Genomic DNA, 112,684 nt, shown 5'->3' on the forward strand with positions numbered 1-112,684 from the left:
GAGCTGATTTCGCTGCACTTCCCCGTATGTTCGTGATCGCTCGGCGTTCCCCTCCTGGTAGCGGCCGTCGCCCACGAAGCATGTCGCGGCGCAAGGCGCGCAACGGTTGTTTAGCCGGCGGAGCTACTAGCTCAAGGGCGCCGGCGCGCGCCCTCAAGGTCACTCATGGGGAGAGGCTAGCCTCCGCCTCGATGCCACTGCTGAGGCCGGTTTGGCTGGCGGGGCGTGGCGCTCGGCGTTCGCGTAGGCGCTGAATAGTATTGACACACCACGAGCACCCGTAGCTAGCCATCGAGAGAAGGCCTTGCCCGCTTCCAATGACGAAAACCAGCCATGACGGCAGAGCGCCGGGTCGGCCCCGTGCTTTGTCCGACGATGACGTGATGATGGCGTTGTCGGGGTTGCTGACTGGCACTTCAGCTCAGCTTGTTGCTCGATCGCTCGGGGTGTCTCGTTCAACCATCCAACGTTTGAAACGAGACCAAGGGCTGGTTGGGCCTACGACGTCGGCACCGCCGCCATCTAACAGAAAGACAGTGATGAGCAAGACCGAGACGCGCATGATGGAACTCGCCCGAGACGCGGCTGCTCGCGCAACGGCGGGAGGAGTACGCCTGGCCACCGTAGCTGCGGAACGAACGGCTGAGGACACGAATCGAACGGTCTTTCGCCTCGGTGAGCTGTTTTCTGGCCCTGGCGGGATCGGCGTCGGCGGCGCTCGGGCTTCGATTTCAGATCCCCGCTACCGCATTGAGCATCAGTGGGCGAACGACTACGACCTGGACACCTGCCGCACCTACGCCCGCAATGTAATGGGAGACGTGGACTCGCCGGCCGTCATCCATGGCGACGTGCGCACATTGGACTTCGATCGACTCAAGACGATCGGAGACATTGACGCGTTGGCGTTCGGCTTCCCGTGCAACGACTTTTCAGTTGTCGGCGAGCGCAAGGGCTTCGATGGGACCTTTGGCCCGCTGTACACGTACGGCATCAAGGCGCTGGACTTGTTCCGGCCAGCGTTCTTTCTGGCCGAGAACGTTGGTGGACTTACGTCCAATGCCGGCGGCCAAGCGCTGAAGCAGATCCTTGTCGACATGCGCACGTCGGGCTACCGGTTGGTCCCCCATCTTTACAAGTTCGAGCAATACGGTGTACCGCAGGCGAGGCACCGAATCATCATCATCGGGATCCGGGATGACCTGGGCGTGGAATTCGAGGTGCCGAGTCCGGAGCCGTACACCACCGTCAACGTATCATCAGGTTCCGCGCTGACGAAGCCACCAATTCCGGGCTGGGCTACGAATCAAGAGCTGACTCGCCAATCCACAAGGGTGGTAGAACGTCTGAGTCTGATCGGGGAGGGGCAATCGGCGTTCACCGCGGATCTCCCCGAAGACCTTCAGATCAAGACCGCGACGAAGATTTCCCAGATCTACAAGAGGCTGGATTCCTCGAAGCCTGCTTACACCATCACTGGCTCCGGCGGGGGAGGCACTCACGTGTATCACTGGGCCGAGCCGCGAGCGCTAACCAACCGTGAGCGCGCCCGCCTGCAGACGTTCCCTGACGACTTCGTGTTCGAAGGCAACAAGGAGTCGGTGCGCAAACAGGTTGGCATGGCCGTTCCCGCTAAGGGCGCCCAGGTGATCTTCGAGGCTGTGCTCAAGAGCTTCGCGGGCGAGAGTTACCCCTCGGTGCCGTCGTCGTTTCCGGTAATCGACTAGGTGGCCGGGCTCGACCCGCAGCGGCCTAAGCAGTAGCAGCGGCGACCAGCTCCTCAAGTGAACGCTCGTGGCCCTCGACGGCCACGCTCCGGTTACCAGAGAACATGCGCCGTATCTCAGCGTGAGTGTAGGGCTGCGTTTGGAGATGGCGCTTACACATCAGGATTAGCTCTTGGGCGGTGATGGCGCCACCTGGCACATTGTTGGTGCGCGCGGACACATCTGCGATCTGCGCGTCGATGTTGGGGCCGAAAGAGCGCGCAACGTAGGCGAAGAAGCCCAAACCGCCCTCCCCGAGCCGGTACTCGGGGTAGTCCGTTACGTAGTTGTGCATGACGCCGCGATGAGCATGATGCAGGGCGTAGGTGTCGCGATATGCCTTGGTGTCGATGATCGCGCCGTACCGCTCGGTCTTCGAGTACAACACTACGTCGGGGCGGGGATCGCGCCCGGACTGCCCGATATGCTTGGCGCAGAAGCCGAACACGGTGTCGAAGATTTCTTTCGTGGCGTTCTCGAAGGCGCGGGCTGTTCGGGTCGATCCCTGCGCCAGCTCAATGTAGGACATGAAGAACCCGCCGTAGCCTGTCGCTACGCGCTCTCGAAGAACCGCTTGAACCTTTGCGGGGCTACTGGCTGTGGCGGCGGCGACTCTCGCTACGAGCGCATCGTCAATGTCGAGTATCAGCCGAGAAGTCGCGAGCTCTGTGTATTCCTTGATGATTGCGCGCTCTTGAACGAGATCCGCGCTGACGTTCTGAATTGCCTGCACTGAGCGGTTGTCTTTGCTCTTGCCTGGAGTAAGCCCGTACCGTCGCTGGAAGCGTTCTTCATGGTCCCATCCTCTGATCAAAGGTCGGCTGGACATCGCGTCGACGATCTCCTTGGCCGCGCGTTCTGCACCGGGCGTGATGCTCCAGAGGCCTCCGTGGGCGCGAGTCACCAGTTGCGTGTGGGAAAGCCAGTTACCAACGGTGTTGGCGATGTCATTCAGATTTCCGAAGAGTTTCTCGAGCGTCGCTTCGTTCGATCGTTTCGAGCGGAAGCGATTTAGGTAGTCGTGGTCCAGGCTCGCATCGCCGTGAGACCGTAGCTCCAAGATCCTCGCAACAACATCGTTCACGCAGCTCTGTGAGTTGCTATCTCCGTAGCAGAGCACGATCTTGGCGACATCCTCGGCTTGCGTCAGATACCCGCCGAGACGTTCGTCCAGGAGCAGTTGCAAAAGAAGCACGAAAGGCCTGACCGCGAAGCGCTCATTCACGCGGGAGAGAAACGCTTTCGTTGAAAACGAAGACGGGAACTGGTAATGCAAGATCTGCCTCGACATCACCTCCGCGACCGATTCTTTGCCCTCCACAATCGCCTCACCGGCGAGGGTGAGGTACAGCTGACCATCGTCTCCCTCCCACAACAGACCCAGCGATCGAAGCCACGCCACGTATGTGCGTGGGCCGCCACCGTTGGGGTCTCGCTTGTTGCGATCAGCCTTCAGGTCGTTGCTCTCGAGGCGTTGCTCGAATCGCCGCTGAGCGCCAGAAGCGCTTGCGCTCGCTTTTCGCCACGGGGAGCTACTAGCTACATGGGCAAGTTCCCTGAGTGCGCCCGGAGCCGCCGCTAGTGAGCGTTTCGGGCGAGTGACCCACCACGTGTCGCGGTTCGCAGTTGAAGTCTCAGGGGGCACCATTCCCCCATCATGCAGGAAAGGTGAGCGCGCATCGCGTAAGGCCTGCCGCGCGCCTCGGCCTCGCGTCCGACCTTCGCGAGAAGACTTGACGTGCCTTGGGTGGCGGCCGCAATCGAGGGCGCCTTCTGACTGGTCCCCAAAGCCCGGCGCTCCACGTTCGCATCGGGTGTGGCGGCGTATAGCCCGGCGAAACGCCCGGTCGACCATCAGCTGAACCCGGCGCCCTCGGCATACTGAACTCTTCGACCGACGCGGACTCCAACGAGCTGTTTCCTCAGCCGCCAGTCGCGGCCCGGCCCGACATCAGTGAAGCTCGAACTCATCGTCGAAGCCCGCCTGACCCGCCTGAAGCTCGTTTCTTCAGGAACGACGCGACCGTGAGCAAGCTGATTCGGTGAAGACACGGTTCGCCATCGTCGAGGTCAAGCCGTAGTCGCCCATCGGTGTTCCAGGTGCGGGCAATAGCCCGGGTGATCTGATGCGGCTTGAACTCGAGGCGAGCGGCCAGGTGATCGATGCACCCCGCGACACACTTGCTTCGGAGTTTTCACGCATAACGTCCAGCCAGCCGCAACAACTGATGCGCCGAAGCGGGTGCTTAGCAGAAACAACCCGAATTCCTTCTCTCCGGACGAGGATGCAATCCTCGCTCGCGCGTCGCGTCGTCACGCGCGACGGGTAAGATAGTTCATACGGCTTTCCTGTTGTTGCTCGAAACAACGCACCGCGGGGATGTAGTTCAATGGCAGAACTTCAGCTTCCCAAGCTGATAGCGCGGGTTCGATTCCCGTCATCCCCTCTCCGATTGGCACCATGAGCGCATTGGTCCGCAACCCGTCGCCGGGCAACCTCGAGTTCGGCGAGCCCGGCGATCCGCTTGTCGTGGTGATCCCCGACTGGTTCGGGCGCCTGCCCTGGCTGGCCTCCTACGCGGAGGCGCTCGCGCGCCGCGGGCTGCGCGTCGTCGTGCTCGACCTCTACGACGGCGTCGCCACCACCGACGAGGGCCAGGCGGAGCGGCTGGCGAGCGGCCTGGAGCGATCCGCCGCCCTGATGATGGTCGAGGATGCGATCGAGCGCGGCCGCGACGAGGGCAGCGACCGGGTGGGCCTCATCGGCTTCGCGCTCGGCGGCGGCCTGGCGCTGCTCACCGCGCAGGCCGGCGACGTGGATGCGGTGGTCGCCTACACCGCGACCCTCGCCGAGTCCGAGGACGGCGTCGTTCCCTGCCCGGTGCTGCTGCACTTCGCGGGCACCGACGAGTGGGCGCCCGGCGCCGAGCCGGAGACGTTCATCGCCCGGCTCGACGACGACGAGACGCCGGTGACCCGCCACGACTACCCGGGCACGACGCACTCCTTCGCGAACGCCTCGCTCGCCGACGAGGTGGACCCGCAGGCGGCGGGCCTCGCCTTCGCCCGCACCGCCGAGTTCCTGCTCGACTACCTGGGCGACTGAGCAACTAGCGTTGAGCGCATGACCTTTGCGCCCGAGATCGTCGCCGCCGTGCTGCACCACATGAACGGCGACCACCCGGATGACAACCTGCTCATCGCGCGCGCCTTCGGCCCGGCCGAGGTCGACGGCGCCACCGCCGCAACGATGGCCGGCCTCGACGAGTCCGGCGGCGTGTGGAGCACGACGGTCGACGGCGTCGAGCACACGGTGCGGGTGCCGTGGCCGAGCGGCCCGATCAGCGAGCGGCCCGAGATCCGCCGCGAGGTCGTGGCCCTCTACGACGACGCCTGCGCCAAGCTTGGCGTCGCCCCTCGACCGCACGAGTAGATGCTGAGCGGCCCTCGTCCCTGGCGGGCGCCCACGCTAAGGTAAGGGTGACCTCACTTGAAGGAGTCCCCCTGTGTCTGTCATCTCGTTCTCCGAAGCGCTCCGCGCCCGCAGCTGGTCGCGCCACGGTGAGAGCGAGGGCGCCGGATTCATGTCCGACCTGATGAAGGGCGAGGGCACTCGCGAGGACTACATCGCCCTCGTCGCCCAGCACTATTTCATCTACGACGCACTCGAGGGTGTCGCACCGACGTTCGCCGACAACCCGATCGCGACCCCGTTCCTGAGCGAGCAGCTCAGCCGGATGCCCGCGCTCGAGGCCGACCTCGCCTTCCTGATCGGACCGGACTGGAAGGAGCGGATCGCACCGCTGCCGACCACCGAGCGCTACGTCGCCCGCATCCGCGAGATCGCCGCCGAAGGCTGGGCGGGCGGCTTCGTCGCCCACCACTACACGCGCTACCTCGGCGACCTGTCGGGCGGCCAGGCGATCGGCCGGCTCATGCAGCGCCACTTCGGCTTCGAGACCAACGGCATCGGGTTCTACATCTTCGACCAGATCGCCAACCCGAAGGAGTTCAAGGAGGCCTACCGCGAGCAGCTCGACGCGGCCCCCTGGGACGAGGCCGAGCAGGAGCGCGTCATCGACGAGGTGCTGCGCGCCTACGAGTTCAACACGAAGCTGTTCGAAGACCTCTCGCGCGCGAAGGCCGCCGCGTAGCGGTCTCGGCAGGCCGCTTCGCGGCTGCTCGACCCGCGCGGCGCGTGACCCGCGATCAGATCGCGGCGATGCCCGGGATCGCCTCGGCGCGCGACATGAAGTCCTTCACGCGCTCGTCGACGATGATGTCGCTCGGGCGCAGCGGACGCGTCAGGTAGAGACCCTCGAGCGCGGTGATCCGGCTCAGCGCCACGTAGGTCTGACCGGGCGCGAACGAGCGGGGGCCCAGGTCGACGATCGCGCGGTCGTAGCTCTTGCCCTGCGACTTGTGGATGGTGACCGCCCACGCCAGCCTCAGCGGGAACTGCGTGAACTCGGCCACCACATCCTTCGACAGCGTCTTCGTCGCCGAGGAGTAGGTGTAGCGATACCGCTCCCACGTGCTCGGCTGCACCTCGAAGTCCTCGCCGTCGACCTCGACGGTGACGGTGTCGGCGATCTTCACCACCTCGCCGATGGTGCCGTTCACCCAGCGCCCGTCGCCGCCGGTGTCGTTGCGCAGGAACATCACCTGCGCGCCGAGCTTCAGCTCGAGACGCTCGTCGGCCGGATAGGCGCGGCCGCCGAACTCGCCGTTCACCTCCGCGACCGCGGTCTTCGCGGCACCGGGAAGCCGGGCCAGCGCGCTGCCGTTGATGCGGGTGACGGTCGCGTTGGTGGTGGCGAGCGTGATGGTGCCGTCGTCGGGCGCGGGCCGGGCGCCCATCTCGTTGAGGCGGCCCGCCATCTCGGCGGTGACCACGCCGTGCCGCACCGCGGTCAGCAGGGTCTTGAACTCCAGCTCGTGCTGTCGGTGGATCGTCGCGAGCTCGAAGATCGTCAGCTCGGCCTCGTCCCACACGCGCGCGTCGAAGAACCACATCGAGCGGTAGCGGTCCGCGAAGTAGGCGCGCTCCTCCGGATCGCCCGGCACGGGAGCCAGCTGGTACGGGTCGCCGAACATGACCAGCTGCACGCCTCCAAAGGCGTCGTTCGGCTTCGCGCGCGCCTGCCGCAACGAGCGGTCGATCGCGTCCAGCAGGTCGGCGTTCAGCATCGACACCTCGTCGATGACGAGGGTGTCGATCGCGCCGAGCAGCTTGCGCAGCTCGCCCGACTGCTCGATGTCGTGGTCGGCGATCACGCCGATCGGCAGCCGGAACAGCGAGTGGATCGTCTGCCCGCCGACGTTCAGCGCCGCCACCCCGGTCGGGGCGCAGATCACCACCTGCTTCGAGGTGCGCCACGACAGATGCTCGAGCAGCGTCGACTTGCCGGTGCCGGCCCGACCGGTGACGAAGATGTGCTGCCGCGTCGACTCGATGGCGTCGAAGACGGCCTGCTGCTCGGGGGAGAGCTCAGGCAGCGGCATCCATCAAGGCTACCCAGTCCGACGACCGTAGGATGCGACTGTGCTCACCGCTCCCGACGTCGCGGCCCCGACCGGGGTGCGTCGCCGCGCGCTCATCTGGCTGGCGGCGGCACTGGTGCTGACCCTGGCCGGCACGGGCGCCGTGATCGCCGCGAACGCGACCGTCTTCGGCGCCGCCTCGTTCGTGCGGATCTACCTGGATGCGCTGGCGCGCGGCGACGCGGCGGAGGCGCTCGCGCTTCCCGGGGTGGCGAGCGACGACGAAGGCCTCGACGTCACCCTGCTGTCAAGCGCGGCGCTCGCGCCGTTCGAGATCGGCGAGGTGCGCGCGACGGCGAACCGGGACGGCCTCCACGAGGTGACCGCCACGTGGACGGTCGGCGCCGAGGTGCACGAGACCCGCTTCACGGTGGAGCGCATCGGCACGACCGCGGGCCTGTTCGCGAACTGGGCCTTCGCCGTCAGCCCGCTCGCGATGCTCGACGTCACCCTCGAGCACGAGGACCGCGTGCAGGTGAACGACCTCGACCTGGTCACCGCGAGCATCACCGCCGCCCCGCACCGCTTCGCCGTGTTCGTGCCCGGCCGCTACACGCTGCAGCACGACAGCCGGTGGCTCACGAGCGACGCCGTCACGATCACCGCCGACCGGGTCGGAAGCACCATCGAAACCGCCGTGGAGGTCCGCGCGAACGAGGATCTCCTCGCCGAGGTCGACCGCACCGCGCGCGAGTTCCTCGACGACTGCGCCGCGCAGCGGGTGCTGTTCCCGCCCGGATGCCCGTTCGGCGAGACCGTCAACAACCGGGTGCTGGGTGAGCCCGCCTGGTCGATCGACGTGTATCCGGAGATCACCATCGCCGGGACGAGCGGGGAGCCGCGCTGGCGCTCCGGACCCGATCAGGGGATCGCCCAGGTGACGGTCGAGGTGCAGTCGATCTTCGACGGCAGCGTCGAGACGCTCGAGCGCAACGTGCGGTTCCCGATGGAGTTCGAGATCCACATCTCCCGCGGGGACCGCCTCACCCTCGTGACGGTCGACCCCTACGCCGACTGAGCCCGCTCACGGCGGACGGCTCAGCGCAGCCGCGACGGAAGAAGCGCGTGCAGCAGCGGCAGCGCGGAGGCGCCCATCAGCACCCAGCCGAGCACGTCATCGGTGGGGCGCAGCAGCACCCCCGCGATCAGCAGCCCGGCGAACACGATCGCCGAGGCGATGCGCCGCAGCGAGCGGTCCATCGCGCGGAGGCGCTGCTCGACCTCCGGCGAGCGCACCGCCAGCTCGCCGCGGTCCAGCCGTGAGATCAGCGCGTCGGTGCGCTGCGGCAGGCGTGCCAACGCCGACACGATCGCGAGGGCCTCGCGCCCGACACCGCGCAGCACGCCCGCGCCGGTGCCGCGCAGCAGGCTTCGCGCGAACGGGTCGACCGCATCCCACATGTTGAAGTCGCGGTTGAGCGCGCTGGTCACGCCGGAGGTGAGCGAGACGGTGCGCAGCAGCAGCAGGAAGCTCTCGGGCAGCTGGAACGGCAGCGCGCGGATCGTCTCCCCGAACTGGGCGGCGAACTCCTGCAGTTCGCGCGGGTCGATCCGCTGCAGCTCGGCGACCCCCATGCCGCCGAAGCGGTCGAAAAGGGCCGTCATGGCGCGCTCCAGCTCGACGGTGTCGGCGGTCGGCAGCAGCACGCCGAGGCGCTGGATGGCGACCACCAGTGCGCGCGCATCGCGCGAGACGACGGCGAAGATGAACTGCTGCAGGCCCTCGCGCAGTTCGTCGGAGATCTCGCCCATCATCCCGAAGTCGATGTAGGTGAGCCGCCAGTCGTCGGGCTCGCCCGATCCGCCGGGCGTGACGAAGATGTTGCCGGGGTGCGGGTCGGCGTGGAAGAACCCGGCGACGAAGATCTGCTGGAACGCCGACCGGGCCAGCTCCGCAGCGACCGCGGCCGGGTCGATGCCGGCCGCCTGAAGCGCCGCGACGTCGGTGATCTTGATCGCGGTGACATCGGCGAGGGTCAGCACCCGCAGCGCGCTGCGCTCCCACACCACGGCGGGGGCGGCGATGCGCGGATCCTCGGCGAAGTCGGCGGCGAAGCGCTCGGCGTTGGCCGCCTCGTGCACGTAGTCGATCTCCTCGCGGCTGGTGGCGGCGAACTCCTCGACGAGCGCGGGCGCGTCGGTGCGTCGGGAGACGAGCCGGATGCGCGACAGCCAGCGGGCGACCCGACGCAGCGCCGCCAGGTCGACCTCGACGATCTCCTCGATGCCGGGGCGCAGCACCTTGACGACCACGTCGGCGTAGCCGAGGTCGGCGGCGAGCTCCGGCGACAGCCGGGCGCGGTGCGCCTGCCCAAGGGAGGCCGCGGCGATCGGCGCGCTGTCGAACCGGGCGTAGGCGCGGTCCAGCGGCATCCCGAGTTCTCGCTCGGCCTGCACGACGATCCGCTCGATCGGCTCGGCGGCGACCTCGTCCTGCAGCCCCTCCAGCTCGCGGGTGATCTCGGGCGGCAGCACGTCGAGGCGCGAGGAGAGGAACTGCCCCACCTTGATCATCAGCCCGCCGAGGTCGGCGGCGAGCACGTGGAAGCGTCGCGCCAGCCGCTGCAGTCGCGGGATGCGTCCCGATGCAGCGAACCGGCCGAGCCCGAGGCGCGGCAGCACCAGCTCGAACCACCACGCCTGCGCCAGCGCGAGCGCCGCGAAGCGCATGATGCGGCGGTAGCGGGCGCGCAGCGCGCGATCCTGCGTCGGCGCGGAGGAGTCGCCGCGGGCGGGCGGCACTCGGTCAGTCCTCGGCAAGGATGCCGTAGATCTTGCGGCGGGTCTCGTCGAGCAGCGCGGCGGTGCGCTCCTTCTGCTCGGAGGTGCCGTGCTGGGCGACCTGCGCGGCGGCCTGCGCCAGCTTGGCGCCCGCCTTCGGCACCACCGCCGAGTGCTCGGCGAACCGCGGCATGCGCCAGCCGGCGCCGTGCTCGCCGCCGGAGTCGTGCGACTCGTCCTCCTCGTCGCCGGCGGCCGCGTGCGCCGCGGTGCGTCCGGCCTCGGTGAGCGAGAAGACGCGTCGTTCGCCAACGTGCTCCGCGCTGATGAGCCCCTCGTCGACCAGCAGTTCGAGCGTCGGGTAGACGACGCTCGCGGTCGGTCCGTCGCCGCGAGCGCTCATCGCCGCGAGCGCCTGCATGATCTGATGCCCGTTCTGGGCGCCGTCGAGCAGGGCGACGAGGATATCTGAGCGCACATCGCGACGGGGCGCGCGTCCCGGCATCCGGGGGGCGAAGGTGTCACGGAGGTCATCCAGCGCCTCCCACAGGTCGAAGCCGGAGGCTGTCGAGTCGCGCATGCGAGGTCCTTTCATCGCGGTGCGCCCAGTCAACTGCACGACGCTGGGACGACGCCGTGATCTACGGGCGGCCGGCCCGGGCGGCGAGGGCGGCGTTGTAGGCCGCCAGCTCGGCGTCGCCGTCGCGGTCGGCGGCCCGGTCGCGCCGCTTCGCCTCGCGGTCGTCGCTGCGCGCCCACATGATAGCGACGATGATCGCGAGCGCCACGGTGGGGATCTCGCCGACGCTCCAGGCGATGCCGCCGCCCCACACCTGGTCTTCGAGCGGCGGAAGCCCCCAGGTGCGTCCCATCGCCCCGTACCAGTCGGCCAGGAACAGCGCCTCCTGCGACATGATGGCCAGCCCGAAGAAGGCGTGGAATGCCATCGTCGCCAGCAGCAGCAGCAGCCGCAGCGCGTACGGCGGACGCCCGCCGATCGGGTCGACGCCGATCAGCACCTGCGCGAACAGGTAGCCGGTGATGAGGAAGTGGGCGACCATCCAGACGTGCCCGGCGTGCTGCTCGGTCGCCCAGCGGAACAGCGGCGAGTAGTAGAACACCCAGAGCGAGGCCGCGAACAGCACGGCCGCCACGATCGGGTTGGTGAGCACCTTCGAGAAGCCGGAGTGCACGAGCACGAGGATCCACTCGCGCGGTCCGCGACTGCCGTCGTCGCGCTTGCGTATGGTGCGCAGCGCGAGCGTGACGGGCGCCGACAGCACGAGGAAGATCGGGATCACCATGGTCAGCAGCATGTGCTCGAGCATGTGGATGCTGAACAGGTACTCCTGGTACGCGCCGAGCGATCCGCTGGTCGACCAGAGCAGCGTCAGCATCCCGATCACGAAGAACGCGGTGCGATACCACGGCCACCGGTCGCCTCGACGGCGCAGCCGGACCACCGCGGCCAGGTAGAAGAACAGGCCGAACACGACGACGAGCGCCCAGAGCAGGTCGAGATCCCAGGTCGTGAGATAGCGGATGGGGGTGAGCTCGGGCGGCAGCGTGTCGCCGGTCAGATACTCGGCCGGCGTCGGGTCGGCCAGGTCGTAGGCCGGGATCTCGACCACCGGCGGGGCGGTGCGGGCGAGGGCGGCCGCGACGCCGCTGGCGACGCCCATGAAGGCGAGCTCGACGGCCACGAACACGGCGAAGATCCGGTGCCCCGCGCCGGCGACGATGCGCCCGACGAACACGCGGCGCTGCAGCGCGCCGAGCAGTCCGAGCACGCCGAGGGCGACCACTTTGGCGACGACGAGCAGCCCGTAGGGAGTGAGCAGCTCGGGCAGACTGCCGACGCGGATCGCCGCGCTGACGTAGCCGGAGACCGCCACCACCAGGAAGCTCACGAGCGCCAGGGTGGAGTACCGCGGCAGGATCGCGGCGAGCCGGTCGGAACCGGCGCTGGCGCGCAGCACCACGAGCAACAGGAGTCCGCCGACCCAGACGGCCGCGAAGACCAGGTGCAGCCACAGCGCGGTGACGGCCAGGTTGTGGTCGGCCGCCCCGCCCGCGTGACCCTGCTCGGCGAGCGGCGCGAGCCCGATCGTCGTCGCGGCGGTGATGATCCCGAGGGCGGTGACGTTGCGCACCGCGAAGCACAGCACGGTGAGCGCGGCGCCGACCAGCATGGTGATCAGCCAGGCCCGACCCAGCTCGATCTCGGTGAGGAAGGTGCCGAGCGCCTCCCCGTAGCGCTCGTCGAGGCTCGGGGCGGTGTTGAAGACGGTGGTGAAGGAGAAGAACGCGGAGGCCGCCGCCGCCACGGTCCACACCGCGGCACCCGCGGCCGCCACATCCAGCGCCCGGTCGAACTCGGGCTTGGCGGACGAGAGGCCGAAGAGGGCCAGCACCAACGAGCCGAGCGCCGTCGCGACGCCGAGGTTGAAGACGAGCTTCGCGATCGGCAGACCCCAGCGCACCAGCGGTCCCGGATCGATCACGAGGGGGGCTTCCGCACCGCCGCCGACGAGGAGCGCCAGCACCGTCGCGACGAGGGCGACGACGAGGAGGGCGGCGGGTCCGAGGACCCCGATCAGGCGCGGCACCCCTCCAGCGTAGGCGGATGCGCGCCCCGAAAATGCCGCAGGGGGACCAAGGCGCGGTGCGCCTCGATCCCCCTGCGGGAAGCCTGAACTACTTGGCGGCGGCCTTGAGCTTGCTGCCGGCCGAGACCTTCACGCCCTTGCTGGCGGCGATCTGGATGGTCTCGCCGGTCGCGGGGTTGCGTCCGGCGCGCGCGGCGCGGCTGATCTGCTCGAAGGAGATCCAGCCCGGGATCGCGACCTTGGTGCCCGATCCGACCGACTCGGCGACGACGCTGAAGAACGAGTCGACGACGCTGGCAACGGTGGCCTGGCTCTGGTTGGTCTCGGCCGCGATCTTTGCGACGAGATCGCTCTTGTTAAGGGTGTCAGCCATGGGTGTCCTCCTCGGACTCAATGCATTTCATGTGGCACGAAGAGTTCGTCAGAGCGACGGAACTTTCGCGGTTGTGATTCCAGCGCCTTCGCCCCGGAACCACAGTGAAACTAGCACCCGTGGCCCGTGTTCCTGGGGATGTTGCACGGTGTTCCACATCCGGATTTGCTGGGTATTTCCGCGCCCGGGAACGCGAAAGGGGCGAAAACTCACGTTCTCGCCCCTCGCGCTGTGGTCGGTTTCGACTACCAGCTCGACTTCGTCACGCCCGGCAGCTCGCCACGGTGAGCCATGTCACGGAAGCGGACACGCGAGATGCCGTACTTGCTGAGGACACCGCGCGGGCGGCCGTCGATGGCGTCGCGGTTGCGCAGACGCACCGGGCTCGCGTTGCGGGGCAGCTTCTGCAGACCCAGGCGGGCCTCCTCGCGCTGCTCGTCGGTGGAGGTGGGGCTGACGAGCTGCTTCTTCAGCTCGAGACGCTTCGCGGCGTACCGCTCCACGATGACGGCGCGCTGGTTGTTGCGCGCGATCTTGCTCTTCTTGGCCATGCTTAGCGCTCCTCGCGGAATTCGACGTGCTTGCGGACCACGGGGTCGTACTTCTTGAGCACGATGCGGTCGGGGTTGTTGCGTCGGTTCTTGCGGGTCACGTAGGTGTACCCGGTACCGGCGGTCGAGCGGAGCTTGATGATCGGACGAACGTCCTGCGACTTCTTCGCCATCAGATCTTCTCCCCTCGGGCGAGCAGGTCCTTGACGACCGACTCGATGCCGCGAGCGTCGATCACCTTGATGCCCTTAGCGGACAGCGTCAGGGTCACGTTGCGCTTGAGCGACGGGACGTAATAGGTCTTCTTCTGCACGTTCGGGTCGAAGCGGCGCTTCGTCCGGCGGTGCGAGTGCGAGATGTTGTGTCCGAAGCCGGGAGTGGCTCCGGTCACCTGGCACACTGCAGCCATGGTTCTTCCTTATCGTTGCGGCGGAGCGGACTCCGCCTGATCTACCGTGGGACGATCGCCCCACCCAAGGTCACTTGTCGGCATGCCAGATCCGGTCGCGAGCGGCCGGACGGCACACAAGAAGCGCGCTTTCGCGCACAACTCTCCGAGAATAGCCGAGGTTCCGGCCGTTGTCACCTCCGCGACGACCGCCGCGAACCGGCGACGCGCGCGGTCAGGAGCAGTCGGTGCAGAGGCCGAACACGTCGACGACGTGGTGCGGATCGCTGAAACCGTGCTCGGCGGCCACCTCGCGCGCCCACACCTCGACCTTGTCGGCCTTGATCTCGACCGTCTTGCCGCAGTTGCGGCAGATCAGGTGGTGGTGGTGGGTTCCGGGCGTGCAGGCGCGGTACAGGCTCTCGCCGTCCTGCTGCAGCGCATCCGCCTCGCCCTCCGTGGCCAGGTCGGCGAGCGCACGGTAGACGGTGGCAAGTCCGACCGACGAGCCGGTGCCGCGCATCGAGGCGTGCAGCGCCTGCGCGCTCACGAACCCCTCGGTCGTGCCGAGGGCGGAGCGCACCGCTTCGCGCTGCCAGGTGTTGCGCTTGGCGCTCATGCCGCCACCTCCGCCTCCACCTTACGACCCGCCGCCGTGCGGGCGCGGGCCGCCTCGATGCCGCGGCAGACGACGTAGATGAGGAACGAGATGGTCGTGATGAACGGGCTGATCGGCAGCGAGCCGGCGATCGCGAGCAGGATTCCGCCGAGCGCCGAGACCAGGCCGAACGTCACGCTGAGGATCGGCACCAGCAGCGGGGAGGCGCTCACGCGAAGCGCGGCGGCCGCCGGGGTGACCAGCAGTGCCAGCACCAGCAGCGCGCCGATGATCTGCACCGAGACGGCGACGACGAGACCGAGCAGCAGCATGAACACGATCGAGAGCGCCCTGCCGGGTACGCCGCGGGCCACCGCGACCTCCGGGTCGAGGCTATCGAAGCTCAGCGGCCGCCAGATCACCAGCAGCACCACCAGCACGGCGGCGCTGATGCCGATCAGGCGCCAGACGGCCGGGTCATCCACGGCGATGATCTGCCCGGTGAGCAGGCCGAACTTGTTGGCGCTGCGCCCCGAGTAGAGGGCCAGGAACAGGATCCCGAGCCCGAGCCCGGCGGGCATGAGCACGCCGATGATCGAGTTGCGCTCGCGCGCCCGCGCGCCGAGCACGCCGATCAGGAGCGCCGCAATGATCGAGCCGAAGATCGAGCCCATCACGACGTCCACCCCGATCAGCAGCGCGGCGGCGGCGCCGGCGAAGGAGAGCTCGCTGATGCCGTGCACCGCGAACGCCATGTCGCGCTGCATGACCATGACGCCGATGAGGCCGCCGACGATGCCGAGCACGGCGCCGGCGAGCACCGAGTTGGCGACGAGCGCGAGAATGGCGCCGTAGTCGGTGAAGTCGAAGATCTGGTCGAGGCTCATGCGCGCACCCCGTGCTGATGGCCGGGCATCTCGGGCGTGCCGACGACGAGAATGCGTCCCTTCGTGCGGATGACCTCGACCGGGGTGCCGTACAGCTCGCCGAGCACCTCGGAGCGCAGCACCTCGTCGGGGGTGCCGACGCGGAACGAGCCGCCGGCGAGGTACAGCACGCGATCGACCATGCCGAGCACCGGGTTGATGTCGTGCGTGACCATCAGCACGCTGGCTCCCCGCTCGTGGCGCACGCGCTCGAGCAGTCCGGCGACGGTCCGCTGGTGATGCAGGTCGAGGCTGAGCAGCGGCTCGTCGGCGAGCACGAGCGCGGGGTCTCCGGCCAGCGCCTGGGCGACGCGCAGGCGCTGCTGCTCGCCGCCGGAGAGCAGCCCGACGGGCACCCGCGCGTACTCGCGGGCGCCGACCTCGGTCAGCAGCTCGTCGACGCGGCGGCGGGTCGTGCGGTCCGGCCACGGGATGCCGAAGCGGGTGCCGTCGATGCCCAGCCGCACGAGGTCCTGCGCGCGCAGCGGCGTGCCGGGCGCGAAGGGACGCTGCTGCGGGATGTAGCCGACCCGATCGCGGCCGTTCGGCAATTCGATGGAGCCCGCGTCGAGCTTGGTGAGGCCGAGGATCGCCCGCAGCAGGCTGGACTTGCCGGCGCCGTTGGGTCCGAGCACGGCGATGAACTCGCCCGCGGCGATGGTCAGCTCGAGCTCGCGCCACAGGGTGCGCACGCCGAAACCGAGCGACGCCCCCCGGATCCGGAGGGCGGCGCTCTGGTGAGCGTGGTCGGGCGATGTCACCTGTCGATCATGCCGCGTTTGCGGCGAGGGCGCTTTCGATCGCGTCGAGGTTGGACTGCATCCAGCTGACGTAGCTCTCGCCCTCGGGCAGGTTCTCGGCGAAGTCGACGACGGCGACGCCGGCCTCGTCGGCCGCCGAGCGCACGAGCTGCGTCTCGGCTCCTTCGGTCTGCGAGTTGTAGGCGAGGAAGGCGAGGTGTCCGCTCTCGACCTCGTCGAGCACGGCGGCGAGCAGGGTGGGGGCGACGTCGGTGCCCTCTTCGATCGCCTCGCTGAAGCCTTCCGGCGTCGCGTCGGTGAGTCCGACGTCGGCGAGCAGGTAGAGCGCCACCGGCTCGGTCACGACGACCTCGTCCGGGGCGTCCGCGTACTCGGTCGCCAGCTCTTCGGCGCGCTCGTGCAGCGCCTCGATCTCACCTTCGAGCGCCTCGGCGTTGGCCTCGTAGACCTCGGCGTTCGCGGCGTCGAGCTCGGCGAGCTCCTCGGCGATCGAGTGCACGACCTCGATCATGGCGTCGAGCGAGTACCAGACGTGCTCGTTGACGCCCTCGATGTGGTCGTGCTCGTGGTCGTGGTCGGCGTCCTCGTCGGCGTGGTCGTCGTCGGCATGCTCGTCCTCGTCGGCGTGCTCGTCCTCGGCGTGCTCGTCCTCAGCGTGCTCGTCCTCGTCGGCGTGGTCCTCGTCGGCGTGCTCGTCCTCGGCGTGGTCGTCGTCATCCTCGGTGAGGCCGAGCACCTCGACGGCGATGAGGGTGTGCGGCGCGTCGTCCATCGCGTCGGTGATCACCTCGACGAACGGGTCGTACCCGCCGCCGTTCGAGATCACGAGGTCGGCGTTCTCGATCTCGAGACGGTCACGAGCGGTGGCCTCGTAGGAGTGCGGGTCCTGCACCGTCCCCTCGATGATGCTCGTCACCTCGACGTCGTCTCCGGCGACGCGCGCGGCGAGGTCAGCGTAGACGTCGGTGGAGGTCACGATCGTCAGGATGCCGTCGTCCGCGGGAGCGGTGGTGGCGCATCCGGCGAGAGCGAGCAGGCTCGCCGTTCCGAGGGCGAGCAGAGGCATGCGAGCAGACAACGTGAACTCCTGATTCCAGCCGCCGACGATCGACAACGAGTTCACGCTAGACGCTATTGATAACCGTTGTCAAAATGGTTCTCAATAAGGCGGCCCCCCGACGAGCGGTGCGAAACGTGGGGTGTGCGTGCCGGGGATCGCACTTTTCGCACCGCTCGCGGGGGGCGCGGGGTGCGCGGGGTGCGCGGGAGCACGGGGTGCGGGTGCGCGCGGCGCGTGGTGCGCGGGAGTACGGGGCGCGGGCCTGCGAGGCGGGGGTGCGGGGTGCGGGGGCTAGTCGAGCAGGAGCGCGGGCTCTTCGAGCACGCTCGCCACATCGGCGATGAACCGGCTCACGACGTCGCCGTCGACCACGCGGTGATCGAAGCTGCCGCCGACCGTGGTGACGTACGCGGGACGCACCTCGCCATCCACCACCCACGGCTTCTGCTTGATGGCGCCGAGCACCAGGATCGAGACCTCGCCCGGGTTGAGGATCGGCGTTCCCGTGTCCACGCCGAACGACCCGAGGTTCGTGATCGTGATCGTGCCGCCCGACATCTCCGCCGGGGAGGTCTTGCCGTCGCGGGCGGTGAGGGTCAGCTTCTCGAGCGCCTCGGCGAGTTCGCGCAGCGAGAGATCCTGCGCGTCCTTGATGTTCGGCACGATCAGACCGCGCGGCGTGGCCGCCGCGATGCCGAGGTTCACGAAGTGGTGGACGACGATCTCCTTGTCGGTCCACGTCGAGTTGACCGTCGGGTTGCGGCGGATCGCCCACATCAGCGCCTTCGCGGCGATGAGCAGCGGCGACACCTTGACGCCCGCGAACTCGGGGTTCGCCTTGAGGCGCTTGACGAACTCCATCGTGCGGGTCGCGTTCACGTCGGTGAAGACGCTCACGTGCGGGGCGGTGAACTTGCTGGTCACCATCGCCGAGGCGATCGCCTTGCGCATTCCCTTCACCGGGATGCGCTCCTCGCGCTCGTCGCCCCACTCCGGCGTCTCCAGGTTGCGGAACACGCTCGCCTGCTCGGCCTGGCGGATGACGTCGTCACGGGTGATCTCACCCGCGAGTCCCGTCGGGGTGACGTTCGCCAGGTCGACATCGAGGTCCTTGGCGAGCTTGCGGATCGGCGGCTTCGCGATCACCGGCAGCGCCGAGGCGGCCGGCACCGAACCCGGCTTCACGGGGGTCGACTTGGCGGCGACCTCCTGCGGGGAATCCGAGCCGCCGTCGGGGGCGACGGTCGCGCCGGCGCGTCGACGCCGCGTGGTGGCGTGGGCGCCCTTCGAGCCGTAGCCGACCAGCACTGCGCCCGAGCCCGACTCGGCGGCGGGCTCGTTGTCGCCGTTCTCGGCCGGGCCGATCGTCGTCGCGGTGTCGGCGATCGTGCCGAGGGCATCGCCCTCGTTGCCGGGGGCCTGCAGCTCGATCGTGCCGCCGCTCGAGTCGACGCGGATGATCGGGGCGCCGACCTCGACGGTCTGCCCCTCCTCGGCGAGCAGCTCGGTCACCGTGCCGGCGAACGGCGACGGCAGCTCGACGAGCGACTTCGCGGTCTCGATCTCGACCAGCACCTGGTTGACGGTGACGACGTCGCCCGGCTTGACCTTCCATGCCACGATCTCGGCCTCGGTCAAGCCCTCGCCGACATCCGGCAACGGAAACTCTGAATGTGCCACGGTCGACTCCCTGGTGGTTCAGGTCCCCGCGGGGACCACGACGGTTGGGTCAGTAGGCGAGGGCGCGGTCCACGGCCTCGAGAATGCGGTCGGCATCGGGGAGGTAGTCCCCCTCGAGCTTCGCGGGCGGGAAGGGGGTGTCGTATCCGCTCACGCGCAGCGGAGGCGCTTCGAGCGAATAGAACGCGCGCTCGGCGATCGTCGCGGCGACCTCCGAGCCGACGCTGACGTGTCCGGGCGCCTCCTGGGCGACGACCAGTCGGCCGGTCTTCTGAACGGAGGCGAGCAGCGGCCCGTAGTCGACCGGCGAGAGCGAGCGCAGGTCCACGACCTCGATGCTCGTGCCCTCGGCCGCGGCGATGTCGGCCGCCTGCAGCAGCGCGGTCACCATCGCACCGTGGCCGACGACGGTGACGTCGGTGCCGGTGCGGACGACGCGACTCTCGTGCAGCGGCGCGGCGGGGGTGCTGCGATCCACGTCGCCCTTGTGCCAGTAGCGGCTCTTCGGCTCGAAGAACAGCACCGGGTCACGGCTCTCGATCGCCTGACGCATCATCCAGTAGCCGTCGTTGGCGGTCGCCGGGCTGACCACGCGCAGCCCCGGGGTGTGCGCGAAGTACGCCTCCGGGCTCTCCTGGTGGTGCTCGACCGCGCCGATGTGTCCGCCGTAGGGCACGCGGATGACGACCGGGAAGTCCTGCGTTCCCTCATGGCGGTAGGTGAGCTTGGCCAGCTGCGAGGTGATCTGGTCGAAGCCCGGGTAGATGAAGCCGTCGAACTGGATCTCGCACACGGGGCGGTAGCCGCGCATGGCGAGGCCGATCGCGGTGCCGACGATGCCCGACTCGGCGAGCGGAGTGTCGAGCACGCGGGACTCGCCGAACTGCGCCTGCAGCCCCTCGGTGACGCGGAACACGCCCCCGAGCCGGCCGATGTCCTCGCCCATCAGGAGCACACGGTCGTCGGCCGCGAGCGCATCGCGCAGACCCTCGTTGATGGCCTTCGCCATCGTCAGCTGTTCGACGCTCACGACGCGTCCCCCTCGAACGACGCCTCGTAGGCGGCGTGCCAGGCGCGCTGCGCATCGACGCCGGGGTGAGGCTCGGTGTAGACGTGCTCGAAGATCTTCTCCGAGGTCGGATCGGTGAGCGAGGCCACGCGAGCGCGCGTGTCGGCCGCCAGGTCCTCGGCCTCGGTCGCGACCTCGGCGAAGAACGAGTCGGCGACGCCGCGGCCGCGCAGGTACGACTCGAAGCGCGTGATCGGGTCGCGGTGACTCCAGAACTCGACGTCCTCGTGCTCGCGGTACTTCGTCGGGTCATCGCTCGAGGTGTGGGCGCCCATGCGGTAGGTGAGCGCCTCGATGAAGCGCGGTCCCTTTCCGCTGCGCGCGGCATCCAGCGCGAGCGTCGTCGCGGCGTAGCTGGCGAGCACGTCGTTGCCGTCGATCTGCACGCTGTCGATGCCGAAGCCCGCGGCCCGCAGGTACAGCGGCGTGCGCGACTGGCGCTCCACCGGCACCGAGATCGCCCAGTGGTTGTTCTGCAGGAAGAAGACCTGCGGGGTCTGGTAGCTGGCCGCGAACACGTAGGCCTCGTTCACGTCGCCCTGGCTGGTCGCACCGTCGCCGAAGTAGACGAGCACCGCCGCATCCTTCTCCGGGTCGCCGGTGCCGACGACGCCGTCGAACTGCATGCCCATCGCGTAGCCGGTCGCGTGCAGCGACTGCGAGCCGATCACCAGGGTGTAGAGGTGGAAGTTGCCGGTCTCGGCCGGATCCCAGCCGCCGTGGCTGAGGCCGCGCAGCATCTCGATGAGACGCATCAGGTCGAGGCCGCGGATGCGCCCGACCGCGTGCTCGCGGTAGGCGGGGAAGATGTGATCCTGCGGCTTCGCGGCGAAACCGGAGCCGACCTGCGCCGCCTCCTGGCCGGTGCTCGGGATCCACAGCGCGAGCTGGCCCTGCCGCTGCAGGTTGCCGGCCTCGATGTCGAAGCGTCGCACCGCGACCATGTGCCGGTGGAAGTCGAGAAGTCGCTCCTCGGGGATCCCCTCGATGATCGGCAGGTACTCCGCCGTCGCGTCGCTCTCGACGAGGGTCCCCTCCGGCGAAAGCAATTGAACAGTCGCCTCGGTATAGGACATGTGCCTACCCTAGCCCGGCGCTCGGAAGCGCCTGTGGGAGGGTCCTGACAAGCTCAGCGGTGGCATCTAGGAGTTTGTCCACAGACTCCGGCTCGCCGACCGAGACCCGGATTCCGTCTCCCGGGAACACGCGGGCGACGATTCCGTGCTTGCTGAGCACCTCGCCGGCCTCCACCGTGTGCTCGCCCGTGGCGAGCCAGACGAAGTTGCCCTGGGGCTCCGGGATCGCGATCCCCTGGTTCGACAGCGCAGCGGCGATCCGCTCGCGCACGTTCACCAGGGCGGCGACCTGCCCGAGCAGCTCCGGCTCCGCGTCGAGTGCCGCCAGCGCGCCGCGCTGCGCCGCGTCGGTCACCGAGAGGGCGATCGCCGTCGACCGGGCGGCGTCGAGGATGTACGGGGCGCCGATCGCGTAGCCGATCCGCAGGCCAGCCAGGCCGTAGGCCTTCGAGAAGGTGCGCAGCACCACGAGGTTCTCGTGCTCGCCGCGCACCTCGAGACCGTTGACCGCCGTCGGGTCGGTGACGAACTCGACGTAGGCCTCATCGAGGATGACGAGCACGTCATCGGGGACGCGCGCCATGAAGGTCTCGAACTCGTCGCGGCTGACGACGGTCGAGGTGGGGTTGTTCGGGGTGCAGACGATGATGACGCGCGTGCGATCGGTGACGGCCTCCGCCATCGCCTCCAGGTCGTGCGAGCCGTCCGCGCGCACCGGCACGGTCACGCTCGTCGCCCCCGCGACGGTCACGAGACCGGGGTAGGCCTCGAAGCTCCGCCAGGCGTAGAGCACTTCGTCGCCGGGCGCCGCCGCGGCCAGGATCAGCTGCGACAGGATCGACACCGAGCCGGCGCCCACGTGCACGGCGTCGAACTCGACATCGTGGCGCGCGGCGAGGCGGGTGCGGAGGGCCTGGGCCGAGCCGTCGGGGTACCGGTTCACGCTCGCGTTCGCGATCGCGGCGGCGATGCTCGGCAGCGTCGGGAAGGGGTTCTCGTTGGAGGACAGCTTGAAAGCATCCTCCGCGGCCGGACGACCCTGACGGTACGGCGCCAGCGCGGCGATGGCAGGGCGAAGCGAAACAGGCATGCGTTCAGCCTAGAGCCGCGCGCCCTGGTCCTCCCGGCCTCGGCTTTGCCACAATGAACGCATGGGACGACTCTTTCTCCGCCTGCTCATCAACACTCTCGCGCTCTGGCTGACGACGCTGATCCTCGCGTCGCACGTCAATGTCGTCCCCTTCGCACCGGGCGGCACGCTGGAGTTCATCATCACGCTCGTGCTGGTGGCGGTGATCTTCGGGCTCGTGAACGGCATCATCGGCGGAATCGTGCGCGTCGTCGCCTTCCCGCTCTACATCCTCACGCTCGGCCTGGTCGCCCTCGTCGTCAACGGCCTGATGCTGCTGCTGGTGGCGTGGATCAGCACGCTGATCGGATTCGGTCTCACCATCGAGAACTTCTGGTGGGGCGTGCTCGGCGCGCTGCTGCTGGGCGTCTTCTCGTGGCTGATCGGCATCCTGCTGCGGCCGTTCACCGGCAAGACGCGCTAGCCGCGGCCCGTCTCGACGCGCTCGGCGCGGAACTCGAACACCGTCAGCTGCCCGCCGACGTCGAGGTAGTCCTGCCCGAAGCGGGTGAGACGCGACACCTCGTCGCGCACGAGCGCTGACTCGGCGTCGTCGATCATCCGCGCCGTCGCGGCGTAGCTCTCCTTCTGGTGCGGGGGCACCGCGAGGTGCGGCAGGTCGTCGCCGGGCGCGAAGGCCCGCCGCTCGACGTGCACGAGCGTGTCGCGCTGATCGGGCCCCGCCGTGGCCGGCACCAGGTCGTCGGTGTGGCTCACCGAGAGTCCGCGCACCCCGTCGGGGATCTCGACGTTGCCGATCGGGGCGCCGTAGGTCTCGAGCCCGACGGTGTTCCAGTCGCCGGATTCTGCGGCGCGCGCCGCCACCATGCCGCCCTGCGAGTAGCCGATGAACTGCACCTCGTCGTTGGCGGCGACACCCGCCTCGCGCATCGCCGCCTCCACCGCCCGCAGAGAGGCCGGGCTCTTGCCCGCCACCCCGGCCAGGTTCGCCGTCATGTCGAACGGCTCGCTGCCGGTGGTGTCGAAGGTCACGGTCGGCGAGACGTAGACCGCCCAGCGGGCGGGCTCGCCGGGCGCCGTGTACCTCTCGATGCGGATCTGGTTGGCGTCGTCGGGGATGCGGGCGAGCCGGTCGGCGCTGCCCTGCGGCGCCCCTTCCGCCGACTCCGCTCCGGGGCGCACCACGGTCTGGGTCAGGCGCACCGGCGTCTCGACGAGCGCGCCCCGTGTCGCCCCCAGCGCCATGACGCCGGTCGCCCCCACCGCGACGCCCGTCACGCCGAGCGCCTGATCGCCGAGGGCGAGACCCACGACCGGCGGCGCCCCGAGCGCGGCGAGCACCGCGTCGTCGCTGCTGGCCGCGATCAGCCGGACCGCCTCGACGAGCGCGGGCGAGCTGACGAGCTCCGGATGCGTGCGCAGGAACTCGGCGACGACGCCCGCGCCCCCGGCGTCCTGGCGCCCGGTCGCGCGCCGCTCGGGCCCGCGTGAGGCCTCGAGCGCATCGCGCGCGGCGATGCCGAGCAGGAGTCCCGGGTTGGTGACGATCGCCAGGAGCACCACCCGTGCCGCGGCGCCCACGGCCGCGCCGACGAGCGCGGAGACGCTCCACATCGCGTGGTCAAGCAGCTCCTCCGCCGTCTCGTAGCTCTCGGCGGCGAGGGCGAGCGAGCCGGTGAACGAGTCGGCGAGCTCGGCGACCCGCGCCAGCTGGTGGCGGGCCGCGAACAGCTCATCGGCGACGGGCCCGGCGCCGCCCGGACCGGGATCCAGGGCCGCCGCGTGCGCGACGTGGCCCTGTGCCCGACGCGCCTGCTCCGCGAGCGCGCGACCGCGCTCCGCCGCGGCCTGCAGCTGATCGGTCGCGACGGCGATCCCGCCCCCCGCGGGCGGCCGCACGACGAGGTCGCCGCCCGGCGTCGGCTCAGCCATCAGCGAGCCCGAGCGCTCGGGCGAGCCTGCGCTCGGCGGCGGCCATCGTCGCGAGCGCGCTCGTCGCGGCGATCCGCAGCTCCGTCGCCCGGGCGCCCGCCCGCTCGGCGGCCGGTCCGCGCCAGTCCGGCGTCTCCCACTCCGGCAGGTCACCGGCGACCAGTTCGAAGGCCTCCCGGGCGTGCCGCACGAGCCGCAGCTGCTCGAGCCGCGCGCTCGTCTCGCCCGGGTCGTCTGCCCGCATCCGTCCTCCTCCCTGCCCGGATTTTCATCCGATTTGCCCCTCCCGGTGCTCGGCGCGGACGAGTAGCGTGGGCGGCGGCGAGATCTCGCCACGGTGAACGAGACGCTCGGACACCTCCCCTGCCTCGACCAACGGAGTGATCATGTCGTACGACCGCGCGAGTGGTGCGGCGGCGGTGTTCCGGATCTGCTTTGTGTGCACGGGCAACATCTGCCGGTCCCCGATGGCGGAGGCGATCTTCCGCTCCCTGATCGCCCGGCACGGATTCGAGCGCACCCTCGCCGTCAGCTCGGCGGCGACCGGCGACTGGCACGTCGGCGAGCGCGCCGACGAGCGCACGCTCGCGGCGCTGGCGGCGCGCGGCTACGACGGAACGGCGCACCGCGCGCGGCAGTTCGACCCCGCCGACTTCGCCGCCGTCGATCTGGTGATCGCCTTCGACCGCGGGCAGGAACGCATCCTGCGACAATGGGCTACGACCGATCACGATCGGGGCAAGGTGCAGCTGCTGATGAGCTTCGACCCCGAGTCCCACGGCCCGGTCAACGTGCCGGATCCGTACTACTCGGATGCGGCGCTCTTCGACAGCGTGCTGGCCATGATCGAACGAGCGAGCTACTCGCTGTTCCGCCAGCTCGAACCCGGAATCCGACAGGGAGCCTGATGAGTCCTCTTCCCCCGCAACCCCTGAGCCCCCTCGACGGCCGCTACCGCGCGGTCGTGGAGGATCTCGGCGAGTACTTCTCGGAGGCGGGACTCAACCGCGCGCGCGTGCTCGTCGAGGTCGAGTGGCTGATCGCCCTCTCCGACCGGGGGATGTTCGGCTCGGCGCCCCTGGAGGCCGAGCAGGCCCGCCAGCTGCGCCGTTTCGCGAGCGAGTTCGGCGAGACCGAGATCGCGCGTCTGGCCGAGCTCGAGGCGACCACGCGGCACGACGTCAAGGCGGTCGAGTACCTCGTCCGCGAGAAGCTCACCGAACTCGGGCTGACGAGGATCGCCGAGCTCACCCACTTCGCCTGCACGAGCGAGGACATCAACAACCTCGCCTACGCGATCGTGGTGCGCGGGGCGGTGCAGGATGTCTGGCTGCCGAAGCTGCGCGAGGTCGTCGCCGCGCTGCGCGAGTGGGCGATCGCCGAGCGCGACACCCCGATGCTCGCCCGCACCCACGGCCAGCCCGCCACGCCGACGACCTTCGGCAAGGAGATCGCGGTCGTCGTCGGTCGGCTCGAGCGCGTGCTCGGCCACGTCGAGCGCGCCGAGTTCCTCGGCAAGTTCAGCGGCGCCACGGGCACCTTCGCGGCGCACCTCGCCGCGGACCCGGACGCCGACTGGCGTGCCATCTCGCACGACTTCGTGCTGTCGCTCGGCCTCACCTGGAACCCGCTGACCACCCAGATCGAGTCGCACGACGGGCAGGCCGAGCTGTTCTCGCGCGTCAGCCACCTGAACCGGATCCTGCACAACCTCTGCACCGACGTGTGGACCTACATCTCGATGGGCTACCTGACCCAGATCCCGCAGGCCGGGGCCACGGGCTCGTCAACGATGCCGCACAAGATCAACCCGATCCGCTTCGAGAACGCCGAGGCGAACCTCGAGCTCTCGTGCGCGCTGTTCGACTCGCTCGCCTCCACGCTCGTCACGAGCCGTCTGCAGCGCGACCTCACCGACTCGACGACCCAGCGCAACATCGGCGTCGCCTTCGGCCACTCACTTCTCGCGCTCGACAACATCCAGCGCGGACTCCGCGAGGTGGCCGTGGCGCCCGCGGTGCTCGCGGCGGACCTCGACACCAACTGGGAGGTGCTCGGCGAGGCGATCCAGACGGTGATCCGCGCCGAGGTGACCGCCGGACGCAGCTCGATCGCCGACCCGTACGCGATGCTCAAGGAGCTGACCCGCGGCCGTCGCGTGACCGCGGACGACCTGCGCGAGTTCGTGGACGGCCTCGACATCGGCGACGCGGCGAAGGCGCGGCTGCGCGAGCTGACCCCGGCCGGCTACCTCGGTCTCGCGAGCGAGCTGGTGGGAGAGCTGGAGCACCCCGAGTCGTAGCGGTGCGCGGCCGCCGGGCTAGTGCGTGCTCGGCCGGTCGTCGTCGGAGGCCATGTCGTCGGGGCCGGTCGCGACCAGCAGCATGGCGAGCACGACCAGCGCGACGATGAAGGCTCCGCCCGCGAACTGCGCGGCGGTCAGCCAGTCCCGCGTGCCGAGCAGCACCCCGGCACCGACGAACACGGCGACGATCGCCGCGAGCCCGATCAGTTCGAAGGGGCGGCGCTTGTCGCGGGCGCTCGGGTCGGTCATGACTCCTCCGTCGTTTCGGCTGCCGGGGTCGACGCGGGGATCGACGCGATGACGAGCAGCAGGCCGTGGATCACGGCCCACGCGCCGAGCAGGCCGACGACCATGATCGAGGCGGTCACCGCACCGCTGGCTTCGATCGCCCCGGTGCGATCGGCCACCTGCCAGGGCTGCACGTAGTCCGGCGGCACGATCAGCACGGCGAGGGCGAGGGCGACGCCGAGACCGCCGAGCAGGAACCCGTCGCGAGCGGCACCGCCCGAGCGGCGCAGGCGGATCGCGGTGGTGATGTCGATGGCGCCGACGATGAGGGCCCAGGCGCTCACGATGGCGACGAAGACGGTCGGCGCGGCGACCGGGATCGCCAGCGCGGCGACGCCCGCGACGATCGTGGCGACGGCCTGCACGACGACGAGGCCGCGTCCCGCGTGCCGGTCGGCGCTCGTCCCGCGCAGCGCGGCGAACTGAATCGCGCCCGCGATGACCGCATAGCCGCCGAAGGCGATCAGGCCGAAGCCGGCCGAGTGGTCCGGGCTGAAGGTGATGACCAGACCCAGCGCGACCGCGACGAGACCTCGACCGAGAACCGGAAGGTCGACACGCGCCCGAGGCGGGGTGATCGCCGGAGCGGGCGACAACGAAGACACGGAGCTCTCTTTCGTCGAGACGGACCCGACGATTCTAGGCCGGTCGGATGGGCTAGACCTTGGCCATGTCGCTGAAGCGCGAGTACATGCCGCTGAACGCGACGCCGATCGTGTCCTGACGACCGTTGCGGTGCTTGGCGACGATGAGGTCCGCCTCGCCCGCCCGCGGGTGGTCGCGCTCGTAGGCGTCTTCGCGGTGCAGCAGGATGACGATGTCGGCGTCCTGCTCGAGCGAGCCCGATTCGCGGAGGTCCGAGAGCGCCGGCTTCTTGTCGGCGCGCTGCTCGGGGCCACGGTTCAACTGGCTGAGCGCGACGACGGGAACGTTGAGCTCCTTCGCCAGCAGCTTGAGCGCGCGGGAGAACTCGCTGACCTCCTGCTGACGGCTCTCGACCTTCTTGCCGCTGGTCATCAGCTGGAGGTAGTCGATCACGACGAGCTTGAGTCCGACGCGCTGGCTCAGTCGGCGGCACTTGGCCCGGATCTCGACGAGCGTCATGTTCGGGCTGTCGTCGATGTAGAGCGGGGCGTCGGCGATCTCGCCGCGCGTGTTGGCGATCTTGTCCCAGTCGCGCTGGTCCATGTTGCCCTTGCGCAGGTGGTGCATGGGAATGGAGGCCTCGGCCGCGAGCAGACGCATCGCGATCTCGCTGCGCCCCATTTCGAGCGAGAAGAAGATGGACGGCATCTGGTGCTTGACGCTCGCCGATCGGGCGAAGTCGAGCGCCAGGGTCGACTTTCCGAGACCGGGTCGCGCCGCGACGATGATCAGCTGTCCGCCGTGCAGGCCGTTGGTGAGCTCGTCGAGCTCGCGGAAGCCGCTGGGCACCCCCGCCATCTCGCCGTCGCGCCCGCGTGCGAGCTCGATCTCGTCGACGGCGTTGGAGATCGCCTCGACGAGCGGAACGTAGTCCTCGGTCTCGACGCCGCCGGTGACGCCGTAGATCTCGGCCTGCGCGTTGTTGACGAGGTCGGTGACCTCGCCTTCGCTGGCGTAGCCCATCTGGACGATGCGGGTGCCGGCCTCGACGAGGCGCCGCAGCACCGCCTTCTCGGCGACGATCGAGGCGTAGTAGCCGGCGTTCGCGGCCGTGGGCACGAGCCCGGTGAGGGTGTGGAGGTATTCGGCGCCGCCGGCGCGCTGCAGGTTCGCGCTCTTGGTGAGCTCGTCGGTGACCGCGATGACGTCGGTCGGCTCGCCGTGGGAGTACAGCGCGAGGATCGCCTCGAAGATGACCTCGTGCTTGGGGATGTAGAAGTCGACGCCGCGCACGGTCTCGATGACATCCGCCACCGCGTCCTTGCTGAGGAGCATGCCGCCGATCGCGCTCTGCTCGGCCAGGAGGTCGTGCGGCGGTGTGCGTTCACCGGCCCACGAGTCACCCCCGCCGCGCTGCTGCTCGCCCGCGAGTCCCAAATGGGCGATCGACATGTCTCCCTCTCTCCGCTCGGGCCGGAATCCGGCGAGCGATGCGTTGTCTGTCTGGTCGAAGCCTAGGTTGCTCCGCCGACACCCCCCATGTGCACACGCACGGGTCGAGATGTCGGCCTCTCCCCGAGACCTTCGCAAGGCTAGGGAGCGCGCTCCGCGCCCGCTACGGCCCCTGTGGATAGAAATGTGGACAAAAGGCGGGAAACGCCGTACAGCGTGTGAAGAAGCTGTGGACTGGACTGTGAGTAACTCGCCAATTCAGATTCGGAAACCGTCCCTGACCAGGCTTTTTTCTGTTCACACCATGTGTGTAAAAACATGTTTAGAGTTCGGGTTGAGACTTCGCCAATTTCGCCCCTACCTGTGTACAGATCGGACTACCCCAACCGAAAACACGAACGGCGCACTCCACGAGGGAATGCGCCGTTCGGGTGCGTGAACTACTTGGCCGAAACAACCTCAATGCTGAGGGTGGCGACCACGTCTTCACGGAGACGCACGGTTGCCTCGTGCGAGCCGAGCGCCTTGATCGGAGCCGACAGCTCGACCGTGCGCTTGTCGATCGCGCCGAGACCGGCCGCCGCGACCGCAGCCACGACGTCGGCGGTCTTGACCGAGCCGAACAGACGACCCTCGCTTCCCGACTTCACGGAGAGCTTGACGGTCGCGCCCTCGAGCTTGGCCTTGAGGGCCTGCGCCTCTTCGAGAGTGGCGAGCTCGCGCGCCGCGCGAGCCGACTTGATCTGCTCGACCTGCTTCTCGCCACCCTTGCTCCACGCCACGGCGAAGCCCTGGGGGATCAGGTAGTTACGGGCGTAGCCGTTCTTGACCTCGACGACGTCGCCGGCGGAGCCGAGGCCCGAGACCTCGTTCGTGAGAATGAGCTTGGACATTCGATGCTCCTATCGGCCCGAGCCCGCGTACGGGAGGAGCGCCATCTCGCGCGCGTTCTTGACGGCGCGGGCGATGAGGCGCTGCTCCTGCACGGAGACACCGGTAATACGGCGGGCGCGGATCTTTCCACGCTCCGAGATGAACTTGCGAAGCGTCGCGACGTCCTTGTAGTCGATGACACCAACGCGGATGGCCTTCGCCGGAGCGGCGTTCTTGCCACCCTTCGGGCCGCGCTTGCGACGGTCTTGGCCGCCGCTGCTCTTTCCTGCCATGAGTGATTCCTTGAATGTTTACGTCTGATCGAGGATCAGAACGGGGTCTCGTCGTTGTAGTTGCCGGGGCTGTTCCAGACATCCCCGCCGGATGCGGCGCCGCCGCTGGCTGCCCACGGCTCTTCCGCCGCCTGGCCGCCACCGACCGAGCTCTGCTGCGGTCGTCCGCCACCGGCGCCACCCGAGGTGCGGGTGACCGAGGCGGTCGCGTAGCGAAGGCTCGGGCCGATCTCGTCGACATCCAGTTCGATCGAGATGCGGTTGTTGCCATCCCGATCCTGGAACGAGCGCTGCTTGAGCTTGCCCTGGGCGACCACGCGGGTGCCCTTGGTCAGCGAGCCGGCGACGTTCTCCGCGAACTCCGCCCAGCACGACGCGCGGAGGAACAGCGCGTCGCCGTCCTTCCACTCGTTCGCGGCCCGGTCGAAGATGCGCGGCGTCGACGCGATCGTGAAGTTGGCGACCGCGCGCCCGGACTGCGTGTAGCGCAGCTCAGGGTCGGCCGTGAGGTTGCCGACGACCGTGATGATCGTGTCCGGCATGACCTACTCGGCGTCCTTCTCGGCGACGACCTTCGGCTTCTTGGCGGCGGCGGCGGCCTTGCGGGCTGCACGCTGCTCGTCCTCGACCGCGATCTTGCCGGCGCGAGCGACGGCCTCTTCCGCACGCAGCACCTTGGTGCGCATGACGGCTTCGCTGAGCTTCAGCTGGCGGTCGAGCTCGACAGTCGCTTCCGAGGTCGCGGTGAAGTTGACGACGGCGTAGATGCCCTCGGTCTTCTTCTGGATCTCGTAGGCGAGCCGACGACGGCCCCAGATGTCGATGTTCTCGATGGTGCCACCGTCGTTGCGGATGACATTGAGGAACTTGTCGAGACTGGGAGCGACCGTGCGCTCGTCAATCTCGGGATCCAGGATCACCATCATTTCGTACTGATGCGTCATTCACCCACCTCCTTTGGTCTAGAACGGCTGCAGACTGTCTGCAACAGGAGGGTGTGCATCGGCCCACGACGCCACGAGGCGTCAGGGCAACCTTCGTAGTGTAGACGCTCGCGCGCCGCGGCTCAACCGCGTTCGGCCCACCAGCGTCGCAGCCGGGCCTCCGCCTCGGCCTCGCCGAGCGCGCCCTCCTCGAGTCGCAGCTCCATCAGGAACCGGTACGCCTCGCCGACGACCGGCCCCGGCCGGACTCCGAGAAGCTGCATGATCTGCTGGCCGTCCAGATCGGGACGGATCGCGGCGAGCTCCTCCTGGACCGACAGCTCGGCGATCCGCGCCTCCAGATCGTCGTACGCCGTCGCGAGCCGGTGCGCCTTCCGGCGGTTGCGCGTGGTGACGTCCGCCCGCGACAGGATGTGCAGGCGCTCCAGCAGGTCGCCGGCGTCGCGCACGTACCGCCGCACCGCCGAATCCGTCCACACGCCTTCGGCGTAGCCGAAGAAGCGCAGGTGCAGACGCACGAGCTCGGCGACCGACTGGATGAGCTGCTTGTCGAAGCGCAGCTCGCGCAGGCGCTTCGCCGCCAGCTTGGCGCCCAGAACATCGTGGTGGTGAAAGGTCACCGCGCCGTTCGGCTCGATCTTGCGGGTCGCCGGCTTGCCGATGTCGTGCAGCAGCACGGCCAGCCGCAGGATCAGGTCCGGCTGGTGGCCGCGATCGTGCTCCAGCTGAATGGCGCGCTCGAGCGCCGTCAGGGAGTGCTCGTAGACGTCCTTGTGGTGCGCGTGCTCGTCGATCTCGAGTCGCAGGGCGGGGATCTCCGGAAGGACGTAGGCGGCGACGCCCGAGTCGACCAGCACCCGGATGCCCGCCACGGGGTCGCGGGCGAGCATCAGCTTGCTCAGCTCGTCGCCGACCCGCTCGGCCGACACGATCGCGATGCGCTCCGCCATTCCCTGGGCCGCGCGAAGCACCTCGGCGTCGAGCTCGAATCCGAGCTGCGCCGCGAAACGGGCGCCGCGCATCATGCGCAGCGGGTCATCGCCGAACGACACCTCGGGTGCGCTCGGGGTGCGCAGGCGCTTGGCGAGCAGGTCGTCGACGCCGCCGGTCGGGTCCACGAGCACGGGCTCGCCGTTCGCTCCCGGCAGCCGCAGCGCCATTGAGTTGACGGTGAAGTCGCGCCGCACCAGGTCGTGCTCGAGGGTGTCGCCGAAGGCGACCTCGGGCTTGCGGCTGGACCCGTTGTAGTCGTCGCTGCGGTACGTGGTGATTTCAACGGTGTGTCCGTCGATCCGCGCGCCGATGGTGCCGAAGGCCCGTCCGATGTCCCAGTGCGCGTCCGCGACCGGCGCGACGATCGCGAGGATCTGGTCGGGTGTGGCGCCCGTCGTCAGGTCGAGGTCGGTGACCGGGCGGCCGAGGAACGCATCCCGGATCGGACCGCCGACAAGCGACAGCTCATGGCCAGCGGCCGAGAACCGATCCGCGAGCGTCACCAGGGTCGGCTGCGAGGCCAGCTCCCGCAGGCGCGCCAGTGCCCCCGCGACGCTCTCCATGAGCACTGAGTCTACTGAGGCCACGGCGTGCGGCGGAGTCGGCGCCCGCCGCGCGCGGTCTAAACTCGCCTCATGCCGGGCTCGAACGTCACAGGGGGGACTTCTGTGCCGTGGACCGCTTCGCTCGGCCGCCGCTCCGCCGTCTTCGCGGCCCTCGTCGCCCTCCTGGCGGCGCCGCTCACGGCGACCGCCGCCGTCGCGGCGGACACCGCCTCCCTTGCGCCAGCGGCGGGAACCTCCGAGCTCGTGCTGGTCGTCCCGCTGACCGTCCCGGCCGAGGCGCCCACGCTGCTCAGCGCCTCGCTCCTGGAGGAGTACACCGCGCCCGACGGAGTGCTGACCGCGCGGCTGGACGCCGTCGACGGCACCGGCGCGACGCTCGCGATCGACCCGCGCATCCTGGTCTCGATCCGGCTGCTCGGCTCGGCCGTTCCGGACACCGCGGCGGCGTGGCTTGCTCGCCTCGAGTCGCTGCCGAATGACAGCTTCCTGCTGCGCTACGCCGACGCCGACGTCTCCGGATTCGCGGCCGTCGACGCTCTGGAGCTGGCGGCCCCGCTGAGCTTCCAGTTCGCCGTCGACGCCGCGCGCTTCGACGAGATCCCGGAGCCGCCCGCGGAGACCACCCCGGAGCCGTCGGCGACGCCGACCGTCTCCCCCGCGCCCACGGAGACCCCCGAGCCGGAGCCCGCGCTGCCGCCGAGCGATGAGCAGCTCACCTTCTGGCCTCTCGGCATCGACAGACTCGAATGGCCGGCGCGCGGCAACCTCACCAGCACCGGACTGGCCGCCCTCGACGCCGCCGGGGCCGCCACGGTCCTGCTCGACTCCGCCTCCGTCGACGACGCGGCCGCATCGCATCTCAGCATCGGCGGCGTCAGCGTGCTGGCCTCGAACTCGGATCTGGACGATCTGCTCGAGGCGGTCGAGATCGGCCCCTTCTCCGCCAGCGGAACCACCTCCCGCGAGGCGTTCCTCTCCGCGCTCGACGACAGGCTCGCCGCTTCGGTCGGGCCGCTGGTTGTCACCGCCTCCCGCGACGAGAACACCGGAACCACCCGGCTCGCCTCGCTCCTGGATGAGCTTGAGGCCCGGGCCGACGTCGATGTCGTCGGGATCTCGACGGCGATGCAGACCGCACCGAGCACGGGGGCGCTGACGACGGAGCCGCTCGGCGACGCGGCGCTCACCGCGTTCGACGAGCTCGTGACGGCCGAGGCCGCCGTGTCTCGCTTCGCGGAGATCGTCGCCGAACCCGAGGCCTTCCGCGCCGAGCACCGCCTCGACCTGCTGAGCGCGTTCGCGGCCGGCGCGGTCGAGGACCGTGTCGGCATCACCGTCGCCGCCGACGCGGCGATCGAGGAGGCGGAGAGCATCCTGGCCGCGGTTCAGATCGCGGAAGGCAGCGACCTGCTGATCCTCAGCAACAGCACGGGCCTCCCGGTGTCGGTGAGCAACGCGCTCGACGTCGCCGTGACGGTGACCGTCTCGGGCCGTCCGCTGCGTCCGCTGCTGCGCCTGACGGGCGGACCGGTCGAGGTGACCATCGAGCCGGGCTCCTCGCACACCGTGTACCTCCCGGCGGAGGCCGTGACGAACGGCCAGGTGTCGGTGCTGGTGCAGCTGCGGGGCGCGGGCGGCCTCCCCGTCGGCACCGATCGCGTGATCCAGGTCGACCTGCAGGCGCAGTGGGAGACCGTCGGCACGATCATCCTGATCGGGCTCGCCGTGGTGTTCGGCGCGGGTATCATCCACAACATCCTTCGTCGCCGTCGCCAGGCGCGCGCCTCAGACTCGACGGCCGACGACGAGACCGCTCCGGATGACTGAGCCGAACGCGCTGCCCGCGCGGCCCGCGAACGTTCGACGCGCGAGCCTGCTTCTGGCCGCCGGAACGACCGTGTCGCGCATCCTCGGCTTCGTGAGCGCCGCCGTGCTGGCCTGGACGATCGGCCTGAACAACGCGAGCGCGAACGCCTTCGCGATCGCCAACACGCTGCCGAACAACATCCTGCTGCTCATCGCCGGCGGGTTCCTCTCGGCGGTGCTGGTGCCGCAGATCGTGAAGGCGGGCCTGCACAGCGACGGCGGTCAGCGCTTCATCAACCGCCTCGTCACGCTCGGCATCGTCGTGTTCCTCGCCGTGACGGTGCTGGCGACGCTCGGGGCCCCGCTGCTGGTCGGGGTCTACACCTTCGCCGACGACGCGCTCGACTCCTCGGGAACCGCCCTCGCGGTGGTGCTCGCCTACTGGTGTCTGCCGCAGATCTTCTTCTACGCGCTCTACAGCCTGCTGAGCGAGGTGCTCAACGCCCGCGGCGTGTTCGGTCCCTACGCCTGGGCGCCGGTCATCAACAACGTCGTCGCGATCGCCGGTCTGCTGCTGTTCGCCGCGCTGTTCGGCGTCGCGCCGACCCACGACGATCCGGCGGGCTGGAGCACCGCCGAGATCATTCTGCTGGCGGGCGGGGCGACGCTCGGCGTGATCTCGCAGGCCGTGATCCTGATGGTCTTCTGGCACCGCTCCGGGCTGCGCTACCGACCCGACTTCCGCTGGCGCGGTGTCGGCCTCGGCACCGCCGGCCGCGCGGCGGGCTGGGCGTTCGGCATGATCGTCATCAACCAGCTCGCCGGGATCGTCCAGGTCAACCTGGCGCTCACCGCCGGGGAGTCGGATGCCTCCGTCAACGCGCTGCGCGTCACGTGGGCGATCTTCGTGCTGCCGCACTCGCTGATCACGGTCTCGATCGCGACGCCCTACTTCACGCGGATGAGCGGTCACGTGCGCGACGGCAACCTCGCCGCCGTGCGCGCCGACCTGTCGACGTCGCTGCGCACCGTGGTGCTGCTGACGGTCGGTGCGGGGACGGCGCTGGCGGCCGCCGCCCTGCCGTTCCTTCGGCTGTTCTCCGGAGATCCGGGCGAGCTCAACAGCACCGCGTTCGTGCTGATGGCCTACCTGCTCGGCCTGGGGTCGTTCAGCGCGATCTATCTCGTGCACCGCGCCTTCTACGCGCTCGGCGACACGCGCACGCCGTTCCTGATCCAGAGCATCCAGTCGGTGCTGTTCGTCGCCGGGGCGAGCCTGATCGCGGTGCTCAGCCCGGGCGAGTGGGTCGCGGCGGGGATCGCCGCCGTGACCTCGGTCGTGGGCGGCATCCAGGCCGTCATCGCCGCGCTCGTGCTGCGTCGCCGCCTCGCGGTGCCGGGCGCCTCCCGCGGCGGGGCCCGCGTCGTGCGGCGCTTCGCGGCGTTCGCGTTCGCGGCGCTGCCCGCCTTCGGCGCCGGACTGCTCGTGCTCTGGCTGCTCGGCGGTGTCGAGTTCGGCGGGCCGACGCTCCTGGCCGCGGGCTCCGGGTTCGCTCTCGCCGGGCCGCTGACGGCGATCGTCGCGGTGGCGGCGGTCGGCACCGGAAGTCTCGCGGTGTACGTCGGCGTGCTCGCCGCGATCGGGCTTCCCGAGGTGCGCAAACTCGCCCGCCAGGTCCGCGGTCTCGTGGGCCGCCGATTGGGCACCCGCTCCTAGCCCGCCGTTCCCGCTCCGGGAATGCCGCGAACCTAGGATGGGTTGAACTGAGTGTTCCGCCCCAAAGGAGTACGCCCCATGCGTCAGGTCATCATCGTCGGTTCCGGTCCCGCCGGCTACACGGCCGCCATCTATGCGGCTCGCGCGAACCTCGAACCGCTGCTCATTGCCAGCTCGGTCGAGTTCGGCGGTGAGCTGATGAAGACCACCGAGGTCGACAACTTCCCGGGCTTCCCGGAGGGCATCATGGGCCCCGACCTGATGGTGCGGATGCAGCAGCAGGCGGAGCGCTTCGGAACCGAGATCGTCTACGACGACGTCACGAAGCTGGAGCTCGAGGGCGACGTGAAGCGCGTGCACCTCGGCGACGGCAGCGTGCACGAGGCCCGCGCCGTGATCTACGCGACCGGTTCGGCCTACCGCAAGCTCGGCCTCCCCGACGAGGAGCGTCTCTCCGGCTTCGGCGTCTCGTGGTGCGCCACGTGCGACGGTGCGTTCTTCAAGAAGCAGAACGTGGCCGTCGTCGGCGGCGGCGACTCGGCGCTCGAGGAGGCGACGTTCCTCAGCCGCTTCGCCGACAAGGTGTACCTGATCCACCGTCGCGACGCCTTCCGCGCCTCCGCCGCGATGCAGCAGCGCGCGTTCGCCGACCCGAAGATCGAGGTCATCTGGAACAACGAGATCACCAGCATCTACGGCGACGCCAAGGTCTCCGGCATCGGCCTGACGAACACCGAGGACGGCACCGAGACGACGCTCGACGTGACCGGCCTGTTCGTGGCGATCGGCGCCGACCCGCGCACGCATCTCGTCCACGACCAGCTCGAACTGGCCCCCGAGGGCACGATCGCCGTCGAGGGACGCAGCTCGAAGACCAGCCTGCCGGGCGTGTTCGCCGCGGGCGATGTGGTCGACCCGACCTACAAGCAGGCGGCGACCGCCGCGGGCTCGGGGGTCGTCGCGGCGCTCGACGCCGAGCACTACCTCGCGGCCCTGGCGGATGCCGACGCCGTCACGCGCGTGAGCCCCAGCACCGAAACCCAGCCCGCCTGACGGGCGCACCGTCAAGAAAGTAGGTCAGCAATGTCTGCCAAGAACGTCACCGACGCCACCTTCGAGAGCGACGTGCTCGCGTCCGAGAAGCCGATCATGGTCGACTTCTGGGCCGAGTGGTGCGGCCCGTGTCGCGCCGTCTCGCCGATCCTCGACAAGATCGCCGAGGAGCACGCCGACAAGATCGACATCGTCAAGCTCAACGTCGACGACAACCCGGAGACGGCGATGAAGTACGGGATCACCTCGATTCCGGCGATGTACGTCTTCCAGGGCGGCGAGATCAAGAAGCGCATCGTCGGCGCCAAGCCGAAGCCGGCGCTCGAGGCGGATCTGGCCGACTTCCTGGCCTAGGCCAGTTCGACGCCGGTGGCCCCGCTCCCCCCTCGGGGGGACGGGGCCACTGCTGCGCTCGGGCTACCCTTGATGTCATTCCGACGAACGGACCTCACATGACCGCCGCGACCCCGCCGAACCCGGGAACGAACCTCGATCCCTGGTACTCGCACTATGCCGCCCGCACCGCGGGCCTTAGCGTGTCCGAGGTCCGAGCTCTGTTCGCCGTCGCGAGCCGGCCCGAGGTGGTCTCGCTCGCGGGCGGCATGCCGAACGTCTCGGCGCTCCCGCAGGAGCTCGTCGAGACCGCGGTGATGCGCACGGTGCGCGACCAGGGCGCCGTCGCCCTGCAGTACGGCTCCGGTCAGGGAACGCCTCGACTGCGGGAGCAGATCCTCGACGTGATGTCGCTCGAGGGCATCCACGCCAGCGTCAACGACGTCGTGGTCACCACGGGCTCGCAGCACGCGCTGGAGTTGGTCTCGAAGCTGTTCCTGGATCCCGGCGACGTCGTGATCGCCGAGGGGCCGAGCTACGTGACCGCGATGGTGGTCTTCCGCTCGTTCCAGGCGGAGGTCGCCCACGTGGCGATGGACGAGCACGGGCTCATCCCGGAGTCGCTGCGCGAGACGATCGCGAACCTGAAGCGCGCGGGCAAGCGCCTGAAGTTCCTCTACACGATTCCGTCGTTCCAGAACCCGATGGGGGTGACCCTCAGCTGGCAGCGCCGGATGGAGGTGCTCGAGATCGCGCGCGCGAACGACATCCTCGTCATCGAGGACAACCCCTACGGTCTGCTCTACTTCGATCAGGCGCCGCCGCACGCGATGCGCTCGCTCGAAGAGGACGGCGTGGTCTACCTCGGCACCTTCTCGAAGACCCTCGCGCCGGGTCTGCGCGTCGGGTGGGCTCTGGCTCCGCACGCTATTCGAGAGAAACTCATTCTTGCCAACGAGGCGGCCGTGCTCTCGCCGAGCTCGTTCGCGCAGATCGTCATCTCCGAGTACCTCGCCAGCGCCGACTGGCGCGGTCAGATCAATGTGTTCCGCTCCAGCTACAAGGAGCGGCGCGACGCCATGCTCACGGCGCTCACCGAGCACCTGCCCGGCCTGCACTGGACGGTCCCCAACGGCGGCTTCTACGTTTGGCTCACCATGCCGAGCCACCTCGATTCGAAGGCGATGCTGCCGCGCGCGGTGAAGGAGCTCGTCGCCTACACCCCGGGCACCGCGTTCTTCGCCGACGGGGGCGGCCGCAACGCGATGCGGCTGTCGTTCTGCTACCCGACGCCGGAGTTCATCCGCGAAGGCGTGCGGCGCCTGGCCACCGTCATCAACGGCGAGCTGTCGCTGCTGAACGAGTTCGCCCAGACCGGACCGCTGAGCATCCAGACCGAGGAGCGCCAGGGCGTGCTCCCCCCGAACGTCGGCTGAGGGATCATGACCGTATCGAAGCTCCGCATCGTGGTTCTCGCGGGCGGCATCTCACACGAGCGCGACGTCTCGCTCCGCTCCGGCCGTCGGGTCGCCGACAGCCTGCAGCACCACGGACTCAAGGTCGAGCTGCGCGATCCGGACGCCTCCCTGCTTCCGTGGCTGCGCGACGAGCGCCCCGACGTCGTCTGGCCGGCGCTGCACGGCGCCTCCGGCGAGGATGGCGCGCTGCGCGGACTGCTTGAGTTCATCGGCGTGCCGTTCGTCGGCTCCCGCGCCGAGGCCGCCCGCCTCGCCTGGGACAAGCCCACCGCCAAGACGCTCGTCGCCCGCGCCGGCGTGTCGACGCCCCGCTCGATCACGCTGCCGCGCGACGTGTTCCGCGAGCTCGGGGCCGACGCGGTGTTCGCGACCATCAGCGACGAGCTCACCGGTCCCCTGGTCGTGAAGCCCGCCCAGGGCGGCTCGGCGCAGGGCGTTACGCTCGTGGCCGATGCCGCGGGACTTCCGCGCGCGATGGTCAACGCGTACACCTACGGCGAGGTCGCGCTCGTCGAGCAGCGCATCACCGGCACCGAGATCGCCGTCAGCATCATCGACACCGGCGACGGACCGGTGGCCCTGCCCGCGGTCGAGATCGAGCCGCTCTCGGGCGTGTACAGCTTCGAGGCGCGGTACAACGCCGGCGAGACGCGGTTCTACACCCCGGCGCGGATCTCGGACGAGATCGCGGAACGGGCAGCCGCCGCCGCGCTCACGGCACACCGCGCCCTCGGCCTCCGTCACATCTCGCGGGTCGACCTGATCATCGACGGCGCCGGGACTCCCTGGTTCCTGGAGGCGAACGTGCTTCCCGGGCTCACCGAGACGTCGCTGCTCCCCCAGTCGCTCGAGGCGGCCGGCCACGATCTGGGCTGGGTCTACGCGCGGCTCGCCGAAGCGGCCGCCGCCGAGTAACGCGGCGCCGGCGACGACACTGCCGGGGAGCGCGCCGCCGCGGAGGAGGGCGCCGCCGCGCTCGACGTGCGGCGCACCCGCTACTGGAAGCCGGGCTGCCCGAGCTCGCCGAGGATGCGGTTGAGGTCGGCGACGGTGGCGAACTCGATCGTCACGGTGCCCTTGTTCGCGCCGAGCGCGACGCGAACCCGGGTGTCGAGCCGATCGCCGAGCGCCTCCGCGATCTCATCGAGCTGACCTTGGCGGCGACCCGCCGTCGGCTTCAGCTTCTTCGCCTTCGCCGTCGGCGACGTCCCCGCGGCGGCCTCGGCGGCGCGCACCGACAGGTCCTCGTTGACGATCTTGTCGGCGAGGCGCTCCATCTCATCGGGAGACCCCGTCGAGAGGATGGCCCGCGCGTGGCCCGCACTGAGCACTCCGGCCGCCACGCGGCGCTGCACCGGCTCGGGCAGACGGAGGAGGCGCAGCGTGTTCGTGATCTGCGGACGCGAGCGGCCGATGCGCTCGGCGAGCTGCTCCTGCGTGATCCCGAAGTCGGAGAGCAGCTGCTGGTAGGCGGACGCCTCTTCCAGTGGATTCAGCTCGGCGCGGTGCAGGTTCTCCAGCAGCGCGTCGCGCAGCATCGCGTCGTCGGCGGTGTTCTTGACGATGGCGGGGATGCGGTCGAGCCCGGCGATCTTCGTCGCCCGCAGACGGCGCTCGCCCATGATGAGCTCGTACTGCGCCTCGCCGATGCCGGCGCCGGGGCGGGGCCGGACCACGATGGGCTGCAGCACGCCGAACTCGCGCACCGAGACCACGAGCTCGTCGAGCTCCTCTTGGCGAAACTCGGTGCGCGGCTGCTGCGGGTTGGGAACGATGTCATCGGGGGAGAGCTCCGCCAGGCGCGCGCCGGGGACGGCGACCAAGCCCTCCTCGGGCACCTCGACGTCGCCGGCGAAGAAGACGTCGACCGGCCGATCGCTCGCGTCGGAGCTCGTCGGAATGAGGGCGCCGATTCCGCGTCCCAGTCCCGTGCGCTTGGGTGCTGCCATCAGTTCGTCTCCCCTGCATGAGCCGTCGAAACCTCGGTCGGACCCGTCGTCGCGACTCCCCCATTCAACGTGGCGCCACCGGCACCCCGTCGAGCGATCTCCGCGGCCGCCTCACGGTAGGAGAGGGAGCCGGGAGAGTTGCTGTCGTAGCTGATCACGCTCTGCCCGTAGCTGGGAGCCTCGGAGATGCGCACCGAGCGCGGGATCACGGTCGTGAGGGTCTGATCGGGGAAGTGCTCGCGCACCTCATCCACGACCTGATTCGCCAGGTTCGTCCGCGAGTCGTACATCGTGAGGAGGATCGTGCTGAGACGCAGCTTCTGGTTCAGGTGCTTCTGGATCAGCTCGATGTTGTTGAGCAGCTGGCTGAGACCCTCGAGCGCGTAGTACTCGCACTGGATCGGAATGAGCACCTCGCGGGCGGCGACGAAGGCGTTGAGCGTCAGCAGCCCGAGCGAGGGCGGGCAGTCGATGAAGACGTAGTGGTACGGCTCCTCGGCCTCGCGCAGGAAGTTCTGCAGCGCGGTCCGCAGTCGCTGCTCGCGCGCCACCAGTGAGACGAGTTCGATCTCGGCCCCGGCCAGGTGGATCGTGGCGGGGACGCAGTCGAGTCCCGCGAACTCGGGGCTGGACTGCACGACGTCGCGCATCGGAACGTCGTCGATCATCACGTCATAGACGCTCGCGGTGTCGGAGCGGTGCTCCACGCCGAGCGCGGTCGACGCATTCCCCTGCGGGTCGAGGTCGATGACCAGCACGCGAGCGCCGCTCTGCGCGAGCGCCGCGGCGAGGTTGACCGTCGAGGTGGTCTTGCCGACGCCGCCCTTCTGGTTGGCGACGGTGAACACGCGGGTGTGCGTCGGGCGCGGCAGGACCGCCTCGGCCAGAGCGATGCGGCGGCGAGTGAGCTCGGCCACCTCTCGGGCCAACGGCGTCTCGTCGTAGTTGTTGTGGGCAGTCACCGCAGTGAATCCTTCTCGCAGCATTGGTGGTCGGTCGCGGGATCGGCGTGGTGGCCATTCCGCCGGCTTCTCGGCCGTGACGCGTGATGTTTCACGTGAAACATCGTGACGGTCACGCCGGCTCGAGCGCCGAGATCAGTCAACTGTAGCCCGAAAGACCCGCGTGACCTCGGGGATCATCCCCTCGCCGAGAACCAGAGTCTCGACGTTCCGCAGTCGGTGCTTTCGGATGACCTTCTGAGCGGCTTCCGTCTCGGCCGCGACCCGCTCACCCTTGAGCAGAATCAGCTCGCCGCCGGGCCGCAGCAGCGGCGCGGTCATCGGGATCAGCTTGCTGAGCGCCGACACGGCGCGAGCCGTGACCTGGTCCAGGATGCCCTCGACGCCGGCCTCGTCGGCGCGGGCGCGGAGCACGTTGACGTTGGCGAGCGACAGCCGCTCGACCTGCTCGGAGAGCCAGTCCGTCCTGCGCTCCATCGGCTCGATGAGGGTGAAGTGCGCGTCCGGGCGCGCGATCGCGAGCACGAGGCCGGGGAGTCCCCCGCCGCTGCCGACGTCGCCGACGCGCGCGCCCTCGGCGATCAGCGGCGCCACGAGGGCGCTGTTGAGCACGTGACGAGTCCAGATCCGAGGCGGCTCGAGGGGACCGATCAGTCCCAGTTCTTCGCCGCGCGCGCCGAGGTCGGCCGTGAAGGCGCGCGCCTGCTCAATCTGGTCGCCGAACATCGCGGCGGCGATGGCCGGCTCGACCTCGACATCAACCACGGTGAGCACTCACCACGGGGCAATGTTTCACGTGAAACATCAGCCGCGCGAGATCACCGTGTGGCGGTCGCGCCCCTCGCCCTCCGAGGCGGAGACGAATCCGCGCCCGGCGACGAGGTCGTGCACGAGCTTGCGCTCGTAGCTCGACATCGGCGGCAGCGATGCCGAGGCGGCACCGGCTTCGATGCGCTCGATGGCGTGGTCGACGATGCGCGCAAGCTCCGCGGCACGGGCATCACGGGAACCGCCGACGTCCAGGATCAGACGCGAGAAGCGGCCCGTGCGGTTCTGCACCGCGAGACGCGTGAGCTCCTGGAGCGCGTTGACCGCGTCCGAGTTCGAGAGCATCCGCAGGTTCGACTCGTCCGTCGCCGTCACGGAGAGGTACGCGCGACCGGCGCGAGCGTCGATCTCGATGTCGCCGTCGAGGTCCGCGATGTCGAGCAGCTCCTCGATGTAGTCCGCGGCGACGTCGCCCTCCTCCACCAGCTGGTCCTGGCTCGGGGCGTCATCCGCAACGGGGGCCGGGCTCATCGGGGTGGTTTCGATATCGGTCACGAGCGCTTGCTCCCACTCTGCTTCTTCGCGCGCTTCTTGCTCACGGGCTGCTGGCGCTGAATCCGCGCCTTGGTCTCTTCGACGGTCTCCTCGGCCAGCTCTTCGGCGTCCTCGCCCATCTTCGCGCGGCGCTTCTTCGCCAGACGCGCCTCGCGGGCGAGTGCCGCTTCACTGCCGGGCATCGGCATGTTCCGGATCACGATGAACTGCTGGACCATGGTCCAGATGTTCGACGTCAGCCAGTAGAACATCACGCCGATCGGGAAGGCGAAGCCGGAGAACGCGAAGACCAGCGGCAGCAGGTACAGCAGGATGCGCTGCTGCCGGTACATCGGGCTTTCCTTCATCTCCGGCGACTGGTTCTTCGACATGATCTGCAGTTGCGTGATGAACTGCGACGCCGTCATCAGGACGACCATCACCACGGCGATGACGATGACGACGGTCTCGACCGGGCTGGCCGCAAGCGCGCTCTGGATGCTGTCGTGCAGCGGAGCGATGCCGAACAGCGACGCCGAGCCGAACTGGTCAGCGAGGTCCTGGCTGAGCAGGCCGACGCCGGCCTTGCTCTGGTTCGCCTCGTTGAGCACCGAGAACAGGCCGAAGAAGATCGGCATCTGAACGAGCAGGGGGAGGCACGAGGCGAAGGGGTTGGTGCCCGCCTTCGAGTAGAGCGCCATGGTCTCGCGCTGCATCGCCTCACGCGAGTACTGGTCGCGCTTGCCCTTGTACTTGTCCTGGATCTTCTTGAGCTGGGGTGCGACCTCCAGCATCTTGCGCTGGCTGTGGATCTGCCGCACGAAGAGCGGGATCAGGGCGGCCCGAACCACGAGCACCAGACCCACGATCGAGAGCACCCAGGTGAGGCCGGCGGCCGGGTCGAGACCGGCGGCGCTCAGCACCCAGTGGAAGGCAACGAGGATCGCTTCGATGACCCATTTGATGGGCCAGAGAATCGTGCCGATGATGTCAGGCATAGTGCGGGTTCAACCCTTTCCGTGGCTTGTCTCGGTGACGAAGCCGAATTCGGTGGTGTGCAGAAATCCGTGACGAGGCTCGGGGACATCGTCGATGCCGCCCTTGGCCCACGGGTGGCAGCGGGCGATCCGCCACGAACCCAGGGCCACGCCCTTGATGAGTCCATGTTGCTGGATCGCACCGAGCGCGTACGCCGAGCAGCTCGGGTAATAGCGGCAGACCTGACCGTACAGCGGCGAGATTGCCGCGCGGTAGCCGCGAAGGATCAGAACCGCAGCATTGCGCGGCGCCAGCCAGACGGCGCGCGCGATCGAGGCCGGAGTCATGAGCGAGGCCCCAGAACATCGCGGACCTCGTGCGCGAGTTCCGTCCAGCTCAGTCCGGCGGCAGGCGGGAGCGCGCGGACGACGACGTCCTGGCCGCGACCACCCGCATCGACGAGCTCGCGCGCGAGCGCACGGTAGCGACGTCGAAGCCGGTTGCGGGTCACCGCATCACCGACGGCTCGGGAGACGATGAAGCCGAAGCGCATCGGGTCGCCGGAGTCACGCGTCACGCGGTAGTAGACGGCGTGGGGCGTGGCGGATCGGCGACCACGGCGGACGACGTGACGGAAGTCCACCGCGTGGACCACCCGATTCGCCCGCGCGAGCACGAGAGAACTAGGCGGAGAGCTCGGTGCGGCCCTTGCGACGACGTGCCGCGAGGATCGCGCGACCCGCACGCGTGCGCATGCGGAGACGGAAGCCGTGCACCTTGGCACGACGCCGGTTGTTCGGCTGGAAGGTTCGCTTCGACATGGTGATATCTCCAACACCCGGGGTCCGGGTAAGAACAGGGACGGCTGATTGCGGAACGCTGCGCCGTCGGCAACTGATTAAAAATAGGGCCTGAACCCCGCTTAATCAAACCTGAGTGGGCAAAGCGGACATACTCGCATGCGATTCGCGGCCACCGGCGCACGACGCGCCGGGTGCGATTAGGCTCGCTGACGCCCCCCGGAGCATCGATACCCCGCCGATCGTTCTGTCCACAAGCCTCCCACCAAGTGGATAACCCTGTGTATAACTGACAGACAGAACCGAGAGGAATCATGAGCGAGACGCCGGACGAGACCCACGAGCTGTGGAACTCCGTACTGACCCAGCTGAACGGCGACGACCGCGTGACCCCGCAGCTGCAGGGGTTCCTCAATCTGGTGGAGCCGAAGGGCGTGCTCGCCGGGACCCTCTATCTGGAAGTTCCGAACGAGCTGACCCGCGGCATGCTCGAGCAGCGCATCCGGGTTCCCCTGCTCAACGCCCTGGCGCAGCTGGACGATGAACCCGAGCTGACGAACTTCGCGATCGTCGTCAACCCGGAGATCCGTCCGACCCAGCTGCTGGGCGATGTCGACACGATCACCGAGACCGAGTTCGACGACAGCACGGGACCCACTCCGCCGCTCGCCCCGATCACCGACATCAACCGGCGCTCGGATTCCCGGCTGAACCCGAAGTACAACTTCGACAACTTCGTCATCGGCGGATCGAACCGCTTCGCCCATGCGGCGGCGGTCGCCGTCGCCGAAGCGCCGGCCAAGGCCTACAACCCGCTCTTCATCTACGGCGACTCGGGTCTCGGCAAGACCCACCTCCTGCACGCCATCGGCCACTACGCCGAGAGCCTGTATCCGGGAATCCGCGTGCGGTACGTCTCGAGCGAGGAGTTCACCAACGACTTCATCAACTCGATCGCCAACAACCGAGCCAGCGTCTTCCAGTCGCGGTATCGCGAGATCGACATTCTGCTGATCGACGACATCCAGTTCCTGCAGGGGAAGGACTCGACGCAGGAGGCGTTCTTCCACACCTTCAACACGCTGCACGATCACAACAAGCAGGTCGTCATCACGAGCGATGTCGCGCCGAAGCACCTCACCGGTTTCGAGGACCGGATGCGGTCGCGCTTCGAGTGGGGCCTCATCACCGACGTGCAGGCGCCGGATCTCGAGACGCGCATCGCGATTCTCCGGAAGAAGGCGCAGAGCGAGAAGCTGCAGGTGCCGGACGAGATCCTCGAGTTCATGGCGACAAAGGTCTCGAGCAACATCCGCGAGCTCGAGGGAACGCTCATCCGCGTCACGGCCTTCGCCAGCCTCAACCGCACGCGCGTCGACTTGCAGCTGGTGCAGACGGTGCTCAAGGACATCATCACGCTCGATGAGGACAACGTCATCGCGCCGGTCGACATCATCAATCACACCGCCGAGTACTTCAAGCTCACGGTCGACGACCTCTACGGATCGAGCCGCTCGCAGGCGGTGGCGACGGCGCGACAGATCGCCATGTATCTGTGCCGTGAGCTGACGAGCCTGTCGCTGCCCAAGATCGGCCAGCTCTTCGGCAACCGCGATCACACCACCGTGATGTACGCGAACAAGAAGATCAGCGAGCTCATGAAGGAGCGGCGCTCGATCTACAACCAGGTCACCGAGCTGACCAGCCGCATCAAGCAGAACCAGCGCTACTCGCGCAGCTGAGCCGCGACGCGCCCGGATTCGCCTCGCATCTCTGATTGCACAGTGTGTGTACAACCTGTGGATAACATCGGGACGAATGACCGCCTTCGTGGGGACAACTCGGGGGCGGGATGTGGAATGACAATTTCCTCAGCGCGGCCGCCCCACGACCGAATGACATGTTGTCCACCGCTCGTCAACATCTCACACTGATGTAGTTTCCTGTCATTCGTTGACCGCAGCCGGCTTATCCACATCTTCCACAGCGGTTAACACTGTGATTTGTCTTTAACCATTCCGATCTCGTCCACAACTTTGAGACGCGGCTCGGCTCTGAAGTCGAGCGATTCGACGAAGCCTCTTCCTGTGTCAAGATCGGACGTGACAGGATGGGCGGTCCGGGCCGACACCTGTCCTCGCGGTCATCCGAGCGCGGGGGTCAGCTCGAGTCGACGTACAAGGAGTTCGGTGTGAAGTTCCACGTCAATCGCGACGTCCTGAGCGAAGCCGTGTCGTTCGCCGTCAAGCTTCTGCCGCAGCGCACCACGCAGCCGATTCTGAGCGGCGTGCTCCTCGAGGCCGGCGATGGCGTTCTCGTGCTGTCGTCCTTCGACTACGAGGTCTCCTCCCGCACCGAGATTCCCGCCGAGGTCGACGAGCCGGGTGTCGCCCTGGTCTCCGGCCGACTCCTCGCCGACATCGCGAGCCGGCTTCCGAACGCTCCGGTCAACTTCTCCTACGACGACGGACGCATCGCGGTGAGCTGCGGTTCGGCCAAGTTCACGCTGCTGAGCATGCCCGTCGAGGAGTACCCGAGCCTGCCGCAGATCGACGACCGCACCGGAGTGCTCCCGGCTGAGGACTTCGCCGACGCTGTCTCGCAGGTTGCCGTTGCCGCCTCGCGCGACGATGTGACCCCGGTCATCACGGGTGTGCAACTCGAGGTCGGCGACAACAAGCTGTCCTTCGTGGCGACCGACCGCTACCGCGTCGCGGTGCGCGAGATCGACTGGGACTCGGGCACCAACTCCGCGGAGGGCGCGACCGCTCTGGTGCCGGCGCGCACCCTGTCCGAGATCGGCAAGACCTTCGGACACTCGGGCACCATCGGCGTCTCGATCGTGCACAACGACGATCGGGAACTCATCGCCTTCACGGCCGACAAGCGCACCGTCACCTCGCTGCTCATCAAGGGCAACTTCCCGCCGGTGAAGCGGCTCTTCCCCGAGACGGTCGAGAACTACGCGGTCGTGAACACCGCCGAACTGGTCGAAGCCACGCGCCGTGTCTCGCTCGTTCTCGAGCGCGAAGCTGCTCTGCGCTTCAGCTTCTCGATCGACGGGGTCACACTCGAGGCGACCGGATCCGAGCAGGCGCAGGCATCCGAGACGATCGATGCCCACCTGGTCGGCGACGACACGGTCGTGTCGCTGAAGCCCTCGTTCCTGCTGGATGGTCTGGGCGCCGTGCACTCCGAGTTCGTGCGGATCTCGTTCACGAAGACCGACAACCCGAACAAGCCCGGGCCGGTTCTTCTGACGAGTCAGTCCTCGAAGGATGCGCCGGGCTCCGACAACTACCGCTACCTGCTGCAGCCGAACCTGCTGCTTCGGTAGTTCCCGCTTGCCCCCGCATTCGGAAGGCGAGACGGTTCAGTGAGGGTTACTCATCTCGGCCTCACCGACTTCCGCAACTACGAGACCGCGGAGGTCGGCTTCGACGCGGGCCCCAATCTGATCGTCGGCATCAACGGCCAGGGCAAGACCAACCTGGTCGAGGCCCTCGCCTACCTCAGCACGCTCGGATCGCACCGAGTCTCCCGCGATCAGGCGCTCATCCGATTCGGCCGCGACTCGGCGATCGTGCGAGCTCGACTTGAGCATGGCGATCGGAATGTGCTCGTCGAGGTGCAGCTGAACCGGGTCGGCGCCAATCGCGCGCAGGTCAATCGGGGACCGATCAAGCCGCGCGAGCTTCCGCGCTACGTCGCCACGGTGGTCTTCGCTCCCGAGGATCTCGCCCTGGTCCGGGGCGAGCCCTCCGGGCGGCGCCGCTTCCTCGATGAACTGCTGGTGCAGAAATCGCCCCGCTTCGCGGGGATCCTCTCCGACTACGACCGGGTGCTGCGTCAGCGCAACACCCTGCTGAAGTCGGCACGTGCCGCGCGCACCCCGGCCGAGAAGCTCACCACCCTCGACGTCTGGGACGAGCGACTCGTGCAGCTCGGCGTGGAGATCGTGATCGGCCGGCGTGACCTCATCGAGCGGCTGCGCGAACCCGTGCGGGATGCGTACGAGCGGATCGCCGGCGCCGAGCATCGAGCCGATCTCTCGGCGCGACTCAGCATCCTGGGATCCCAACCCGACGACGAGGCGAGCGCCGATGTGCTCGACGGCGGCGCCGGTCTCACCCCGGTGAGCGCGGCCGAGAGTTTCCGCGCGACCCTCGCGGCTCAGCGCCGCGCCGAGCTCGATCGCGGAATCACGCTCGTCGGACCGCACCGCGACGATCTCGTGCTCACCCTCAACGGACTTCCGGCGCGCGGCTATGCCAGTCACGGCGAGTCATGGTCGTTCGCCCTGTCGCTGAAGCTCGCCTCGGCGGAGGTGCTGCGCGCCGACGCGCCGCTCGGTGATCCGGTGCTGATCCTCGACGACGTCTTCGCCGAACTGGACGAGCGCCGGCGGGCCAGCCTGTCGGCCGCGATCACCGGCTTCGAGCAGGTTCTCATCACCGCCGCCGTGGAGAACGATGTTCCCAAGGAGCTCCGCGGAACGACGATCCGGATCCATGCCGGCCGCGTCGTCGAACCGGGAGCAGCCGAATGACCGAGCCGACCCCGCCCCCGGCGACCCCATCCGATGCGCCCGACGCACGGAGCGAGCCGGTGCCCGAGCACCTCGGGGTCTACCGCCGACTGCGCACCGTGTTCGGCGCCCCCGGAATGCGCAGTCGCGACGCGCGCCGGAGAAGCCGCGCCGCCGAGGATGGGGCGAGCGTGCCCTACGGCACCGGCCGCGATCCGCACGGCATCGGCGATGTGCTCGGACGACTCACCGTCTCGCTCGGCTGGGAGTCGCCGATCGCGCGCGCCGAACTGGTGGCCGACTGGTCCGAGTTGGTCGGCGAGGACACCGCGGCGCACTCCGAGCCGATCGGCGTCGAGGAGGGCGTGCTGACGGTTCGGTGCGATTCGACGGCGTGGGCGCAGCACTTCGGACGATGCGGTCGACGATCACGACGCGCATCGCCGAGCGCTACCCCGCGGCCGAGATCGAGTCCATCCGGTTTCTGGGGCCGGACGCCCCCTCCTGGAAACGTGGCCCCAGAGCAATCCCAGGGCGCGGTCCACGCGATACCTACGGTTAGGAAGGCAAATCTGGTCACAGGGCGCCAGAAAAGGCCCCAGATCGCCGTTTCGCCCCTCGCCGATACCCCCGCTGGGGTAGAATCGGAGGGTCCGTTCGACCTTCATGGCGGCGGCGTCGATCCGGCAGGAGCAAGCCCTTTTCATGACACCACCCGCTACCCCTGCGCCCGGCGACGACAGCTACGGCGCGAATCAGATCCAGGTCCTCGAAGGACTCGAGGCGGTCCGCAAGCGACCCGGCATGTATATCGGCTCGACCGGTCCGCGCGGTCTCCACCACCTCGTCTACGAGATCGTCGACAACTCCGTCGATGAGGCACTCGCCGGGCACTGCGATCGCATCGAGGTCACGATCCTCGCCGACGGCGCCGTGCGCGTCATCGACAACGGCCGAGGCATCCCCGTCGACGAGCACCCGATCGAGAAGAAGTCGACGGTCGAGGTCGTGCTCACCATCCTGCACGCCGGCGGAAAGTTCGGCGGCGGCGGCTACGCCGTCTCCGGCGGTCTGCACGGCGTCGGCAGTTCCGTCGTCAACGCGCTCTCGCACAAGCTCGAAGTCGCGGTTCGCCGCCAGGGCTCGCTCTGGACCCAGCGCTACCACGACGGTGTTCCGGATGCGCCGCTCGCCAACGCCGGCGACGCCGACGGCACCGGAACCACCATCACCTTCTGGCCGAACTCCGACATCTTCGAGACCGTCGAGTTCGACTACGACACGCTGCGCACCCGCTTCCAGCAGATGGCCTTCCTCAACAAGGGCCTCACGATCACGCTCGCCGATGAGCGCCCGATCGAGGAGGGCGAGGAGCCGCGCCACGACGTGTTCCTCTACGAGCAGGGACTGGTCGACTACGTCGAGTACCTGAACTCCGCGAAGAAGACCGAGGTGATCCACCCCGAGATCATCAGCTTCGAGTCGGAGGACACCGAGCGCCGGATCGCGCTCGAGGTCGCGATGCAGTGGACGAACGCCTACTCCGAGTCGGTGCACACCTACGCCAACACGATCAACACGCACGAGGGCGGAACCCACGAAGAGGGATTCCGCGCCGCACTCACCACGCTCGTCAACAAGTACGCGCGCGAGAAGGGCATCCTCAAGGAGAAGGACGAGAACCTCTCCGGCGACGACGTGCGAGAGGGCCTCACCGCCGTCATCTCGATCAAGCTCGGCGAGCCGCAGTTCGAGGGCCAGACCAAGACGAAGCTCGGCAACACCGAGGCCAAGTCCTTCGTGCAGCGCGTGGTCGGCGATCAGCTCAATGACTGGTTCGATCGCAACCCGAATCAGGCCCGCGACGTGATTCGCAAGGCGATCCAGGCCGCGACAGCGCGCATCGCCGCGCGCAAGGCGCGCGAGCAGACCCGCCGCAAGGGCCTGCTCGAGGGCGGCGGCATGCCCGGCAAGCTCAAGGACTGCTCCAGCCGCAACCCGCAGGAGAGCGAGATCTTCATCGTCGAGGGCGACTCGGCCGGCGGATCCGCGGTGCAGGGGCGCAACCCCGAGACGCAGGCGATCCTGCCGCTGCGCGGCAAGATCCTCAACGTCGAGAAGGCGCGGCTGGACCGCGCGCTCGGCAACGCCGAGATCCAGGCGATGATCACCGCGTTCGGCACCGGCATCGGCGAGGAGTTCGACGGCGCCAAGGCGCGGTATCACAAGGTCGTGCTGATGGCCGATGCCGACGTCGACGGTCAGCACATCACGACCCTGCTGCTCACCCTGCTCTTCCGCTACATGCGTCCGCTCATCGAGATGGGCTACGTCTACCTGGCGCAGCCGCCGCTGTACCGGATCAAGTGGACGAACGCGGAGCACGACTACGTGTTCTCGGACGCCGAGCGCGACGCTCTCATCAAGGAGGGAGTCGCGAACGGCAAGCGGATCCCGAAGGAGAACGGGGTGCAGCGCTACAAGGGTCTCGGCGAGATGAACCACCAGGAGCTGTGGGAGACCACGATGAACCCGGTCAGCCGCACCCTCCTGCAGGTGACCCTCGACGATGCGGCGATCGCCGACAGCGTCTTCTCCACCCTGATGGGTGACGACGTCGAATCGCGCCGCCAGTTCATCCAGAAGAACGCGAAGGACGTGCGTTTCCTTGACATCTGACATCACCACCCCCGGCGGCCCGGAGGGCGGTGCGCCCGACGTGAACGATCACGACAAGATCCGCCAGGTCGACATCCAGCTCGAGATGCAGCGGAGCTACCTCGACTACGCGATGAGCGTCATCATCGGTCGTGCGCTCCCCGACGTGCGCGACGGCCTCAAGCCGGTGCACCGCCGCGTGATCTACGCGATGTACGACGGCGGCTACCGTCCCGATCGCGCGTTCTCCAAGTGCACCCGCATCATCGGCGACGTGATGGGCCAGTTCCACCCGCACGGTGATTCCTCGGTGTACGACGCGCTCGTGCGACTGGTGCAGCCGTGGTCGCTGCGCTACCCGCTCGCGCTCGGCCAGGGCAACTTCGGCTCGCCCGGCAACGACGGCGCGGCCGCCCACCGATACACCGAGACCAAGATGGCCCCGCTGGCCATGGAGATGGTCCGCGACATCGACGAGAACACCGTCGATCTGCAGGACAACTACGACGGTCGAACCCAGGAGCCGGTCGTGCTCCCCAGCCGCTTCCCGAACCTGCTGGTCAACGGCTCGGTCGGCATCGCGGTCGGCATGGCGACCAACATCCCGCCGCACAACCTGCGCGAGGTCGCCTCGGCCGCCCTTTGGGCTCTGGAGCACCCCGACGCCACGCAGGAGGAGCTGCTCGAGGCGATCATCGCCCGGGTGAAGGGCCCCGACTTCCCGACCGGCGCGCAGATCCTCGGCGTCAAGGGCATCCAGGATGCCTACCGCACCGGCCGCGGATCGATCACGATGCGCGCGGTCATCACGGTCGAGGAGCTGCAGGGTCGCACCTGCCTCGTCGTCACCGAGCTGCCGTACCAGGTGAACCCCGACAACCTGGCGATCAAGATCGCCGACCTCGTCAAGGAGGGCAAGCTCTCGGGCATCGCCGACATCCGCGACGAGACCTCGGGCCGCACCGGCCAGCGTCTGGTGATCGTCCTGAAGAAGGACGCCGTCGCGAAGGTCGTGCTGAACAACCTCTACAAGCACACCCAGCTGCAGGAGAACTTCGGCGCCAACATGCTCGCGATCGTCGACGGCGTGCCGCGCACCCTCTCGATCGACGGCTTCATCACGCTCTGGATCGAGCACCAGATCGAGGTCATCGTCCGGCGCACCCAGTTCCGGCTCGACAAGGCCGAGGCGGATGCCCACATCCAGCGCGGCTACGTCAAGGCGCTCGACGCGCTCGACGAGGTCATCGCCCTCATCCGCCGCTCGCCCGATGTTGACGAGGCCCGCCAGGGACTCATCAAGCTGCTCTCGATCGACGAGCTGCAGGCCGATGCGATCCTCGCGCTGCAGCTGCGCCGCCTCGCGGCGCTCGAGCGCAAGAAGATCCAGGATCGGCTCGCCGACCTCGAGCGCGAGATCGCCGAGTACAAGGCGATCCTCGCCGACGTGGGTCGCCAGCGCGCGATCGTCACCGAGGAGCTCACCGAGATCGTCGACAAGTACGGCGACGACCGCCGCACCGAGATCATGTTCGGCTTCGACGGCGACATGAGCGTCGAAGACCTCATCCCCGAAGAGGAGATGGTGGTCACCATCACGCGCGGCGGCTACATCAAGCGCACGCGCAGCGACAACTACCGCTCGCAGCACCGCGGCGGCCGTGGGGTCAAGGGCGCGCAGTTGCGTGCCGACGATGTCGTCGAGCACTTCTTCGTCACCACCACGCACCACTGGCTGCTGTTCTTCACGAACACCGGTCGCGTCTATCGCGCCAAGGCCTACGAGGTGCAGGAGGCCGGCCGCGACGCGAAGGGCCAGCACGTCGCGAACCTTCTCGCCCTGCAGCCGGACGAAGAGATCGCCCAGGTGCTCGACATCCGCGACTACGGGGTCGCCCAGTACCTGGTGCTGGCGACGCGCGGCGGTCTCACCAAGAAGACCGCGCTCACCGAGTACGACACCAACCGCACCGGCGGCATCATCGCGATCAACCTGCGCGAGAACGACGAGCTCGTCTCGGCGATGCTCGTCAACGACGATGACGAGCTGCTGCTCGTCTCGCGCCAGGGGATGTCGCTGCGATTCCAGGCGACCGAGGCGAGCCTGCGCTCGATGGGCCGCTCCACCTCGGGCGTCATCGGCATGAAGTTCCGCGACGGCGACGAGCTGCTCTCGGCCTCGGTCGCGAACGACGACGGCTACGTCTTCGTGGTCACCGAGGGCGGCTTCGCCAAGCGCACCGCGGTCGACCAGTACCGCGCGCAGGGACGCGGCGGACTCGGCATCAAGGTCGCAAAACTGAGCGACGATCGGGGCCGCCTGGCGGGTGCGCTCATCGTCGATGAGACCGACGAGGTTCTCGTGGTTCTTGCCAGTGGCAAGGTGGTACGCTCTGCCGTGGCCGAGGTCCCGCCCAAGGGTCGGGACACCATGGGGGTCGTGTTCGCCCGCTTTGCCGACGATGATCGCATCATCGCTGTTGCCCGCAACAGCGAGCGAAACCTCGCCGCCATCGCCGTCGAAGGCGAGTCCGATGCCGAAGCCGTCGAGACTCCGAGCATTGAGGTCGGGGACACCGGAAAGGATCAGATCGAGGAATGAGCGTCGCAGCACGTCTTCAGCGCAAGACTGAGCGTCAGGCCCCGAGCAAGCAGGTCCGACTCCGTCTGGTCTACATCGACTTCTGGTCCGCCGTGAAGCTGTCGTTCCTGGTCTGGATCTGCCTCGCGGTCGTCCTGATCGTGGCTTCCATCCTGATCTGGGTGGTGCTCTTCTCGACCGGGATCTTCGGCACCATCGACGGGCTGTTCCAGGACATCCTCGGCGACCCGAGCTTCCAGATCGCCAACCAGTTCGGTCTCGGCCAGGTCGCGACGTTCGCGATCGTGGTCGGTCTGCTCAACGCGGTGATCGGCACCATCCTCGGTGCGATCGGCGCGCTGCTCTACAACCTGAGCGTGCGCCTCACCGGCGGACTGCTCGTCGGCTTCCAGAACAACTGAGCCGAAGCATCCGAATTGGCTCACGCTGACGGCGTGGGGTAATGTAAGCGAGGCTGTTCTGCGGAACATGCCGAAGAGGGGCTATAGCTCAGGCGGTTAGAGCGCTTCGCTGATAACGAAGAGGTCCCAGGTTCAAGTCCTGGTAGCCCCACTCCATCCCCATTCGGGGCCTTAGCTCAATTGGTAGAGCGCCTGCTTTGCAAGCAGGAGGTCAGGGGTTCGATTCCCCTAGGCTCCACTCTGCTCGCTAGCACGCCGCCGCTTCTGCGGCGTGCGCCGCTCCGCGCACCGAGCGTGGTCGCTGCGCTTCGCTCTGCTGGCCAGCACGCCGCCGCTGCTGCGGCGTGTTTCGCTTCGCGCACCGAGCGCGGTCGCTGCGCTTCGCTGGGCTTCTCTTCACGCCGGCGCTTCTGCGGTGGGTGCGCGGTCAGCTCGCCGTGAGCAGGCCGGTCTCGGCGAGCACGTCTCGGAGGGCGTCGCGCGAGCGCACCCCCAGCTTTCGGTAGGCCGACTGCAGCTGATTGTCGACCGTGCGCACCGAGATGCCGAGCTCCTCAGCGATCTCCCGGGAGCGCAGCCGGCGGGCCGCGGCGCGGGCGACGTCGAGTTCGCGCGGGGTGAGCAGCGGCCGGTCCGCCGAGTGCAGGAGCGGGGCGTCGATGTCGCCGCGCAAGGCGAGCGCCGCGGCGGCCAGCCGGCGGTGGTCAGCGTCGGAGATGTCGCCGCGACCCGCCATCCCCAGCACGTCGACGGCGCACGCGGTCAAGGCGTTCTTCGACAAACGGGCGGCGGCCGCGATGACCTGCTCGACGCGACCCGACTCGACGGCACGCGCCGCGTCGAGCACCGCGAGTGCCGGCTCGATCCTCTCGATCGAGTTCTGGCACAGCGCCTCGGCGACCCGGGCCGTGCGGTCGATCTCGCCGAAGCGCAGCGCGTGGGCGAGGGTGAGAGCGCCGATGAAATCGTAGGAGGAGTCGATGGCATCCTCGACGGCGCGCAGGATGACCTCGGCGGCCCGCGCCGGCTCACCGGCGGCTGCGGCGAGGAACGCCTCGCACTCGGCGCGGGCGAGCTGCGCGGCACCGCTCACCGGCCCAGCGGCGTCGAGTTCGTCGAGCATCCGAGCGGCGTCGGCGGTGTCGTGGCGCTGCGCGGCGATCGCGGCGCGCACCGCGCGGGCGAACGGCGTCAGCTCGCCGCCATCCCAACGACCCAGCTGCTCGAGCGCGAGATCGGCAAGAGCCTCGGCCTCGGCGAACCGGCCATCGTGGGTGCGCTGCCAGGCGAGCAGCGCCGTGAAGAATCCCACCTCCTCGTGGGCCTCGGCGCGAAGCGACTCGAGATAGGAGGCCGCGGCGGCGCCGTCGCCCGCTGCCCGAAGCGCGCAGAACCGTTCGATGCCGAGGGCGATCGCGGCCGAGGGGGCGTCGTCGCCCAGCACCTCCCGCGGCACCGCGAGCGCGACCGCCGACGTTCGCGCCGCCGTGAACTCGCCCCGCGCGGCCGCCGCGATCGTCGCCGCGATCGCGCTGCGCACGGGGCAGCAGCGGAACCTTCGGCGAGGGTGCGCCACCTCCAGAGGTCCGCATCGAGCGGAGCCGTGTCGCCCGCATCCAGCTGCTGGCGCACCTCCTCCCCGTGTGCGATGGCGGCGGAGGGATCGCCTCGACGGAATGCGAGATGCTCCCCGCGATGGCGTGCCAGCGCGATCTTCTCCCGAGGCTTCTGCGCCAACCCGGCGGCATCGTCGAAGCGCGCATCGGCGATGTCGAGTTCACCGACCGCCGAGGCGGCGGTCGCGGCCGTGAGCTGGGCGGCGAAGGCCGCGGCACGGCGACCCGGGAGCTGCGCCGCGGCGGCGGCCAGCCGCGAGGCCCCGCGCGCGTCGCCGGTCGCGGTCGCGTAGCCGGCGGCCCAGGTCAGCTCCGTCGGATCGGTCGGGCGGCCCGCACGAAGCTCCCACTCGGCGGCGCGAAAGCGCCGGGCGGGAGCCGCGTCACGGCGAAGGAGTCGGAGCGCCTCGCCGAGGACGGCGGGAACCTCCGGTCCGCTCTCGAGCGTCTCGGCGATCAGCGGATGCGCGATGCTCACGCGGCCGGCGGCCTCCACGAGCAGCCCGCGCCGAACAAGTTCCGCGATGTGGCGCCGGGCGGCGAAGGTCTCGATGATCTCGCCGGGTGCGACGGGCTGGCAGATCGCCACCAGGCACATGACGCGCCGTGCATCCGGCTCCAGCTCGGCGACCCGCGACTCGACGAGTGCCGCGAGCCGCGTCGGCGACTCGCCCGCACGGATCTCGACATGCGTGCCTCGGTGCACCACCCGACCCGCATCGATCGCGCTCTCGACCAGCATGCGCAGGTGCAGGGCGTTGCCGCCGGTCTCCCACGCGAGACGCCGAACGTCGTCGTCCGCGGCCGGAAGGCGGAACCGGCGGTGCAGCAGGTCCGCGATCTCGTCGAGCTCCAGGCCGACCAGCTCGTGTCGGCGCAGCAGACCGGAGGCGTCGAGCCCGCCGAGTCGCGCGGGCAGCTCCTCCAGTGCGCGGGCCGTGGCGACGACGGTCGCGCCGAAGCCGGTGATCAGGCGGGCGACGGCCTCCGCCGAGAGCTCGTCGAGGCGGGGTGCGTCATCCACCACCATGAGCGGCGGGGTCTGCCGCGAGCCGAGCGACTGCACCAGATCGGTGAGCGCGTGTTCGCGGGTCGGCGTCGCGAGCTCGTCCACCATCGCGGCGAAGGCGCCGAGCGGAACGGATGACTGCTCCGCGAGGCCCTGCACGAGGATCGGCGACGAGTCGGAGAGTCGCTGCGACAGCGCGAGCGCGAGAGCCGACTTGCCCACCCCGGCGGGACCGTGGAGCAGGTGGATGACGCCCCGGTGCCGTGCGACCTCGTCGTCGAACCGGTTCAGGACGCGGTCGCGGCCGATCAGCGGCCAGGTCGCGCGATGGTCACCGGTCATCCGCGCACCCCCCTGGTCTTCGGACCTGCAACTCGTACCAGAAGCTAGCGCATCAGGGGGTCGAGATGCGCCCCGAATGCCGGGCCGCACGACGAAGGCCCCCGGGTCGGTCGGTTGACCGGCCCCGGAGGCCTTCTCGAAGTGCGGACGGGCTAGAGCTCGTCGACGTCGGCTTCGCCGGGCTCGATGTCCTCGACCCAGAGGTCGTCATCGGCGCGAAGCGTCTGCCAGGCGGCGTAGGCGACGCTCGCCACCGCGAGCACGCCGAGGCCGATGAGCACGTAGGTGCCGGGGCCGGGCGACGACTTCACGGGGGCGGGGGCGACCGCCTTGCGGGCGCGCGAGCTGAGCTCGGCGGTGGCGGAGCTGGCGCGCTTCACGACGTCGCGCACGTGCGGGTCCTTGGCGGCCTCGAGCACCGCGAGAGCCGATCCGATCGCACCCGAGACGGCGGGAATGACGTCATCGGCGAGCTTGCCGCGTGCGTCGCGCGACACGGCACGGCTCTTGGCGACGCCGGTGGCGAAGAGCGGCTTGACGCGATCCTCGTAGCCGCCGCGCACGCGCGGGGCGACCTCTTCGCGGGCGTAGTTCGCCGCCTGACGGCGCGCGTCGCGCAGAACGTGGGCCGCGTGCTCAAGCGTTTCGCGCTGCTCATCCCACAACTGGTCGGCCGATCGCTTGAGCTTCTTCAGCTCCCGCTGGCGTTTGCGTGACAGTCCCATGGCGTCCTCCGTCTGCGGTCTGCGGCGTTCCCCTCCATCCTGCCAGGTCGCCCCCCGCGGTCAAGGGATCCGGCGCCGTGCGCGGCTGGGCATCCGCTGAGAGCGAGCCTCATGGCGCGCATGCGAGAATCGTGGAATGCCTCAACCCACTGCGATCGCCACCATGCACACGAGCCTCGGCGACATCCGTCTGAACCTGTTCGGAAACCACGCGCCCAAGACGGTCGACAACTTCGTCGGCCTCGCGACCGGAACCAAGGAGTGGACGCACCCGCAGACCGGCGTCACCTCGACCGCGCCGCTCTACGACGGCGTCATCTTCCACCGCATCATCAAGCAGTTCATGCTGCAGGGCGGCGACCCGCTCGGCATGGGCATCGGCGGTCCGGGCTACGAGTTCGACGACGAGATCAACTCGGAGCTCGACTTCACCCAGCCCTACATCCTCGCCATGGCGAACGCCGGCACGCGCGGCGGCCGCGGCACCAACGGCTCGCAGTTCTTCATCACCACCGTGCCGACGACCTGGCTCCAGGGCAAGCACACCATCTTCGGCGAGGTCGCCGACGAGGACTCGAAGCGCGTCGTCGACGCGATCGAGGCCGTCGAGACGGATGGGCGCGACAAGCCGCTGGCCGACGTCGTGATCACGAGCGTCACCGTCGAATCCCTGTAGTGAGCGGCGAGGCGACGACCTCGGCGGGGGTCTGCTACCGGCATCCTGAGCGCCAGAGCTGGGTGCTCTGCCAGCGGTGCGGTCGCACGATCTGCCCCGAATGCCAGACGCAGGCCGCGGTCGGCGTCCAGTGCCCGGAGTGCGTGCGGGAGGGTCGCGCGGCGACCCGCCCCACCGCGTCGAGGTCGCGTCTTGCTCGCATGTTCCGCCCCGGCGGAACGACCCCGGTCGTCACGATCTCGATCGGCGCCGCCTGCGTTCTGCTCTACGTGCTGCAGCTGGTCACCGGCGGCGCGGTCACCTCCGCGCTCCTGATGAACCCGAGCGCGATCGCGAGCGAGCCGTGGCGCCTGCTGACGAGCGCCTTCGTGCACTCGCCGAGCTCGTTCCTTCACATCGCCTTCAACATGTACGCGCTCGCGATCTTCGGGCCGGTGCTGGAGAGCTTCCTCGGTCGCGGTCGGTTCCTGGCGCTGTATCTGCTGTCGGCGCTCGGCGGCAACGTCGCGGGCGTGCTGCTGTATCAGGCCGCGGTGGTGAGCGGGGGAGCCACGATCGTGCTGACGAACGGATTCCTGCAGCCGTCGCTGTCGCTCGGCGCCTCGGGCGCGATCTTCGGGCTGATGGGCGCGCTGCTCGGGCTGCGCAAGGCGCTCGGGGTGCAGATCACCCAGCTGCTGGTGGTGCTCGGACTCAACGTGGTGATCGGTTTCCTGGTGCCGAACATCGCCTGGGAAGCGCACCTCGGCGGCCTCGCCGTCGGGTTCGCGATCGGCACGCTGTTCTCGCGCACGCGTCGGCCGGCTCAGAAGCGGCGGCGCGTCCTCGGGCTGGTCACGATCGGGGCGGTGCTGGTGGTCATCTGCATCACCAGCGTGCTGATCGCACCCGGCGCGTACGCCTAGGGTCGCGAGTTATCCCCAGGCTCCTCCACAGTGTGGAGGAATGACACGGGTGTAATTCGAAGATTTATCGCCAGCGCGTGGTCATCAGGAAGCCGATGAACATGATGCCGAAGCCGACCAGGATGTTCCAGTTTCCGAGCTGCGGCACCGGCCACGACGTCTGGCTCAGGTAGAACACGATGATCCACACGAGACCGAGCAGCATGAATCCGAACATGACCGGCTTGAACCACACCGGGTTCGGCGCATCGTTGCCCGCCTTCGGCTCGGAGGAGTCGGCGGACGTGCGGGTGGTGTCTCGGGCCATGTTCGGGATTCTAGCGGACCGCTCTGGGGCGTCCATCTCGAACCCCGGCCGGTCAGCTGTGACCGACCCCAGTAGAATCGCCGCATGACGTCGCGTCGAGAGCTGCGAGAGGCGGGGCACCGGGCGAAACAGCGCCGCCGCCGCCCCCGGGTGACCGTCGTCGGCGTCCTCGGCGAACTCCTCGTCACCGCCGGATTCCTCGTGCTCGCCTTCGTCGGCTGGCAGCTCTGGCTCAACGACATCATCGTCGGCCAGCAGCTCGAGGCCGAGTCGCTCGAGATCACCCAGGAGTGGGACAAGAACATCGGCGAGGCCGTCCGCGGCGACACCGACGACCCGCCCGTCATGGAGCCGGTCGCCGACGCCGAGCGGTTCGCGTTGCTCATCGTTCCGCGTTTCGGCGACGACTACTACCGCCCGATCGCCGAAGGGATCGGCACCTGGAGCGTGCTGAACCGGAACAACCTCGGGCACTACCCGGGGACGCAGATGCCCGGCGAGGTCGGCAACTTCGCGATCGCCGCGCACCGCAAGGCGTACGGCGGCAACCTGGAGAACATCCACAAGCTTCAGATCGGCGACACGGTCTACGTCGAGACCCAGGACGGCTGGTACGGCTATGTCTTCCGCAACCTGGAGTACGTGACCCCCCGCGGCGTCGGCGTCATCGACCCGGTTCCGCAGATGGACGGCGTGAGCCCCGAGGAACGACTCATCACGATGACGACCTGCAACCCGTTCTTCTCGACCGCGGAGCGCATCATCGCCTACGGCGTGTTCGACCAGTTCTATCCGCGTGCGGATGGGCCCCCGGCCGAGATCGCCGAGACGGTGCAGGCGGCGTCGTGACCGACCCAGGAGACAACTGATGTACGCGACGCTCTGGTACGTGCTGCCCGGACCGTGGTGGGTGCGCGTGCTCATCCTGCTCGTGCTGCTGACCGCCGTGATGTGGGCGCTGGTGATCTGGGTCTTCCCGATCGTCGACGGCTTCGTCGCCCCGCAGGATGTGACCGTGGAAGAGGGGGCCATTCAGGCCCTGACCCAGATTGGCGGAGGTCGATGACCCGAGTTCTTGTCGTCGACAACTACGACAGCTTCGTCTACACACTCGTCGGATACCTGCAGCAGCTGGGTGCCGAGACCGAGGTGATCCGCAACGACGACATCGCCGAGGCGGATGTGGCGACCCGGATCGCCGACTACGACGCGGTCCTGCTCTCGCCCGGACCGGGGACCCCCGCCCACGCGGGGATCTCGATTCCGGTCGTGCGCGCCGCGATCGACAGCAAGCTCCCGCTGCTCGGCGTCTGCCTCGGGCACCAGGCGATCGCCGAAGCGCTCGGCGCCACCGTCACGCACGCCGATGAGCTGATGCACGGCAAGACCTCGCAGGTGACGCACGACGAGAGCGACTTCTTCGCGGGCGTTCCGAGCGAGTTCCGCGCGACGCGCTACCACTCGCTCGCCGTCGTCGACGGAACGGTCCCCGACGAGCTGGAGGTGACGGCGCGCACCACCGGCGGCGTCATCATGGGGCTGCGTCATCGCGACGCTCCCGTGCTCGGCGTGCAGTTCCACCCCGAGTCGGTGCTCACCGAGGGCGGCTATCGGATGCTCGGCAACTGGCTCGCCACCGCGGGACTGCCCGCCGCGGCCGAGCGCGCGCGCGACCTCACCCCGCTGGTCAAGCTCAGCTGAGCGCTCCGGCGCTCGTCGCCCGGCAGGCTACGGCTGGCAGTAGACGACCGTGACGGTCGACTTCTGCGGCTGATCGCCGGTGAGCGACTGCGACACGACCTGGCCGCCCGAGCACGAGGTGTCCTGCTGGAGCTTGACCGTCAGCTCGCAGCACGCCGAGCCCGTCGCGGGCGGTGGTGACCGGCTCGCCGACGTAGTCGGGGATGTTGACCAGACCGTTCGAGATCACCAGGTTCACGTCGGGCACGCTGTCCCCGTCGGGCGAGACCTCGACGGCGCGCGTCACGACCTCGGTGCTGCCGGGAAGCTCGACGCCGATGACGACGCCCTTCGCGACATTGGCCGAATACGTCGACCGCGTCGAGCCGTAGGTCAGCCCGAGCTCCTCGATCTTGGCGATCGCATCAGCTTCGGTGGAGTAGGTCAGGCTCGGCAGGGTGACCGCGGGCGGGCCAGCGGAGACGACGACGGTGATCTCGTAGCCCGGTCCGACGCGGGTGCCCGCCTCGGGCGTGGTCTCGAGGATCTGGCCCTCGGGGGCGGTGACGTCGGTGCGCGTCACCTGATCGATCCGCAGCCCGCTGTCGATGATCGACTGGCTGACGTCGTTGAACTGCTCGCCGACGACGTTCGGGACCTCGATCGCGGTGCCGGGGCCGGACAGCGTCGGCGCGGTCAGGGTGAAGACCCAGTAGAGCGCCGCGCCCACGATGATGGCGAAGAGGGCGATGGATCCCCAGATCCACGCGACCGGCGGGCGCGACTGGGTGCGCGGGGCGCGGTCGCCGCCGGAGTCCTCGGTGAGGCGCCGCATGGTCGCGACCGAGGCGGCGGACGAGTTGGGGTTGACGCCGAACAGCGCGGCCCCGAAGTCGTCACTGGACGGAGCGGCGTCGGGAACCTTGCCGGCGAGGGCGATCTCGAGATCGGCGCGGAAGTCGGCGGCCGACTGGTAGCGCTCGAACCGGTCCTTCGCGAGCGCGCGCAGCACCACGGCGCTCAGCGCCGGCGAGATCGCCGAGTTGAGCGTGTTCGGCGGCACGGGTGCTTCGCTGACGTGCTGGTAGGCGACCGCCACGGCGCCCTCGGCGCGGAACGGCGCCTGGCCGGTGAGCATCTCGTAGAGCACGACGCCGGTCGAGTAGAGGTCGGTGCGGGCGTCGACCGCCTCGCCGCGCGCCTGCTCGGGCGAGAAGTACTGCGCGGTGCCGAGGATCGCGCTGGTCTGCGCGATGGTCGCCGAGGAGTCCGAGATCGCACGCGCGATCCCGAAGTCCATGACCTTCACCTGACCGTTCTGCGTGATCATCACGTTGCCGGGCTTGATGTCGCGGTGCACGACACCCGCGCGGTGCGAGTACTCGAGCGCGGTCAGGATGCCTTCGGCGATGCGCACTGCCTCGGCCGGCTCCAGAGGGCCGTCCTCGAGCATGTCCTTCAGCAGCTTGCCTTCGACGCGCTCCATGACGATGAAGGGCAGCTGGAGCTCCCCGCCCGCGGGATCGGGGACCGTCTGCTCGCCGGCGTCGTAGACGCGGACGATGGTCGGGTGCGACATCCGCGCGGCGGCCTGCGCCTCCTGGCGGAACCGGGTGCGAAACGCCGGGTCGGAGGCGAGCGCGGGCCGCAGGAGCTTCACGGCGACGTTGCGACCGAGCCGGGCGTCGTAGCCCGCGTGCACCTCGGCCATGCCGCCTCGACCGAGAAGTTCTCCGATCTGGTAGCGGTCAGCCAGGAGATGAGTCCCGGCGATCGGCCCCTCGGTCACGGCGTAGTCCTATCGGTCGTTGAATCGGAGCAAGTGTAGTGGCTCGCGCTGAACCGCTAGTTGACGGTGAGGTCCAGCGCGTCGGAGGGATCAGTGGTGAGGCCGCCGGGGCTGCACGATGCCGTGTAGCTGACCGACGCGGTGCCGGGGCTGCCCAGCACGATGCTGATCGACGTTGCATCCGCGGCGACCGGGTTGCCGCCGCTGGCGAAGGTGGCGTTCGTCAGGGTGAAGTTGTAGCCCGCCCGGGTGTAGTCGGCGGGGCATCCCGAGTACTGCGGGAAGTTGATGACAACCGTCTGCCCTGCGGTGTACGGTCCGACCGTCGAGGTGGTCGGCGTGCTGGGGGTCGGCGCGCCGGGGTACGACTGGTAGACGCGCACGGTGATCTCTTCGCCCGCGCTGAGGTTGCCGGTCGGGCTGATCGACTGCACGGTGTCGTTCTGCGTCGGCGAGCTCGCGACCGAGCCGTCCTGTCGCACCACCTTGAGGCCGAGCTCCTCGAGCGCGGCCTGCACCTGGGCGAAGGGCTGGCCCTCGTAGTCGGCGGCGCGGATCACGATCGGCGTCTCGCTGGGCTCCGGGGTCGGATCCGGCGTCGCCTCGGCGGAGGTGGGCGCCGGGGAGCTGGGCGTCGCCTCCGGGTCGGTGCCGCTCGGACTGATCGCGAGCACGATGATGATCGCCACGAGCGCGACGGTGAGCACCCCCACGAGGGCGACAAGCGGCCAGGTCCACGGGTTGCGGCGCGGCGTGGTGTCGAGCGGCGCGGTCGCGGTGGAGACACCGGCGCCCGCGCCCGAACCGCCTCCGCCCGGCAGGATGCGGGTGGCGGCCGTGCCCATGACGGCGGTCGCGGCCGTGAGATCCGTGCCCTCGGCGAGGATCGGCACCGCGGCGATGGCGCCCGCGATGTCGTTGCGTCGCAGCGCCTGCGCGGCGCGCGCCAGATGGGCGGCCGAGGCGGGCCGGTCCTCGGGGCGCTTCGCGATGCAGGAGTAGACGAGGTTCCGCACCATCTCGGAGACGGTGACCGGCAGCTCCGGCGGGGCGTCGTTGATCTGCGCCATCGCGATCGCGACCTGCGATTCGCCGGTGAACGGTCGACGTCCGGCGAGGGCCTCGTAGGCCACGATGCCGAGCGAGTAGATGTCGGTCGACGGCGACGCGGAGTGGCCGCTCGCCTGCTCCGGCGACAGGTACTGCACGGTGCCCATGACCTGGCCGGTCGCGGTGAGCGGCACCTGGTCGGCGATCCGGGCGATGCCGAAGTCGGTGATCTTGACGCGGCCATCCGGCGTGATCAGCAGGTTTCCCGGCTTGATGTCACGGTGCACGAGTCCGGCCTGATGGGCAGCCTGCAGCGCGGAGGCGGTCTGGGCCACGTAGTCGAGAACCCGGTCGCTCGGCAGCACGCGCTCGCGCTCGAGCACGGCGCTCAGCGCCTCACCGGGCACGAGCTCCATGACGAGGAACGCGGAGCCGTCCTCCTCGCCGTAATCGAAGACATTCGCGATGCCCTCGTGGTTCACCAGGGCGGCGTGCCGCGCCTCGGCGCGGAAGCGCTCCAGGAATCCGGGATCGCCGAGGTACTCGTCCTTCAGGATCTTGATCGCGACGGTGCGCCCGATGACGAGGTCGGTGGCCTGCCAGACCTCGCCCATGCCGCCGATGGCGATGCGGGACGACAGCTGGTAGCGCCCCCCGAAGGTGAGCCCGCTTGTGGGTCTCATCTGTTCAGCACCGCCTCAATGACCTTCTTCGCAATCGGCGCCGCAACGGTGTTGCCGAACCCGGACTGCCCGAGTCCGCCGCCATCCTCCACCACGACCGCAACCGCAACCTGTGGGTTGTCGGCGGGGGCGAAACCGGTGAACCAGAGCGTGTACGGCTCGCCCTCGCCATTCTGTGCTGTGCCGGTCTTGCCCGCGACGTCAACCCCCGCAATTGTCGCATTACTGGCGGCGCCGCTTGCGACGTTGTTGATCATCATGTCGCGCAGAAGGGCGGCAGTCTCGCTGCTGAGCGGCGTGCCGTAGACCTGCGGTTCGAGCGACTGCACGATCGACAGGTCGGGCGCGACGATCCGGTCGACGAGCGTCGGACTCATGAGCGTTCCGCCGGTCGCGACCGCGCTGGAGACCATCGCCATCTCGAGCGGCGTCACCCGCACATTCGCCTGACCGAAGGAGGCGAGCATGAGCTGCGCCTCGCTGTCGGTCTGCGGGAAGATGCTCGGCGTGACGCTCATCGGAACCGTGATGCTCTCGTCGCCGAAGCCGAAGCGGGCCGCCTGCTCGGCGATCGCCTCGTAGCCGAGCTCCTGGCCGAGTTCGGCGAAGGGCACGTTGCACGACAGCCGCAGCGCGTCGGCGATGGTGACCGTGTCGCCGCCGCCGCACGCGCCGCCGCCGGAGTTGGAGACGACCGAGCTGCTCTCGGGCAGCGTGATGGTGCGCGGGTTGGGCAGCTCGCTGTCGGGCGTGTATTCCCCCGACTCGAGCGCGGCCGCGGCGACGATCAGCTTGAAGGTCGAACCGGGGTGGTAGAGATCGCCGGAGATCGCGCGGTTGATGAGCGGATCGTCGGTGTCGTTGAGAAGCTCCGTGTAGTTCTGGATCACGACGCTCGAGTCGTGGCTGGCCAGGTCGTTCGGGTCGAAGCTCGGCTTCGAGACCATCGCCAGGATCGCGCCGGTGCTCGGGTCGATCGCGACGACCGATCCCTGCAGATCGCCCAGCGCGTCCCACGCCGCCTGCTGCACGGTGGCATCGATCGTGACCTGCACGGCGGCGCCCTGCGGGTTCTGGCCGGTGAGGATCGCGTTCACCCGGTCGAGGAACTGCTCGCTCGCGGTGCCGCTCAGGAAGTCGTTGAGTTCGCCCTCGATGCCGGTCGTTCCCTGGTCGAGCGTGAAGTATCCGGTGACGGCGGCGTACAGCGGTCCGTTCGAGTACTCGCGCTGGTAGGAGTACTCGTCATCCACCGGAACCGAGTTCGCGATCGCGATGCCGTCGACCAGGATCGCCCCGCGCTCGGCCGAGAAGCTGTCGTACAGGGTGCGGGCGTTGAACGGGTTGGCGGCGAGCTCGTCCTGCTGGAAGACCTGGATGATCGAGCTGGAGGTGAACAGCGCGAGGAACATCAGCAGCACGAGCACGCTCACCCGGCGGAGTTCTTTGTTCATGACGGCACCACCACCCAGCGCGGTTGGCTGCGCACCGAATCCGAGAGCCGCAGCAGCAGCGCGACGATGATCCAGTTCGCGACCAGCGACGAACCGCCCGCCGCGAGGAACGGCGTCGTCAGACCGGTGAGCGGAATGACCCGCGTCACGCCGCCGATGACGATGAAGACCTGCAGGGCGACCACGAAGGAGACGCCGACGCCGAGGAGCCGGCCGAAGTCATCCTGCCCGGTGAAGCCGATGCGGAAGCCGCGCGAGATGAACAGCAGGTACAGGCACAGGATCGCGAACAGGCCGATCAGGCCCAGCTCCTCCCCGAGCGTGGCCATGATGAAGTCGCTCTCGGCGAGCGGCACGATGTCGGGCCGGCCGCGGCCCAGTCCGGTGCCGAGCAGGCCGCCGTTCGCGAGGCCGAAGATGCCCTGCACCAGCTGGTAGCTCTGGTCGTCGGCGTACTCCGGGTTGAACGCGTCGAGCCAGGCGGTGAAGCGGTTGCCGACGTAGGTGAACAGCCGGCTCGCGGCGAAGGCGCCGCCGACGAACAGCAGCATTCCGAGGATGATCCAGCTGGGGCGGCCGGTGGCGACATAGAGCATCACCAGGAACAGGCCGAAGTAGAGCAGCGAGGTTCCGAGGTCGCGCTGGCCGATCAGCACCACCATCGCGAAGAGCCAGACGACCAGGATGGGGCCGAGATCGCGGGCGCGCGGGAAGCGGATGCCGAGAATGGTGCGCCCCACGAGCGAGAGCGAGTCGCGCGCGGTGACGAGGTAGCCGGCGAAGAACACCGCGAGCAGGATCTTGCCGATCTCGCCGGGCTGGAATGACAGCCCGCCGACGCTGATCCACACGTAGGCCCCGTTGACCGGGCGGCCGAGCCCGGGAACCAGCGGCAGGAGAAGCAGGATGAGCGCCGCGAGACCGATGACATAGCGGTAGCGCAGCAGCACGCGGTGGTTGCGGATCAGCAGCAGCACGGCGAAGGCGATGATGATCGCGATCGCGGACCAGGCGATCTGGCGCACGCCGGACGCATCCCAGCCGACGAGTTCCTTGGCGATGTCGATGCGGGTGATGCCGGCGATGCCGATCCCGTTCAGCACGGTCGCGATCGGCAGCACGAACGGGTCCGCGTCGGGGGCGACGACCCGGAGCGCGACGTGCACCGCGAGCACGAGGATGCCGAGGCCGGCGCCGAGGGCGAGCATGGTGCCGCCGATGCGGCCGAGGGCGCCGATCTGCACGAGACCGAGCGCGACGCCGTTGATCGCGATCGCGAGCAGCAGCATGCCGAGTTCGATGTTGCGCCGGCGCGCGGGCTGGCGAAGGCGAAGGCGGATCGTCGTCGTCAGCGGGGGGCGGGTCGCGGTGTCGGGTGACGTCATGTCAGCCGCCCGCCGCCGCTTGCAGTCGCGCGACGATCTCGAGCGCATCGCGCAGGTTGTCCGCGCTGATTGTCTTCGTCACCGCTTCCTGCTGGTATTCGGGCAGGTCGAGCAGCTCGATCGTGGTCGTCTGGTACACGCTCGAGAGCTCGAGCGGACCGATCGTCGCCTGCACGCCCTGGAACACGGCGACCCGGCCGTCCTCCTCGCCGACGTAGTAGTGCGACTGGGTCCAGCGGTACGACAGGAACGCCGCCGCGACGATGGCGGCGATCGCCAGCACGAGCAGCAGCAGCGCCGAGATGCGACGGCGGATCGCGCGACGGCGATCCTCCTCGATCAGCTCCTCGAGGAAGCCCTCCCGCTCAGGCTCGAAGTGCGCATCCTCCGACTGCGAGGCCTTCAACGGATGCAGCAGCAGCGTGGGGAGGCGGATCGGGCGGCGCACGGGCTCCGCGTCGAAGCTGAGCGGCGCCGCGGCCGAGCCGACGAGCACGGGCGGTGCGGGGTGCACCTCCTCCTCGTCGTCGATGTCGAGCAACACGACCGTCACGTTGTCGGGGGCGCCGTGGTCGAGGCTCTCGCGCACCAGGCGGTCGGCGGCCGACTGCGGGGTGCGGAACGAGTCGAGGATCGACGCGATCTTCTCGTCGGAGACGTAGCTCGATAGGCCGTCCGAGCACAGCAGCCAGCGGTCGCCGACGCGGGTGTCGAGGATCTTGGTGTCGATCTCGGGCGCGGCATTGACGTCGCCGAGCACGCGCATCAGCACGGAGCGACGCGGGTGCACCGCGGCCTCCTCGGGCGTGATGCGACCGGAGTCGACGAGGCGCTGCACGAAGGTGTGGTCGGCGGTGAGCTGCTCGAGCTCGCCGTCGCGGTAGCGGTAGACGCGCGAGTCGCCGATGTGCGCGAGGGCGATGCGGTTGCCGACGCGGACGATGCCGCTGACGGTGGTGCCCATGCCGGTGAGCTCGTGATGCTCGAACACCGTCTCGGCGAGCAGGCCGTTCGCGGCGATCAGGGCGTCATGCAGTGCCTGCTCGGCGTCCTCCGCCGTGCCGTAGGCGATGTCCGCATCCACGAGACGCTTGGTGGTGATCGCGGAGGCGACGTCGCCGCCGGCGTGGCCGCCCATCCCGTCGGCCACCACGAAGAGGTGGGTGCCGGAATAGCCGGAGTCCTGGTTGTTGGCCCGGATCCGACCGACGTGGGAGACCGCCGCGCTCGTGGGTGTCGTCATCGGCTACCGCCGCAGCTCGAAGCTCGTCGTGCCGATCGTCACCGGAACGTTCGGCGGGACCGGGGTGGGCAGCGTCACGCGCGCGCCGTCGACGACGGTGCCGTTGGTCGAGTCGAGATCCTGGATCACCCAGGAGTCGTTCCACAGCATGAGGCGCGCGTGGTGGGTGGAGGTGTAGTCGTCGCGAATGACCAGGCCGGACTCGCTGGAGCGACCGATCGTGAGCTGCTCGGCGGGCAGGTCGATCTCCATGCCCTCACGCGGACCGGAGGTGATGACGAGGCGGCGCGGGGTGGAATCGCTCGGGCCGGGGGGCGCGCGGTGCGCTTCGACGCGCGGGGCGCTCGGCTTGTCGGCGGGGGCGGACGGCGCGACGGCCGTGTCCTGGGTGCCGGCGACGGGAGCCGCATCCGGAAGCTTGCGGGCGCGCTGGCCGAACAGGTCGGAGCGCAGCGAGTACACGACGACGAAGACGAAGAACCACAGCAGGAGCAGGAAGCCCAGTTGCAGCAGAAGCAGAGTCAGTTCGCTCACGGGCGGCCAGGCTCCTTCAGCTCGTGAACACTCATGGCGTTCTCGGGTTCCGCGGGTCCGTGCCGGCCGCATGGGCCAGCACTCGGAACACGATACGGGTTCTGCCCAGTTCGATGACACTGTCGGGCTGGAGTGGCGCGGTGTCGAGCCGCACCCCGTTCAGCTTCGAGCCGTTGGTGGAGCCGAGGTCCTTGACCTGGCCGCGCTTGCCGTCCCACAGGATCTCGATGTGCTTGCGGCTGGTTCCGGGGTCGTCGATGGTGATGTCGGCGTCGCTTCCGCGCCCGATCACGGTGCGGCCGGTCGGGAGCCGGTGCTGCTCCCCCGCGATGTCGAGCGTCGGCACCCACTCGACCTCGCCCTTCACGTTGACCGAGTCGATGCGCACGATGCCCTGGCTCAGGGTGGCGTCCTCGGCGAGCGTGATGGTGATGCCGCCGGCGAAGGAATAGTGCTGGGCGGCGGCGTGCTGCTGGACCAGCTGCGTGAACTCGTCGATCAGCGGCTCGCCGAGCCCGGTCATCCGCTCGAAATCGGCGGGCGCGAGGCGCACCGTGAACTGGTTGGGGGCGAGGATCCGGTCGCGCGAGACGACGGCGGCCTTGGTGTCGAGCTCGCGGCGGAGCGCGGCCGTCACCTCCAGCGGCTGCAGACCGCTTTTGAAGGTCTTGGCAAAGGCGCCGTTGACGACGCGTTCCAAGCCCTGCTCAAAGCTGTCGAGAATCCCCACGGGTCCCCTTCCGGCGTGCAGGCTCGGGCCGTGGCGCCCCAAGCCCGATTACGTTGATCGTAACGGTCCGGCCCGGGTGCACTCTCGGACTTCCGCGCCTCGCGCTCATGCGGCCGCCCGCGCGGCCGCCCGCGCGCGTTGCTCCCACTCCCGCGCTCGCGCTGCTCCCGCTCCGGCGCTCGCGTTGCTCCCGTGCTCGCGCCGCCCCGCGAGCGGTGCCAAGAGTGCGGTGTGCGCGCCTCCGGATCGCACGTTTCGCACCGCTCGCGGGGGTTGGGGGCGCGAGTGCCCCGGCGTGCTGTGATAATCTCTGTCAGTTGATCGCCTCGGTGATCACATGCGCGCGAGTGGTGAAATGGCAGACACGCTGGCTTCAGGTGCCAGTGCTCGCAAGGGCGTGCGGGTTCAAGTCCCGCCTCGCGCACCAAGAGATGTTCGTGAATCTCGGCTACCCGAGTTTGCAGAACTCCGCATTGACGGCTCGCCTGGGCGATATGGCCGATATGCGCGATCCGGCGACGCGAGAAGGCGCCGATCGGCGAGCGTGCTCGGCGCCTTGCGTCGTTGAGGGGGCTTCGAGCGCGGTTTCGGGCGCGCTGAATCGTTCGGCCTTGCGGGGGTGAGGTGTTGGGGTTTCGGGGCGTCGCGACGTGCGGGCGGGGTGCCGCGTGGATCTGCCGTCGCGGGGGAGGAGCCTGACCGGGTTCCCGGACGGGTTCTTTTAGCCCCGCGAACGCGGAGCCCCGACCGTGCCGCGTACGAGCAGCTTGCCGTCGAGATCCGGGGGTGTCGTGTCGCCCTTCACGGACTCCCCGAGTCGTTGCAGGAGGATCCTGGTTGCGGCGCGACTCGCGTCGTCGAGCGACGTGGCGATTGTCGTGAGCGGCGGGGACGTGAAGTCCGAGCCGAAGATGTTGTCGAAGCCGATGACGCTGAGGTCGTCGGGAACTCGGACGCCCAAGGACTCAGCCTCGCGCATGAGGCCGATGGCCATCAGGTCGTTGAAGGTGAAGACTGCCGAGATCCCGCTGGAGACGACCTTCGCCGCCGCCGCGCGCCCGCCTTCGTGGGTCGGCTCCGCCCGGCCGAGGGAGACAAGCTCGAAGTCCATGGCGGCGAGCTTGCGCTCGATCGCCTCGTAGCGATGCTGGCCGAGCCACGAGTACTCGGGCGCCTGAATAAACCCGACCCGGCGGTGACCCAACGACTTCAGAAGCCGGACGGCGTCCTCGACACCGGGCAGAATGTCCGGGGTGACCGAGTCGAAGCCAGCCGCGTCTCGATTGACGAGTACGACAGGCTTCGGTCCAGCAGCGTGACGGAGCTCCTCGGGCGTCACGCGGCCAGATGCGGAGATCACGCCATCAACCATCGGGAGCAGACGCCTCAGGACCACCGTCATGTCTTCGGCGCTGGACTGCGAGTCGGTCAGGATCAGCGTGTAGTCGTGTGCGCTCGCGACTTCGGCGGCGCCACGAATCGCGCCCGCGAAGACGGGGTTGGCGGCATCGTTGATCAGCAGTCCGAGGAGCCGTGTTCTCCCGGTCGGCAGCGCGCGCGCGAATGGGTTCGCCTGGAAGCCCAGCTCCGCCGCAACTGCCAGGATCCGGCCCTCGGTCTTCGCGTTCAGCCGTCCCGGTTGGCTCAGTGCTCGCGAGACCGACGAAGGACTCACACCCGCCACCCGTGCGATGTCGTAGATCGTCACCGCGTCGGTGGCTCGCGCGTCAGAGACCTCGATGTCGTCGTCGATTCGAATCACCACCTTGTTTGACAGCACTGCGGCGCTGTGGTTTCATCGTAGCCGAGATGGCAACCGGTTGCCAAAGTTGCCACATCGCGCACCACGTCACTGGCCGCGCCAAGGCCATCCCTACAAAGGAGTAGAAATGCAACCCATCACAACCCGCCGTCAGCGGCGAGGCCGCTCGCTGCTCGTGAGCGCCACAGCGGGCATCGCCTCGCTGGCAATGCTCAGCGGATGCGCCACGGATTCCGCCTCCGACACCGTTGAACTGAGCATCTGGACCTGGAGCGCCGAAACCGCAATGGCACTCGAGGAGCTCCTCCCGGAGTTCACGATCGATGGCCAGGAGGTCAGCGTCGAGGTCGCCCTCCAGCCCGACGCGAACTACCCGCAGCTGCTGTCGACCGGCCTGTCGGCGTCGCACGGCCCCGATGTGGTGATGATCAAGTCGTATGGGGTCATCCAGGGTTTCGCGGACAGCGGCTCGCTGGTTCCTCTTGACGGCAAGATCGACGAGATCGACGCGTTCCCGGATGCCTTCATCGGCGGGTCGCGAAGCAACAGCGATGGGAATCTCTACGCGTTGCCGGCGGGCGTGCAGACCGGCCAGATCTTCTACAACAAGGCGATCTTCGCTGACCTCGGCCTCGACGAGCCTGCCACCTGGGACGAGTTCATCGCGACGGCGGAAGCGCTCAAGGCTGCTGACGTCGCACCGATCATCTTCGGTGGAACGGATGCCTCGCAGATCTCGCTCGCGGCGGAGATCATCGGAAACGCGCGACGCGGCGGATCGGAGTTCCACGACGCCTTTGTCGCGGGAGAGACGACGCTGGAATCCGCTGACAGTGTCGCGGCGATCGCCCTCATGGAGGAGCTCGCGCCGTACTTCGGCGAGAGCATCACCGCCGTCACTCCTGATGACGCCGTCGCGCTGTTCGCGAGCGGCCAGGCGGGAATGTTCCCCTCGGGCACCTGGCAGATCGCCACGGTGCGCAACCTCGCGCCTGAGTTCGAGCTGGGGGCATTCCCGACTCCGATCGGACCGGAATGGCCGGTCGACGAGCCGACGATGACGACCTGGTCGGACGCGGGATGGGCGGTTTCCGCGAAGTCGGATAACCCCGACGCATCGCTGGAGCTTCTCAACTGGCTCGCGAGTCAGGAGTTCGCCCAGAACTATGCAGATCGCGTGAGTGCGCTTCCGGTGCGCGAAGGCGTGACGCTGAGCGATCCCCTGGTTCAGAGCATCTCGGACTTCTCGCTCACGAACAGCGCCCCGTACCTCGGGCTCGCGGTGCTGCGCTTCGGCCAGCCGTGGGGAACCGATCTGATCGGTCAGGGCCTGCAGGAGATCTGGCTGGGTCAGAACGATCCGGCGGGAGTCGCGGCCGACACCCAGACGGGTATCGAGGCGTGGTTCGTGCCCGCGGGCGGTGCTCAGTAGCGATGGCTGCTACCGCGAAGGGCGCGATCGCACGGCGACGCCCCTCCCTCCTTGTTGTGGCCGGATTCGTCCTTCCTGCCTTCGCGCTCTTCGCGGTGTTCCTGCTCTATCCGATCTCCACAGCGCTGTTCTCGTCGCTGTTCAGCTGGACCGGGACGACGGCGACTGCCTTCGTCGGGCTGGACAACTTCGTCGAGCTCTTCAGCCGCGAGCCGTTCGTCAGCAGCATTCCGGCCGCCTTCGCGCACAATCTCGCATTGTTCGCCGGCGCAATGCTGCTCCAGAACTCGATCGGGATCTTCATCGCGGTGCACCTGCAGCGATTCGGACCGACCCGACGAGTGCTGCAGGTCCTGTACACGACCCCGTACCTGGTGAGCCCGTTGGTCGTCGGGTACCTCTGGTCGATGCTGCTGTCCCCGACATTCGGGCCGGTGAACGCGGTGCTCAAGGCTGTCGGCCTTGACTTCCTCGCGCTGCCCTGGCTCGGCGACCCCACCACCGCGCTTCCGGTCATGGTCCTGATTGCCGCGTGGCAGTGGATCGGGTTCCCGGTGCTGTTGTACGGGGCGGCGTTGGCGGGGGTCGCCCCCGAGATCGACGAGGCCGCGCGGGTCGACGGCGCGGAGGGGTTCAAGCGCTTCTTCTACGTCACCGGTCCGCTGCTGGTCCCGGTGATCGGCACCGTGTCGGTCCTCACCTTCATCGGGTCGATGGAGCAGTTCACCCTCGCCTACGCGCTCGGCGGCGCCACCGGGTCGCCCGCGGGAGCGACTGACGTCATGGGCCTGCTGTTCTTCCGCACATCGTTCCAGAGCGGTGCACCCAACGCGATGGGGCTGTCGTCAGCCCTTGCCGCGCTGCTCTTCTTGGTCATCCTGACGGGCACCCTCGTGGGCCGCGGGATGCTCCGACGCTACGAAACGAGGCTGCTATGACCACCCAGATCGCCTCGGCGAAACTCGCACCCGCGGTGGCGAAGAGCGAGCGACCTCCTCGTTCGCGCCGGCGAGCGAACCGCGCTGCGCGCGCACCGAAGACCGCGATCACGCTCACGCTGTGGCTGTACGCGCTGATCTCCGTCGGGCCGTTCATCGTCATGGTCCTCAACTCGTTCCGGACCCACCTCGAAATGGTGACGGACCCGATCCCGCTGCCACGTTCATTCACGCTCGACAACTACTCGCGAGCCTGGATTGAAGCGGACTTCGGCACCTACGCGTTCAACTCGCTGTTCGTCACGATCGGCGCGGTGGCGCTCTCGACCGCCGTCGCTCTTCCGGCCGCGTATGCGATCGCGCGATGGCGGTTCCGACTGGCGGGCGTTCTGGAGAGCGTGTTCCTGTCGGGTCTGATGATCCCGATCATCCTCGCCATCCTGCCGATCTTCCATCTGGTGGACAGCCTGGGGCTGATCGACTCGCAGCTCAGCCTGATTCTGATCTACGGCGCGAACGGCGTGCCCTTCACCGTGTTCGTGCTGGTCAGCTTCTTCCGCCAGCTGCCGGGGGAGCTCGAAGAAGCGGCCACGATTGACGGCGCGGGCCCGTTCCGCACCTTCGCCGTGGTGATGCTGCCGCTCGTGAAGCCAGCCGTTGCGACGGTCGTCGTGTTCCGGTTCGTCCCGATCTGGAACGACTTCCTGTTCCCGCTGATCCTTCTGCGGTCGAGCGAGAACTACACCATCGGGGTCGGCCTGACCCGATTCATGGGCGAGTACTACTCCGACCGGGCGGCGTTGTTCGCCGGCCTCACCATCGCCACGGTGCCGCTCATCATCTTGTTCATCGTCGCCACGCGACAGATCGTCAACGGCCTCACGGCTGGATTGGGTAAGTAGCAATGGCTGCGCCACACACGCAACACTCGGACGGCCTCGAGGGTCTTCGTCGGATCGGCACCCTGGCTGCGCCGACCGCACCCGCGGCGGGAGGACCATTCGGCATCGGGTTCGAGACGCTCGACCGCAAGCTCTTCGACCCGACCCGGGTCTACCCGCTGCTTGACGGCCTCGGGGCGAGCTGGGCGCGCGTCCAGAGCGGCTGGAGTCGGTGCGAGCCCCGCGAGGGCGAGTACGAGTTCGGATGGCTCGATGAGGTCGTCGATGAGTTGGCCGAGCGCGGCGTTCGCGCCATGATCTCGCTCACGTACGGCAATCAGCTGTACACGCCGGACGCGCCGCACTCCTCCGCCGTCGGGTACGCCCCGACCTCAGCGGGCGAGCGAGCGGCGGGTGCGTGGACTCGGTTCGTGTCCGCACTCGTCGCCCACCTGAAGGACCGGGTCACCCATTGGGAAGTCTGGAACGAGCCGAACATCCCGCAGTTCTGGGCTCCCGGGGTCGAGAGCGGCAGCGAGTACGCCGCGCTGGTCGAGGTGACGGCTCGTGCGGTTCGAGCCTCGGATGCGGATGCCTTCGTCATCGGCGGGGCGCAGTCGCAGATCGATCCGATGTTCTTGCAGGAGAGCCTGCAAGCTGGCATGGCGGATCACATCGATGCGTTCAGCTTCCATCCGTACCAGTCCGTGCCGGAGCACAACCTGGCCAACACGATGGCACTTGCACGCGGACTGCTGGATCGCTACTCGCCGAATCGACACATCGAGATCTGGCAGGGCGAAGCGGGCTGCCCCTCGCAGACGGACGGCCACAACGATGACTGGCTCGGCCTGTACGCGATGGACGAGACGATCCAGTCGAAGTGGGTGGCCCGTCGCATGGCGGCGGACCGCGCTGCCGGCTTCGATCGGATCTTCTACTTCCACACCGTCGATCTGATGAGCGCGGAGTACCGGCAGTCGGACGGCCAGGCGCGACCTCCCGTCATGATGGGACTCATTCGCGGCGACAGCTACACGCCGAAGCCCTCCTACCACGCGTTCCAGCGGCTGGCGGCGCTTCTGGATGACCGCACTGCGCCGCGCCCGCTTCTGTGGCGATTCACCGAGCCGGTCCCGTCGGCACCGCAGCCGTCAGAGCTGCTGGCCGCCCCGCAGATCGCCACGTTCACCCGAGACGGCGCGCCGCTGTTCGTCTACTGGATGTCCACCGACCCGCAGCAGCGAGCCGCCGCATCGCGAGTCGACGTCGAGCTCTGGTGGGACGACGCCGTGACGCTGCGGAACCCCGCGATCGTCGACCCGCTCACCGGCACGGTGTACGCGATCGACCGCACCGAGGCGTCGTACGAAAGCCGGGCGGGATCGATGCTCGGCGAGCTGATGAGCCTCCCGGTGGTCGATTACCCGCTCGTGCTGACGGACCTCTCCATCCTCGACGTCGCCCTCGAAGGCGAGGCCGAGGCGCTCGGCGCGGAACCGCTCGGTGCGCTTCGCGCACGCCGGTACCGCGCCGCGGGTGCGGGATCGTGAGGGGCGCCAAGTGAAGCTCACATCGTTCTCCGTCTACGTCGTTGACGCGTACCGAACCAACTGGGTCTTCGTCAAGGTCGAGACCGACGCCGGTCTCCACGGCTGGGGAGAGGCGACCCTCGAGCACAAAGAGCTCACGGTCGCCCAGGCCGTCCGTGAGCTCGAACCCACGCTCGTCGGGCGCGACCTGGACGATCTTCACGCCTGGTGGCAGGACGCCTACCGCGACGCCTATTGGCGCGGCGGCGCGGTGCTCACGTCCGCGCTCGCGGGAATCGAGATGGCGCTCTGGGACATCAAGGGCAAGCACCTCGGGGTCCCGGTCTACGACCTCTTCGGCGGCAAGGTTCGCAGCGCGATCCCGGCCTACGCGAACGGCTGGTTCGCGCCATCCCGCACCCCGTCTGAATTCGCCGCACGCGCGCGCGAGACTGTCGACAGCGGGTACCGGGCATTGAAGTGGGATCCGTTCGGCAGCGCGTTTCGCTCGATCTCGACGGGCGAGCTTCGGGCCGCGCTTGCCCAGGTGGACGCGGTTCGCAGTGAGGTCGGCGACGACGTCGACCTGATGATCGAAGCCCACGGTCGATTCGACCTCCCCTCGGCACGGCGCATCGCCCGGGAGCTGGAGCGGTTCGACGTCTACTGGCTCGAGGAACCGCTGATTCCCGGCGCGACAAGCAATAACGCCACCTTGCGGGCGGAGTCGCGGGTTCCCATTGCGCTCGGCGAGCGGCTCTACACCCGGTGGGACTTCCGTGAGGTCGTCGAGCGCGGGTGCGCTGATTTCCTCCAACCGGATGTCACCCACACCGGTGGGCTCATCGAGATGCGGACGATCGCGGCGATCGCAGAGACGTGGCAACTCGGGTTCTGCCCGCACAATCCCAGCGGGCCGGTCGCGAACGCGGCAACGCTGCAGCTTGCCGCGTCGGTGCCGAACTTCACCTACCTCGAGACGATGTCGCTCGACGTGCCCTGGCGGAAGGAGATCGCGTACGAAACGGCCGTTTTCGGCGACGGCGCGGTCCACATCTCGGATGCCCCCGGCCTCGGGGTCGACCTCGACGAGACGGCGCTTGGCCGGTTCCCCTACCAGCGGCATGACCTGCGTCACTACACCGGCAAGCTCACCGAGATCCGGCCTGCCGATGCCGTACCCAGTTTGTCCGAGCGATGAGCCCGGGAATCGAGTGCCAGCGCCCGGCGCCGCGGACGATCCTGGTCACCGGGGCGACCGGGAACGTCGGATTCGGCATCGCCGAGGGATTCCTCCGCGCCGGAGATCGAGTTGTCGTTCACGGCAAGCACAACGACGAACTCGACGCCGCAGCGGAGCGGCTCCGCGTCGCGTTTCCGGATCGACACGTTGACAGCGTTGCCTTCGATCTCGCGGTGCCAGCGGAGATCGATGCGGGATTCGCACGCCTCGACGACGCCGGGATCGCCCTCGACGTGCTGGTGAACAACGCGGCGCATCTTGGAATGGACGATGGGGCAGTCGCGGTCGAGCAACGCGCATTGATCAGAAGCGTGTTCGACGTCAACGTGTTCGGCCTGCACAGCTGCAGCATGTTGGCCGCAGCTCGGATGGCGGAACGCGAGGGCGGCGTGATCGTCAACGTGTCCTCGCTCGGCGGGTCTCGTGCCATCCATGGCCGAACCAGCTACAACGCGAGCAAGGGCGCGATCGATGCGCTCACGCGTTCCATGGCGCTCGAGTGGATTGACCGCGGCGTGCGCATCAATGCCATCGCGCCCGGGTACATCGAGACGGAACGATGGGCCGGGATATCGCCGGAGGTGGCGGATCGACGGCGCCGCAACATCCCCCTCGGGCGACCGACCACGATCCCGGAGATCTTCGACCTCGTGTCGTTCCTTGCGAGCAGTGCCTCGGCGTCGATCGTCGGCGAGGTAATGAATGTCGATGGCGGTATGGGGAGCCAGCAGCTGCCGCGGGACGTGATGCTGTGACGACGCGCGCATGGTGGCAGGACATGGTCTGCTACCAGGTGTACTTGAGGAGCTTTCGCGACGGCAATGGCGATGGGCTCGGCGACATCCCCGGTGTCATCGAGCGACTGGACCACCTGGCGGCCCTGGGTGTCGACGCCGTCTGGCTGAGTCCGTTCTACCGCTCCCCGCAGGTCGATGCCGGCTACGACGTCTCTGACCCGACCGCGGTCGAACCGCGCTACGGCACGGAAGACGATGTGCGTCGGCTGGTGGCGCAAGCGCACCATCGCGGGCTCCGCGTGCTCGCGGAGGTGATTCCGAACCATGTCTCGGCGGAGCACGAGTGGTTCGTCGGCGCGATCGCCGGCGACGACGAGCTGCGGAAGAGGTTCGTCTTCCGAAGCAGCAGCGACGGGGGTCCCCCCAACAACTGGACCAGCGTGTTCGGCGGACCCGCCTGGACGCAAGCGCCGGACGGCGAGTGGTACCTGCACCTTTTCGACCCTTCGCAGCCCGACCTCAATTGGGAGAACCCGGCTGTCGCCGAGGAGTTCGAACGCGTGGTGCGCCACTGGCTGGCCCTGGGGATCGACGGGTTCCGGGTCGACGTTGCCCATGGGCTCGCGAAGCCCGCAGGGCTGCCCGATCTCGACTTCACCCCAGACGTGCAGCGGACGAACCAGCCCGGAGACATCCGGTTCAACGACCCTGGGGTTCATCAGCATCTGCGGCGGCTGCGACGCGTCGCGGACGAGTTCAGCGACGCCGTGCTCCTGGGCGAAGTGTGGACGGCCAGTGCGGAACGTCTTCGTGACTACATGGAGCCGGGCCAGCTGCATCTGCTCTTCAGCTTTGAGCTGCTTGAGGCGAGTTGGGGCGCGGAGGCGTTTGCTCACGCCATTTCGGACGTTGACGCCGCACAGGGCGACAAGGCGACCTGGGTGCTGTCGAACCATGACGTCGACCGGCACGCCACGCGCTACGGCGGCGGGGCCAGGGGGCGTGAGCGGGCTCGCTCCGCGGCTCTCATTCAGCTGGCGCTTCCCGGTGTCGCGGTGATCTATCAGGGCGACGAGCTCGGCTTGGAAACGGTCGACCTCCCCGACGAGGTGCTCCAAGATCCCACCTGGGAGCGAAGCGGGCATCAGAACCGCGGGCGCGATGGCGTGCGGGTTCCCTTGCCGTGGACAGAGGATGCCCCCGGCCACGGATTCACTGAGACGACCCCGTGGCTGCCGATGCCGGAGTGGCGCGGCGTCTCCGTCGCCGCGCAATCCGGAGATCCGAACTCGCACCTCAGTTTGTACCGCACCGCGTTGCGGCTTCGGCGCGCGTGGGCCGGTCGCACGCTGTCGAGCGTGTCACACGTCAACGACGTTCTCACCGTCGACCTTGAGCTGCCCGGTCATGCCTCCGGCTCTCTGCGCGTGGTCGTCAACATGAGCGAGTCGGATGCCGAGATCGACGCGGCCGCGGTCACGCTTCTGTCGTCGTCCCCGTTGACGCGGCCGGATCTGCTGGCACCGGATCAGAGCGTCTGGCAGCACCTGGCGGAGCGTCGCGAATGAACTCGGGCGAGCACCGCGAGGCACCGGAGGTCGTGTGCATCGGCGAAGCGATGGCGTTGGTCGTGCCGGCGGACGCTGAGTCGCTGGTTGACGCGGTCAGAATCCGGCTCGACGTCGCCGGGGCGGAGCTCAACGTCGCGACGCACCTCGCGGCACTCGGCCACGCGACCGCGTGGGTCAGCCGACTCGGCAGCGATCCGCTCGGGAGGAGGATCCGACGCCAGGTCGGCGACCGCGGCGTGGATGGCCGGTGGATCGCCGAAGATGCTGAGGCCCCGACCGGGGCCATGGTCAAGGACCCGGGATGCGACATCCAGTACCTGCGTGCTGGCTCGGCAGCGTCGCGATTGGACGCGTCGGACATCGCCGCCGCTCCCCTCGACACGGCGCGCGTGGTGCACCTGTCGGGGATCACGCCCGCCCTGTCGCTGAGCTGCGAGGCGGCGGTCGACGCCGCGCTGACCATGGCCCGGGCCGCGGGCGTTCAGAGCTCGTTCGACGTCAACTATCGCGCGCGGCTCTGGCCCGACGGGCGGGCGGCCAGCGTCATTGCGCGGCTCGCGAGCCGAGCCGACATCGTCTTCGTCGGCCTCGACGAGGCGCAGGCGGTCTGGGGCGTGACGACGGCCGAGCAGGTCAGAGAGCTGCTGCCAGAGCCCCGGCATCTCGTGGTCAAAGACGGAGCGCGCGACGCCGTCGAGTTCGGTCCCGAAGGCGTGATCCGCGTGGCTGCGCTCCAGGTGAGCGTCGTCGAACCGATCGGGGCGGGAGATGCCTTCGCGGCGGGGTACCTGCATGCGTTCCTGCGCGGCACCGCGGCAGCGGCCCGTCTTCACGCGGGTCACCGTGCTGCGGCGCTGGCCCTGGGAACCACGAGCGATGTCCCCGAGTCCTACACCGAGCCGGATCTGGAAGGTGCACAACCATGACCATGCGTCTTGAGCGCGACTTCGAATCGTTCTTCGCGGGCGCGCCGGTCATGGCGATCCTGCGTGGATACGGCGCCGAGCGGACGGTCGACGTCGCGCGCCGCGCGTGGGCGAACGGCATCGACGTTGTGGAGGTTCCGCTGCAATCTCCTCGCGATCTGGAAGCACTGCGTGCACTTGTGGCCGCCAAGGACGATGAGCGACAGGTCGTTGGTGCCGGCACGATCACGACAACCCAGCTCGTTGCCGACGCCGCAGCCGCAGGTGCGGAGTTCACCGTGAGTCCGGGCTTCGACCGCGATGTCATCCGTGCGTCGCTCGCTGCGGGACTGGCGACGCTTCCCGGCGTCGGCTCGGCGACCGACGTCCAGCAGGCACTCGCGCTCGGCCTGACCTGGGTGAAGGCCTTTCCCGCGTCCGCGCTCGGGGCGCCCTGGATTCGGATGATGAAGGGGCCATTTCCGTCGGTGCAGTTCGTCGCGACGGGAGGCATTGACGCTGGCAACACGGAGGAGTTCCTCAACTCGGGCGCGCGGGCGGTCGCTGTCGGTTCCGCCCTGTCGGACCCGCAGCAGTTGCGGAAGCTCGCGCGCGTGATCGAATCGGGTCAGCGGGAGTCGCGCTAGCTCGGCGTGATCTCGCTCGGCGCGACCGCCGTCACATCGCGGCGCTCGCCGACACCGGCTCCCGCGCGCCCTTTCGTTCGCGAATGACAAAGCCGAACGCGAGCGCGATGAAGAACATCAGCACGCCGTAGACGGCGGCCGGCAGCGACATCTCGACGCTGCCGATCACGGTCTGCGCGATCACGATCGCCAAGGTCGCATTGTGGATGCCGATCTCGAACGAGCTCGCGACCGCCTGGCGTCGCTCCACGCGGAACAGCCGCGGCACGAAGAACCCCAGGGTGAGGCTCAGCACGCAGAACAGCACGACGATTCCGGCCAGTCCGGCGATGTTCGAGATGAGCAGGTCGAGGTTCGCGACGACCGCCCCGGCGATCACGATCGCCAGGATCAGCATGGAGGCGATCCGCACCGGCTTGTCCATCGCATCCGCGAATCGGGGCTTCCACCAGCGCACCAGCATGCCGAGCACGACCGGGCCGAGCACGATCGCAAACACCTCGACCGCCTTGGCGAACTGGATGCCGAGGCCGTCATCGCCGGGTAGGAAGATCGTGATCGCCAGGTTGGTGATCAACGGCAGGGTGAAGATCGCGATGATCGAGTTGATGGCGGTCAGCGAGATGTTCAGCGCGACGTCGCCGCGGAACAGGTGGCTGTAGAGGTTCGCGGTCGAGCCGCCCGGACTGGCGGCCAGCAGCAGCATGCCGACCGCGAGGAGCGGCGGCAACTGGAACAGCACGACCAGGCCGAAGCAGAGGGCGGGCAGCAGCACGAGCTGGCAGCCGAGGGCGACGATCACCGCCTTCGGCTGCTTGGCAACCCGGGCGAAGTCGCCGGGGGTGAGCGAGAGGCCGAGCCCGAACATGATGATGCCGAGCGCGACCGGAAGGCCGATGGTGGTCAACGTTGATCCCATGGCCCACAGTCTGGCCTGAGGAATGCTCCGAGCGCTACGCCCAGTCTCGCGCCGAGCGCTCCGCCCAGTACTGGGCCGGGTCGAGCGCGAGGGCGGCGAGGTCGTCCGCGGAGGCGCCGGGCTCGCGCGCGGCGAGGTTGGAGTGCAGCTGCTCCACCGTGACGGCGCCGCTCAGCACGATGTCGGCCCAGGGCTGGGCGAGCACCGCGCCGATCGCGAAGGCGTCCGCGCTCTGTCCGTCGGCCTCGGCCAGCCGTGCGGCGGCCGTGTCGGGCTCGACGAGGCGCCCGTTGGCGAGCGCCTCCTTGACGACGACGAGCCACCCGGTGGCGTCGGCGTGCGCAAGCGCGGGCCCGGCGGACGGCTCCAGCACATTCCAGGTCGCCTGCACGACCGAGAACGGCGAATCGGCCACGGCGAGGGCACGCTCGATCACGGCGCCCTGCTCGGGCCCGCTCGTCGAGATGCCGACGCGCACCCCGTCGTCGGCCAGGCGACGCAGCGCGTTCAGCAGCGACGCGTCGGAGAGCGCGGGGCTCTCGGGGGTGACCGAGTGGATCAGGTAGAGGTCGGGATGCGTGCCGAGCGCGGCCACCGAGTGCGGCCACTGCCGCTCGAACATCGCGAGCGAGTGCTCCTTGCGCTCATGCTGCGGGGCGTCCATCCGCCAGTTGCCGACGTACTCGTAGCCCCACTTGGAGCCGATCGTGAGCTTCTCGCGCCGCCCCGGGTGCCGGGCGACCCATGAGCCGAGGAAGCCTTCCGCGTCGCCGTAGGAGCGGGCCGCATCGAAGTACCGGATGCCGGACTCCCACGCGGCCTCCATCAGCTCGTGCGCGCGCCGCCGCATGCCGTCGATGGTGCGCTCGGCCGGGTCGCCGAGGTCCTGCTGGCGCCCGCTCGTGATGTAGGCGGGGCGTCCGATCGCGGCCAGGCCGAGACCGATCCGCGACGCCGTGTTCTCGTTCACGCTTCGACGGTATCGCGCCGCGTCACGCCGTGCCGAAACAGTTCTCGCGCGGGGGTAATCTCAGCGCTATGCCCGATTGGCCGCACCTGGTCGCCTTCTCTCTCGCCGCTCTGGTGCTGATCGTGATCCCCGGCCCCAGCGTGCTGTTCAGCGTGGGGCGGGCGCTCGCCCTCGGGCGTCGCGGCGGTGTGCTCAGCGTGGTGGGCAACGCGATCGGACTGATCCCGCTCATCGTCGCGGTGGCGGTCGGCCTGGGCGCGATCATCGTGCAGTCGGTGCTGCTGTTCACGATCATCAAGATCGCCGGTGCGACGTACCTGATCTATCTGGGGGCGCAGGCGATCCGCCACCGGCACCGCAACGGCGCCGCGCTCTTGGAGGGCGCCGCGGTCTCTCGCTCGCGGCGGCGACTGCTCGGCGAGGGCTTCATCGTCGGCCTCACCAACCCGAAGACGATCGCGTTCTTCGTGGCGGTGCTGCCGCAGTTCGTGGTGGCGAGCGTCGGGCCGGCGTGGCTTCAGATGCTCGTCTTCGGGCTCATCTTCTTCGTGCTCGCCGTCATCTCCGACTCCGCGTGGGCGATCGCCGCGGGCTCGGCGCGCGACTGGTTCGCGAAGTCGCCGACGCGCATCGCCAACCTGGGTGCGGTGGGCGGCGTCATGATGATCGGCCTCGGCGGAACCCTCGCCTTCGCGGGCGCGAAGGCGTAACCGTCAACCCCGGTTAGTCGTCGCGAGGCCGGTCAGGCGACGCGGACGACGATCTCGTGCAGCCCGGTCGCCCCGTCGGGGATGACCCCCTGAATGTCCTCCGTCTGCACCTCGCCGTCGACGCTCGTGGCGCGCACCCGGACGTAGTGGTCGCCGCTCGTGGCCTGCCAGTCGAGCCGCCACTGCACCCAGGTGTCGACCGAGATCGCGGTCGCGAGCTCCGCCTGCTGCCAGGCGCCCCCGTCGATCTGCACGTGCACGGCGGCGATCCCGGTGTGCTGGTCCCAGGCGACGCCCGCGATGGTGACGGGGCCGGCCTCCACGGTGCGTCCGCTGTAGGGCACGTCGATGCGGCTGGAGATCTTCACCGGACCTTCGGCGCTCCACCCTCGGTCGGTCCAGTAGGCGGTCTGGTCGGCGAATCGGGTCACCTCGAGCTCGGTCACCCACTTGGTGGCCGACACGTAGCCGTAGAGCCCCGGCACGACCAGGCGCGCGGGGAACCCGTGCTCGGTCGGCAGCGGCTCGTCGTTCATTCCGATCGCGAGCACCGAGTTGCGCTCGGCGTCCTGCAGCACGCCGAGGGGCGAGCTGGCCGTCCAGCCGTCGATGCTCTTCGAGAGCACCATGTCGGCCCCCGCCTGCGGCTTCGCGCGCGCCAGCAGTTCGCGGATCGGATACCCGAGCCACTTGGCGTTGCCGATCAGCCCGCCGCCGACCTCGTTCGAGACGCACATGAGGGTCGTGTACGACTCCTCGAGCGGCAGCGCCACGAGCTCGTCCCAGGTCAGCTCGAAGGGCTCGTCGACAAGGCCGTGGATGCGCAGGCTCCAGTCGGCCGGGTCGACCTGCGGCACGCGCAGCGCGGTGTCGATTCGATAGAAGAGCTCGTTCGGGGTGATGACGGGCGCGAGGCCGTCGATGCCGAGCTCCGCCCCCGTCGGCACGGGGGCGGCGGTCGAACGCGGCGCTGGGCAGGGTGAACGCTTCGCGCACGGTGGTGGCGGTGCGGGTGGCGGCCTGCAGCGCGTTGGCGCCGAGGGTGGCGAGGGCGCCCACGGCGGCCGTCCCCGCCGACCAGCCGAGGAAGCGCCGGCGGCTCAGGCCCGCGACGGTGTCGGCGGGCGCCTGCGCATGCTCGGCGGGCTGCTCGGGCCGCTTGCGCAGCAGCATCACGAGCGCGATCGCTCCGACGACACCGGCGACGGCGGAGGGCAGGGGCGAGAGCAGGCCCGCATCCGGGCGGGTCATTGCGGCGGCGACCCCGAGGGCTGCGGCGACGCCGAACAGCACGCGGCCGAGCGGCGAGCGGCGGCTTTCGATCACGCCCGCGAGCCCCGCCAGCGCGGCGACGACCAGCCCGATGCCGACGAGCAGGGCGATCTTGTCGGCGGTGCCGAACAGCGCGATCGCGGCCTCTTTCGCCCAGGTCGGGGCCAGGTCGATCGCGGCGGCGCCGATCACGGTGAAGGGGCTGCCGGTCGGGACGAGCAGCGCGGCGGCCAGTTCGCCCGCGCCCGCGGCCGCGACCCCGGCGGCGAGGCCCGCCACTGCCGGCAGTGCGAACTGTCGTGCGGGAGAAGGCGTGCCGCTGCTTCGCATGAGTTCAGCCTAGGTCGCGGGCCTATGAATCGTCCGGGTCGTGTGCCGCGTGCGCGTTGGCGGAATATCCCGTCTCGCTGGCCGCGAATCGGTGGAGGGGAGGCGTCGCGTTTCGTACGCTCGCACCGTGACTCCCGCACAGCAGACCGCCGTCGACCACTTCGCCGCCAAGCTCCGCTTCGAGACGGACCCCTCGGATGTGCAGGCGTCCCTGGAGGCGGGCGAGACGCTGAGCTTCGTGGACGTGCGCAGCGAGGTGGCGTGGCGGCAGGGTCGCGCGGTGGGTGCGATCCACCTGCCGCGGCAGGACGTCGCCGCCCGCGCGCTCGACGTGCTCCCCCGCGAGGTGCCGGTGGTCGTCTACTGCTGGAGCCCGGGCTGCAACGGCTCGACCAAGGCGGCGCTCGAGCTGAGCCGGCTGGGCTTCGAGGTGCGCGAGATGATCGGCGGCTTCGAGTACTGGGCCCGTGAGGGGCTGCCGACGGTGGACGAGTCCGGCGACATCACGCGTCCGGTGGACGAGCTGACCGGGCCGCGTGCGACGGCGGGCGCCGGCGCGATCTCCTGCGACTGCTGAGCCCTCGGGGGCCGATCGGCGCGCAAATGTATCCCGAAAGCCGCCTTTCGCGGCTATGAGCGCCTGAAGCCCCCGATTCTGTATACAGAACCGGGGAAGCGGCGTACAGTGGGCCCGTGCGTGCGAGCGATCGGGCCTACGAGGCGCTGCGAGGGGACATCCTCGCCTGGCGCCTGCGCCCCGGCACGCCGCTCAGTGAGATCGAGCTCGCCGAGCGACTCGGCGTCTCGCGCACCCCGCTGCGCGCGGCCCTCGCCCGTCTCGCCGTCGAAGGCTTCGTCGACACGACACGCGGCCGCACCGCGATCGTCTCCGACGTCTCGGAGCACAGCGTGCGCGGCTACTTCGAACTGCGCGAGGCCCTCGAGACGCACGCCGCCAAGCTGGCGGCGCGCCGCCGCGACGGCGCCGTCTTCGCCGACCTCGCCGAGCGCTTCGACCGCGCCACGGGACTGCTCGACGCGGGCGACATCGACTCGTACTACGCGCTGATCGCCGAATTCGACCAGGCGCTCGCCGTCGCGATCGAGAACCCGGCCTTCGCCGCCAGCCTCGACGCCGTGCGCGCCCACCTCGCGCGCGCCCGCCGGATGGCCGCCGACAACGCCGAGCGCCTCCGTCGGTCGGCGAGCGAGCACCGCCTCATCTGCGAAGCCATTCGTGACGGCGACGAGGCGCTCGCCGCCTCCGCCGTGTCGGCGCACCTGCGCCATGCCCTCACCACCATCCTCGCGACGCTGGCCGCGCGAGACCGACAGGAGACCCCCGCGTGAAGAATCACCTCGTTCGCACCTACAAGAGCTCGGAGCCGCTGCCCCGGGAGGAGCAGCTGGCGTGGAAGATCGCCGAAGTCGCGGTCGACCCGGTCGAGGTGAGCGCCGAGGTCACCGACATGGTGATCAACCGTGTCATCGACAACGCCTCCGTCGCGGTCGCGTCGCTCGGGCGTGCGCCGGTGACCAGCGCGCGCGGACAGGCCCTCGCGCACCAGCCCACCCCTGGGGGCGCCGGTGCCTCGGTCTTCGGGGTGACCAGCAAGCACAGCCCCGAGTGGGCCGCCTGGGCGAACGGGGTCGCCGTGCGCGAACTCGACTACCACGACACCTACCTCGCCGAGGAGTACTCGCACCCCGGCGACAACATCCCGCCCGTGCTCGCCGTCGCGCAGCACGTCGGCAGCGACGGCGCCGCCCTCGTGCGCGGTCTTGCCACCGGGTACGAGATCCAGATCGACCTCGCCACCGGGATGAGCCTGCACCGGCACAAGATCGACCACGTCGCGCACCTCGGCCCGAGCGCCGCGGCCGGCATCGGCACCCTGCTGGGCCTCGCCCCCGAGACGATCTACCAGGCCATCGGCCAAGCGCTGCACACCACCACCGCCACGCGCCAGTCGCGCAAGGGCGAGATCTCCACCTGGAAGGCGCACGCCCCCGCCTTCGCCGGGAAGATGGCCGTCGAGGCGATCGACCGGGCGCTGCGCGGGCAGACCTCGCCCTCGCCGATCTGGGAGGGCGAGGACGGCGTCATCGCGTGGCTGCTCGGCGGCCCCGAGGCGCGCTACACGATCCCGCTGCCGGAGGCCGGGGAGGCCAAGCGGGCCATCCTCGACTCGTACACGAAGGAGCACTCGGCCGAGTACCAGGCGCAGGCCTGGATCGACCTGGCCCGTCGTCTCGGCACCGAGCGCCCCGAGCTGCGCGCCCCCGCGAACATCGCGCGCGTCGTGCTCGCCTCCAGCCACCACACGCACTACGTGATCGGCTCCGGGGCGAACGACCCGCAGAAGTACGACCCGACCGCCTCGCGCGAGACGCTCGACCACTCGATTCCGTACATCTTCACCGTCGCGCTGCAGGACGGCGCCTGGGATCACGTCGGCTCCTACGCCCCCGAGCGCGCGCAGCGCGCCGACACGGTCGAGCTCTGGCAGAAGGTGACCACCGTCGAGGACCCGGAGTGGACGCGACGCTACCTCTCCACCGACCCGAAGGAGCAGGCCTTCGGCGGGCGAGTCGAGATCGAGCTGGTGAGCGGGGAGCGCATCGTCGACGAGATCGCGGTGGCGGATGCGCATCCGCTCGGCGCCCGGCCGTTCGCGCGCGCCGAATACGTCGCCAAGTTCCGCACCCTCGCCGCAGGCGTGCTCGCCGACACGGAGATCGAGCGCTTCCTGGCCGCGGCCGAGGCGCTGCCGACGCTCGGCGCGGGCGAGCTCGACCAGCTCAATGTCGTCGCCGAGGGGCTGCCCGTCTCGCCGAAGGGACTCTTCTGATGCTGCACGCGAACCTCACCGCCAGCGCCAAGCGCGCCGCCTTCCGCGCCCGCCTGGCAAGCGGCGAACTGGTGCGGATGCCCGGCGCCTTCAACCCGCTGAGCGCCCAGCTCATCCAGGACAAGGGCTTCGAAGGCGTCTACATCTCGGGCGCCGTGATGAGCGCCGACCTGGGGCTTCCCGACATCGGACTGACGACGCTCACCGAGGTGGCGGGCCGCGCGGCGCAGATCGCTCGGGTCACCGACCTCCCGGCGCTGGTCGACGCCGACACCGGCTTCGGCGAGCCGATGAACGTGGCGCGCACGGTGCAGGTGATGGAGGACGCCGGGGTCGCCGGCATCCACCTCGAAGACCAGGTCAACCCGAAGCGCTGCGGCCACCTCGACGGCAAGGAGGTCGTCGACGAGCAGACGGCGCTGAAGCGCATCCGTGCCGCCGTCGCCGCCCGCCGCGACCCCGACTTCCTGATCATGGCGCGCACCGACATCCGCGGGGTGGAGGGGATGTCGGCGGCGATCGACCGCGCCAAGGCGCTCGTCGACGCGGGCGCCGACGCGATCTTCCCCGAGGCGATGGCGAGTCTCGAGGAGTTCGCGGCGATCCGCGCCGCGGTCGACGTGCCGGTGCTGGCGAACATGACCGAGTTCGGCAAGAGCGAGCTGTTCACGACCGCGCAGCTGGCCGAGGTCGGGGTGAACATCGCGATCTTCCCGGTGTCGCTCCTGCGTCTGGCGATGGGCGCGGCGGAGCGTGGCCTCGACACGATCCTCGCCGAGGGGTCGCTGACCTCGAAGGTGCCGGAGATGCAGACCCGGGCACGCCTCTACGAACTGGTCGACTATGCGGCCTACGGTTCGTTCGACGACAACATCTTCACCTTCGACCTGAACAACAACAGGAGCTGACATGACAGAGATCAAGAAGGGGCTCGCGGGTGTCGTCGTTGACACCACCGCGATCTCGAAGGTCAACCCCGAGACCAACTCGCTGCTCTACCGCGGCTATCCGGTGCAGGATCTGTGCGCCAGCCGCACCTTCGAGGAGGTCGCCTACCTGCTGTGGCACGGTGAGCTGCCGAGCGACGACGAGCTGCAGGCGTTCCAGGAGCTGGAGCGGGCGCACCGCGCGCTGGCGCCGCTGGCCAAGCACGCGATCGACCTGCTGCCCAAGGATGCGCATCCGATGGATGTCATGCGCACGGCGATCAGCGCGATCGGCGCCGCCGATGCGACCGCGGCCGATGCGAGCCCGGAGGCCAACCTCGACAAGGCGGTCCGGCTGTGGGCCCAGCTGCCGGCGATCGTCGCCTACACGCAGCGTCGTCGTCGCGGCCTCGACCCGGTGGAGCCCCGCGGCGACCTCGGCTACTCGGCGAACTTCCTGCACATGACCTTCGGCGAGGTGCCCGACCTGGTCGTCGTCAACGCGTTCGACGTGTCGATGATCCTGTACGCCGAGCATTCCTTCAACGCCTCCACGTTCACGGCGCGCGTGATCACCTCCACGCTCGCCGACATCTACTCGGCTGTCGTCGGGGCGGTCGGCGCACTCAAGGGCCCGCTGCACGGCGGCGCGAATGAGGCGGTCATGTACGTCTTCGACGAGATCGGCGAGGCCGCGAAGGCGGAGGCCTGGCTCGAGACCGCGCTCGCCGAGAAGCGCAAGATCATGGGCTTCGGCCACCGCGTCTACAAGAGCGGCGACTCGCGCGTGCCGACCATGAAGCAGGCGCTCGACAGCCTCATCCAGGAGTACGACCGCCCCGACCTCGCCGAGCTGTACACGACGCTCGAGCAGGCGATGGACGACCGCAAGGGCATCAAGCCGAACCTCGACTACCCGAGCGGGCCGGCCTACCACCTGATCGGCTTCGACACCGAGCTCTTCACGCCGCTGTTCGTGGCCAGCCGGGTCACCGGCTGGACCGCGCACATCAGGGAGCAGCTCGAGTCGAACGCGCTCATCCGCCCGCTCTCGGAGTATGTCGGCCCGGAGCAGCGTCAGGTCCCCTGACGCCGCGCGGCTTCGGGTGGTACGTTCCGCACATGTCGCGAATCGTGGCGGTGGCACCGGCGCTGCCCGAGCATGCCTACACGCAGAGTGAGATCACGGCGGAACTGGCCGATCTGATCGCTCCGGCAAGCCCGCAGCGCGCCGTGCTGGAGCGCTTCCATGCCGCGAGCGGCATCGGTCGCCGGCACACGGTGCTGCCCCTCGAGCGCTATCGAGAGCTGGGCGGGTTCACCGAGGCCAACGACATCTGGATCAGCGAGGGCACCGCGCTCGCGGCGCGCGCGCTGACGGCGGCGCTCGACGCGGTCGGTCTCGATCCTCGCGAGGTCGACTACCTGCTCTTCACGTCGGTGACCGGGATCGCGGCCCCGTCGATCGACGCCCGCCTGGTTCCGCTCGTCGGGCTTCGCCCCGACATCAAGCGGATGCCCTCCTTCGGCCTCGGCTGCGTCGCCGGGGCCGCCGGGCTGGCCCGCGTGCACGACTACCTGGTCGGCCACCCCGACGAGATCGCCGTGCTCGTCTCGGTCGAGCTCTGCTCGCTGACCCTGCAGCGCGACGACCTCTCGGTGGCGAATTTCGTCGCCAGCGGCCTGTTCGGCGACGGCGCCGCGGCGGTTGTGGTGGCGGGGGCGAACCGCGCGGAGGAGCTCGGCCTGCCGGGCCCGGAGATCCTCGACACCCGTGCCGCGCTGCACCCCGACAGCCAGAGCGTCATCGGCTGGGACGTCGGCGGCACCGGCTTTCGCATCGTGCTGAGCGCCTCGGTCTCGGAGACGGTCGGCGGCGGCGTGCCGCGCGAGGTGCTCGCGCTGCTGGAGCGGCACGCGCTCGGCACGGCGGACATCGCGGCGTGGATCGCGCACCCCGGCGGCCCGCGCGTGCTGGAGGCCTTCGAGGTGGGTCTGAATCTCGACAGCGGGCAGCTGGCGCCCAGTTGGCGCTCGCTCGAGTCGGTCGGCAACCTCTCCTCCGCCTCGGTGCTGCACGTGCTCGCCGACCAGTTCCGGCAGACGGAGGGCGCCCTCGGCGTGGTGCTCGCCGTCGGGCCGGGGGTCACGAGCGAGTCGGTGCTGCTGAAGTGGGTGGCGTGATGACGCTCACCCTGGTGATGTTCGCGGCGCTGCTGCTGCTCACCGGCGTGGAGCGCCTGATCGAGCTGGTCATCTCGCGCCGGAACGCCGCCTGGGCCTTCGCCCGCGGCGGGGTCGAGAGCGGCAAGCGCCACTTCCCCGCCATGGTCGCGCTGCACACCGGCCTGCTGGTCGCGGCATTCCTCGAAGCCTGGCTCGGCGAGCGTCCGTTCATCCCGGAGCTCGGCTGGCCGATGCTCGTGATCGCGCTGCTCTGCCAGGCGGGACGCTATTGGGTGATCGCGTCGCTCGGATTCCAGTGGAACACGCGGGTGATCGTGGTGCCGGGGCTGCCGCTCTCGCGGCGCGGACCGTATCGCTGGGCGTGGGTGCGGCACCCGAACTACGTGATCGTCGCCATCGAGGGGATCGCCCTTCCGCTGGTGCACACCTCGTGGATCACGGCGATCGTGTTCACGGTGCTGAATGCGATCCTGCTGCTCGGCTTCCGCATCCCGACCGAGAATCGCGCCCTGACCGCGGCGCGGCCGACCCGGTGACGCTCTACGAGACCGAGGTCGTGGTGGTCGGCGGCGGGCCGATCGGCCTGGCGAGCGCGATCGAGGCGCGCGAGGCCGGTCTCGACGTGGTCGTGGTCGAGCCGCGCGAAGGGGTCATCGACAAGGCGTGCGGGGAGGGCCTGATGCCGGGCGCGGTGCCGGCGCTGCGGCGACTGGGGGTCGCCCCGGCGGGCTTCGAGCTGCGCGGGGTCGCCTACCGCGACGGCCGGTCGTCGGCGGATCACCGCTTCGCCGCCGGGGCCGCGCTCGGCGTGCGGCGCACGACCCTGCACGCCGCGCTCCTGGAGCGCGCCGAGCAGGTCGGGGTGCGCCGCGTCTCCGCGCGCGTGGTCGACGTGGAGGAGGAGGGCGCGCACGTCACGGCGCTGACCACGGGCCCGCGGGTGCGCGGGGAGTGGATGCTCGCCTGCGACGGTCTGCACTCGCCGGTCGCACGCCTGCTGGGATTGCACCGTCCGACGCGGGAGCGCGGTCAACGCTACGGGCAGCGCCAGCACTTCGCGATCGAGCCGTGGAGCGACCTGATCGAGGTGCACTGGACGCGCGACGCCGAGCTCTACGTCACGCCCACCGCCGACGGGATGGTCGGGATCGCGGCGCTCACCCGCCGCGGAGTGCGGTTCGGGGAGGCGCTCGCCGCGTGCCCCGAGCTCGCCGCCCGCGTCGCCCGCGCGCCGCGTGCGACGCCGGTGATCGGCGCGGGCCCGTTCCGTCAGACGACCTCCGCGCGCACGCACGGGCGGGTGCTGCTGGTCGGGGACGCCTCCGGCTATGTCAACGCCCTCACCGGGGAGGGTCTGCGCATCGGCTTCGCGCAGGCGGAGGCCGCCGTGGCGGCGGTGCGCCGCGGGGACGCGCACGAGTACGAGCGGCGCTGGCGGCAGATCACCCGCGACTTCCGCTGGCTCACCCGGGCGACCGTCGCCCTGGCGAACTCCCCCGCGCGCTCGCGCGTGGTGCCGATCGCGCGCGCCGCGCCGCGGCTGTTCGACGCGGCGGTCGAGCGGCTCGCGCGCTAGTCCGCGGCCGCGACGTCCGATTGCTCGGCGGGGCGACTGGCCTCGAGAAGGCCGGTGAGCACGTCGCGCGCGGCCTCCAACTCGGCGATGGACATCCCGAGCCGCGCCACGATTGCCGGGGGAACGTTGAGCGCCTGCTCCCGCAGCGCCAGCCCGTCGGCGGTGAGACGGATCGCGAGGGCGCGTTCGTCATCGGCGGCCTTCTCCCGCGTCACCAAACCGGCGTCCTCGAGCCGCTTCACGATCGGGCTGACGGTGCCGGGCTCGAGCCGGAGCGTGTCGCTGATGTCGTTGAGGCGCCGCGGGCTCTTCTCCCACAGGGCCAGCATGACGAGGTACTGCGGGTGGGTGAGTCCGAGTGGTTCGAGCACCGGCTTGTAAAGCGAGACGACCTGACGGGCCGCTGCCGACAGCGCGAAGCACACCTGGCGGTCCAGCTGAAGGGGGTCGTCCACGCCTCCACGATAGCAATCGTGAGGGCACTCACTGATTAGTGAGTACACTCAGCATATGAGCCGACGCGAGACCTGGGCCGACCGGCTCACCCGCAGACTGCTGCCGTACCTGGGGCCGCCCCCGCTCGGGCCGTACGACGAGCCGGAGCAGAAGCCCGTCGCGACGCGCAGCTGCCCGATGTGCGGCCACCCCATGGGAGAGCACCGGATCGAGCGTCCGGGCGGAAATGCGTCGTCGCGCCTGCACTGCCCTGTTTCGGGCTGATCAGCTGGCGAGGCCGAGCAGCGCGGCCAGTTCGCGCGGGGTCTCGGCGACCCCGACCGCGCCCACCTGCTCGGCGGGCGAGCCGTAGCCCCAGGTGACGAAGAAGGTCGGGATGCCGCGCTCGTGGGCGCCCTCCACGTCGTGGTGGCGGTCCCCCACCATGATCGGGTTGCCGAGGTCCGCGCCGGCGAGGCGCAGGCGCCGCAGCGCCTCCAGCACGACGTCCTTCTTGGCGCTGCGAGATTCGTCCTCGCTCGCGCCGGTGAACTCGGTGAAGTACTGCGAGAGCTCGAAGTGGTCCAGGACCAGCCGCGCCGGCAGCTCGGGCTTCGAGGTGGCGAGCGAGAGCGGGATGCCGGCGTCGTGGATGGCGGCGAGGATCTCGCGCACGCCGGGGTAGACGACCGCGTCGAAGACCCCGGTCGAGACGTAGTGCTTGCGGTAGATCTCGAGCGCGCGCGCGGATTCGGCCTCGTTCAGCCCCGCGAGGTCGCGGAAGGAGTCGAGGATTGGCGGGCCCACCCAGCGCAGCAGCTCCGCGGGGGTGGGAACCGGCATCCCGAGCGCCTCGTAGGTGTGCGCGAGGCTCGAGGTGATGCCCGGCGCCGAGTCGACGATCGTCCCGTCCAGGTCGAACAGAATCGAGCTGAAGGGCGGGGCGACGGGCGAGGCAGACACCCGACCAGCCTAGGACGCGGCGCGGGCGGCGCCGGTTGTCATCCAGCGCTCGCCCCGTGCGCGGAGTCCCAGGGTCACGGCGCGCGCCGCCAGATACACGAGCGACCAGGCACCCTGCGCGAGCAGCACCGCGGCGAGTCCGCCCTCGGGCGGAAGCAGCGCCAGCAGCAGGGCGGGCAGATAGACGATCACGTTGGCGAGGCCGGTGAGCGCCAGGTAGCGGGCGTCGCCCGCGCCGATCAGGATGCCGTCGAGCACGAACACGTAGCCGGCGAGCGGGGCGGTCACCGCGAGCACGAGCATCAGCCCCGGGAGCATCGCCAGCACGGCCGGGTCGGAGGTGAACACTCGGCCGGCGACGGGGGCGAGCGCCGCGAGGATCAGGCCGCTGCCGAGCCCGGCGAGCACGGTGTGCTGGATCAGTCGGCGCACCACCGTCCGCACCCGGCCGTGGTTGCCCGCGCCGAGCGCGTGCCCGACCATCGCCTGCGCGGCGATCGCCTCGGCGTCGAGCACGAAGGCGACGAGCGAGAGCACCGCCATCGACACCTGCAGCGCGGCGAGCTCCTCCGTGCCGAGCGCCGCGCCGACGACCGTGAAGGCGATCATGCCGAGGCGCAGCGAGGCGGTGCGCAGCAGCAGCCAGCCGCCCGCCGCGGCCGAAGCGCTCACCCCGGCGAGCCCCGGTCGCACGCTCACGCCGTGCGGGCGCGCGGCGCGCACCGCCATGACGACGTACACGGCGGCCATGCCGTACTGGGCGACGACGGTGCCGGCGGCCGATCCGGCGATGCCCCAGCCGAGGCCGTAGATGAAGACGGCGTTGAGAGCCGCGTTGGCGGTGAAGCCGGCGATCGCGACGACGAGCGGGGTGCGGGTGTCCTGCAGGCCGCGCAGCAGCCCGGTCGCGGCGATCACGAGCAGCATCCCGGGCATCCCCCAGACGGCGATCGCCAGGTACTCGACCGCCGCGGCGGTCACGGCCGGGGCCGCACCGAAGGCGGCGGCGAGCGGGCGTGCGGTGAGGGCGCCGACCACGGCGAGAAGCGCACCCAGCGCGAGGGCGAGCCACATGCCGTCGATGCCCGCGCGGATCGCCCCCGCCCGGTCGCCCGCCCCGAGGCGTCGCGCCACCGTCGGCGTGGTCGCGTAGGCGAGGAAGATCAGCAGCCCGATCGCGGTCTGCAGGATCGTGCCGGCGATGCCGAGCCCCGCCAGCGAGACGGCGCCGAGATGCCCGACGAGCGCGGTGTCGGTGAGCAGGAACAGCGGCTCGGCGACGAGCGCGCCGAGCGCCGGAACGGCGAGGCGCAGGATCTCGCGGTCGAGCGCGCGGCGTTCGGTGCGAGCGCTGTTCACGGCGTCAGAACAGCCGGGAGTGGCCGGTCTCGAGTCCGCGCATGGCGTCGTAGTCGAGCACGAGGCAGCGGATGCCCCGGTCCTCCGCGAGGGTGCGGGCCTGCGGCTTGATCTCCTGCGCCGCGAACACGCCCGCCACCGGGGCGAGCAGGGGGTCGCGGTTCATCAGGTCGAGGTAGCGGGTGAGCTGCTCGACCCCGTCGATGTCGCCGCGGCGCTTGATCTCGACGGCGACCGAGGCGCCGTTCGCATCCCGCGCCAGGATGTCGACCGGACCGATCGCGGTCATGTACTCGCGGCGCACCAGCTCGTGCCCCTCCCCCAGCAGGTCGATCTGCTCGGCCAGCAGGCGCTGCAGCTCGGCTTCGACGCCGTCCTTCTGCAGCCCGGGGTCGATGCCGAGCTCGTGGGAGGTGTCGTGCAGGATCTCGTGGATCGAGATCACCAGCAGGTCGGCGGTCTTGGCGTGGGTGACCCGCCAGAGCTCGACGACGCCGGCCGAGGCGCGCTCCTCGTCGACCTCATCGACGGTGAAGGTGCACGGCGGGCTCATCCAGTTCAGCGGCTTGTAGCTCAGTGAATCCGAGTGGACGAGCACGCTGCCATCGGACTTCACGAGCAGCAGGCGCGTCGCCAGGGGGAGATGCGCGCTCAGTCGCCCGGCGTAGTCGACGGAGCAGCGGGCAATGACAAGACGCACGCGTCGATCCTACGAGGCGTCGACCGGCTCGGCGTCCGGCGCCGGCGCCGGTTCGCGCGCGGCGGGCGACATGACGGCGGAGAGCACGATGAGCGCCAGCACGATGAACAGCGCGTTCAGTAGACCGATCTGTTCACCCACGAATCCGATCAGCGGGGGACCGACCAGGAAGGCGAAGTAGCCGACCGTCGCCACCGCGCTCACGCGGGCGGCCGCGGTGCGCGCATCGTCGGCCGCCGCCGACATGCCCACCGGGAAGCCGAGCGAGGCCCCGAGCCCCCAGAGCACGATGCCGACGATGTAGAGCGCCGGGATCGGCACCAGGATGACGATCGCCAGTCCGGCCGCCGCGGTCAGCGCGGAGGCGCGCAGCACCGGCACCCGGCCGAAGCGGTCGAGGATCGGAACCCCGACGATGCGTCCGATCGTCATCGCGGCGGCGAAGACGCCGAACAGCAGCGCGCCCGTCCCGTTCTCCAGGTCGTGCGCATCGATCAGCGCGAGGGCGAGCCAGTCGTTCGCGCTGCCCTCGGTGAAGGCCATGCCGAGCACGATCAGGCCGATCAGCAGGGTGCGCGGATCGGTCCAGATCGCCATCCGCTCGCGGAAGCCGGGGCGGGGCTCCTGCCCCTCCTCCTCGGTGATGTGCGCGGGCAGCCAGCGCGGCACGACGACCGCGGCGGCCGCCAAGAGGACGCCCATCAGCCCGAGGTGCACGAGCACCGGCACCCCGGCGAACGCCGCCGCCGAGCCGATGCCGGCCCCCGCGACCGTTCCCAGGCTCCAACTCGCGTGATACCAGGGCATGATGTTGCGGCCAAGCGCTCGCTCCGCGCCCGCGCCCTCGACGTTCATGGCGACGTCGCACACCGCGCCGGCGAAGCCGGTGATCGCCATGCCGAGCAGCGCGAGCAGGAAGTCCGACAGCAGCGTGGTCGCAGCGCCCGTGAGGATCAGCCCCAGGCCGAACGCGAGCAGCGTCACCCGGATCGTCTGCGCGCCGCCGATCGCGTGCACCAGGTGCCCCGAGATGAGCAGGCCGAGGATCGCCCCGGTCGAGATCGCGAACAGCAGAATGCCGACCTGCGAGACCGGGATGTCCAGCTGGTCGCGCAGCGCCGGGATGCGGGAGATCCAGGCCGCCATGCCCAGACCGTTGACGGTGAAGACGACGAAGACGGCGTTGCGCCAGGCCGTCACCGAGGAAGGAGCAGAGTTCACCTCCTCACGCTATCCGGCGAGGGCGCGGCATTCGTGCACGGAGAAGAATCTAGGCTGACGGGTATGACCGACGCACTGCTCCCTTCCGGCATCGAAATCGACGAGCTCGATCCGGCGGTCCGCCCTCAAGACGACCTGTTCCGGCACGTCAACGGACAGTGGATCGATCGCACCGAGATCCCTGCCGACAAGGCGCGCTACGGCTCCTTCTACGTGCTCGCCGAGGAGGCCGAACAGGCGGTGCGCGAGATCATCGAGGCCGCGCAGTCGGCGGCGCCGGGCACGGAGGAGCGCAAGATCGGCGACCTCTACGCCAGTTTCATGAACGAGCAGCGGATCGAGCAGCTCGGCTGGAGCCCGGTCGCCGAGGAGCTGGCGGCGGCGGCGTCGGCCACCGACCTGATGAGCTTCGCGCAGATCCTCGGGCGCCTGGAGCGCGCCGGAGTCGGGGGCTTCATCCAGGCCTTCGTCGACAACGACCCCGGGAATCCCGAGCGCTACCTGGTGTTCCTCGAGCAGGGCGGCCTCGGCCTTCCCGACGAGTCGTACTACCGCGAGGACAAGTTCGCCGAGATCCGCGCCGCCTACCTCGCGCACCTCGAGCGGATGCTGGCGATGGCCGGCCTCGACGACGCGGCCGTGCGCGCCGCGCGCATCCTGGAACTCGAGACGGCGATCGCCGCCCACCACTGGGACAACGTCCGCTCGCGCGACAGCCAGGCGACCTACAACCTCACCCCGTGGAACGAGGTGACGGCTCTGGCCGGCGCCGCCGCGTCGTTCGTCGACTCCTGGCTCGCGGCGCTCGATGTGCCCGCGGGCTCCTTCGACGAGGTCGTCGTGCGTCAGCCGAGCTTCGTCGCCGGTCTCGCCGAGCTGCTCGTCGAGGATCGCGTGCCCGCCTGGCGGGACTGGCTGAGCTGGCAGGTCATCCGCTCCGCCTCGCCCTACCTGCACAGCGCGGTCGTGGACGCCAACTTCGACTTCTACGGCAAGGCGCTCACCGGCACGCCCGAGCTGCGGGCACGCTGGAAGCGCGGGGTCGCCGTCACCGAGAGCGCGCTCGGCGAGGCGATCGGCCGCATCTACGTCGAGAAGCACTTCAGCCCGACGGCGAAGGCCGCGATGGACGACCTCGTCGCGCACCTGGTGGAGGCCTACCGTCAGAGCATCCGGAACCTCGACTGGATGACCGAGGAGACCCGGCAGCGCGCCCTCGACAAGCTCGAGAAGTTCACCCCCAAGATCGGCTTCCCGGTCCGGTGGCGCGACTACTCGACGCTGGCGATCGATGCCGATGATCTGGTCGCCAACGTCCGCGCCGCCTCGGAGTTCGAGTTCCAGCGGGAGCTCGGCAAGATCGGCAAGCCGCTCGACCGCGACGAGTGGTTCATGACGCCGCAGACGATCAACGCGTACTACAACCCGGGCTTCAACGAGATCGTGTTCCCGGCCGCCATTCTGCAATTCCCGTTCTTCGACGAGAGCCGGGATGCGGCGGCCAACTACGGCGCGATCGGCGCCGTGATCGGGCACGAGATCGGGCACGGCTTCGACGACCAGGGCTCGCGCTTCGACGGCGACGGTCGGCTCACCGACTGGTGGACCGCCGAGGACCGCGCGGCGTTCGAGGAGCGCACGGCCAGCCTCATCGCGCAGTACGACGCCCTCGCTCTGAACGGCATCCCCGACCATCACGTGAACGGGGCGCTCACCATCGGCGAGAACATCGGCGACCTCGGCGGGCTCGGGATCGCGTGGAAGGCGTACCAGCTGTCGCTCGACGGCGCCGAGCCTCCGGTCATCGACGGGCTCACCGGCGCGCAGCGCTTCTTCCTCAGCTGGGCGCAGGCCTGGCGGTCGAAGTACCGCGACGAGGAGGCGATCCGACTGCTCGCCATCGACCCGCATTCGCCGAGCGAGTTCCGCTGCAACCAGATCGTTCGTAATATTGACGAGTTCTCTCGTGCGTTCGATCTCAGCGAGACGGACGCCCTCTGGCTCGACCCGAACGATCGTGTGACCATTTGGTAGAACTCGCGCCGTCGCCTGAGCGACGAGATCGCGTACGCGGGCCGCGTACGCCTCGTCATCGCGCGATCGAGCGCGTCGCCAACTTCTCGGCGAGCTTCACGGCGCTGGGGGAGATCGCCTACGACGGCGCCCAGGTCTCGGCGTCGGTGGTCGACCTCGACTCGAACGAGCCGCTCGCCTCGATCGACGAGCGCATCGCCTTGCCGACGGCGAGCATCGGCAAGATCCTGCTGCTGGTCGAGCTGTCGGCGCGGATCACCGAGCGCGACGCGAGCGGGTTCGCCATCCTCGACAAGTCGCCGAGCGACGCGGTGGGCGACAGCGGCGTCTGGCAGCACCTGCAGGCCCCCTCTCTTCCGGTGGCCGATCTCGCGACGCTGATCGGTGCCGCGAGCGACAACCTCGCCACCAACGTGCTGCTGCGCCAGGTCGGCCTCGACGCCGTCCGCACCCGCACCGAGGGGCTCGGGCTGACCCGCACCGCGCTGCTCGATCTGGTGCGCGACCTCCGCGGCCCCGACGACGCCCCGCAGCTCTCGGTGGGGTCGACCGCGGAGCTCACCGAGCTCTTCGTCGCACTGGCGCACGGGCGCGTCGTCGATCACGCGACGAGCAGCCGCGTCCTGGGCTGGCTCTCGCTGAACGCCGACCTCTCGATGGTGGCGAGCGCCTTCGGTCTCGATCCGTTCTCGCATCGGACCCCCGATCACGGCCTGCAGCTCGTCAACAAGACGGGCACCGACACGGGCGTGCGCGCGGAGGCCGGCGTGCTGCGCGGCCCGCGGCACGCGGTCGCCTACGCCGTCACCGTGCACTTCGCCGACGACGGGGCCGCGTCGCGGCTGCGCGCCCTCGAGGCGATGCGCACGGTCGGGTTCGACCTGCTGGAGTACGTGCACTAGGCGTGTCGGTTTCGCGACCAGTCTGTCTATCTGGTATGTAGCGAATCCTCTTGTTAACGTGACGAGATTACGTCGGATTGGTCACGCTCCGACATCGCGTGCCTGATTGTTCCCCGGCGTGGAAAGGCAAACGCCCGTATGGATCACGCATAGCATCACGCAGTTGATCGACCAGGGCTGGTCTCAGTTCGTCGCCCCGTCGAGTCACGTCTCATTCGACTCCTCTCAGCGAGCCACTCCATTTCTGCGACGGATCTCGTCGCGACATCGGCGTCCCCCCACGCCGCGACTTCGCTGCGGCGCGACGCCTTCACTGAAGGAATCCCCCATGTTCAAGAAGCTCCTCGCCGGGCTGAGCGCCATCGCGCTCTCGCTCGGCATCGTTGCGTTGACGGCCGGCACGGCCAGCGCGCAAGACGACCCGGTCATCCCCTCGTGTGATGACGTCACGGTCGGTCTGTGTATCGACGCTGAGGGCACGGAAGTGCTGCTCGGCGAAGATGAGAGCGACGACGCCGATCAGGCTCTCGTCGCGGTGAACGACGACTCCAACAAGAAGGACGATTCCGGCAAGAAGGACGACTCCAACAAGAAGGATGACTCCGGAAAGAAGGATGACTCCAACAAGAAGGATGACTCCGGAAAGAAGGATGACTCCGACAAGAAGGACGACTCCGGAAAGAAGGACGACTCCGGAAAGAAGGACGACGGCAAGAAGGACGACGGGAAGAAGGACGACGGCAAGAAGGACGACGGGAAGAAGGACGACGGGAAGAAGGACGACCGGTGCGATGACCGCGACGGCCACCACGACGACCCGTCGTTCACCGTTGACGAGTCGACTCTTTCCGCACTGTCGGGCGGTCGCGACAACGACTGCGACAAGAAGGATGACGACGGAAAGAAGGACGACGGGAAGAAGGACGACCGCTGCGAGGATCGCGACGGCCACCACCAGAACTCGAACTCCGATGCCGACGAGTCGGCCTTGTCGAGCCTGTCGCGCGATCGCGATGACAAGTGCGACAAGAAGGACGACGACGGGAAGAACAATGACCGCTGTGAGGATCGCGATCGCGATGACCGGAACCCGAAGTCGGGTGCTGGGGAGTCGGGTCTGCTGACGCAGTCGGGTGGTCGTGACGACAAGTGCGATAAGCCGGATGACCGTTGCGATGACCATGACGGTGACCACCAGAACCCGAAGTCGGGTGCTGGGGAGTCGGGTCTGCTGACGCAGTCGGGTGGTCGTGACGACAAGTGCGACAAGCCGAACGATCACTGCGAGGATCGCGACCGCGATGACCAGCGGCCGAACTCGGACGTCAGCGACTCGGTCCTGAACACCCAGTCGCAGAGCCGAGACGGGCGTGACCACAAGTGCGACAAGAAGGTGACGGCGGAGCCGCCGGTCTTCCGCGACGCGCAGTGCACGCACGACGGGCATGTCGGTGACGGCAGCTACTGGATCCCGCGGGTCCACCACGTGAAGTACCAGGTGCGCTACAACCACGACGGTCCGTACATGGACGTCGAGGCCGGCAAGCACTACGTCGCGCCCGGCACGTACGTGCAGGTCAAGGCGGTGGCACTCCACGGGTACGAGCTGAAGGGCGACTGGAAGTGGAGCGACAAGATCAAGGCACCGGAGCGTCCGTGCCCGATCAAGCCGACCCCGCCGGAGTTCTTCGACGCGTACTGTGACGAGTACGTGCCGAACGGCATCGTCGACCCGTACTTCATCGTCTACGCGACCGACGGCGTGTACCTGACCTGGAAGCTCAACGGAGTGCACCAGGGCGTGGTTCCGCCGGAGGCCTACGGTGTGCAGATTCCGACCGAAGTCGGTGACAAGGTCGTCATCAAGGCGCACGCCATGGACGGCTATACGCTGAAGGAACACCGTGTCGAGTGGAAGCACTACTTCGGACTCGACGAGTTGTGCACCTTCCCGACGGTGTCGGTTGATGTCGATTCGACGCAGCCGACCTGTGACGCGGACGGAACGCTGGCCTTCGAGACCGTCAATGGCGAGCTCTACCCGGACGCGGTCTCCTGGATGGTCAACGGTCTGCCGGCTTCGGAAGGCAGCTACGACTTCTCCGGAACGCAGACAGTGGAACTGACCGCGACGGCGGCCGAGGGCTACGGGTTCGCGGGTGAAGAGGAGTCGACTCTCGAATGGGAGATCGACTTCACGGATCCGAGGCCGTGTGACGATCTGTCCACGCTGGCGCTGACGGGTACTGACTCGTCGGTCGTGAGTGGGCTCGGATTCGCGAGCGGCGTGCTGCTGGCGGGAGGACTCCTCGTCCTCGCCCGGCAGCGCCGAGCGCTGATCCACCACTAGGAAGCCACGCGCCCCGTGGCGCTCCCCCTCGAACGTGATCGGGAGCGCCACGGATGCGCTGGAGCCGCGGACGCGCGGGTGACGCGGTCCCGCCGCCATGAGCTGAGACATGGCACCGCGGGGCCGCGTTGCATGTCCGTCGGCGGAGCGATGCCGGACGCGACACGCCGTGAGGTGAGCGGAACTTGCGACTGTTCTGTCTATCTGGTAGTGCGCTGAGTCCCTTGTTACCGTGGCGAGATTACGTCGGATTGGTCGCGTGCGACCGGTACGTGACCGATGGTTCCCCGGCGTGGGAAGGCGATTGCCAAAGATGGACAAGGCTTAGATACCCCCCTAGACGGGCGAGCGCGGGATTCCCCTCCCTGGCTTCGCCGCGTGTCTGCTCTCCCGGTTCTCTGAGATACCGGCCCCCCTCAGCGACGAGCATCGTCGCCGCCTTGGCGTCCCCCCGAGCCGCGAAGCATCAGCGGCATGGCGCCTCTCAGCAAAGGAAAATCCCCCATGTTCAAGGAACTCCTTGCCGGGCTGAGCGTGATTGCGCTGTCGCTCGGCATCGTTGCGTTGACGGCCGGTCCGGCCAGCGCCCACACTGCTCAGATCAGCCACACGTGTGAGGCGGTCACAGTTGAGCTGACCAACTATCAGCGCGGCGGCGACAACTCCGTCGTGATCTACGTCGACGACGTCAAGGTCGTCGAGGACTCGGATTTCGGTCGCAGCTTCACGCGCGTCGTGAGCTTCCCCGATGACGGCCTCTCCCACAGCTATCGGGTGGTCGTGGTCGCCCACGACGGCGACCAGTGGAACCGCGACACCGGAACGGTGGTCGTCGAGCCGTGTCCGCCGGATGACACCGACCGCAAGGTCAAGATCTGTCACAAGACGGGCGGACCGAACTACACCGAGAACGAGATCTCCATCAGCGCGGTTCTGGAGCCCAGCGGCCACGGCGCACACGCGCAGGACATCATTCCCCCGTTCAACTACGTCAAGCAGGGCGTGAGCGGCAGCTACCCGGGCCAGAACTGGACGCCGTACAACCAGCTGCTTCACGCCGCGGGCTGCGACAAGCCGACGGTCGTGCCCGCCGCTCCGGCCTTCGCGAACGCTCAGTGCACGGATCCCGGCCAGTGGGGCAACGGCAGCTACACGATTCCGACGACCGCGGGCGTGAAGTACCAGGTGCGTCTCAACAGCACCGGCGGCTACGGCGATGTCGGTGCGGGAACCTATCCCGTTGCCGTCGGCACTTACATCCAGATCAAGGCCGTCGAGCTACCGGGCTATGAGCTCCAGGGCAACGATGACAGCTGGAAGTGGAGCCACACCGTCACCGCGCCGGACGGCAACTGCATCGTGAACGATGCGACCGCCAGCGTCACGGTGTCGCAGGCCACGTGCGACGCACCGGGCGCCCCGGAGTTCCACATCGCGTATGCGACCTGGAACAGCGCTCCTCCCACCTCGCCCGGCACGCACACCGTGACGGCGACGGCTGACCCCGGACACGCGTTTGCGGGCGGAATGCTGACCAAGGAGGTCGAGTACACCGTCCCGGACGTGCTGGACTCGACCGTTCCGGGCTGTGAGCTGCGCGACGCGCAGGCCGCAGCCAACCCCACGCCGGCGACGTGCGACGAGCCGGGATCGGTGCGGTTCCGAATCCACAACGCCACGTGGGACGCTCCGGCCGACATGACGCCGGGCACGCACACGCGGACGGCGACGGCGAACCCGGGCCACGCGTTCGCTGACGGATCGCTCCAGAAGGAGTTCGAGTACACGATTCCCGACGTCCTCGACGCGAGTCAGTGCATCGTGCCGGAACCGCCGAAGTTCTACGACGCATACTGCGATGACCAGGTGCGCGGCGGTGTGGTCAATGGCTACTTCGTCGTCTACGCCACGGACGGCGTGTACTTCACCTGGAAGCTCAACGGAGCCGACCAGGGCGTGGTGCCGGCCGAGGCCTACGGAATCCCGATTGCGGCCAACATCGGCGACACCGTGGTGATCAAGGCGCATGCGATGGACGGCTACGAGCTGAAGCATCCGCGGCTCGCCCGCTGGTCGCACGAATTCACGCTCGACGACCTGTGCACGCTGCCGACCGTGACGGTGGATGTCGATTCGGCGCAGCCGACCTGCGATGCGGATGGATCGCTGACCTTTGAGACGCTCGACGGGGACCTCTTCCCGGACGCCGTCTCCTGGACGGTCGGAGGCCTGCCGGCAACCGAAGGCAGCTACGACATCTCCGGAACTCAGACGGTCGGGCTGACGGCCACGGCGGCCGAGGGCTATGGCTTCGCGGGTGAAGAGGGGTCGACTCTCGAATGGGAGCTCGAGTTCACGGATCCCCGGCCGTGCGACGACCTGCCGACTCTGGCGCTGACGGGCACTGACTCGTCGGTCCTGAGTGGGCTCGGGTTCGGCGGAGTGCTGCTCCTCGCCGGAGGGCTGCTCGTGCTGGCTCGCCAGCGCCGGGCGCTGATCCGCCCGTAGAGAGGCCACGCAGCCTGCGGCGCCCCCGCTCGATCTCGGGTGGGGGCGCCGCGGGCGCGCGGGCGGTCCGGTCCCGCCGCCGTGAGCTGAGACGCGGCGACGCGGGGCCGCGCTGCGCCCGGACCTGTGGACAACGCCTTGTCCTCCTAATTGCGGACATGCTACGTTGGCGAGGCTTCGTCGATATCCCGGTCAGGCACCCGCTCCCCCGCGCGGTGACTGATTTCGCCGAAGCGGCAAGGCCCCCCTTGTCCACGTCCCCCACGTGATGCACTGTGTTGCGCGCGGGACGCGGATCCTCTCAGCAAGGAATCCTCCCCCACATGTATAAAAAGCTGTTTGCAACCTCATTGGCGCTGGCCCTCGGCGCCGGCATCGTCGGCGTCGTCGCGGCACCCGCGACCGCGACCGATTCCAACCACGCCGCCTATTGGCAGACGCTCGAAGGCGAAAGCTGCGAGAAGCCGAGCTTCTCGACCGAGAACTCGGCGGCGAACCCCTACACGCTCCCCGAAGCCGACGACGGCTGGGAGTGGTCCAAGGTCGTGATCAAGGCCGGCAGCAGCAGCAACGGCGACCTGGTCAACGGCAGCTACGTGTACGACTCGGGCCTGACGGCCGGTGCCACGTTCGTGCACCCCGTCAAGGACTCGATCAGCCACGTGATCGTCTGCCAGGTGCCCGTCGATGAGCCGGAGGAGCCGCCGGTCGACCCGGACGGCTGCGTCCTGGTCGCGTGGAAGATGCCCGGATGGGTCAACTCCACGACGCCGACCTGGCCCCAGGCGTACTTCACGCACGTCGGAACCGACACCTGCGAGCCGAGCGAGCTGTCCAAGCTCGACGACCAGCTGCTCGAGACGTGCGACGCCTACTACCAGGTCGACCTCTACGACGTGAGCGCCACCACCACCTCGCTGCTCAACGGCAAGGTGCTGACGGGCCCGGGTCAGCCTGCGGAGGACTTCCCGTCGCCGTCCGGCTGGAACCTCACCTACAAGCTCGTCAAGTCGCCCGACTGCCTGGATGAGGACGCCGCGGCCAGCGTCGTCGTCACCCCCGCCTCGTGCGGCGTCGCCGGCACCGCTGAGTTCACGATCGTGAACGCGACCTGGAACTCGGCCGCGGTCACCACCGCCGGCACCCACGAGCGCACGGCGACCGCGAACGACGGCCACACCTTCCCGGGTGGCGAGACCACGAAGACCGTCAGCTACACGATCGAGGCGGCGCTGACGACGAGTCAGCCTCCGTGCGCCCCGCCGGCCCCGACGTTCACCGACTCGGTCTGCATCGAGGGCACCGGCGACGACACGACCGGCACCTTCACCCTCGCCGCGCTGGACGGCATCACCTACAAGGCGAAGATCGGGTCCGCGAGCTACGTGACCGTCGCCGCCGGCGTCGCGCACGAGGTGCCCTCGCCGGACGGCACGACCGAGGTGACCATCAAGGCCTACCGCGGGTCGACGCTGGTCGGCGAGTGGTCGCACAGCTTCTCCGAGCCGAACGAGGAGTGCTACACCGAGGTGACCCCGATCGAGCCGGCCATCAGCCAGGCCGTGTGCACGGGAACCCCCGGCGAGGTCAGCACCGCGGGGTACACGCTGACGGCCGTCACCGGCGTCAGCTACTTCGTCAAGGTCAACGACGGCAGCTGGACCGCCGCGACGACCGGAAGCCTGCAGGTGCTGAGCCCGGGCGACGAGTTCGAGATCAAGGCCGTCGGCGACTGGGCGGCAGGCTACTACATCACCACTCCGGGTGAGACGGCGACCTTCTACGGTCCGTACACGATCGCCGACCCGGATTGCGGCCTCGAGATCGTCGTGGGCGACCCCGTGTTCTGGAGCGACCTCTGCGACGAGATCAACGGAGGCGTCTCGGAGCAGAGCTTCGAGGTCGTCGCCGTGGACTACGTCACCTACACGGTGTCCGTCAACGGCGCCGACCCGACGCCGATCGCGGCGGGCATCCACTCCGCAGCGCCCGGCGACTACGTCGTCGTGACGGCGCACGCCGAGGACGGCTACGTGCTGTCGGGCACCACGAGCTGGGACCACGCGTTCCAGACCGACGGGTTCTGCCCGCCGACGCTGGGGCTGGTGACGCCGACGGTCGCGACACAGCAGATGACGTGTGACGCGGATGGCTCCTACACGCTCGGCAACGAGGAGGGCACCCCGGACGCGATCCTGTGGAGCGTCAACGGCGGCGCCACGTTCACCGGCGGCGGCACGTTCACCGTCTCCACGCCGGGTGCCGTGACGATCACCGCCATGCCGGCGGACGGCGCGGGCTTCGCCGGGGAGGACGAGCTTCCCTACACGTGGAACCTCGCCTTCGAGCGACCCAGCGTCTGCGGGGACCTGCCGACGCTCGCGCTCACCGGCGGAACCATCGCGACCGGATCCCTCGGACTCGCCGCGACGATGTTCTTCGCCGGCGGGCTGCTCATGTTCGCTCGTCGCCGCACGGTGACGCAGCCCTGAATCCGGCGGCGTGCGGCGCCCGTGCTGAGAACGGGCGCCGCACGCCGCGGGCACCAATCCCGCAGAACGCCTTGTCCACCAAAGTGAGGACCTGCTAGCTTGGTGAAACTTCGTCGCGAAGAGCGCGTTCACCCCCGGACGCGTTGCCTCTCAGCCTTCGCGGCGTGGAAAGGTGCCGACCCGATCTCTCACGTCTTGTCCCCCATTCGCTGAGGCCGCGTCCCGAATCCCTGCGGCCCCACGCCTTCCCTCTTCTCCGGCTCCCCCGCCGGAATCCGGCGCATCAACGTGCGCGCTCCGTCCCCCGGAGCCGCCGCGCGCGGTGGTGCCGCTCCCCCTCTCTCAGCAAGGACATCCCCCATGTTCAAAAAGATCCTCGCGGGCTTCGGCGCGCTGGCAATCGCGGCGGGCATCATCGCCGTCGTCGCCGGCCCCAGCGCCGCGCACCACAACACCATCAGCGCGAGCGTCGTCTGCAGCACAGACAACGAGGCCACCTTCAAGATCACCTGGACCATCGAGAACTCGGAGAGCAGTCGATCCGAGACGATCATCGAGTCCAGCGACACGAGCCTCGTCCCCGTCGGCACGACGATCGCCGCCGGCGGCACGCTCGTCGTCACCGAGTACATGACCGACGCGGTCGAGAAGAAGCTCGAGCTCACGGCGCGCTGGAGCAACGGCTACGAGAAGAAGAACTACCTGACGATCAAGCCGAAGTACGACTTCCCCGAGGCGTGCGCGCCGACGGAGATCATTCCGACGACTCCGACCGTCGAGTTGTCGCGGTGCGTCGACTTCACCCCGACCGACGGGACCTACACGATCCCGACCACCGCGGGCGTCGTCTACCAGGTCTCGCGTGACGGCGGCGCCTTCGCCGACGCTCCGGCGGGCGAGGTGACCCCGACGACCGGCTCCACGGTGTCGATCCGAGCGGTCCTGGATCCGAGCTACGACGAGACGCGCTACGTGCTCGGCGGCACCACGACCTGGGGACCGTACGTCTTCAGCGCCGCGGGCTGCGACGACCCCGAGCCCGTCACCCCCGTCTTCGTCAACGAGGAGTGCACGGGCGTCACCGACGGTGACCGCACGCAGGCCTCGTACGAGATCACGGCGGCCTCCGGCGTGACCTACCAGGTGCTCGAGGGCGGCACGTGGAACAGCATCGGAGCAGGCGTCCACGACGTCACCCCGACGTCGTCCGACATCACGGTGCAGCTGCGGGCAGTCACGACCTCGACCGGCGCGGTGCTGGACAGCTGGGAGCACACGTTCTCCAGTGCCGGCGACTGCATCATCGTCGTCACCCCGGTCGCCCCGTCGTTCACCGACGAGGAGTGCACCGGCGTGACGCCGGGCGAGCGCAGCCAGGCGCGCTACACGATCACGGCGGCCTCCGGCGTGACCTACCAGGTGCTCGAGGGCAGCACCTGGAGCGACGTCGCCGCGGGCGTCCACAACGTGAACCCCACCTCGACCGACATCACCGTCACGCTGCGGGCGCTCAAGACCGTGACCGGCGCCGTTCTCGAGCAGTGGGAGCACACCTTCTCCTCCGCCGGGGATTGCACCATCGAGGTCACCCCGGTGGACCCGACCATCACGCAGGTGCTGTGTGACGAGTCGACGCCGGGCGCCCAGACCGAGGGCGGCTACACGATCCCGGCGACGGCGAACGTGACCTACCTCGTGCAGATCGGCGATGGCGTCGCCACCGGCGTCGCCGCCGGCTTCCACGCGGTCGCACCGGGGACCACCTTCACGGTCATCGCGGTCGCCGACGGGGCGGGCTACGTGCTCCCCGGCGACGTGGACCGCATCGTGCTCGGCGAGTACACGATGGCCGACCCGGACTGCCTCACCGACATCTCGGTGCCGGGCGACCCGGTGGCCTGGAACGACCTCTGCGACGAGATCAACGGCGGCGTCCTCGATCAGGGCTACACCGTCGTCGCGGCCGAGCACGTGACGTACACGGTCTCGATCAACGGCGCCACCGCGACGCCGATCGAACCGGGAACCTACTCGGCGGCGCCGGGAAGCCACGTCCAGATCACCGCCCACGCCGACGAGGGCTACCGCCTCACCGGCACCTCGACGTGGGAGCACGCGTTCCAGACCGACGGGTTCTGCCCGCCCACGCTGGGCGTCGTGACGCCGACGGTGTCGTTCGCGCAGCTCGACTGCTCGGGCGGCGGCTCGTACACCCTCGGCAACGAGGAGGGCGAACCGGACGCGATCCTGTGGACGGTGAACGGCGGAACGCCGTTCACGAGCGGCGGAACCTTCACGGTCTCGTCCGCGGGCACCGTCACGATCACCGCGTCCCCGGCGGTCGGCGCCGGATTCGCGGGCGACCGCGAGCTGCCCTACACGTGGACCTACACCTTTGCGACACCGTCCACGTGCGGTGACCTTCCCACTCTGGCGCTGACCGGCGCGGTGGCCGCAGGATCCTTGGGTCTTGCCGCGACGCTCCTGCTTGCCGGTGCGGTGCTCCTGGCGGCACGTCGCCGGGCACAGGCCCAGAGCTAGGGACATGACTCGGCCCCTGCCTCTCGAGAGCTGAGACTCGAGGGGCAGGGTGTCCGATTGCCGTGACGCGGGCTCGCGGCACACGCTGCGGGCCCGCGTGCGCGAGCGGGCGGCTCTGTCAGCGCCCGCATAGCATGCTGATTGCTCGCATCCTGAATCTTCCGTGACTCTTCGGGGTATTCCGTTGACGGAATGCAATTCGTGGAGGACGCTGGAACCAGACCTGAACGCTTGAGTCCGCCGTGACTCGAGACACACCCGTGGGAGGGAACCATCGTGAGAGGCAAGATTCTGTTCGTCGCCGGACTCGGCGTCGGCTATGTGCTGGGAACTCGGGCGGGACGTGAGCGCTACGAGCAGATCAAGTCGACCGCCGCGAAGTTCTGGAACGACCCGCGCGTGCAGCGCCAGGTCGACACCGTCGAGACCTTCGTGAAGGACAAGGCGCCGGACGTCGCCGAGTTCGTCTCCGAGAACGCCAAGAAGGTCGTCTCGCAGGTCTCCTCCAAGAAGTCCGCGACGCCGGCCGCCAAGAAGTCGGCGACGTCGAGCTCCTCCTCGAAGTCGACCGCCAAGTCGAGCTAGGCGCCGCGGCGCCGGGTGAACCCATGACTGATACCCGTACTCGTTCCCCGCGGCGGGGACTCCTGA

108 protein-coding genes and 4 tRNA genes (1 of these 112 running past the window's edge) are annotated in these 112,684 nt (G+C 69.1%); 57 read left to right on the forward strand and 55 right to left on the reverse strand.

What is annotated here, in order from left to right; all coding sequences use genetic code 11:
• Positions 1–539 precede the first annotated feature (539 nt).
• Positions 540–1,727 carry a DNA cytosine methyltransferase gene (locus AC0L6Y_RS12015; RefSeq protein ID WP_473552741.1) on the forward strand — a complete coding sequence of 396 codons (1,188 nt, stop codon included), beginning with the start codon at positions 540–542 and terminating at the stop codon, positions 1,725–1,727.
• A gap of 25 nt (positions 1,728–1,752) precedes the next feature.
• Here AC0L6Y_RS12015 and AC0L6Y_RS12020 read toward each other — a convergent pair whose 3' ends face one another.
• Positions 1,753–3,168: a PDDEXK family nuclease gene (locus tag AC0L6Y_RS12020; RefSeq protein ID WP_473552745.1), complete on the reverse strand. Its 1,416-nt coding sequence runs from the start codon at positions 3,166–3,168 to the stop codon at positions 1,753–1,755.
• Between the two features lie 974 nt (positions 3,169–4,142).
• Between AC0L6Y_RS12020 and AC0L6Y_RS12025 the strand changes: the two genes are divergently transcribed.
• The 4 genes from AC0L6Y_RS12025 to AC0L6Y_RS12040 all read left to right on the forward strand — a co-directional run bounded on the left by AC0L6Y_RS12025 (position 4,143) and on the right by AC0L6Y_RS12040 (position 5,920).
• Positions 4,143–4,213: transfer RNA gene (locus AC0L6Y_RS12025), tRNA-Gly, on the forward strand.
• 14 nt (positions 4,214–4,227) lie between these two features.
• Positions 4,228–4,872, forward strand: coding sequence for a dienelactone hydrolase family protein (locus AC0L6Y_RS12030; RefSeq protein WP_473552748.1), 645 nt, complete (start codon positions 4,228–4,230; stop codon positions 4,870–4,872).
• Positions 4,873–4,890: 18 nt separating this feature from the next.
• Positions 4,891–5,199: a DUF2470 domain-containing protein gene (locus AC0L6Y_RS12035; protein ID WP_473552750.1), complete on the forward strand. Its 309-nt coding sequence runs from the start codon at positions 4,891–4,893 to the stop codon at positions 5,197–5,199.
• Positions 5,200–5,272: 73 nt separating this feature from the next.
• Positions 5,273–5,920, forward strand: a complete 648-nt coding sequence (locus AC0L6Y_RS12040) for a biliverdin-producing heme oxygenase (RefSeq protein ID WP_473552752.1) — start codon at positions 5,273–5,275, stop codon at positions 5,918–5,920.
• A 55-nt stretch (positions 5,921–5,975) separates the two neighbouring features.
• On the opposite strand, the gene AC0L6Y_RS12045 is transcribed toward AC0L6Y_RS12040, so the two are convergent.
• Positions 5,976–7,271, reverse strand: coding sequence for an ATP-dependent DNA helicase (locus AC0L6Y_RS12045; protein WP_473552755.1), 1,296 nt, complete (start codon positions 7,269–7,271; stop codon positions 5,976–5,978).
• Between the two features lie 40 nt (positions 7,272–7,311).
• On the opposite strand from AC0L6Y_RS12045, the gene AC0L6Y_RS12050 reads away from it, so the two are divergent.
• A complete protein-coding gene (locus AC0L6Y_RS12050) occupies positions 7,312–8,328 on the forward strand; it encodes a hypothetical protein (RefSeq protein WP_473552758.1) in 1,017 nt (338 codons plus the stop codon).
• 20 nt (positions 8,329–8,348) lie between these two features.
• Here the strand turns inward: AC0L6Y_RS12050 and AC0L6Y_RS12055 are convergent, their stop codons facing one another.
• From AC0L6Y_RS12055 to AC0L6Y_RS12125, 15 genes are all read right to left on the reverse strand, one after another.
• Positions 8,349–9,980: an ABC1 kinase family protein gene (locus AC0L6Y_RS12055; RefSeq protein ID WP_473558496.1), complete on the reverse strand. Its 1,632-nt coding sequence runs from the start codon at positions 9,978–9,980 to the stop codon at positions 8,349–8,351.
• 76 nt (positions 9,981–10,056) lie between these two features.
• Positions 10,057–10,611 (reverse strand): PadR family transcriptional regulator, encoded by a 555-nt coding sequence (locus tag AC0L6Y_RS12060; protein WP_473552760.1) that lies wholly within the window; start codon positions 10,609–10,611, stop codon positions 10,057–10,059.
• A 61-nt stretch (positions 10,612–10,672) separates the two neighbouring features.
• Entirely contained in the window at positions 10,673–12,640 is a 1,968-nt protein-coding gene (locus tag AC0L6Y_RS12065; protein WP_473552762.1) for a bifunctional copper resistance protein CopD/cytochrome c oxidase assembly protein, read from the reverse strand.
• A gap of 88 nt (positions 12,641–12,728) precedes the next feature.
• Complete coding sequence (locus AC0L6Y_RS12070) at positions 12,729–13,013, reverse strand: HU family DNA-binding protein (RefSeq protein ID WP_473552764.1); 285 nt, start codon at positions 13,011–13,013, stop codon at positions 12,729–12,731.
• A 245-nt stretch (positions 13,014–13,258) separates the two neighbouring features.
• Positions 13,259–13,564 carry a 30S ribosomal protein S14 gene (rpsN, locus tag AC0L6Y_RS12075; RefSeq protein WP_294179480.1) on the reverse strand — a complete coding sequence of 102 codons (306 nt, stop codon included), beginning with the start codon at positions 13,562–13,564 and terminating at the stop codon, positions 13,259–13,261.
• 2 nt (positions 13,565–13,566) lie between these two features.
• Positions 13,567–13,737, reverse strand: a complete 171-nt coding sequence (gene rpmG, locus AC0L6Y_RS12080; protein WP_036301131.1) for a 50S ribosomal protein L33 — start codon at positions 13,735–13,737, stop codon at positions 13,567–13,569.
• The gene (gene rpmB, locus AC0L6Y_RS12085; protein ID WP_473552766.1) at positions 13,737–13,973 is read right to left on the reverse strand and encodes a 50S ribosomal protein L28; all 237 of its coding nucleotides are present in this window, start codon (positions 13,971–13,973) and stop codon (positions 13,737–13,739) included. Before rpmB ends, rpmG begins: the two co-directional genes overlap by 1 nt.
• A gap of 214 nt (positions 13,974–14,187) precedes the next feature.
• Positions 14,188–14,571, reverse strand: a complete 384-nt coding sequence (locus AC0L6Y_RS12090) for a Fur family transcriptional regulator (RefSeq protein ID WP_473552769.1) — start codon at positions 14,569–14,571, stop codon at positions 14,188–14,190.
• Positions 14,568–15,437, reverse strand: a complete 870-nt coding sequence (locus AC0L6Y_RS12095) for a metal ABC transporter permease (RefSeq protein ID WP_473552772.1) — start codon at positions 15,435–15,437, stop codon at positions 14,568–14,570. The genes AC0L6Y_RS12090 and AC0L6Y_RS12095 overlap by 4 nt, the downstream gene beginning before the upstream one ends.
• Complete coding sequence (locus AC0L6Y_RS12100) at positions 15,434–16,237, reverse strand: metal ABC transporter ATP-binding protein (RefSeq protein ID WP_473552778.1); 804 nt, start codon at positions 16,235–16,237, stop codon at positions 15,434–15,436. The genes AC0L6Y_RS12095 and AC0L6Y_RS12100 overlap by 4 nt, the downstream gene beginning before the upstream one ends.
• Positions 16,238–16,244: 7 nt before the next feature.
• Positions 16,245–17,360 (reverse strand): metal ABC transporter solute-binding protein, Zn/Mn family, encoded by a 1,116-nt coding sequence (locus tag AC0L6Y_RS12105; RefSeq protein WP_473552782.1) that lies wholly within the window; start codon positions 17,358–17,360, stop codon positions 16,245–16,247.
• Positions 17,361–17,588: 228 nt separating this feature from the next.
• Positions 17,589–18,977 carry a dihydrolipoamide acetyltransferase family protein gene (locus tag AC0L6Y_RS12110; protein WP_473552789.1) on the reverse strand — a complete coding sequence of 463 codons (1,389 nt, stop codon included), beginning with the start codon at positions 18,975–18,977 and terminating at the stop codon, positions 17,589–17,591.
• 49 nt (positions 18,978–19,026) lie between these two features.
• Complete coding sequence (locus tag AC0L6Y_RS12115; protein ID WP_473558501.1) at positions 19,027–19,986, reverse strand: alpha-ketoacid dehydrogenase subunit beta; 960 nt, start codon at positions 19,984–19,986, stop codon at positions 19,027–19,029.
• Positions 19,987–20,003: 17 nt separating this feature from the next.
• A complete protein-coding gene (locus AC0L6Y_RS12120) occupies positions 20,004–21,122 on the reverse strand; it encodes a thiamine pyrophosphate-dependent enzyme (RefSeq protein ID WP_473552794.1) in 1,119 nt (372 codons plus the stop codon).
• 4 nt (positions 21,123–21,126) lie between these two features.
• On the reverse strand, positions 21,127–22,212 hold the full coding sequence (locus AC0L6Y_RS12125) for a histidinol-phosphate transaminase (RefSeq protein WP_473552798.1): 1,086 nt from the start codon (positions 22,210–22,212) through the stop codon (positions 21,127–21,129).
• Positions 22,213–22,273: 61 nt separating this feature from the next.
• Here AC0L6Y_RS12125 and AC0L6Y_RS12130 point away from each other — a divergent pair, with 61 nt between their 5' ends.
• Entirely contained in the window at positions 22,274–22,675 is a 402-nt protein-coding gene (locus AC0L6Y_RS12130) for a phage holin family protein (protein WP_473552802.1), read from the forward strand.
• On the opposite strand, the gene AC0L6Y_RS12135 is transcribed toward AC0L6Y_RS12130, so the two are convergent.
• Positions 22,672–24,144, reverse strand: coding sequence for a serine/threonine-protein kinase (locus AC0L6Y_RS12135; RefSeq protein WP_473552807.1), 1,473 nt, complete (start codon positions 24,142–24,144; stop codon positions 22,672–22,674). The genes AC0L6Y_RS12130 and AC0L6Y_RS12135 overlap by 4 nt on opposite strands.
• Positions 24,137–24,388, reverse strand: coding sequence for a hypothetical protein (locus AC0L6Y_RS12140; protein WP_473552813.1), 252 nt, complete (start codon positions 24,386–24,388; stop codon positions 24,137–24,139). The genes AC0L6Y_RS12135 and AC0L6Y_RS12140 overlap by 8 nt, the downstream gene beginning before the upstream one ends.
• A 142-nt stretch (positions 24,389–24,530) precedes the next feature.
• Between AC0L6Y_RS12140 and AC0L6Y_RS12145 the strand changes: the two genes are divergently transcribed.
• Together AC0L6Y_RS12145 and purB are read left to right on the forward strand one after the other, a co-directional pair.
• A complete protein-coding gene (locus AC0L6Y_RS12145) occupies positions 24,531–25,052 on the forward strand; it encodes a low molecular weight protein-tyrosine-phosphatase (RefSeq protein WP_473552817.1) in 522 nt (173 codons plus the stop codon).
• On the forward strand, positions 25,052–26,446 hold the full coding sequence (gene purB, locus AC0L6Y_RS12150) for an adenylosuccinate lyase (protein ID WP_473552823.1): 1,395 nt from the start codon (positions 25,052–25,054) through the stop codon (positions 26,444–26,446). Before AC0L6Y_RS12145 ends, purB begins: the two co-directional genes overlap by 1 nt.
• 18 nt (positions 26,447–26,464) lie before the next feature.
• Here purB and AC0L6Y_RS12155 read toward each other — a convergent pair whose 3' ends face one another.
• The 8 genes from AC0L6Y_RS12155 to AC0L6Y_RS12190 all read right to left on the reverse strand — a co-directional run bounded on the left by AC0L6Y_RS12155 (position 26,465) and on the right by AC0L6Y_RS12190 (position 32,440).
• Entirely contained in the window at positions 26,465–26,698 is a 234-nt protein-coding gene (locus AC0L6Y_RS12155; RefSeq protein WP_473552828.1) for a hypothetical protein, read from the reverse strand.
• A complete protein-coding gene (locus tag AC0L6Y_RS12160; RefSeq protein WP_473552834.1) occupies positions 26,695–27,342 on the reverse strand; it encodes an HdeD family acid-resistance protein in 648 nt (215 codons plus the stop codon). The genes AC0L6Y_RS12155 and AC0L6Y_RS12160 overlap by 4 nt, the downstream gene beginning before the upstream one ends.
• Positions 27,343–27,394: 52 nt before the next feature.
• Complete coding sequence (gene dnaB, locus AC0L6Y_RS12165; protein WP_473552838.1) at positions 27,395–28,774, reverse strand: replicative DNA helicase; 1,380 nt, start codon at positions 28,772–28,774, stop codon at positions 27,395–27,397.
• 440 nt (positions 28,775–29,214) lie between these two features.
• On the reverse strand, positions 29,215–29,667 hold the full coding sequence (gene rplI, locus AC0L6Y_RS12170) for a 50S ribosomal protein L9 (protein ID WP_473552841.1): 453 nt from the start codon (positions 29,665–29,667) through the stop codon (positions 29,215–29,217).
• 9 nt (positions 29,668–29,676) lie between these two features.
• Complete coding sequence (rpsR, locus tag AC0L6Y_RS12175; protein WP_294179586.1) at positions 29,677–29,940, reverse strand: 30S ribosomal protein S18; 264 nt, start codon at positions 29,938–29,940, stop codon at positions 29,677–29,679.
• A gap of 35 nt (positions 29,941–29,975) precedes the next feature.
• Positions 29,976–30,482, reverse strand: a complete 507-nt coding sequence (locus AC0L6Y_RS12180; protein WP_473552847.1) for a single-stranded DNA-binding protein — start codon at positions 30,480–30,482, stop codon at positions 29,976–29,978.
• A 3-nt stretch (positions 30,483–30,485) separates the two neighbouring features.
• On the reverse strand, positions 30,486–30,884 hold the full coding sequence (gene rpsF / locus AC0L6Y_RS12185) for a 30S ribosomal protein S6 (RefSeq protein ID WP_473552850.1): 399 nt from the start codon (positions 30,882–30,884) through the stop codon (positions 30,486–30,488).
• Positions 30,885–31,006: 122 nt separating this feature from the next.
• Complete coding sequence (locus AC0L6Y_RS12190) at positions 31,007–32,440, reverse strand: CCA tRNA nucleotidyltransferase (RefSeq protein ID WP_473552854.1); 1,434 nt, start codon at positions 32,438–32,440, stop codon at positions 31,007–31,009.
• A 105-nt stretch (positions 32,441–32,545) separates the two neighbouring features.
• On the opposite strand from AC0L6Y_RS12190, the gene AC0L6Y_RS12195 reads away from it, so the two are divergent.
• The 6 genes from AC0L6Y_RS12195 (at position 32,546) to AC0L6Y_RS12220 (ending at position 39,745) form a co-directional block, all read left to right on the forward strand.
• Positions 32,546–34,270 (forward strand): DUF6049 family protein, encoded by a 1,725-nt coding sequence (locus AC0L6Y_RS12195; RefSeq protein WP_473552858.1) that lies wholly within the window; start codon positions 32,546–32,548, stop codon positions 34,268–34,270.
• A complete protein-coding gene (gene murJ / locus AC0L6Y_RS12200; protein ID WP_473552864.1) occupies positions 34,263–35,966 on the forward strand; it encodes a murein biosynthesis integral membrane protein MurJ in 1,704 nt (567 codons plus the stop codon). Before AC0L6Y_RS12195 ends, murJ begins: the two co-directional genes overlap by 8 nt.
• A 78-nt stretch (positions 35,967–36,044) precedes the next feature.
• On the forward strand, positions 36,045–37,019 hold the full coding sequence (gene trxB / locus AC0L6Y_RS12205; protein ID WP_473552870.1) for a thioredoxin-disulfide reductase: 975 nt from the start codon (positions 36,045–36,047) through the stop codon (positions 37,017–37,019).
• Between the two features lie 30 nt (positions 37,020–37,049).
• The gene (trxA, locus tag AC0L6Y_RS12210; RefSeq protein WP_473552877.1) at positions 37,050–37,373 is read left to right on the forward strand and encodes a thioredoxin; all 324 of its coding nucleotides are present in this window, start codon (positions 37,050–37,052) and stop codon (positions 37,371–37,373) included.
• A gap of 98 nt (positions 37,374–37,471) precedes the next feature.
• Positions 37,472–38,788 carry an aminotransferase-like domain-containing protein gene (locus AC0L6Y_RS12215; RefSeq protein WP_473552881.1) on the forward strand — a complete coding sequence of 439 codons (1,317 nt, stop codon included), beginning with the start codon at positions 37,472–37,474 and terminating at the stop codon, positions 38,786–38,788.
• 6 nt (positions 38,789–38,794) lie between these two features.
• Positions 38,795–39,745, forward strand: a complete 951-nt coding sequence (locus tag AC0L6Y_RS12220) for a D-alanine--D-alanine ligase family protein (protein WP_473552884.1) — start codon at positions 38,795–38,797, stop codon at positions 39,743–39,745.
• An 80-nt stretch (positions 39,746–39,825) separates the two neighbouring features.
• On the opposite strand, the gene AC0L6Y_RS12225 is transcribed toward AC0L6Y_RS12220, so the two are convergent.
• The 8 genes from AC0L6Y_RS12225 to rpmH all read right to left on the reverse strand — a co-directional run bounded on the left by AC0L6Y_RS12225 (position 39,826) and on the right by rpmH (position 44,842).
• Positions 39,826–40,779, reverse strand: a complete 954-nt coding sequence (locus AC0L6Y_RS12225; RefSeq protein ID WP_473552890.1) for a ParB/RepB/Spo0J family partition protein — start codon at positions 40,777–40,779, stop codon at positions 39,826–39,828.
• Positions 40,779–41,741: a ParA family protein gene (locus AC0L6Y_RS12230; RefSeq protein ID WP_473552895.1), complete on the reverse strand. Its 963-nt coding sequence runs from the start codon at positions 41,739–41,741 to the stop codon at positions 40,779–40,781. The genes AC0L6Y_RS12225 and AC0L6Y_RS12230 overlap by 1 nt, the downstream gene beginning before the upstream one ends.
• 135 nt (positions 41,742–41,876) lie before the next feature.
• On the reverse strand, positions 41,877–42,467 hold the full coding sequence (gene rsmG / locus AC0L6Y_RS12235; RefSeq protein WP_473558504.1) for a 16S rRNA (guanine(527)-N(7))-methyltransferase RsmG: 591 nt from the start codon (positions 42,465–42,467) through the stop codon (positions 41,877–41,879).
• 78 nt (positions 42,468–42,545) lie between these two features.
• A complete protein-coding gene (locus tag AC0L6Y_RS12240; protein WP_473558509.1) occupies positions 42,546–43,040 on the reverse strand; it encodes a Jag family protein in 495 nt (164 codons plus the stop codon).
• A gap of 20 nt (positions 43,041–43,060) precedes the next feature.
• Positions 43,061–44,041 (reverse strand): membrane protein insertase YidC, encoded by a 981-nt coding sequence (gene yidC, locus AC0L6Y_RS12245; protein WP_473552899.1) that lies wholly within the window; start codon positions 44,039–44,041, stop codon positions 43,061–43,063.
• Between the two features lie 9 nt (positions 44,042–44,050).
• Positions 44,051–44,368, reverse strand: coding sequence for a membrane protein insertion efficiency factor YidD (gene yidD, locus AC0L6Y_RS12250; protein WP_473552904.1), 318 nt, complete (start codon positions 44,366–44,368; stop codon positions 44,051–44,053).
• Positions 44,365–44,676, reverse strand: coding sequence for a ribonuclease P protein component (rnpA, locus tag AC0L6Y_RS12255; protein ID WP_473552908.1), 312 nt, complete (start codon positions 44,674–44,676; stop codon positions 44,365–44,367). Before rnpA ends, yidD begins: the two co-directional genes overlap by 4 nt.
• 28 nt (positions 44,677–44,704) lie before the next feature.
• Positions 44,705–44,842, reverse strand: a complete 138-nt coding sequence (rpmH, locus tag AC0L6Y_RS12260) for a 50S ribosomal protein L34 (protein ID WP_022881903.1) — start codon at positions 44,840–44,842, stop codon at positions 44,705–44,707.
• A 293-nt stretch (positions 44,843–45,135) separates the two neighbouring features.
• On the opposite strand from rpmH, the gene dnaA reads away from it, so the two are divergent.
• The 9 genes from dnaA to AC0L6Y_RS12305 all read left to right on the forward strand — a co-directional run bounded on the left by dnaA (position 45,136) and on the right by AC0L6Y_RS12305 (position 55,248).
• Positions 45,136–46,563, forward strand: coding sequence for a chromosomal replication initiator protein DnaA (gene dnaA, locus AC0L6Y_RS12265; protein ID WP_473552914.1), 1,428 nt, complete (start codon positions 45,136–45,138; stop codon positions 46,561–46,563).
• Between the two features lie 449 nt (positions 46,564–47,012).
• Positions 47,013–48,158, forward strand: a complete 1,146-nt coding sequence (gene dnaN, locus AC0L6Y_RS12270) for a DNA polymerase III subunit beta (RefSeq protein ID WP_473552920.1) — start codon at positions 47,013–47,015, stop codon at positions 48,156–48,158.
• Between the two features lie 39 nt (positions 48,159–48,197).
• Positions 48,198–49,370 carry a DNA replication/repair protein RecF gene (gene recF / locus AC0L6Y_RS12275; protein ID WP_473552925.1) on the forward strand — a complete coding sequence of 391 codons (1,173 nt, stop codon included), beginning with the start codon at positions 48,198–48,200 and terminating at the stop codon, positions 49,368–49,370.
• Between the two features lie 116 nt (positions 49,371–49,486).
• A complete protein-coding gene (locus AC0L6Y_RS12280) occupies positions 49,487–50,227 on the forward strand; it encodes a DciA family protein (protein WP_473558515.1) in 741 nt (246 codons plus the stop codon).
• A complete protein-coding gene (gyrB, locus tag AC0L6Y_RS12285; protein ID WP_473558521.1) occupies positions 50,109–52,028 on the forward strand; it encodes a DNA topoisomerase (ATP-hydrolyzing) subunit B in 1,920 nt (639 codons plus the stop codon). The genes AC0L6Y_RS12280 and gyrB overlap by 119 nt, the downstream gene beginning before the upstream one ends.
• A complete protein-coding gene (gene gyrA, locus AC0L6Y_RS12290) occupies positions 52,018–54,609 on the forward strand; it encodes a DNA gyrase subunit A (protein ID WP_473552929.1) in 2,592 nt (863 codons plus the stop codon). Before gyrB ends, gyrA begins: the two co-directional genes overlap by 11 nt.
• Complete coding sequence (locus tag AC0L6Y_RS12295; protein ID WP_473552934.1) at positions 54,606–55,010, forward strand: DUF3566 domain-containing protein; 405 nt, start codon at positions 54,606–54,608, stop codon at positions 55,008–55,010. Before gyrA ends, AC0L6Y_RS12295 begins: the two co-directional genes overlap by 4 nt.
• A gap of 77 nt (positions 55,011–55,087) precedes the next feature.
• Positions 55,088–55,161, forward strand: a tRNA-Ile gene (locus tag AC0L6Y_RS12300).
• Between the two features lie 14 nt (positions 55,162–55,175).
• Positions 55,176–55,248 (forward strand) — tRNA-Ala (locus AC0L6Y_RS12305).
• Positions 55,249–55,437: 189 nt separating this feature from the next.
• On the opposite strand, the gene AC0L6Y_RS12310 is transcribed toward AC0L6Y_RS12305, so the two are convergent.
• The 3 genes from AC0L6Y_RS12310 to AC0L6Y_RS12320 all read right to left on the reverse strand — a co-directional run bounded on the left by AC0L6Y_RS12310 (position 55,438) and on the right by AC0L6Y_RS12320 (position 58,702).
• Entirely contained in the window at positions 55,438–56,133 is a 696-nt protein-coding gene (locus AC0L6Y_RS12310; RefSeq protein ID WP_473558526.1) for a helix-turn-helix transcriptional regulator, read from the reverse strand.
• Between the two features lie 68 nt (positions 56,134–56,201).
• Positions 56,202–57,977, reverse strand: a complete 1,776-nt coding sequence (locus AC0L6Y_RS12315) for an ATP-binding protein (RefSeq protein WP_473552937.1) — start codon at positions 57,975–57,977, stop codon at positions 56,202–56,204.
• Between the two features lie 152 nt (positions 57,978–58,129).
• Positions 58,130–58,702, reverse strand: a complete 573-nt coding sequence (locus tag AC0L6Y_RS12320; protein ID WP_473552943.1) for a hypothetical protein — start codon at positions 58,700–58,702, stop codon at positions 58,130–58,132.
• 136 nt (positions 58,703–58,838) lie between these two features.
• On the opposite strand from AC0L6Y_RS12320, the gene AC0L6Y_RS12325 reads away from it, so the two are divergent.
• On the forward strand, positions 58,839–59,378 hold the full coding sequence (locus tag AC0L6Y_RS12325) for a peptidylprolyl isomerase (RefSeq protein WP_473552948.1): 540 nt from the start codon (positions 58,839–58,841) through the stop codon (positions 59,376–59,378).
• A complete protein-coding gene (locus AC0L6Y_RS12330) occupies positions 59,378–60,283 on the forward strand; it encodes a rhomboid family intramembrane serine protease (protein ID WP_473552954.1) in 906 nt (301 codons plus the stop codon). The genes AC0L6Y_RS12325 and AC0L6Y_RS12330 overlap by 1 nt, the downstream gene beginning before the upstream one ends.
• 64 nt (positions 60,284–60,347) lie before the next feature.
• Here the strand turns inward: AC0L6Y_RS12330 and AC0L6Y_RS12335 are convergent, their stop codons facing one another.
• Entirely contained in the window at positions 60,348–60,590 is a 243-nt protein-coding gene (locus AC0L6Y_RS12335; RefSeq protein WP_473552959.1) for a cell division protein CrgA, read from the reverse strand.
• A gap of 84 nt (positions 60,591–60,674) precedes the next feature.
• Here AC0L6Y_RS12335 and AC0L6Y_RS12340 point away from each other — a divergent pair, with 84 nt between their 5' ends.
• The 3 genes from AC0L6Y_RS12340 to AC0L6Y_RS12350 are packed head-to-tail and all read left to right on the forward strand — an operon-like array spanning position 60,675 to position 62,291.
• The gene (locus AC0L6Y_RS12340) at positions 60,675–61,439 is read left to right on the forward strand and encodes a class E sortase (protein ID WP_473552965.1); all 765 of its coding nucleotides are present in this window, start codon (positions 60,675–60,677) and stop codon (positions 61,437–61,439) included.
• A gap of 19 nt (positions 61,440–61,458) precedes the next feature.
• Positions 61,459–61,656, forward strand: coding sequence for a hypothetical protein (locus AC0L6Y_RS12345; protein WP_473552970.1), 198 nt, complete (start codon positions 61,459–61,461; stop codon positions 61,654–61,656).
• Positions 61,653–62,291, forward strand: a complete 639-nt coding sequence (locus AC0L6Y_RS12350; RefSeq protein WP_473552973.1) for an aminodeoxychorismate/anthranilate synthase component II — start codon at positions 61,653–61,655, stop codon at positions 62,289–62,291. Before AC0L6Y_RS12345 ends, AC0L6Y_RS12350 begins: the two co-directional genes overlap by 4 nt.
• On the opposite strand, the gene pknB is transcribed toward AC0L6Y_RS12350, so the two are convergent.
• From pknB to AC0L6Y_RS12385, 7 genes are read right to left on the reverse strand one after another with little or no spacing between them, the layout of a single operon-like run.
• Positions 62,284–64,059 carry a Stk1 family PASTA domain-containing Ser/Thr kinase gene (gene pknB / locus AC0L6Y_RS12355; protein WP_473552977.1) on the reverse strand — a complete coding sequence of 592 codons (1,776 nt, stop codon included), beginning with the start codon at positions 64,057–64,059 and terminating at the stop codon, positions 62,284–62,286. The two genes, AC0L6Y_RS12350 and pknB, sit on opposite strands and share 8 nt — an antisense overlap.
• A gap of 56 nt (positions 64,060–64,115) precedes the next feature.
• Positions 64,116–65,792 carry a protein kinase domain-containing protein gene (locus AC0L6Y_RS12360; protein WP_473552980.1) on the reverse strand — a complete coding sequence of 559 codons (1,677 nt, stop codon included), beginning with the start codon at positions 65,790–65,792 and terminating at the stop codon, positions 64,116–64,118.
• The gene (locus AC0L6Y_RS12365) at positions 65,789–67,246 is read right to left on the reverse strand and encodes a peptidoglycan D,D-transpeptidase FtsI family protein (RefSeq protein ID WP_473552982.1); all 1,458 of its coding nucleotides are present in this window, start codon (positions 67,244–67,246) and stop codon (positions 65,789–65,791) included. The genes AC0L6Y_RS12360 and AC0L6Y_RS12365 overlap by 4 nt, the downstream gene beginning before the upstream one ends.
• Positions 67,243–68,631, reverse strand: coding sequence for an FtsW/RodA/SpoVE family cell cycle protein (locus AC0L6Y_RS12370; RefSeq protein WP_473552985.1), 1,389 nt, complete (start codon positions 68,629–68,631; stop codon positions 67,243–67,245). Before AC0L6Y_RS12370 ends, AC0L6Y_RS12365 begins: the two co-directional genes overlap by 4 nt.
• 1 nt (position 68,632) lies before the next feature.
• Positions 68,633–69,874 carry a PP2C family protein-serine/threonine phosphatase gene (locus AC0L6Y_RS12375; protein WP_473552987.1) on the reverse strand — a complete coding sequence of 414 codons (1,242 nt, stop codon included), beginning with the start codon at positions 69,872–69,874 and terminating at the stop codon, positions 68,633–68,635.
• Positions 69,875–69,877: 3 nt separating this feature from the next.
• Positions 69,878–70,408, reverse strand: a complete 531-nt coding sequence (locus tag AC0L6Y_RS12380) for an FHA domain-containing protein FhaB/FipA (RefSeq protein WP_473552989.1) — start codon at positions 70,406–70,408, stop codon at positions 69,878–69,880.
• 31 nt (positions 70,409–70,439) lie between these two features.
• Positions 70,440–71,138 carry an FhaA domain-containing protein gene (locus tag AC0L6Y_RS12385; RefSeq protein WP_473552993.1) on the reverse strand — a complete coding sequence of 233 codons (699 nt, stop codon included), beginning with the start codon at positions 71,136–71,138 and terminating at the stop codon, positions 70,440–70,442.
• Positions 71,139–71,479: 341 nt separating this feature from the next.
• Between AC0L6Y_RS12385 and AC0L6Y_RS12390 the strand changes: the two genes are divergently transcribed.
• Positions 71,480–71,565: transfer RNA gene (locus AC0L6Y_RS12390), tRNA-Leu, on the forward strand.
• 294 nt (positions 71,566–71,859) lie between these two features.
• Here the strand turns inward: AC0L6Y_RS12390 and AC0L6Y_RS12395 are convergent.
• Positions 71,860–72,900 (reverse strand): LacI family DNA-binding transcriptional regulator, encoded by a 1,041-nt coding sequence (locus AC0L6Y_RS12395; protein ID WP_473552998.1) that lies wholly within the window; start codon positions 72,898–72,900, stop codon positions 71,860–71,862.
• A 127-nt stretch (positions 72,901–73,027) separates the two neighbouring features.
• On the opposite strand from AC0L6Y_RS12395, the gene AC0L6Y_RS12400 reads away from it, so the two are divergent.
• The 9 genes from AC0L6Y_RS12400 to AC0L6Y_RS12440 are packed head-to-tail and all read left to right on the forward strand — an operon-like array spanning position 73,028 to position 82,786.
• The gene (locus tag AC0L6Y_RS12400; RefSeq protein WP_473553002.1) at positions 73,028–74,332 is read left to right on the forward strand and encodes an ABC transporter substrate-binding protein; all 1,305 of its coding nucleotides are present in this window, start codon (positions 73,028–73,030) and stop codon (positions 74,330–74,332) included.
• 56 nt (positions 74,333–74,388) lie between these two features.
• Positions 74,389–75,270 (forward strand): carbohydrate ABC transporter permease, encoded by an 882-nt coding sequence (locus AC0L6Y_RS12405; protein ID WP_473553005.1) that lies wholly within the window; start codon positions 74,389–74,391, stop codon positions 75,268–75,270.
• Positions 75,267–76,172 (forward strand): carbohydrate ABC transporter permease, encoded by a 906-nt coding sequence (locus AC0L6Y_RS12410; protein ID WP_473553009.1) that lies wholly within the window; start codon positions 75,267–75,269, stop codon positions 76,170–76,172. Before AC0L6Y_RS12405 ends, AC0L6Y_RS12410 begins: the two co-directional genes overlap by 4 nt.
• A gap of 2 nt (positions 76,173–76,174) precedes the next feature.
• Positions 76,175–77,704 carry a GH39 family glycosyl hydrolase gene (locus AC0L6Y_RS12415; protein WP_473553012.1) on the forward strand — a complete coding sequence of 510 codons (1,530 nt, stop codon included), beginning with the start codon at positions 76,175–76,177 and terminating at the stop codon, positions 77,702–77,704.
• The gene (dgoD, locus tag AC0L6Y_RS12420) at positions 77,658–78,884 is read left to right on the forward strand and encodes a galactonate dehydratase (protein ID WP_473553016.1); all 1,227 of its coding nucleotides are present in this window, start codon (positions 77,658–77,660) and stop codon (positions 78,882–78,884) included. Before AC0L6Y_RS12415 ends, dgoD begins: the two co-directional genes overlap by 47 nt.
• Complete coding sequence (locus AC0L6Y_RS12425; RefSeq protein WP_473553020.1) at positions 78,881–79,681, forward strand: SDR family NAD(P)-dependent oxidoreductase; 801 nt, start codon at positions 78,881–78,883, stop codon at positions 79,679–79,681. Before dgoD ends, AC0L6Y_RS12425 begins: the two co-directional genes overlap by 4 nt.
• Positions 79,678–81,231, forward strand: coding sequence for an alpha-amylase family glycosyl hydrolase (locus AC0L6Y_RS12430; RefSeq protein ID WP_473553024.1), 1,554 nt, complete (start codon positions 79,678–79,680; stop codon positions 81,229–81,231). The genes AC0L6Y_RS12425 and AC0L6Y_RS12430 overlap by 4 nt, the downstream gene beginning before the upstream one ends.
• Positions 81,228–82,160: a sugar kinase gene (locus AC0L6Y_RS12435; protein ID WP_473553029.1), complete on the forward strand. Its 933-nt coding sequence runs from the start codon at positions 81,228–81,230 to the stop codon at positions 82,158–82,160. The genes AC0L6Y_RS12430 and AC0L6Y_RS12435 overlap by 4 nt, the downstream gene beginning before the upstream one ends.
• Positions 82,157–82,786, forward strand: coding sequence for a bifunctional 4-hydroxy-2-oxoglutarate aldolase/2-dehydro-3-deoxy-phosphogluconate aldolase (locus AC0L6Y_RS12440; RefSeq protein WP_473553034.1), 630 nt, complete (start codon positions 82,157–82,159; stop codon positions 82,784–82,786). Before AC0L6Y_RS12435 ends, AC0L6Y_RS12440 begins: the two co-directional genes overlap by 4 nt.
• Before the next feature lie 31 nt (positions 82,787–82,817).
• Here AC0L6Y_RS12440 and AC0L6Y_RS12445 read toward each other — a convergent pair whose 3' ends face one another.
• Positions 82,818–83,705: a bile acid:sodium symporter family protein gene (locus tag AC0L6Y_RS12445; RefSeq protein ID WP_473553037.1), complete on the reverse strand. Its 888-nt coding sequence runs from the start codon at positions 83,703–83,705 to the stop codon at positions 82,818–82,820.
• Between the two features lie 34 nt (positions 83,706–83,739).
• A complete protein-coding gene (locus AC0L6Y_RS12450) occupies positions 83,740–84,675 on the reverse strand; it encodes an aldo/keto reductase (protein ID WP_473553042.1) in 936 nt (311 codons plus the stop codon).
• A gap of 68 nt (positions 84,676–84,743) precedes the next feature.
• Here AC0L6Y_RS12450 and AC0L6Y_RS12455 point away from each other — a divergent pair, with 68 nt between their 5' ends.
• A complete protein-coding gene (locus AC0L6Y_RS12455) occupies positions 84,744–85,385 on the forward strand; it encodes a LysE family translocator (RefSeq protein WP_473553046.1) in 642 nt (213 codons plus the stop codon).
• A 32-nt stretch (positions 85,386–85,417) separates the two neighbouring features.
• On the opposite strand, the gene AC0L6Y_RS12460 is transcribed toward AC0L6Y_RS12455, so the two are convergent.
• Positions 85,418–86,332, reverse strand: a complete 915-nt coding sequence (locus tag AC0L6Y_RS12460; protein WP_473553051.1) for a molybdopterin-dependent oxidoreductase — start codon at positions 86,330–86,332, stop codon at positions 85,418–85,420.
• 782 nt (positions 86,333–87,114) lie between these two features.
• Here AC0L6Y_RS12460 and AC0L6Y_RS12465 point away from each other — a divergent pair.
• The 8 genes from AC0L6Y_RS12465 to AC0L6Y_RS12500 all read left to right on the forward strand — a co-directional run bounded on the left by AC0L6Y_RS12465 (position 87,115) and on the right by AC0L6Y_RS12500 (position 94,528).
• Positions 87,115–87,564: a rhodanese-like domain-containing protein gene (locus tag AC0L6Y_RS12465; protein ID WP_473553054.1), complete on the forward strand. Its 450-nt coding sequence runs from the start codon at positions 87,115–87,117 to the stop codon at positions 87,562–87,564.
• Positions 87,565–87,680: 116 nt separating this feature from the next.
• Entirely contained in the window at positions 87,681–88,337 is a 657-nt protein-coding gene (locus AC0L6Y_RS12470; protein ID WP_473553057.1) for a GntR family transcriptional regulator, read from the forward strand.
• Positions 88,334–89,839, forward strand: a complete 1,506-nt coding sequence (locus AC0L6Y_RS12475) for an MmgE/PrpD family protein (RefSeq protein ID WP_473553062.1) — start codon at positions 88,334–88,336, stop codon at positions 89,837–89,839. The genes AC0L6Y_RS12470 and AC0L6Y_RS12475 overlap by 4 nt, the downstream gene beginning before the upstream one ends.
• Positions 89,839–90,747, forward strand: coding sequence for a methylisocitrate lyase (prpB, locus tag AC0L6Y_RS12480; RefSeq protein WP_473553065.1), 909 nt, complete (start codon positions 89,839–89,841; stop codon positions 90,745–90,747). Before AC0L6Y_RS12475 ends, prpB begins: the two co-directional genes overlap by 1 nt.
• A gap of 1 nt (position 90,748) precedes the next feature.
• On the forward strand, positions 90,749–91,855 hold the full coding sequence (locus AC0L6Y_RS12485; protein ID WP_473553071.1) for a bifunctional 2-methylcitrate synthase/citrate synthase: 1,107 nt from the start codon (positions 90,749–90,751) through the stop codon (positions 91,853–91,855).
• Positions 91,856–91,887: 32 nt separating this feature from the next.
• Positions 91,888–92,949, forward strand: a complete 1,062-nt coding sequence (locus AC0L6Y_RS12490; protein WP_473553074.1) for a type III polyketide synthase — start codon at positions 91,888–91,890, stop codon at positions 92,947–92,949.
• The gene (locus AC0L6Y_RS12495; protein ID WP_473553079.1) at positions 92,949–93,488 is read left to right on the forward strand and encodes an isoprenylcysteine carboxyl methyltransferase family protein; all 540 of its coding nucleotides are present in this window, start codon (positions 92,949–92,951) and stop codon (positions 93,486–93,488) included. Before AC0L6Y_RS12490 ends, AC0L6Y_RS12495 begins: the two co-directional genes overlap by 1 nt.
• Positions 93,485–94,528 carry an NAD(P)/FAD-dependent oxidoreductase gene (locus tag AC0L6Y_RS12500; RefSeq protein ID WP_473553083.1) on the forward strand — a complete coding sequence of 348 codons (1,044 nt, stop codon included), beginning with the start codon at positions 93,485–93,487 and terminating at the stop codon, positions 94,526–94,528. The genes AC0L6Y_RS12495 and AC0L6Y_RS12500 overlap by 4 nt, the downstream gene beginning before the upstream one ends.
• Here AC0L6Y_RS12500 and AC0L6Y_RS12505 read toward each other — a convergent pair.
• On the reverse strand, positions 94,525–94,983 hold the full coding sequence (locus AC0L6Y_RS12505; protein WP_473553088.1) for a MarR family winged helix-turn-helix transcriptional regulator: 459 nt from the start codon (positions 94,981–94,983) through the stop codon (positions 94,525–94,527). The genes AC0L6Y_RS12500 and AC0L6Y_RS12505 overlap by 4 nt on opposite strands.
• 55 nt (positions 94,984–95,038) lie before the next feature.
• Here AC0L6Y_RS12505 and AC0L6Y_RS12510 point away from each other — a divergent pair, with 55 nt between their 5' ends.
• Entirely contained in the window at positions 95,039–95,248 is a 210-nt protein-coding gene (locus AC0L6Y_RS12510; RefSeq protein WP_473553093.1) for a hypothetical protein, read from the forward strand.
• Here AC0L6Y_RS12510 and AC0L6Y_RS12515 read toward each other — a convergent pair whose 3' ends face one another.
• The 4 genes from AC0L6Y_RS12515 to AC0L6Y_RS12530 are packed head-to-tail and all read right to left on the reverse strand — an operon-like array spanning position 95,249 to position 99,206.
• Positions 95,249–95,926 (reverse strand): HAD hydrolase-like protein, encoded by a 678-nt coding sequence (locus tag AC0L6Y_RS12515; RefSeq protein WP_473553097.1) that lies wholly within the window; start codon positions 95,924–95,926, stop codon positions 95,249–95,251. It abuts the gene before it with no gap.
• A 9-nt stretch (positions 95,927–95,935) separates the two neighbouring features.
• Positions 95,936–97,285, reverse strand: coding sequence for an MATE family efflux transporter (locus AC0L6Y_RS12520; RefSeq protein WP_473553102.1), 1,350 nt, complete (start codon positions 97,283–97,285; stop codon positions 95,936–95,938).
• A 4-nt stretch (positions 97,286–97,289) separates the two neighbouring features.
• Positions 97,290–97,985 (reverse strand): endonuclease NucS, encoded by a 696-nt coding sequence (gene nucS, locus AC0L6Y_RS12525; RefSeq protein WP_473553106.1) that lies wholly within the window; start codon positions 97,983–97,985, stop codon positions 97,290–97,292.
• Positions 97,986–97,994: 9 nt separating this feature from the next.
• Entirely contained in the window at positions 97,995–99,206 is a 1,212-nt protein-coding gene (locus tag AC0L6Y_RS12530; RefSeq protein WP_473553111.1) for an MFS transporter, read from the reverse strand.
• 63 nt (positions 99,207–99,269) lie between these two features.
• On the opposite strand from AC0L6Y_RS12530, the gene AC0L6Y_RS12535 reads away from it, so the two are divergent.
• From AC0L6Y_RS12535 to AC0L6Y_RS12570, 8 genes are all read left to right on the forward strand, one after another.
• Complete coding sequence (locus tag AC0L6Y_RS12535; RefSeq protein ID WP_473553115.1) at positions 99,270–101,240, forward strand: M13 family metallopeptidase; 1,971 nt, start codon at positions 99,270–99,272, stop codon at positions 101,238–101,240.
• Positions 101,234–102,142: a serine hydrolase gene (locus tag AC0L6Y_RS12540; protein WP_473553119.1), complete on the forward strand. Its 909-nt coding sequence runs from the start codon at positions 101,234–101,236 to the stop codon at positions 102,140–102,142. The genes AC0L6Y_RS12535 and AC0L6Y_RS12540 overlap by 7 nt, the downstream gene beginning before the upstream one ends.
• Before the next feature lie 328 nt (positions 102,143–102,470).
• A complete protein-coding gene (locus AC0L6Y_RS12545) occupies positions 102,471–104,492 on the forward strand; it encodes a hypothetical protein (RefSeq protein ID WP_473553122.1) in 2,022 nt (673 codons plus the stop codon).
• A gap of 504 nt (positions 104,493–104,996) precedes the next feature.
• The gene (locus AC0L6Y_RS12550; protein WP_473553127.1) at positions 104,997–107,000 is read left to right on the forward strand and encodes a hypothetical protein; all 2,004 of its coding nucleotides are present in this window, start codon (positions 104,997–104,999) and stop codon (positions 106,998–107,000) included.
• A 323-nt stretch (positions 107,001–107,323) separates the two neighbouring features.
• Positions 107,324–109,492 (forward strand): hypothetical protein, encoded by a 2,169-nt coding sequence (locus AC0L6Y_RS12555; RefSeq protein ID WP_473553133.1) that lies wholly within the window; start codon positions 107,324–107,326, stop codon positions 109,490–109,492.
• 360 nt (positions 109,493–109,852) lie between these two features.
• Complete coding sequence (locus AC0L6Y_RS12560) at positions 109,853–112,033, forward strand: hypothetical protein (RefSeq protein WP_473553137.1); 2,181 nt, start codon at positions 109,853–109,855, stop codon at positions 112,031–112,033.
• A 276-nt stretch (positions 112,034–112,309) separates the two neighbouring features.
• A complete protein-coding gene (locus AC0L6Y_RS12565) occupies positions 112,310–112,618 on the forward strand; it encodes a hypothetical protein (protein WP_473553142.1) in 309 nt (102 codons plus the stop codon).
• A 23-nt stretch (positions 112,619–112,641) separates the two neighbouring features.
• Positions 112,642–112,684: the beginning of a phage holin family protein gene (locus tag AC0L6Y_RS12570; RefSeq protein WP_473553145.1), read on the forward strand. It continues 377 nt past the right edge of the window; the window shows 43 of its 420 coding nt (coding positions 1–43); it begins with the start codon at positions 112,642–112,644; its stop codon lies off the right edge, out of view.

This window comes from Pseudolysinimonas sp. 10J20-29 (assembly GCF_055809595.1).

Bases quoted from the DNA above. Each gene is read 5' to 3' on its own strand.
- AC0L6Y_RS12015 (WP_473552741.1), top strand. From the start codon at position 540: ATGAGCAAGACCGAGACGCGCATGATGGAACTCGCCCGAGACGCGGCT.
- AC0L6Y_RS12030 (WP_473552748.1), top strand. From the start codon at position 4,228: ATGAGCGCATTGGTCCGCAACCCGTCGCCGGGCAACCTCGAGTTCGGC.
- AC0L6Y_RS12035 (WP_473552750.1), top strand. From the start codon at position 4,891: ATGACCTTTGCGCCCGAGATCGTCGCCGCCGTGCTGCACCACATGAAC.
- AC0L6Y_RS12045 (WP_473552755.1), bottom strand. From the start codon at position 7,271: ATGCCGCTGCCTGAGCTCTCCCCCGAGCAGCAGGCCGTCTTCGACGCC.
- AC0L6Y_RS12055 (WP_473558496.1), bottom strand. From the start codon at position 9,980: ATGCGCTTCGCGGCGCTCGCGCTGGCGCAGGCGTGGTGGTTCGAGCTG.
- AC0L6Y_RS12060 (WP_473552760.1), bottom strand. From the start codon at position 10,611: ATGCGCGACTCGACAGCCTCCGGCTTCGACCTGTGGGAGGCGCTGGAT.
- AC0L6Y_RS12070 (WP_473552764.1), bottom strand. From the start codon at position 13,013: ATGGCTGACACCCTTAACAAGAGCGATCTCGTCGCAAAGATCGCGGCC.
- rpsN (WP_294179480.1), bottom strand. From the start codon at position 13,564: ATGGCCAAGAAGAGCAAGATCGCGCGCAACAACCAGCGCGCCGTCATC.
- rpmG (WP_036301131.1), bottom strand. From the start codon at position 13,737: ATGGCGAAGAAGTCGCAGGACGTTCGTCCGATCATCAAGCTCCGCTCG.
- rpmB (WP_473552766.1), bottom strand. From the start codon at position 13,973: ATGGCTGCAGTGTGCCAGGTGACCGGAGCCACTCCCGGCTTCGGACAC.
- AC0L6Y_RS12090 (WP_473552769.1), bottom strand. From the start codon at position 14,571: ATGAGCGCCAAGCGCAACACCTGGCAGCGCGAAGCGGTGCGCTCCGCC.
- AC0L6Y_RS12095 (WP_473552772.1), bottom strand. From the start codon at position 15,437: ATGAGCCTCGACCAGATCTTCGACTTCACCGACTACGGCGCCATTCTC.
- AC0L6Y_RS12115 (WP_473558501.1), bottom strand. From the start codon at position 19,986: ATGGCGAAGGCCATCAACGAGGGTCTGCGCGATGCGCTCGCGGCCGAC.
- AC0L6Y_RS12120 (WP_473552794.1), bottom strand. From the start codon at position 21,122: ATGTCCTATACCGAGGCGACTGTTCAATTGCTTTCGCCGGAGGGGACC.
- AC0L6Y_RS12125 (WP_473552798.1), bottom strand. From the start codon at position 22,212: ATGCCTGTTTCGCTTCGCCCTGCCATCGCCGCGCTGGCGCCGTACCGT.
- AC0L6Y_RS12130 (WP_473552802.1), top strand. From the start codon at position 22,274: ATGGGACGACTCTTTCTCCGCCTGCTCATCAACACTCTCGCGCTCTGG.
- AC0L6Y_RS12135 (WP_473552807.1), bottom strand. From the start codon at position 24,144: ATGGCTGAGCCGACGCCGGGCGGCGACCTCGTCGTGCGGCCGCCCGCG.
- AC0L6Y_RS12140 (WP_473552813.1), bottom strand. From the start codon at position 24,388: ATGCGGGCAGACGACCCGGGCGAGACGAGCGCGCGGCTCGAGCAGCTG.
- AC0L6Y_RS12145 (WP_473552817.1), top strand. From the start codon at position 24,531: ATGTCGTACGACCGCGCGAGTGGTGCGGCGGCGGTGTTCCGGATCTGC.
- purB (WP_473552823.1), top strand. From the start codon at position 25,052: ATGAGTCCTCTTCCCCCGCAACCCCTGAGCCCCCTCGACGGCCGCTAC.
- AC0L6Y_RS12155 (WP_473552828.1), bottom strand. From the start codon at position 26,698: ATGACCGACCCGAGCGCCCGCGACAAGCGCCGCCCCTTCGAACTGATC.
- dnaB (WP_473552838.1), bottom strand. From the start codon at position 28,774: ATGTCGATCGCCCATTTGGGACTCGCGGGCGAGCAGCAGCGCGGCGGG.
- rplI (WP_473552841.1), bottom strand. From the start codon at position 29,667: ATGTCCAAGCTCATTCTCACGAACGAGGTCTCGGGCCTCGGCTCCGCC.
- rpsR (WP_294179586.1), bottom strand. From the start codon at position 29,940: ATGGCAGGAAAGAGCAGCGGCGGCCAAGACCGTCGCAAGCGCGGCCCG.
- AC0L6Y_RS12180 (WP_473552847.1), bottom strand. From the start codon at position 30,482: ATGCCGGACACGATCATCACGGTCGTCGGCAACCTCACGGCCGACCCT.
- rpsF (WP_473552850.1), bottom strand. From the start codon at position 30,884: ATGACGCATCAGTACGAAATGATGGTGATCCTGGATCCCGAGATTGAC.
- AC0L6Y_RS12190 (WP_473552854.1), bottom strand. From the start codon at position 32,440: ATGGAGAGCGTCGCGGGGGCACTGGCGCGCCTGCGGGAGCTGGCCTCG.
- murJ (WP_473552864.1), top strand. From the start codon at position 34,263: ATGACTGAGCCGAACGCGCTGCCCGCGCGGCCCGCGAACGTTCGACGC.
- trxB (WP_473552870.1), top strand. From the start codon at position 36,045: ATGCGTCAGGTCATCATCGTCGGTTCCGGTCCCGCCGGCTACACGGCC.
- trxA (WP_473552877.1), top strand. From the start codon at position 37,050: ATGTCTGCCAAGAACGTCACCGACGCCACCTTCGAGAGCGACGTGCTC.
- AC0L6Y_RS12215 (WP_473552881.1), top strand. From the start codon at position 37,472: ATGACCGCCGCGACCCCGCCGAACCCGGGAACGAACCTCGATCCCTGG.
- AC0L6Y_RS12220 (WP_473552884.1), top strand. From the start codon at position 38,795: ATGACCGTATCGAAGCTCCGCATCGTGGTTCTCGCGGGCGGCATCTCA.
- AC0L6Y_RS12225 (WP_473552890.1), bottom strand. From the start codon at position 40,779: ATGGCAGCACCCAAGCGCACGGGACTGGGACGCGGAATCGGCGCCCTC.
- rsmG (WP_473558504.1), bottom strand. From the start codon at position 42,467: ATGTTCGGCGACCAGATTGAGCAGGCGCGCGCCTTCACGGCCGACCTC.
- AC0L6Y_RS12240 (WP_473558509.1), bottom strand. From the start codon at position 43,040: ATGAGCCCGGCCCCCGTTGCGGATGACGCCCCGAGCCAGGACCAGCTG.
- yidC (WP_473552899.1), bottom strand. From the start codon at position 44,041: ATGCCTGACATCATCGGCACGATTCTCTGGCCCATCAAATGGGTCATC.
- yidD (WP_473552904.1), bottom strand. From the start codon at position 44,368: ATGACTCCGGCCTCGATCGCGCGCGCCGTCTGGCTGGCGCCGCGCAAT.
- rpmH (WP_022881903.1), bottom strand. From the start codon at position 44,842: ATGTCGAAGCGAACCTTCCAGCCGAACAACCGGCGTCGTGCCAAGGTG.
- dnaA (WP_473552914.1), top strand. From the start codon at position 45,136: ATGAGCGAGACGCCGGACGAGACCCACGAGCTGTGGAACTCCGTACTG.
- AC0L6Y_RS12280 (WP_473558515.1), top strand. From the start codon at position 49,487: ATGCGCAGTCGCGACGCGCGCCGGAGAAGCCGCGCCGCCGAGGATGGG.
- AC0L6Y_RS12295 (WP_473552934.1), top strand. From the start codon at position 54,606: ATGAGCGTCGCAGCACGTCTTCAGCGCAAGACTGAGCGTCAGGCCCCG.
- AC0L6Y_RS12310 (WP_473558526.1), bottom strand. From the start codon at position 56,133: ATGCTCGACGAACTCGACGCCGCTGGGCCGGTGAGCGGTGCCGCGCAG.
- AC0L6Y_RS12315 (WP_473552937.1), bottom strand. From the start codon at position 57,977: ATGACCGGTGACCATCGCGCGACCTGGCCGCTGATCGGCCGCGACCGC.
- AC0L6Y_RS12320 (WP_473552943.1), bottom strand. From the start codon at position 58,702: ATGGGACTGTCACGCAAACGCCAGCGGGAGCTGAAGAAGCTCAAGCGA.
- AC0L6Y_RS12325 (WP_473552948.1), top strand. From the start codon at position 58,839: ATGCCTCAACCCACTGCGATCGCCACCATGCACACGAGCCTCGGCGAC.
- AC0L6Y_RS12335 (WP_473552959.1), bottom strand. From the start codon at position 60,590: ATGGCCCGAGACACCACCCGCACGTCCGCCGACTCCTCCGAGCCGAAG.
- AC0L6Y_RS12340 (WP_473552965.1), top strand. From the start codon at position 60,675: ATGACGTCGCGTCGAGAGCTGCGAGAGGCGGGGCACCGGGCGAAACAG.
- AC0L6Y_RS12345 (WP_473552970.1), top strand. From the start codon at position 61,459: ATGTACGCGACGCTCTGGTACGTGCTGCCCGGACCGTGGTGGGTGCGC.
- AC0L6Y_RS12350 (WP_473552973.1), top strand. From the start codon at position 61,653: ATGACCCGAGTTCTTGTCGTCGACAACTACGACAGCTTCGTCTACACA.
- AC0L6Y_RS12360 (WP_473552980.1), bottom strand. From the start codon at position 65,792: ATGAGACCCACAAGCGGGCTCACCTTCGGGGGGCGCTACCAGCTGTCG.
- AC0L6Y_RS12365 (WP_473552982.1), bottom strand. From the start codon at position 67,246: ATGAACAAAGAACTCCGCCGGGTGAGCGTGCTCGTGCTGCTGATGTTC.
- AC0L6Y_RS12370 (WP_473552985.1), bottom strand. From the start codon at position 68,631: ATGACGTCACCCGACACCGCGACCCGCCCCCCGCTGACGACGACGATC.
- AC0L6Y_RS12375 (WP_473552987.1), bottom strand. From the start codon at position 69,874: ATGACGACACCCACGAGCGCGGCGGTCTCCCACGTCGGTCGGATCCGG.
- AC0L6Y_RS12400 (WP_473553002.1), top strand. From the start codon at position 73,028: ATGCAACCCATCACAACCCGCCGTCAGCGGCGAGGCCGCTCGCTGCTC.
- AC0L6Y_RS12410 (WP_473553009.1), top strand. From the start codon at position 75,267: ATGACCACCCAGATCGCCTCGGCGAAACTCGCACCCGCGGTGGCGAAG.
- AC0L6Y_RS12415 (WP_473553012.1), top strand. From the start codon at position 76,175: ATGGCTGCGCCACACACGCAACACTCGGACGGCCTCGAGGGTCTTCGT.
- AC0L6Y_RS12425 (WP_473553020.1), top strand. From the start codon at position 78,881: ATGAGCCCGGGAATCGAGTGCCAGCGCCCGGCGCCGCGGACGATCCTG.
- AC0L6Y_RS12435 (WP_473553029.1), top strand. From the start codon at position 81,228: ATGAACTCGGGCGAGCACCGCGAGGCACCGGAGGTCGTGTGCATCGGC.
- AC0L6Y_RS12440 (WP_473553034.1), top strand. From the start codon at position 82,157: ATGACCATGCGTCTTGAGCGCGACTTCGAATCGTTCTTCGCGGGCGCG.
- AC0L6Y_RS12445 (WP_473553037.1), bottom strand. From the start codon at position 83,705: ATGGGATCAACGTTGACCACCATCGGCCTTCCGGTCGCGCTCGGCATC.
- AC0L6Y_RS12455 (WP_473553046.1), top strand. From the start codon at position 84,744: ATGCCCGATTGGCCGCACCTGGTCGCCTTCTCTCTCGCCGCTCTGGTG.
- prpB (WP_473553065.1), top strand. From the start codon at position 89,839: ATGCTGCACGCGAACCTCACCGCCAGCGCCAAGCGCGCCGCCTTCCGC.
- AC0L6Y_RS12485 (WP_473553071.1), top strand. From the start codon at position 90,749: ATGACAGAGATCAAGAAGGGGCTCGCGGGTGTCGTCGTTGACACCACC.
- AC0L6Y_RS12490 (WP_473553074.1), top strand. From the start codon at position 91,888: ATGTCGCGAATCGTGGCGGTGGCACCGGCGCTGCCCGAGCATGCCTAC.
- AC0L6Y_RS12495 (WP_473553079.1), top strand. From the start codon at position 92,949: ATGACGCTCACCCTGGTGATGTTCGCGGCGCTGCTGCTGCTCACCGGC.
- AC0L6Y_RS12510 (WP_473553093.1), top strand. From the start codon at position 95,039: ATGAGCCGACGCGAGACCTGGGCCGACCGGCTCACCCGCAGACTGCTG.
- AC0L6Y_RS12535 (WP_473553115.1), top strand. From the start codon at position 99,270: ATGACCGACGCACTGCTCCCTTCCGGCATCGAAATCGACGAGCTCGAT.
- AC0L6Y_RS12545 (WP_473553122.1), top strand. From the start codon at position 102,471: ATGTTCAAGAAGCTCCTCGCCGGGCTGAGCGCCATCGCGCTCTCGCTC.
- AC0L6Y_RS12550 (WP_473553127.1), top strand. From the start codon at position 104,997: ATGTTCAAGGAACTCCTTGCCGGGCTGAGCGTGATTGCGCTGTCGCTC.
- AC0L6Y_RS12555 (WP_473553133.1), top strand. From the start codon at position 107,324: ATGTATAAAAAGCTGTTTGCAACCTCATTGGCGCTGGCCCTCGGCGCC.
- AC0L6Y_RS12560 (WP_473553137.1), top strand. From the start codon at position 109,853: ATGTTCAAAAAGATCCTCGCGGGCTTCGGCGCGCTGGCAATCGCGGCG.